111 protein-coding genes, 2 tRNA genes and 1 pseudogene (2 of these 114 running past the window's edge) are annotated in these 113,457 nt (G+C 66.8%); 67 read left to right on the forward strand and 47 right to left on the reverse strand.

The genetic code is table 11. From position 1 onward, the window contains the following. Positions 1–1,292, reverse strand: the 5' portion of a protein-coding gene (locus LTA6_RS06130) for a hypothetical protein (RefSeq protein WP_407358936.1). 1,018 nt of this gene lie to the left of the window's left edge; only the first 1,292 of its 2,310 coding nucleotides appear in the window; the start codon lies at positions 1,290–1,292; the stop codon falls past the left edge of the window. A gap of 168 nt (positions 1,293–1,460) precedes the next feature. Here LTA6_RS06130 and LTA6_RS06135 point away from each other — a divergent pair, with 168 nt between their 5' ends. Next, positions 1,461–3,971 carry an AAA family ATPase gene (locus LTA6_RS06135; protein WP_407358937.1) on the forward strand — a complete coding sequence of 837 codons (2,511 nt, stop codon included), beginning with the start codon at positions 1,461–1,463 and terminating at the stop codon, positions 3,969–3,971. Here the strand turns inward: LTA6_RS06135 and LTA6_RS06140 are convergent, their stop codons facing one another. Next, positions 3,972–4,367, reverse strand: coding sequence for a RidA family protein (locus tag LTA6_RS06140; protein ID WP_407359249.1), 396 nt, complete (start codon positions 4,365–4,367; stop codon positions 3,972–3,974). It lies immediately after the preceding gene. Between the two features lie 129 nt (positions 4,368–4,496). Between LTA6_RS06140 and LTA6_RS06145 the strand changes: the two genes are divergently transcribed. Further along, positions 4,497–5,474 (forward strand): helix-turn-helix transcriptional regulator, encoded by a 978-nt coding sequence (locus tag LTA6_RS06145; protein WP_407358938.1) that lies wholly within the window; start codon positions 4,497–4,499, stop codon positions 5,472–5,474. A 46-nt stretch (positions 5,475–5,520) separates the two neighbouring features. On the opposite strand, the gene LTA6_RS06150 is transcribed toward LTA6_RS06145, so the two are convergent. The 14 genes from LTA6_RS06150 to dnaA all read right to left on the reverse strand — a co-directional run bounded on the left by LTA6_RS06150 (position 5,521) and on the right by dnaA (position 21,593). Beyond that, positions 5,521–5,593, reverse strand: a tRNA-Ala gene (locus LTA6_RS06150). A gap of 28 nt (positions 5,594–5,621) precedes the next feature. Next, positions 5,622–5,695 (reverse strand) — tRNA-Ile (locus LTA6_RS06155). A gap of 114 nt (positions 5,696–5,809) precedes the next feature. Next, on the reverse strand, positions 5,810–6,715 hold the full coding sequence (locus LTA6_RS06160; protein WP_407358939.1) for a DUF4097 family beta strand repeat-containing protein: 906 nt from the start codon (positions 6,713–6,715) through the stop codon (positions 5,810–5,812). Further along, positions 6,712–7,398, reverse strand: a complete 687-nt coding sequence (locus LTA6_RS06165) for a response regulator transcription factor (protein ID WP_341976669.1) — start codon at positions 7,396–7,398, stop codon at positions 6,712–6,714. Before LTA6_RS06165 ends, LTA6_RS06160 begins: the two co-directional genes overlap by 4 nt. Beyond that, a complete protein-coding gene (locus LTA6_RS06170; protein WP_341976670.1) occupies positions 7,386–8,648 on the reverse strand; it encodes a histidine kinase in 1,263 nt (420 codons plus the stop codon). Before LTA6_RS06170 ends, LTA6_RS06165 begins: the two co-directional genes overlap by 13 nt. A 126-nt stretch (positions 8,649–8,774) precedes the next feature. Beyond that, positions 8,775–9,176, reverse strand: a complete 402-nt coding sequence (locus LTA6_RS06175; protein ID WP_341976671.1) for a DUF3566 domain-containing protein — start codon at positions 9,174–9,176, stop codon at positions 8,775–8,777. After that, on the reverse strand, positions 9,173–11,728 hold the full coding sequence (gene gyrA / locus LTA6_RS06180; protein WP_407358940.1) for a DNA gyrase subunit A: 2,556 nt from the start codon (positions 11,726–11,728) through the stop codon (positions 9,173–9,175). Before gyrA ends, LTA6_RS06175 begins: the two co-directional genes overlap by 4 nt. Before the next feature lie 54 nt (positions 11,729–11,782). Further along, a complete protein-coding gene (gene gyrB, locus LTA6_RS06185; protein WP_341976673.1) occupies positions 11,783–13,855 on the reverse strand; it encodes a DNA topoisomerase (ATP-hydrolyzing) subunit B in 2,073 nt (690 codons plus the stop codon). Between the two features lie 118 nt (positions 13,856–13,973). After that, positions 13,974–14,468, reverse strand: coding sequence for a DciA family protein (locus tag LTA6_RS06190; RefSeq protein ID WP_341976674.1), 495 nt, complete (start codon positions 14,466–14,468; stop codon positions 13,974–13,976). Continuing rightward, positions 14,461–15,648, reverse strand: coding sequence for a DNA replication/repair protein RecF (gene recF, locus LTA6_RS06195; RefSeq protein WP_407358941.1), 1,188 nt, complete (start codon positions 15,646–15,648; stop codon positions 14,461–14,463). The genes LTA6_RS06190 and recF overlap by 8 nt, the downstream gene beginning before the upstream one ends. Positions 15,649–15,762: 114 nt before the next feature. Beyond that, positions 15,763–17,574 (reverse strand): amidase family protein, encoded by a 1,812-nt coding sequence (locus tag LTA6_RS06200; RefSeq protein ID WP_407358942.1) that lies wholly within the window; start codon positions 17,572–17,574, stop codon positions 15,763–15,765. 50 nt (positions 17,575–17,624) lie between these two features. After that, on the reverse strand, positions 17,625–18,356 hold the full coding sequence (locus LTA6_RS06205; RefSeq protein WP_407358943.1) for a cohesin domain-containing protein: 732 nt from the start codon (positions 18,354–18,356) through the stop codon (positions 17,625–17,627). Between the two features lie 217 nt (positions 18,357–18,573). Then, complete coding sequence (dnaN, locus tag LTA6_RS06210) at positions 18,574–19,716, reverse strand: DNA polymerase III subunit beta (RefSeq protein WP_341976678.1); 1,143 nt, start codon at positions 19,714–19,716, stop codon at positions 18,574–18,576. A 485-nt stretch (positions 19,717–20,201) separates the two neighbouring features. Beyond that, positions 20,202–21,593 (reverse strand): chromosomal replication initiator protein DnaA, encoded by a 1,392-nt coding sequence (dnaA, locus tag LTA6_RS06215; protein ID WP_407358944.1) that lies wholly within the window; start codon positions 21,591–21,593, stop codon positions 20,202–20,204. A 315-nt stretch (positions 21,594–21,908) separates the two neighbouring features. Between dnaA and rpmH the strand changes: the two genes are divergently transcribed. The 12 genes from rpmH (at position 21,909) to LTA6_RS06275 (ending at position 30,491) form a co-directional block, all read left to right on the forward strand. After that, the gene (rpmH, locus tag LTA6_RS06220; protein WP_013584598.1) at positions 21,909–22,046 is read left to right on the forward strand and encodes a 50S ribosomal protein L34; all 138 of its coding nucleotides are present in this window, start codon (positions 21,909–21,911) and stop codon (positions 22,044–22,046) included. A gap of 6 nt (positions 22,047–22,052) precedes the next feature. Then, entirely contained in the window at positions 22,053–22,403 is a 351-nt protein-coding gene (gene rnpA / locus LTA6_RS06225) for a ribonuclease P protein component (RefSeq protein ID WP_363549950.1), read from the forward strand. Then, positions 22,400–22,750 carry a membrane protein insertion efficiency factor YidD gene (gene yidD, locus LTA6_RS06230; protein WP_341976681.1) on the forward strand — a complete coding sequence of 117 codons (351 nt, stop codon included), beginning with the start codon at positions 22,400–22,402 and terminating at the stop codon, positions 22,748–22,750. The genes rnpA and yidD overlap by 4 nt, the downstream gene beginning before the upstream one ends. A gap of 3 nt (positions 22,751–22,753) precedes the next feature. Further along, positions 22,754–23,815 (forward strand): membrane protein insertase YidC, encoded by a 1,062-nt coding sequence (gene yidC, locus LTA6_RS06235; protein ID WP_341976682.1) that lies wholly within the window; start codon positions 22,754–22,756, stop codon positions 23,813–23,815. Next, on the forward strand, positions 23,812–24,306 hold the full coding sequence (locus LTA6_RS06240; RefSeq protein WP_341976683.1) for a R3H domain-containing nucleic acid-binding protein: 495 nt from the start codon (positions 23,812–23,814) through the stop codon (positions 24,304–24,306). The genes yidC and LTA6_RS06240 overlap by 4 nt, the downstream gene beginning before the upstream one ends. A gap of 34 nt (positions 24,307–24,340) precedes the next feature. Next, positions 24,341–24,967, forward strand: a complete 627-nt coding sequence (gene rsmG / locus LTA6_RS06245) for a 16S rRNA (guanine(527)-N(7))-methyltransferase RsmG (protein ID WP_407358945.1) — start codon at positions 24,341–24,343, stop codon at positions 24,965–24,967. 272 nt (positions 24,968–25,239) lie between these two features. Further along, entirely contained in the window at positions 25,240–25,632 is a 393-nt protein-coding gene (locus LTA6_RS06250) for a hypothetical protein (RefSeq protein ID WP_407358946.1), read from the forward strand. Positions 25,633–26,038: 406 nt separating this feature from the next. Continuing rightward, the gene (locus tag LTA6_RS06255; protein WP_407358947.1) at positions 26,039–26,965 is read left to right on the forward strand and encodes a ParA family protein; all 927 of its coding nucleotides are present in this window, start codon (positions 26,039–26,041) and stop codon (positions 26,963–26,965) included. Further along, positions 26,965–27,939 (forward strand): ParB/RepB/Spo0J family partition protein, encoded by a 975-nt coding sequence (locus LTA6_RS06260; RefSeq protein ID WP_341976687.1) that lies wholly within the window; start codon positions 26,965–26,967, stop codon positions 27,937–27,939. The genes LTA6_RS06255 and LTA6_RS06260 overlap by 1 nt, the downstream gene beginning before the upstream one ends. Positions 27,940–28,073: 134 nt before the next feature. Next, on the forward strand, positions 28,074–29,543 hold the full coding sequence (locus LTA6_RS06265; protein ID WP_407358948.1) for a sugar porter family MFS transporter: 1,470 nt from the start codon (positions 28,074–28,076) through the stop codon (positions 29,541–29,543). A 71-nt stretch (positions 29,544–29,614) separates the two neighbouring features. Then, positions 29,615–29,944 (forward strand): tryptophan synthase subunit alpha, encoded by a 330-nt coding sequence (locus tag LTA6_RS06270; protein WP_341976689.1) that lies wholly within the window; start codon positions 29,615–29,617, stop codon positions 29,942–29,944. 19 nt (positions 29,945–29,963) lie between these two features. Beyond that, positions 29,964–30,491, forward strand: coding sequence for a GrpB family protein (locus LTA6_RS06275; RefSeq protein WP_341976690.1), 528 nt, complete (start codon positions 29,964–29,966; stop codon positions 30,489–30,491). 43 nt (positions 30,492–30,534) lie between these two features. On the opposite strand, the gene LTA6_RS06280 is transcribed toward LTA6_RS06275, so the two are convergent. From LTA6_RS06280 to LTA6_RS06300, 5 genes are all read right to left on the reverse strand, one after another. Beyond that, positions 30,535–30,852 (reverse strand): hypothetical protein, encoded by a 318-nt coding sequence (locus tag LTA6_RS06280; protein WP_341976691.1) that lies wholly within the window; start codon positions 30,850–30,852, stop codon positions 30,535–30,537. A 143-nt stretch (positions 30,853–30,995) separates the two neighbouring features. Beyond that, positions 30,996–31,319, reverse strand: a complete 324-nt coding sequence (gene trxA / locus LTA6_RS06285; RefSeq protein WP_102193608.1) for a thioredoxin — start codon at positions 31,317–31,319, stop codon at positions 30,996–30,998. A gap of 69 nt (positions 31,320–31,388) precedes the next feature. Beyond that, positions 31,389–32,363, reverse strand: a complete 975-nt coding sequence (trxB, locus tag LTA6_RS06290; RefSeq protein WP_407358949.1) for a thioredoxin-disulfide reductase — start codon at positions 32,361–32,363, stop codon at positions 31,389–31,391. A 135-nt stretch (positions 32,364–32,498) separates the two neighbouring features. After that, positions 32,499–34,097, reverse strand: a complete 1,599-nt coding sequence (gene murJ / locus LTA6_RS06295; protein WP_407358950.1) for a murein biosynthesis integral membrane protein MurJ — start codon at positions 34,095–34,097, stop codon at positions 32,499–32,501. Then, entirely contained in the window at positions 34,094–36,244 is a 2,151-nt protein-coding gene (locus LTA6_RS06300) for a DUF6049 family protein (protein WP_407358951.1), read from the reverse strand. The genes murJ and LTA6_RS06300 overlap by 4 nt, the downstream gene beginning before the upstream one ends. A gap of 97 nt (positions 36,245–36,341) precedes the next feature. Between LTA6_RS06300 and LTA6_RS06305 the strand changes: the two genes are divergently transcribed. From LTA6_RS06305 to LTA6_RS06325, 5 genes are read left to right on the forward strand one after another with little or no spacing between them, the layout of a single operon-like run. After that, positions 36,342–37,859, forward strand: a complete 1,518-nt coding sequence (locus LTA6_RS06305; protein WP_407358952.1) for a methyltransferase — start codon at positions 36,342–36,344, stop codon at positions 37,857–37,859. 49 nt (positions 37,860–37,908) lie between these two features. Further along, a complete protein-coding gene (locus tag LTA6_RS06310) occupies positions 37,909–38,964 on the forward strand; it encodes an LLM class flavin-dependent oxidoreductase (RefSeq protein ID WP_407358953.1) in 1,056 nt (351 codons plus the stop codon). 31 nt (positions 38,965–38,995) lie between these two features. Continuing rightward, positions 38,996–39,226 (forward strand): hypothetical protein, encoded by a 231-nt coding sequence (locus LTA6_RS06315; protein WP_407358954.1) that lies wholly within the window; start codon positions 38,996–38,998, stop codon positions 39,224–39,226. Further along, on the forward strand, positions 39,223–39,708 hold the full coding sequence (locus LTA6_RS06320; protein WP_407358955.1) for a GNAT family N-acetyltransferase: 486 nt from the start codon (positions 39,223–39,225) through the stop codon (positions 39,706–39,708). The genes LTA6_RS06315 and LTA6_RS06320 overlap by 4 nt, the downstream gene beginning before the upstream one ends. Positions 39,709–39,766: 58 nt before the next feature. Further along, a complete protein-coding gene (locus LTA6_RS06325; protein WP_363549914.1) occupies positions 39,767–40,060 on the forward strand; it encodes a hypothetical protein in 294 nt (97 codons plus the stop codon). 59 nt (positions 40,061–40,119) lie between these two features. On the opposite strand, the gene LTA6_RS06330 is transcribed toward LTA6_RS06325, so the two are convergent. Continuing rightward, on the reverse strand, positions 40,120–41,892 hold the full coding sequence (locus LTA6_RS06330; protein ID WP_407358956.1) for an alkaline phosphatase family protein: 1,773 nt from the start codon (positions 41,890–41,892) through the stop codon (positions 40,120–40,122). A gap of 101 nt (positions 41,893–41,993) precedes the next feature. Here LTA6_RS06330 and LTA6_RS06335 point away from each other — a divergent pair, with 101 nt between their 5' ends. From LTA6_RS06335 to LTA6_RS06350, 4 genes are all read left to right on the forward strand, one after another. Beyond that, a complete protein-coding gene (locus LTA6_RS06335) occupies positions 41,994–43,421 on the forward strand; it encodes a CCA tRNA nucleotidyltransferase (RefSeq protein WP_407358957.1) in 1,428 nt (475 codons plus the stop codon). An 80-nt stretch (positions 43,422–43,501) separates the two neighbouring features. Next, a complete protein-coding gene (locus LTA6_RS06340) occupies positions 43,502–44,827 on the forward strand; it encodes a GAF domain-containing protein (RefSeq protein WP_407358958.1) in 1,326 nt (441 codons plus the stop codon). A 115-nt stretch (positions 44,828–44,942) separates the two neighbouring features. Continuing rightward, positions 44,943–46,493 carry an aldehyde dehydrogenase family protein gene (locus LTA6_RS06345; protein WP_341976703.1) on the forward strand — a complete coding sequence of 517 codons (1,551 nt, stop codon included), beginning with the start codon at positions 44,943–44,945 and terminating at the stop codon, positions 46,491–46,493. Between the two features lie 67 nt (positions 46,494–46,560). Next, on the forward strand, positions 46,561–46,962 hold the full coding sequence (locus LTA6_RS06350; protein ID WP_407358959.1) for a DUF779 domain-containing protein: 402 nt from the start codon (positions 46,561–46,563) through the stop codon (positions 46,960–46,962). Positions 46,963–47,189: 227 nt separating this feature from the next. On the opposite strand, the gene LTA6_RS06355 is transcribed toward LTA6_RS06350, so the two are convergent. Together LTA6_RS06355 and LTA6_RS06360 are read right to left on the reverse strand one after the other, a co-directional pair. Further along, entirely contained in the window at positions 47,190–48,299 is a 1,110-nt protein-coding gene (locus LTA6_RS06355) for a hypothetical protein (protein ID WP_407358960.1), read from the reverse strand. Then, on the reverse strand, positions 48,296–49,288 hold the full coding sequence (locus LTA6_RS06360) for a hypothetical protein (protein WP_407358961.1): 993 nt from the start codon (positions 49,286–49,288) through the stop codon (positions 48,296–48,298). Before LTA6_RS06360 ends, LTA6_RS06355 begins: the two co-directional genes overlap by 4 nt. A gap of 174 nt (positions 49,289–49,462) precedes the next feature. Here LTA6_RS06360 and LTA6_RS06365 point away from each other — a divergent pair. Then, positions 49,463–49,971 (forward strand): annotated as a pseudogene (locus tag LTA6_RS06365) (GNAT family N-acetyltransferase). Between the two features lie 7 nt (positions 49,972–49,978). Continuing rightward, a complete protein-coding gene (locus LTA6_RS06370) occupies positions 49,979–50,338 on the forward strand; it encodes a hypothetical protein (RefSeq protein WP_407358962.1) in 360 nt (119 codons plus the stop codon). Positions 50,339–50,353: 15 nt separating this feature from the next. Here the strand turns inward: LTA6_RS06370 and LTA6_RS06375 are convergent, their stop codons facing one another. Further along, entirely contained in the window at positions 50,354–50,893 is a 540-nt protein-coding gene (locus LTA6_RS06375) for an Lrp/AsnC family transcriptional regulator (protein ID WP_407358963.1), read from the reverse strand. A gap of 197 nt (positions 50,894–51,090) precedes the next feature. Here LTA6_RS06375 and LTA6_RS06380 point away from each other — a divergent pair, with 197 nt between their 5' ends. The 15 genes from LTA6_RS06380 to LTA6_RS06450 all read left to right on the forward strand — a co-directional run bounded on the left by LTA6_RS06380 (position 51,091) and on the right by LTA6_RS06450 (position 65,130). Next, positions 51,091–52,680, forward strand: a complete 1,590-nt coding sequence (locus tag LTA6_RS06380; protein ID WP_407358964.1) for an ABC transporter substrate-binding protein — start codon at positions 51,091–51,093, stop codon at positions 52,678–52,680. A gap of 13 nt (positions 52,681–52,693) precedes the next feature. Then, positions 52,694–53,755, forward strand: coding sequence for an ABC transporter permease (locus tag LTA6_RS06385; protein ID WP_341976711.1), 1,062 nt, complete (start codon positions 52,694–52,696; stop codon positions 53,753–53,755). Next, complete coding sequence (locus LTA6_RS06390) at positions 53,752–54,663, forward strand: ABC transporter permease (protein WP_341976712.1); 912 nt, start codon at positions 53,752–53,754, stop codon at positions 54,661–54,663. The genes LTA6_RS06385 and LTA6_RS06390 overlap by 4 nt, the downstream gene beginning before the upstream one ends. After that, positions 54,660–55,457 carry an ABC transporter ATP-binding protein gene (locus LTA6_RS06395; RefSeq protein ID WP_407358965.1) on the forward strand — a complete coding sequence of 266 codons (798 nt, stop codon included), beginning with the start codon at positions 54,660–54,662 and terminating at the stop codon, positions 55,455–55,457. Before LTA6_RS06390 ends, LTA6_RS06395 begins: the two co-directional genes overlap by 4 nt. Next, positions 55,450–56,289: an ABC transporter ATP-binding protein gene (locus LTA6_RS06400; protein WP_407358966.1), complete on the forward strand. Its 840-nt coding sequence runs from the start codon at positions 55,450–55,452 to the stop codon at positions 56,287–56,289. The genes LTA6_RS06395 and LTA6_RS06400 overlap by 8 nt, the downstream gene beginning before the upstream one ends. 104 nt (positions 56,290–56,393) lie before the next feature. Then, positions 56,394–57,368: a glycosyltransferase family 2 protein gene (locus tag LTA6_RS06405; RefSeq protein WP_407358967.1), complete on the forward strand. Its 975-nt coding sequence runs from the start codon at positions 56,394–56,396 to the stop codon at positions 57,366–57,368. Further along, entirely contained in the window at positions 57,365–58,714 is a 1,350-nt protein-coding gene (locus tag LTA6_RS06410) for a polysialyltransferase family glycosyltransferase (protein WP_407358968.1), read from the forward strand. Before LTA6_RS06405 ends, LTA6_RS06410 begins: the two co-directional genes overlap by 4 nt. Beyond that, a complete protein-coding gene (locus LTA6_RS06415; RefSeq protein ID WP_407358969.1) occupies positions 58,711–59,871 on the forward strand; it encodes a cytidylyltransferase domain-containing protein in 1,161 nt (386 codons plus the stop codon). The genes LTA6_RS06410 and LTA6_RS06415 overlap by 4 nt, the downstream gene beginning before the upstream one ends. Before the next feature lie 68 nt (positions 59,872–59,939). Next, positions 59,940–60,812 carry an N-acetylneuraminate synthase family protein gene (locus LTA6_RS06420; RefSeq protein ID WP_407358970.1) on the forward strand — a complete coding sequence of 291 codons (873 nt, stop codon included), beginning with the start codon at positions 59,940–59,942 and terminating at the stop codon, positions 60,810–60,812. Next, positions 60,809–62,245, forward strand: a complete 1,437-nt coding sequence (locus LTA6_RS06425) for a DUF6716 putative glycosyltransferase (protein ID WP_407358971.1) — start codon at positions 60,809–60,811, stop codon at positions 62,243–62,245. Before LTA6_RS06420 ends, LTA6_RS06425 begins: the two co-directional genes overlap by 4 nt. A gap of 157 nt (positions 62,246–62,402) precedes the next feature. Then, entirely contained in the window at positions 62,403–62,771 is a 369-nt protein-coding gene (rpsF, locus tag LTA6_RS06430) for a 30S ribosomal protein S6 (RefSeq protein WP_102193584.1), read from the forward strand. A gap of 5 nt (positions 62,772–62,776) precedes the next feature. Continuing rightward, entirely contained in the window at positions 62,777–63,292 is a 516-nt protein-coding gene (locus LTA6_RS06435) for a single-stranded DNA-binding protein (protein ID WP_341976720.1), read from the forward strand. Between the two features lie 46 nt (positions 63,293–63,338). Continuing rightward, the gene (rpsR, locus tag LTA6_RS06440) at positions 63,339–63,593 is read left to right on the forward strand and encodes a 30S ribosomal protein S18 (protein WP_102193582.1); all 255 of its coding nucleotides are present in this window, start codon (positions 63,339–63,341) and stop codon (positions 63,591–63,593) included. Positions 63,594–63,604: 11 nt separating this feature from the next. Further along, entirely contained in the window at positions 63,605–64,057 is a 453-nt protein-coding gene (gene rplI / locus LTA6_RS06445) for a 50S ribosomal protein L9 (protein WP_341976721.1), read from the forward strand. Between the two features lie 245 nt (positions 64,058–64,302). Further along, on the forward strand, positions 64,303–65,130 hold the full coding sequence (locus tag LTA6_RS06450) for a CPBP family intramembrane glutamic endopeptidase (RefSeq protein ID WP_363549870.1): 828 nt from the start codon (positions 64,303–64,305) through the stop codon (positions 65,128–65,130). Between the two features lie 20 nt (positions 65,131–65,150). Here the strand turns inward: LTA6_RS06450 and LTA6_RS06455 are convergent, their stop codons facing one another. Continuing rightward, on the reverse strand, positions 65,151–66,110 hold the full coding sequence (locus LTA6_RS06455; protein WP_407358972.1) for a helix-turn-helix transcriptional regulator: 960 nt from the start codon (positions 66,108–66,110) through the stop codon (positions 65,151–65,153). A gap of 61 nt (positions 66,111–66,171) precedes the next feature. On the opposite strand from LTA6_RS06455, the gene LTA6_RS06460 reads away from it, so the two are divergent. The 3 genes from LTA6_RS06460 to dnaB all read left to right on the forward strand — a co-directional run bounded on the left by LTA6_RS06460 (position 66,172) and on the right by dnaB (position 70,525). Then, a complete protein-coding gene (locus tag LTA6_RS06460) occupies positions 66,172–67,440 on the forward strand; it encodes an epoxide hydrolase family protein (RefSeq protein ID WP_407358973.1) in 1,269 nt (422 codons plus the stop codon). A gap of 2 nt (positions 67,441–67,442) precedes the next feature. After that, positions 67,443–68,525, forward strand: a complete 1,083-nt coding sequence (locus LTA6_RS06465) for a winged helix DNA-binding domain-containing protein (RefSeq protein WP_341976725.1) — start codon at positions 67,443–67,445, stop codon at positions 68,523–68,525. A gap of 626 nt (positions 68,526–69,151) precedes the next feature. Continuing rightward, positions 69,152–70,525: a replicative DNA helicase gene (gene dnaB / locus LTA6_RS06470; protein WP_341976726.1), complete on the forward strand. Its 1,374-nt coding sequence runs from the start codon at positions 69,152–69,154 to the stop codon at positions 70,523–70,525. Here the strand turns inward: dnaB and LTA6_RS06475 are convergent. Together LTA6_RS06475 and LTA6_RS06480 are read right to left on the reverse strand one after the other, a co-directional pair. Then, positions 70,522–71,349: a sugar phosphate isomerase/epimerase family protein gene (locus LTA6_RS06475; RefSeq protein WP_407358974.1), complete on the reverse strand. Its 828-nt coding sequence runs from the start codon at positions 71,347–71,349 to the stop codon at positions 70,522–70,524. The two genes, dnaB and LTA6_RS06475, sit on opposite strands and share 4 nt — an antisense overlap. Next, complete coding sequence (locus LTA6_RS06480; protein WP_407358975.1) at positions 71,346–72,179, reverse strand: AraC family transcriptional regulator; 834 nt, start codon at positions 72,177–72,179, stop codon at positions 71,346–71,348. The genes LTA6_RS06475 and LTA6_RS06480 overlap by 4 nt, the downstream gene beginning before the upstream one ends. Positions 72,180–72,274: 95 nt before the next feature. Here LTA6_RS06480 and LTA6_RS06485 point away from each other — a divergent pair, with 95 nt between their 5' ends. The 5 genes from LTA6_RS06485 to LTA6_RS06505 all read left to right on the forward strand — a co-directional run bounded on the left by LTA6_RS06485 (position 72,275) and on the right by LTA6_RS06505 (position 79,761). Next, positions 72,275–73,123, forward strand: a complete 849-nt coding sequence (locus tag LTA6_RS06485; RefSeq protein WP_407358976.1) for a phytanoyl-CoA dioxygenase family protein — start codon at positions 72,275–72,277, stop codon at positions 73,121–73,123. Positions 73,124–73,418: 295 nt separating this feature from the next. Next, on the forward strand, positions 73,419–77,666 hold the full coding sequence (locus LTA6_RS06490; protein WP_407358977.1) for an RICIN domain-containing protein: 4,248 nt from the start codon (positions 73,419–73,421) through the stop codon (positions 77,664–77,666). Positions 77,667–77,706: 40 nt separating this feature from the next. Then, complete coding sequence (locus LTA6_RS06495) at positions 77,707–78,330, forward strand: hypothetical protein (protein ID WP_407358978.1); 624 nt, start codon at positions 77,707–77,709, stop codon at positions 78,328–78,330. Positions 78,331–78,409: 79 nt separating this feature from the next. Further along, positions 78,410–79,435, forward strand: a complete 1,026-nt coding sequence (locus LTA6_RS06500; RefSeq protein ID WP_407358979.1) for a WxL protein peptidoglycan domain-containing protein — start codon at positions 78,410–78,412, stop codon at positions 79,433–79,435. Between the two features lie 2 nt (positions 79,436–79,437). Continuing rightward, positions 79,438–79,761: a hypothetical protein gene (locus LTA6_RS06505; RefSeq protein ID WP_407358980.1), complete on the forward strand. Its 324-nt coding sequence runs from the start codon at positions 79,438–79,440 to the stop codon at positions 79,759–79,761. Here the strand turns inward: LTA6_RS06505 and LTA6_RS06510 are convergent. Further along, positions 79,718–80,746: a LacI family DNA-binding transcriptional regulator gene (locus tag LTA6_RS06510; protein WP_407358981.1), complete on the reverse strand. Its 1,029-nt coding sequence runs from the start codon at positions 80,744–80,746 to the stop codon at positions 79,718–79,720. The two genes, LTA6_RS06505 and LTA6_RS06510, sit on opposite strands and share 44 nt — an antisense overlap. 191 nt (positions 80,747–80,937) lie before the next feature. Between LTA6_RS06510 and LTA6_RS06515 the strand changes: the two genes are divergently transcribed. After that, positions 80,938–81,852 carry a family 43 glycosylhydrolase gene (locus tag LTA6_RS06515; protein ID WP_407358982.1) on the forward strand — a complete coding sequence of 305 codons (915 nt, stop codon included), beginning with the start codon at positions 80,938–80,940 and terminating at the stop codon, positions 81,850–81,852. Between the two features lie 175 nt (positions 81,853–82,027). On the opposite strand, the gene LTA6_RS06520 is transcribed toward LTA6_RS06515, so the two are convergent. Continuing rightward, entirely contained in the window at positions 82,028–82,783 is a 756-nt protein-coding gene (locus LTA6_RS06520; protein ID WP_341976736.1) for an SDR family oxidoreductase, read from the reverse strand. A gap of 219 nt (positions 82,784–83,002) precedes the next feature. On the opposite strand from LTA6_RS06520, the gene LTA6_RS06525 reads away from it, so the two are divergent. Both LTA6_RS06525 and LTA6_RS06530 read left to right on the forward strand, forming a co-directional pair. Then, entirely contained in the window at positions 83,003–83,881 is an 879-nt protein-coding gene (locus LTA6_RS06525; RefSeq protein ID WP_407358983.1) for an RNA polymerase sigma-70 factor, read from the forward strand. Between the two features lie 215 nt (positions 83,882–84,096). Then, positions 84,097–84,663, forward strand: coding sequence for a dihydrofolate reductase family protein (locus LTA6_RS06530; protein ID WP_407358984.1), 567 nt, complete (start codon positions 84,097–84,099; stop codon positions 84,661–84,663). A gap of 51 nt (positions 84,664–84,714) precedes the next feature. On the opposite strand, the gene LTA6_RS06535 is transcribed toward LTA6_RS06530, so the two are convergent. The 5 genes from LTA6_RS06535 to LTA6_RS06555 are packed head-to-tail and all read right to left on the reverse strand — an operon-like array spanning position 84,715 to position 86,842. Further along, positions 84,715–85,032 carry an NIPSNAP family protein gene (locus tag LTA6_RS06535; RefSeq protein WP_363549865.1) on the reverse strand — a complete coding sequence of 106 codons (318 nt, stop codon included), beginning with the start codon at positions 85,030–85,032 and terminating at the stop codon, positions 84,715–84,717. Further along, positions 85,029–85,538: a GNAT family N-acetyltransferase gene (locus LTA6_RS06540; protein ID WP_407358985.1), complete on the reverse strand. Its 510-nt coding sequence runs from the start codon at positions 85,536–85,538 to the stop codon at positions 85,029–85,031. Before LTA6_RS06540 ends, LTA6_RS06535 begins: the two co-directional genes overlap by 4 nt. 45 nt (positions 85,539–85,583) lie before the next feature. Beyond that, positions 85,584–85,811 carry an RNA-binding S4 domain-containing protein gene (locus tag LTA6_RS06545; RefSeq protein WP_341976741.1) on the reverse strand — a complete coding sequence of 76 codons (228 nt, stop codon included), beginning with the start codon at positions 85,809–85,811 and terminating at the stop codon, positions 85,584–85,586. 48 nt (positions 85,812–85,859) lie between these two features. Next, on the reverse strand, positions 85,860–86,393 hold the full coding sequence (locus LTA6_RS06550; protein ID WP_407358986.1) for a putative immunity protein: 534 nt from the start codon (positions 86,391–86,393) through the stop codon (positions 85,860–85,862). Next, positions 86,393–86,842, reverse strand: a complete 450-nt coding sequence (locus LTA6_RS06555) for a carboxymuconolactone decarboxylase family protein (protein WP_407358987.1) — start codon at positions 86,840–86,842, stop codon at positions 86,393–86,395. Before LTA6_RS06555 ends, LTA6_RS06550 begins: the two co-directional genes overlap by 1 nt. A 77-nt stretch (positions 86,843–86,919) precedes the next feature. Here LTA6_RS06555 and LTA6_RS06560 point away from each other — a divergent pair, with 77 nt between their 5' ends. From LTA6_RS06560 to LTA6_RS06590, 7 genes are all read left to right on the forward strand, one after another. Further along, on the forward strand, positions 86,920–87,099 hold the full coding sequence (locus LTA6_RS06560) for a hypothetical protein (RefSeq protein WP_363549855.1): 180 nt from the start codon (positions 86,920–86,922) through the stop codon (positions 87,097–87,099). A gap of 52 nt (positions 87,100–87,151) precedes the next feature. Continuing rightward, a complete protein-coding gene (locus LTA6_RS06565; protein WP_407358988.1) occupies positions 87,152–88,594 on the forward strand; it encodes an adenosylhomocysteinase in 1,443 nt (480 codons plus the stop codon). Further along, positions 88,591–89,889: an amidohydrolase family protein gene (locus LTA6_RS06570; protein ID WP_407358989.1), complete on the forward strand. Its 1,299-nt coding sequence runs from the start codon at positions 88,591–88,593 to the stop codon at positions 89,887–89,889. Before LTA6_RS06565 ends, LTA6_RS06570 begins: the two co-directional genes overlap by 4 nt. Before the next feature lie 112 nt (positions 89,890–90,001). Then, positions 90,002–90,853: an ABC transporter substrate-binding protein gene (locus tag LTA6_RS06575; RefSeq protein WP_407358990.1), complete on the forward strand. Its 852-nt coding sequence runs from the start codon at positions 90,002–90,004 to the stop codon at positions 90,851–90,853. Continuing rightward, a complete protein-coding gene (locus LTA6_RS06580) occupies positions 90,850–91,716 on the forward strand; it encodes an amino acid ABC transporter permease (RefSeq protein WP_363549845.1) in 867 nt (288 codons plus the stop codon). Before LTA6_RS06575 ends, LTA6_RS06580 begins: the two co-directional genes overlap by 4 nt. Next, a complete protein-coding gene (locus tag LTA6_RS06585; RefSeq protein ID WP_407358991.1) occupies positions 91,713–92,468 on the forward strand; it encodes an amino acid ABC transporter ATP-binding protein in 756 nt (251 codons plus the stop codon). The genes LTA6_RS06580 and LTA6_RS06585 overlap by 4 nt, the downstream gene beginning before the upstream one ends. A gap of 43 nt (positions 92,469–92,511) precedes the next feature. Continuing rightward, positions 92,512–92,913 (forward strand): VOC family protein, encoded by a 402-nt coding sequence (locus LTA6_RS06590; RefSeq protein WP_363549840.1) that lies wholly within the window; start codon positions 92,512–92,514, stop codon positions 92,911–92,913. A gap of 30 nt (positions 92,914–92,943) precedes the next feature. Here LTA6_RS06590 and LTA6_RS06595 read toward each other — a convergent pair whose 3' ends face one another. Next, positions 92,944–93,600, reverse strand: coding sequence for a histidine phosphatase family protein (locus LTA6_RS06595; protein WP_363549837.1), 657 nt, complete (start codon positions 93,598–93,600; stop codon positions 92,944–92,946). A 132-nt stretch (positions 93,601–93,732) separates the two neighbouring features. Between LTA6_RS06595 and LTA6_RS06600 the strand changes: the two genes are divergently transcribed. Then, a complete protein-coding gene (locus LTA6_RS06600) occupies positions 93,733–94,818 on the forward strand; it encodes a serine hydrolase domain-containing protein (RefSeq protein WP_407358992.1) in 1,086 nt (361 codons plus the stop codon). Further along, the gene (locus tag LTA6_RS06605) at positions 94,815–95,186 is read left to right on the forward strand and encodes a hypothetical protein (protein WP_407358993.1); all 372 of its coding nucleotides are present in this window, start codon (positions 94,815–94,817) and stop codon (positions 95,184–95,186) included. Before LTA6_RS06600 ends, LTA6_RS06605 begins: the two co-directional genes overlap by 4 nt. 10 nt (positions 95,187–95,196) lie before the next feature. Here LTA6_RS06605 and LTA6_RS06610 read toward each other — a convergent pair whose 3' ends face one another. Further along, entirely contained in the window at positions 95,197–95,982 is a 786-nt protein-coding gene (locus LTA6_RS06610; RefSeq protein ID WP_407359250.1) for a DNA/RNA non-specific endonuclease, read from the reverse strand. A 185-nt stretch (positions 95,983–96,167) separates the two neighbouring features. Here LTA6_RS06610 and LTA6_RS06615 point away from each other — a divergent pair, with 185 nt between their 5' ends. The 3 genes from LTA6_RS06615 to LTA6_RS06625 are packed head-to-tail and all read left to right on the forward strand — an operon-like array spanning position 96,168 to position 97,524. Next, the gene (locus LTA6_RS06615; protein WP_407358994.1) at positions 96,168–96,956 is read left to right on the forward strand and encodes a hypothetical protein; all 789 of its coding nucleotides are present in this window, start codon (positions 96,168–96,170) and stop codon (positions 96,954–96,956) included. After that, a complete protein-coding gene (locus LTA6_RS06620) occupies positions 96,953–97,231 on the forward strand; it encodes a type II toxin-antitoxin system RelE/ParE family toxin (protein ID WP_341976755.1) in 279 nt (92 codons plus the stop codon). Before LTA6_RS06615 ends, LTA6_RS06620 begins: the two co-directional genes overlap by 4 nt. Positions 97,232–97,242: 11 nt before the next feature. Further along, a complete protein-coding gene (locus tag LTA6_RS06625) occupies positions 97,243–97,524 on the forward strand; it encodes a HigA family addiction module antitoxin (protein WP_341976756.1) in 282 nt (93 codons plus the stop codon). A gap of 15 nt (positions 97,525–97,539) precedes the next feature. Here the strand turns inward: LTA6_RS06625 and pnuC are convergent, their stop codons facing one another. The 6 genes from pnuC to LTA6_RS06655 form a co-directional block, all read right to left on the reverse strand. Next, positions 97,540–98,256 (reverse strand): nicotinamide riboside transporter PnuC, encoded by a 717-nt coding sequence (gene pnuC / locus LTA6_RS06630; protein WP_407358995.1) that lies wholly within the window; start codon positions 98,254–98,256, stop codon positions 97,540–97,542. Positions 98,257–98,316: 60 nt separating this feature from the next. After that, the gene (gene moaA / locus LTA6_RS06635) at positions 98,317–99,366 is read right to left on the reverse strand and encodes a GTP 3',8-cyclase MoaA (RefSeq protein ID WP_407359251.1); all 1,050 of its coding nucleotides are present in this window, start codon (positions 99,364–99,366) and stop codon (positions 98,317–98,319) included. Positions 99,367–99,447: 81 nt separating this feature from the next. Continuing rightward, on the reverse strand, positions 99,448–100,503 hold the full coding sequence (locus LTA6_RS06640) for a sulfate/molybdate ABC transporter ATP-binding protein (protein ID WP_407358996.1): 1,056 nt from the start codon (positions 100,501–100,503) through the stop codon (positions 99,448–99,450). Next, positions 100,500–101,324, reverse strand: coding sequence for an ABC transporter permease (locus tag LTA6_RS06645; protein ID WP_341976760.1), 825 nt, complete (start codon positions 101,322–101,324; stop codon positions 100,500–100,502). The genes LTA6_RS06640 and LTA6_RS06645 overlap by 4 nt, the downstream gene beginning before the upstream one ends. Then, on the reverse strand, positions 101,321–102,136 hold the full coding sequence (gene modA / locus LTA6_RS06650) for a molybdate ABC transporter substrate-binding protein (protein WP_407358997.1): 816 nt from the start codon (positions 102,134–102,136) through the stop codon (positions 101,321–101,323). The genes LTA6_RS06645 and modA overlap by 4 nt, the downstream gene beginning before the upstream one ends. After that, on the reverse strand, positions 102,133–102,540 hold the full coding sequence (locus tag LTA6_RS06655; RefSeq protein WP_341976762.1) for a TOBE domain-containing protein: 408 nt from the start codon (positions 102,538–102,540) through the stop codon (positions 102,133–102,135). Before LTA6_RS06655 ends, modA begins: the two co-directional genes overlap by 4 nt. A gap of 236 nt (positions 102,541–102,776) precedes the next feature. Between LTA6_RS06655 and LTA6_RS06660 the strand changes: the two genes are divergently transcribed. Beyond that, positions 102,777–103,307: a nucleoside deaminase gene (locus LTA6_RS06660; protein WP_363549816.1), complete on the forward strand. Its 531-nt coding sequence runs from the start codon at positions 102,777–102,779 to the stop codon at positions 103,305–103,307. Between the two features lie 49 nt (positions 103,308–103,356). Continuing rightward, complete coding sequence (locus LTA6_RS06665; protein ID WP_341976764.1) at positions 103,357–104,832, forward strand: NCS2 family permease; 1,476 nt, start codon at positions 103,357–103,359, stop codon at positions 104,830–104,832. 240 nt (positions 104,833–105,072) lie between these two features. Here the strand turns inward: LTA6_RS06665 and xdhC are convergent, their stop codons facing one another. The 4 genes from xdhC to LTA6_RS06685 all read right to left on the reverse strand — a co-directional run bounded on the left by xdhC (position 105,073) and on the right by LTA6_RS06685 (position 110,729). Then, complete coding sequence (gene xdhC, locus LTA6_RS06670; RefSeq protein WP_407358998.1) at positions 105,073–105,912, reverse strand: xanthine dehydrogenase accessory protein XdhC; 840 nt, start codon at positions 105,910–105,912, stop codon at positions 105,073–105,075. 12 nt (positions 105,913–105,924) lie between these two features. Next, on the reverse strand, positions 105,925–108,300 hold the full coding sequence (xdhB, locus tag LTA6_RS06675; RefSeq protein ID WP_407358999.1) for a xanthine dehydrogenase molybdopterin binding subunit: 2,376 nt from the start codon (positions 108,298–108,300) through the stop codon (positions 105,925–105,927). Beyond that, complete coding sequence (locus LTA6_RS06680) at positions 108,297–109,805, reverse strand: xanthine dehydrogenase small subunit (protein ID WP_407359000.1); 1,509 nt, start codon at positions 109,803–109,805, stop codon at positions 108,297–108,299. The genes xdhB and LTA6_RS06680 overlap by 4 nt, the downstream gene beginning before the upstream one ends. Positions 109,806–109,979: 174 nt before the next feature. Next, positions 109,980–110,729: an IclR family transcriptional regulator gene (locus LTA6_RS06685; protein WP_341976768.1), complete on the reverse strand. Its 750-nt coding sequence runs from the start codon at positions 110,727–110,729 to the stop codon at positions 109,980–109,982. A gap of 206 nt (positions 110,730–110,935) precedes the next feature. Between LTA6_RS06685 and aceB the strand changes: the two genes are divergently transcribed. Next, on the forward strand, positions 110,936–112,561 hold the full coding sequence (gene aceB / locus LTA6_RS06690; protein ID WP_407359001.1) for a malate synthase A: 1,626 nt from the start codon (positions 110,936–110,938) through the stop codon (positions 112,559–112,561). Then, positions 112,558–113,457 carry the 5' portion of a DUF6986 family protein gene (locus LTA6_RS06695; RefSeq protein WP_407359002.1) on the forward strand. It continues 354 nt past the right edge of the window, so 900 of the gene's 1,254 nt are visible here — the first part of the coding sequence; its start codon is at positions 112,558–112,560; the stop codon falls past the right edge of the window. Before aceB ends, LTA6_RS06695 begins: the two co-directional genes overlap by 4 nt.

Raw genomic sequence — 113,457 nt, forward strand, 5'->3', positions numbered from 1 at the left:
GGGTCGGCGGTCACCTCGAACGAGCTGCTCGCGCTCCACTGACCACTGGTCAGAACGACCGGATACTGCGCAACGGCGGCCCCCGCCTTCACGTACGTGTACGACACGTCGCCGGTACCGGAGGAGTCGACCGTCGCGACGGTCTCACCGGCGACCTGGATCGAAACCGGCGCATTGGGCGGGAACTCGGCGCCGGAGATCTGCACGCCGCCCGCGGCCATCCCGGAAACCGTGAGCTTGTCCGGCGTGACCGCCGCCGTGGGCTCATAGAGGATCGGGTCGGCTTCGACGGTCAGCGTCGCGGATGCCGCCCACTGACCGTTCGTCAGCGTGATGCTGTGGGCCCCGACGGCCGCGCCGGCGTGAACCAGGGTGTAGCTGAGCGATCCGTCGGTGCCGCTCGTCACGGTCGAGACGGCCGATCCATCGAAGGCGATGTCGACAGGAACCGAGGCGGGGAATCCGGCGCCGGTGACAGTCACGCCCGCCCCGCCGAGCCGGGAGACCGTCGCGGTGGCAGGATCGACCGCCGCGGTGGGATTGTAGGTCGGGTCTTCGATGATGGTCAGGGTCGTTTCGGCCGAGCGGATGCCGCTGACCAAGCGCATCGTGTGATCGCCGACCGTCGCGTTCGGCCAGGAGAGGAGCACCTCGACGTCACCCTCGGCGTCGGCGGTGCGCGCGGCAGCCTGCTGTCCGTCGATGACGAGGTTGACCGTGCTCCCCGGCGCGAAGCCCGCACCGGTGATGCGCACAGCGCCCGCAGGATCGGTGATCTGGGAGAGCGTCGCCGGGTTCGGCGACACCGAGATGGTCGGCGCCGCGGCATCGATCGCCGCCTCGTAGGTGAACTGCTGGCCGCTGCAGAACAGGCCGGTTCCGATCATGTCCGCGGCGTTCGAGCCCGCGCTCGTGACGGTGCCGTCCGCGTGGAAGACGCCGCCCAGCCAGTACTCCGCGCTGTAGTCCGCATCGATCTGGTACGTCCAGTTCGCCGAGAACGAGCCGTCAGCCGCGATGGCGGTGTCCGGAATCGCGTTGAAGGCGAGAGGGGTCTGGATCGGAGGAACGCCGCACGCGATCCATGCGGTCGTGGCGACGTCGGTGATCACGCCGCCCTCGACGGTGATCGAGAAGTCGTAGCCATGGCTGTTCTCACCGACGTAGACGCCGTCTTCCGTAGCGGCGTGGGCGGGAGCCGCGATCGCGACGGCACTGAAACCGACGGCGAGGGCGACGCTGGTCAGCGCACCGAGAAGACGGGAGGCGCGGGAGCGTGGATGCGATGTCATCGAGCTGTTCCTGACGAGAAGGGGGGCGAACACAATCAGGCTCAGGCTATGAAGGCCTCGATGCGTGCCGCATCCGTAGAAATACGGGAGTTCTTCGAATGACTCGAAAAACTGGTCCTGACCAGCGTCATCCCGATATCCTTCATGTGTTCGAGAAGAGGGGGCCGCATGTTCATCGGGCGTATGGCCGAACTCACCCGACTTCGCTCGCACCTCACCGACCCGGACGACAGCGCGCACCGCGTCGTGCTGCTGGAGGGTCCGATCGGGATCGGCAAGACAGCCGTGGTGAACGAGTTCCTGCGGTCCGGCTTCACCGAGCGCGTGCTCTTCAGCCGCCCGGCCGAACTCGCCACGAACATCCCTCTCGACGGCATCCGCTCGATCATCGAGGAGCTCCTCGATGAGGACCTCCCGGTCCTCCTGGCGGAGCAGCGACCGGCGCGCGTCCTTCTGCGCAGCATTCGCGAAGGCCTCGCCGCCGAACCGACCGTCATCGTGATCGACGACGCCCATTGGCTCGACGCGCCGGCGCGCGACATCATCGAGCGCCTCCTGTCGGAGCCTTCGTCCACCCCCCTCTCCTTCCTCTTCGTCTTTCGCACCGGTGCAGCACCCGAGTCGCTGATCCGTGCGGCCGTGCGTGGGGGATCGGCCGTGCACCGCATCACACTCGGGCCGCTCGACGAAGCGGATTCGGCGACGCTGCTGGCGGCTCACGGCGCCCAGAGGAAGGGGTACATCGAGCTCGCCGCCGGAAACCCTCTCTTCCTCCGCCTGCTCGCGGAATCCGGCCGCGGTGACGACGACGACGACGACGTCTCGCATCAGGAGATCGGTGACACGCTGCGCGGCGAACTCCTCACTCTGGACGAGGAGTCACGTCGTGTGATGCAGGCGCTGTCACTCACGCCCCCCGTCGCACCGGAGACGCTCGGCGCCATCGCGGATCTGGGCGTCGGGGACATCGCCCAGGCGGCTGACCGCCTGGCGCAGCGCGGCCTGATCGAGGCCGAGAGCCTGCGGGTCGTGCATCCCTTCATCCGCGCAGCCGCCTACCGCAGCATGACGCCCCAGGAACGGCGACTGGCCCATCGCACGGCGGCTCGCAGCGCGTCCAACGTCCTTCAGCAGGCATCGCACCTGCAGCATCTCGGCTCCCATCTCACCTCGGATGAGCTGGAGACCGTCCTCGAAGCGGCGGGGATCGTCTTGGCGACGTCGCCGCAGAGCTGCATCGCCATGCTTCACCGCAGTCGTCGCATTCCGCACCGTGCACGCGATCTGATGCTGGCCCGCGCCCTCCTCATCGACGGGCAGCCCGTCGAAGCCGAGTCATTGCTGCGCGAAGTGCATTCCACGAAGGAGTCGACCGGGGAGTCCTTCGCCCTGCTGATCCAGTCCCTCCGCATCCAGAGCCGCCCCGATGAGGCGGTCGAACTGGTGCGGGAGGCACGAGCGATGACACTCGATCCGGAGGTCGCCCTCGAACTCGTGACGCTCGAAGTGATGCACGACAGTGATTCCGAGGTGGCCTCACGCACCTGGCTGGAACAGAACGACGGCGACGTACCCGCTTACGCCGCCGCACTCGCCGGCCTGCGCGCCCTCGCGTCCCTCCGGGAAGGCGACCTTGCGCGCGCGAGGACCTCGTACCAGGTGGCGAAGGACGGCTTCTCGGACCTGCCAGCATCCGAGATGCTGCTGGTGATCGATGTGACCACGGCGATGGGGTGGTGCGCGCACTTCCTCGCCGACTTCGCAGAGGGTGCCCGTTTTCTCGAGCGCGCGATCCGCCTGGCGGAGACGCACGGACGCTTCCATGTGCTCCCTCACCTCTATCTGATTCTGGGCTTCATCTACATTCCCCTCGATCGATGCGAGGAGGCCGAGGAGCTCATCGAGCTCGCGATCGACGCGGCAGAGAAGTACAACTGGCCGGATGCCGTTCCACTCGCCCTCACGGCATCGATCGTCGCAGCACCGGGCAGGGTCGGACCGGAGGAGATCGTCGCCCGATATCAACGTCTCGCCGCTGCAGGACTCCCGCAGGTCGGCTGGTGGCGCCGCATCGTACGACTGATGCGGTCTCGGGCAGAGATTCTGCTCGGGATCCCGGTGGATGCCTCGGAGCTCGACGTCGCCGACGGGGACACCTTCGCCTCGCAGAAGCACATCGGTCTGGGAGAACTCGCGTTGAAGCGCGGGGATGCTGCCGCCGCTCTTCGTCATGCAGATGCGGCGATCGCGTGGGGTGTCGAGGCGGAGCATCCGTCGCAGGCGGGCCACGGCACCCTGTTCCGCGCCCAGGTCCTGGTGACTCTTGACCGCGCCGAGGAGGCTCTGGGGGAAGCCCAGCGGGCCGCGGAACTCTTCGACGAGGCCGGCGCTCTCCTCTATCGCCGCCTCGCGCGCGCGTGGCTGGCTCAGCTGTCCGACCGCATCGAGATGGCGGGCCTCCGCCTCGACCAGCTCACACCACGGGAGCGCGATGTCGCGGACCTGGTCGCGGACGGCCACAGCAATCGGTCGATCGCCGAACGGCTGCACCTGAGTCCCCGGACCGTGGAGAGCCATGTCGCCCGGATCCTGCAGAAGACAGGGCTGCGCTCGCGGGCCGGCCTTGCCCGGCACCTGGACGCCGGACGACAGACCGCCCCGCTCGAGCAGGCGCCCTGATCAGCCGACGGCTGTGCCCTCCAGTTCCACCAGCTGACCGGGGATCGCCAGTCGACTGACCCCGAGCATCGTCGTGGTCGGCGCGATCTGTGCCGCTCCCAGCCGAGCGGCGAGTATGCCGTAGTGGGGGAACAGCAGGTCGACGTCGGTCGTGTACACGTTGAGGCGGATGAGGTTCGCCAGCGTCATGCCCGCGCCGTCGAGCACGGCTTCCAGGTTGTCGACAGCAAGAGCCAGCTGTGCTGCCATATCGCCCTCGTGCTGGGGGGCGCCCTCCGCGCTCATCGCGGTCTGTCCCGAGATGTACAGGGTGCGGGTGTGCCCGGAGACGATCTCACCCTGGTTGAACCCCAGTTCCTGCGACCACGTCACCGGGTTGACCGCTGTTCGTTCGATTGCCACTTCAGCTCCATTCGATTCGTTGCGAGCGCAGATGCCGGCCGGATGACGCTGTTCTGCCCTCTCCAATGAGCCTTTCAATGATTCACGACACCCTGTGTCATGTATTCGAAATAGAGTTCTCACATGCGCGCCGACCGCCTCGTCTCTCTGGTGCTGCTCCTGCGCCAACGCGGCCGGCTGTCCGCCACTGCGCTCGCACGCGAGCTGGAGGTGTCGACCCGCACCGTGCTGCGCGACATCGAAGCCCTCTCCGCCGCCGGCGTGCCGGTGTACGCGGAGCGCGGTCGGCACGGCGGGTTCGAGCTTCTCCCGGGATTCCGCACCGAACTCACCGGACTGAACCACGACGAAGCGCTGGCTCTGCTCACCGCCGGATCAGGACGAGGGGAGCAGGTCTTCGGCCTGGGATCGGCGCTCGCCTCGGCCATGCGCAAGGTCGTCGACGCCCTGCCCGACGGCCATCGCGCGGCAGCCGATAACGCCGCCCAGCGCATCCTCATCGAGCCTTCGACAGATCTGCTCGCCCGTCGCCAATCGAGCGAGGACATCTCCGCCACGGTCATGAGTGCGGTCCGTCGCGCCGTTCTCGCCGGACGCAAGCTGCGCATCCACTACTCGGCCGCGGATCGCGACGCGGTCTGGCGCACCGTCGACCCAATCGGTCTGGTCACCGTGCGCGACAAGGGCTACCTCCTCGCCGCCGTCTCCGGGGCAGACCGCACCTATCGACTCTCGCGAATCCTCGAAGCAGAAGAACTCACCGAGACCGCGGACCGACCGGCGCAGGTCGATCTCGACAGGATCTGGCAGGAGCGCAGCATCCGATTCCGCACCGGCGGCGACCAGCTGATCGTACGCGCACGGGTGGAACCGTCACGGCGCGAGGAGCTCGTCGGCACCGCACTCGCGGTGCTCTCCGAATCGGCAGATCCTGCGGGAGGGCTGCTCCTCGAGGTGAGCTTTCAGGACCTCCGGCATGCCGAGTGGGCGTTCTGGCAGCTCAACACGGATGCCGAGGTGCAAGCACCGAGCGCCTTGCGCGCCGCTCTTCGCGACCGCGCGACTGCGCTCGCGACGCAGTACGACGACGACGAGGAATGAACGAAGAAACCCCGGGTCTGCGTGACGCAGAACCGGGGTTCGTATGTGGAGCCTAGGAGATTCGAACTCCTGACATCCTGCTTGCAAAGCAGGCGCTCTACCAACTGAGCTAAGGCCCCGAAAGGGTGTTCAATTTGAGTTACAGAGTGGGGATACCAGGACTTGAACCTGGGACCTCTTCATTATCAGTGAAGCGCTCTAACCGCCTGAGCTATATCCCCGTCAACCTCCAAGACTTTACCCGATTCTGACGGAGAATCCGAATCGAGCGGAAGGAGGGGCCGCGACTCGATGCTGCGGCCCCTCCGTCGTGTCCGTGCGTCGAACGCGACCGATCAATCCTCGGGGCGCAGAGTCACGCTGCCGGCCGAGAGCGAGACGTCGATCGTGCGCCTCGAGCTCGACGATTCTTCGACTCTGCTGTCCAGTGTTCCGGCGCTGACGTCCTGCACGATGGTGTAGTCGACGTTCGGGAGCGCCAGGTTCACCGAACCAGCGCTCACGTCGATCGTCACGGTGTCCGGCGCTGTTCCGGTGAGTTCGACCATCAGGTCGCCGGCGGAGACGGCGAGGTCTGCTTCCGTCACTCCGTCCAGTTCGATGGAGGCACGACCCGCGCTCATGTCGATGTCGAGCACATGGGCGCTGCCTTCGATGGAGAAGAATCCTGCCCCCACCTCGACGTCGAGATCACCGAAATCACCCACGGCCTCGAGGCTCCCGGCGCTGAGGGTGAACTCGGCATCGAGCTTGGTCGTGCGCAGGTTCTCCGGAAGGGTCAGGACGACGGTCTCGGGTCCACTGAACCAGTTTCCGCCGAACCACCAGCTGAACCCCGTATCAGGGCTGCGTACGATCAGGTCGTCTTCGTTGCGCTCCATCGTCCAATTCCCGCGTCCGCCGGTGACCGTCAGCTCCGCCTCTTCGACGTCGTCGAACTGCACCGTGACGTCGCTCGCACTGGCGTCGAGATCGATGCCCTCGATGCCGTCGACGTCGAGACTCTGCTCGGAGTCGGTGCGCGAGAGGTCGCTCGCGGCGGCGAAGGCGGCTGAGCCCCCGGTTCCGAGGAGGGCGATACCGCCGATCACTGCGGTCACGATCAGGATCGCTCTGGCACCGGAGGCCCGGCGCACGTCCTGCCCGTCATCTGCCGCTGATCCGGTGGTCGCCCCGGCATCCGCCGACGGAGGAGTCAGGGGAGTGGTTCCGCTCTGCAGGTTCCGATCTTCGGTACTCATCGTGCCGCTCCTGTCTGGGTGGTCGGGGGGTTGGCCCCGCCGTGATTCTCAATGTGTGCAAGGGCGGCGAGTACGCGTCGGTTTCCCGACTCGGGCTCGAGGCCCAACTTCTGGAAGATGGCCGTGATGTGCTTCTCCACACTCGCCTCGGAGAGGAAGAGCAGACCGGCGATCGACTGATTCGACTTGCCTTCGGCGATCAGCGCGAGGACCGTGCGCTCACGCTCGGTGAGCCGCAGCATCCGGTCATCCCGGTTTCGCCGTGTCAGCAGCTGAGCGACGACCTCGGGATCGAGCACCGTGGCACCGTCCGAGATCCGCTCGACCGAAGCCAGGAACTCCGAGACGTCGGCGACCCGGTCTTTGAGGAGGTACCCGAGCGGGCCTCCCTGAGCGGCGATCAGATCGCTGGCGTAGCGCTCCTCGACGTACTGCGAGAGGACGAGAAGAGGGAGCGACGGATGCGTCGACCTCAGGCCGAGTGCGGCCCTGATGCCTTCATCGGTGAACGTCGGAGGGAGGCGCACATCGAGGATGCAGAGCTCCGGGTCGGTCTCGGCCACGCTCTCGGTGAGAGCGGTCGTGTCGGGAAGCGCGGCGACCACGGTGTGACCGGCGTCTTCCAGAAGTCGTACGAGGCCCTCGCGCAGCAGGACCGAATCCTCACAGATCAGGATGCGCATGGCACATTCACCTCCAGCGACGTCGGTCCGCCCTGAGGGCTGTCCAGACGGAAGGTTCCGCCGGCGGCGAGGATGCGGTTGGCGATGCCATCGAGGCCACCGCCCGGCTGCACCTGTGCTCCACCCATCCCGTTGTCCTCGACCCGAGCCCAGAGCGTTCCGCCCTCTCGGATCCGGACGATCACCCTCGCGTCACTGGCACGGGAGTGCTTGGCCGCATTGGTCAGAGACTCCGCGATGGCGAAGTAGACAGCGGCTTCTGCGTCGCGGCTGCACCGCCCTTCCATCCGCACGTCGAGGTTCACCGGAATGTGCGAGCGCCCGGCGAGCGCCGAGAGCGCCGCATCCAGCCCGCGATCGTCCAGCACCGAGGCGTGGATGCCACGAGCGAGCTGGCGCAGTTCGGTGATCGCGGCCTTCGTTGAGGTGTGCGCCTCTTCGACGAGAGCCTTGGCCGTCGCCGGGTCTTCGTCGATCTTCTGCTGGGCGAGGCCCAAGGTCATGCCGACCGACACGAGGCGTGGCTGAACTCCGTCATGCAGGTCACGCTCGATGCGAGTGCGCTCGAGGTCGGCAGCCCGCACCGCCCCCTCGCGCTGCGCGGTGGTCGTCCTGACTCGTTCCGTGAGTTCTGCCTCGCGGCTGCGCACGACGATCGAGAAGGCGAGCACACGGTGCAGAAGCGCGAGGCCGAGGATGCCGGCGGCGGAGAAGAGCACTCCGATGATGCCGAACAGAGGCGCCCACATGGCCGGGATGCTGCCGAACGGACCGTTGACGGAGTCCACGTCGGTGAATGGAGCGAACGCGATGAACACCGACCAGATCAGGCCGGAGAACAGACGGAGCACGATCACTCCGGCGATGCAGGCGAGTGTGAAGTTCACAATGGAACGCCACATCCGCCCATCGATCGACTGTCGCCCGAGCGAGCGGATCCATCCGCTGAATCCGGTTCGTTCATTGGTCCGCCAGCGCAGGGGAGCGATATCGACGCTGTACAGCGTGCCGATACGGGCCACCTCGAACCAGCCGAGGCCGAACAGGGCGTAGACCAGGCCGACGAGGAGGATGATCCCGATGCCCGCGGCGAAGAGAAGCCCGAGTCCGGCGCCGAGGAGGCCGGTGAGCATCGTGAGAATTACTGATCCCAGCACGCCGAGTGCTGCCAGATGCAGCGTGGTGATGAACACCCGCAGCGGGAGTTTCGCCGCCTTCACCTGCGGTGGGGTCGAAGTCTGTGTCGTCATGGTTCCCAAGGTACGGCGACAGCTGACGCCGCAACACCGAGCAGACCGGAGATCAGAGTTCGGGTTATCCGGAAGGAACGACGAAGGGGCGGATGCCGCAGCATCCGCCCCTTCGCTGAAAAGAGGTCAGTTCGACATGAACCCGACGAGCAGTCCGCCCGTCACCTTCACGGCGAGGTTGTAGATTCCGGCGATCACGGCGCCGAGCACGGTGAAGACGATCAGGTTCAGGATCGAGACGACGGCGGCGAAGGCCATCACCTGGGGCAGACCCACGACTTCGGAGAGCTGGATGCTGCCGTCGGTGAAGCTCGCGACGAACTCATCGGCCTTGGGCAGGACAGTCGCCTGAACCACCAGGTAGATGAGGAAGAACGACACCATTGTGACGATCGCCAAGGCAACCGCGCCGAGGAACGACAACTTCACGGCCGACCAGAAGTCGACGTAGACCAGGCGCAGGCGAACCTGCTTGCCGCCGGTCTTGCGCGTCGACTTCTTCGCCAGCTTGTCAGCTACTGTGCTCATGCGTCTTGGCTTTCCTCAGGGGTCTGTGTGGTCTCGGTCGCGGCTGCCGCAGCATCCGCTGCTTCCTCGACTTCTTCAGCGAGGCCCCGCTCGATGTTGCGGGCAATGGCGAGGATCCGGTCGGCTTCCGTCGTCCGGGCGAAAACCACTCCCATGGTGTCTCGGCCCTTGGCGGGCACCTCGGCCACGGCAGAGCGTACCACCTTGCCGCTGGACAGAACCACCAAGACCTCGTCGTCCTCAGCGACGATCAGACCACCCGCGAGAGTGCCCCGATCATCGTGGAGTTTGGCGACCTTGATGCCGTATCCGCCGCGTCCCTGCACGCGGTATTCCTCCACCGCGGTGCGCTTGGCGTAGCCGCCGTCGGTCACCACGAACACGAACTGCCCGGGAGCGGCGACGGATGCCGAGAGCAGGCTGTCGCCTTCACGGAACTTCATTCCCTTGACGCCGGCGGTCGCACGGCCCATCGGGCGCAGCGCCTCGTCGGTCGCCTGGAAGCGCACCGACATGCCGCGACGGCTGATCAGGAGGATGTCATCCTCCTTGTTCACCATCAGCGCGCTGACGAGTTCGTCCTCCTCGTTCAGGCGGATCGCGATCACCCCGCCCTGACGGTTGGTGTCGTAGTCAGCGAGGCGGCTCTTCTTGACCAGACCGTCGCGGGTGGCCAGCACCAGGTAATCGGCGACCTGATAGTCGCGGATGTCGAGGACCTGGGCGATGCTCTCGCCGGGCTGCAGCGCGAGCAGGTTCGCGACGTGCGTGCCCTTCGCGTCGCGTCCGGACTCGGGCACCTCGTAGGTCTTGGACCGGTAGACGCGTCCCTTGTCGGTGAAGAACAGCAGCCAGTGGTGCGTCGTCGTCACGAAGAAGTGCTCGACGATGTCATCCGCCCGCAACTGCGCGCCCTTGATGCCCTTGCCGCCGCGGTGCTGCGAACGGTAGTTGTCGCTGCGCGTGCGCTTGATGTACCCGTCACGCGTGACGGTGACCACCATCTCCTCTTCGGCGATGAGGTCTTCCATCGACACGTCGCCGTCGAACCCGTGCAGGATGTGCGTGCGACGCTCGTCGCCGAAACGCTCGACGATGCCCGTGAGCTCTTCGCGGATGATGGTGCGCTGGCGCAGCTCGTCGGCGAGGATCGCCTTGTACTCGGTGATCTGCGCCTCGAGCTCGGTGGCCTGATCGATGATCTTCTGGCGTTCCAGGGCGGCCAGGCGGCGCAACTGCATCTGCAGGATGGCGTCGGCCTGGATGTCGTCGATGTCGAGGAGTTTCTGCAGTCCCTCGTTCGCCTCCTGCGTGGTCTGCGATCGGCGGATGAGCGCGATGACCTCGTCGAGAGCATCCAGCGCCTTGAGGTAGCCGCGCAGGATGTGCATGCGCTTCTCGGCCTCGTTGAGCCGGTACTGCGTGCGCCGCACGATCACTTCGATCTGGTGGGCGATCCAGTGCGTGATGAAGCCGTCGATCGCGAGCGTGCGAGGCACGCCATCGACGATCGCCAGCATGTTCGCGCCGAAGTTCTCCTGCAGCTGCGTGTGCTTGTACAGGTTGTTCAGCACGACCTTGGCGACGGCATCGCGCTTGAGCACGACGACCAGGCGCTGGCCGGTGCGGTCGGACGACTCGTCACGGATGTCGGCGATGCCGGTGATCTTGCCGTCGCGAGCGAGGTCGCCGATCTTCACCGCGACGTTGTCGGGGTTGACCTGGTACGGCAGCTCGGTGACGACCAGGCAGGTCCGGCCCTGGATCTCCTCGACGTTGACGACCGCACGCATCGTGATCGAGCCGCGACCGGTGCGGTACGCCTCGTGGATGCCCTTGGTGCCGAGAATCTGCGCGCCGGTGGGGAAGTCCGGACCGGGGACGCGCTGGATGAGGCCGTCGAGAAGCTCCTCGCGCGGGATGCCGGGATTGTCCAGCGCCCACAGTGCGGCGTCCGACACCTCGCGCAGGTTGTGCGGCGGGATGTTGGTCGCCATGCCGACCGCGATGCCGACCGAACCGTTCACGAGCAGGTTCGGGAACCGGGCCGGGAGCACCGTCGGTTCCTGGGTCTGCCCGTCGTAGTTGTCGGTGAAGTTGACCGTGTCCTCTTCGATGTCCCGCACCATCTCGAGGGCGAGCGGAGCCATCTTGGTCTCGGTGTACCGAGGGGCGGCGGCGCCCATGTTGCCGGGGGACCCGAAGTTGCCCTGTCCGAGCGCCAGCGGATACCGCAGTGACCACGGCTGCACGAGACGGACGAGGGCGTCGTAGATCGCCGAGTCACCGTGCGGGTGGTACTGCCCCATGACCTCGCCGACGATGCGGGCGCACTTCGAGAACGACTTGTCGGGGCGGAAGCCGCCGTCGTACATGCCGTAGATGACGCGGCGATGCACGGGCTTCAGCCCATCACGGACGTCGGGAAGGGCGCGGCCGACGATGACGGCCATCGCGTAGTCGAGATAGCTGCGCTGCATCTCGAACTGCAGGTCGACCTGATCGATCTTGCCGTGGTCGTGCGCCGGCTCTGGGCGGTTTTCGTCAGTCATGTGTGTGTTTCAATTCCGGTCGTTGAGCGAGCGTGGCGAGATGGACACTCGCACTCAGATGTCGAGGAAGCGGACGTCCTTGGCGTTGCGCTGGATGAAGCTACGGCGAGATTCGACGTCCTCACCCATCAGCACACTGAAGATCTCATCGGCGGCAGCAGCATCCTCGATCGTGATCTGCTGCAGGGTGCGGGTGGAGTGATCCATCGTGGTCTCCCACAGCTCCTTCGGGTTCATCTCACCGAGACCCTTGTAGCGCTGGATACCGGCATCCTTCGGGATCCGCTTGCCGTTGTCGAGGCCGTGCTTCAGTAGAGCATCGCGCTCGGCATCGCTGAAGACGTACTCGTGTGCCGAGTTCGACCACTTCAAGCGGTACAGCGGCGGCATCGCCAGGTAGACGAAGCCCGCTTCGATCAGGCCGCGCATGTAGCGGAACAGCAGTGTCAGCAGCAGCGTCGTGATGTGCTGGCCATCGACATCGGCATCGGCCATCAGCACGATCTTGTGATACCGCGCCTTCTCGATATCGAACTCCTCGCCGATACCGGTGCCGAAGGCCTGGATCATCGCCTGGACCTCTTTGTTGCCCAGCGCCTTGTCGAGGCGGGCACGCTCGACGTTCAGGATCTTGCCGCGCAGCGCCAGGATCGCCTGGGTGTGCGGATCGCGGCCCTGCACTGCGGAGCCACCTGCCGAGTCACCCTCGACGAGGAAGATCTCGCTGATCGACGGGTCCTTGCTGGTGCAGTCCTTGAGCTTGTCCGGCATCGCGGCCGACTCGAAGACGCTCTTGCGACGCGCCGTCTCACGGGCCTTGCGCGCGGCGAGACGGGCGGTGGCCGCGTCGATCGCCTTGCGGATGACGTTCTTCGCCTGCACCGGGTTGCGCTCGAACCAGTCGCCGAGCTGGTCTCCGACGACCTTCTGCACGAACGCCTTGGCCTCGGTGTTGCCGAGCTTGGTCTTCGTCTGGCCCTCGAACTGCGGCTCGCCGAGCTTGATCGAGATGACCGCTGTCAGGCCCTCACGGACATCGTCACCGGAGAGATTCTCGTCCTTCTCCTTGATGATGTTGTTCGCGCGAGCGTACTTGTTCACCAGAGTGGTCAACGCCGCGCGGAATCCCTCTTCGTGCGTACCGCCCTCGTGGGTGTTGATCGTGTTCGCGTAGGTGAACACGTTCTCGGTGTACGACGTCGTCCACTGCATCGCGACCTCGAGAGAGATCTTGCGCTCGGTGTCCTCGGTCTCGAACGCGATGATCTCGTCGTTGACGACCTCGGCGTGGCGCACCTTGTTCAGATACTCGACGTAGTCGACGAGGCCGCGCTCGTAGAGGAACACATCGCTCGGCTGCTTCTCGACGGTTGCGCCGTTCTCCTCCACCTCATAGGCGGATGCCGGACGCTCGTCCTGCAGCTCGATACGCAGGCCCTTGTTCAGGAACGCCATCTGCTGGAAGCGGGTGCGCAGCGTGTCGTAATCGAACTCGATGGTCTCGGTGAAGATCGCAGCGTCGGGCCAGAAGGTGATGACCGTTCCGGTCTCGTCGGTCTCCTCGCCCTTCTCCAGAGCCTGCTGCGGGACGCCGCCGTTCGCGAAGCTGTGGCGCCAGACGTGACCCTGGCGTTTGATCTCGACCTCGAAGCGGGTCGACAGCGCGTTCACGACCGAGGAACCGACGCCGTGCAGACCGCCGGAGACCGCGTAACCGCCGCCACCGAACTTGCCACCGGCGTGGAGGATCGTGAGCACGACCTCGACCGTCGATTTCGTCGGGTCGGAGGAGTGCGGGTCGACAGGGATGCCACGACCGTTGTCGACGACGCGCACGCCGCCGTCTTCGAGAAGGGTCACCAGGATCGAGTCGGCGTGACCGGCCATCGCCTCATCGACGGAGTTGTCGACGATCTCCTGCACGAGGTGGTGCAGACCGCGTGGTCCGGTGGAACCGATGTACATGCCGGGGCGCTTGCGGACGGCCTCAAGTCCCTCGAGGACCTGGATCTCGTCGGCACCGTATTCGCCGGGCTGCTTGGCTGGGCGCGAAGAGGCTGTGCTCGCGGATGCGGGGGTTCCCCCGGTGGTCGATTCCGTCTCGTCAGCAGGGGATTCAGGCGTCATCAGAGGGCGTTCTCCACATCGATATCACGAACTCCCATTCTAGCGGGATTTTCGTGCCTCATGCGGCTCAGCGGCCATGTGCGGCCCTGTAATCGATCCGAACCCCCTCGATGATGCCCTACCCGTAGGTATCGCGCGGGCCCCGCCCTGGAACGACTCTGGGACCCCATTTCCAGGAGGGAACGTCCGGTCCGATGAAACGGAGGTTCTCGACACCTGCGTCCGGGTACCGTCTGCCGATCTCGGTGAGGATCGTCGCGCGCATGAATTGGAGGTTCTTCGCCCACGCCGTCGAGTCGCATTTGACGGTCAGGACGCCGTTCTCCAGCGACACGGGCTCCGAGTGCTGGGCCGTGCCGGCGCCGGCGAGATCCGCCCACTGCCGCACGAGGTCTTCTCTTGCGAGCGTGATCTGCCAGCCGGAATCCCGGCTGAGCTTGTCGAGCACCGAACCGAGGGCTCCCGGATCACGGCCGGGAGTGAACGGGGCGTTGTCATCATCGTCCGCGATGCGGCGTTTGCGCTTCCACGACTTCGAGCTCGGCTTCAGTCCCCGCAGGCGCAGATACGTGGCGACGGTCTCCGGAGTTTCGGCTGCCGATGTATCAGTCATCTACTCCTCCCGGCTGGATCTCTGCGTCCATCGCAGGACGTTCGTCGCTGATGGTGCCCGCGTCGATACGGACCACGTGTGCGTGCAGCACCGCAGGGATATCCTCCTCCACCGCTGCTGTCACCACCACCTGCTCATAACCCGCGGTCAGCGCGGCCAGCCGCTGGCGACGGTCCGCATCGAGTTCGGCGAAGACATCATCGAGGATCAGCACCGGGTCGCCCGCCGGCGATTCGCTGCGCAGCAGCTCGGCCGACGCCAGTCGCAAAGCGAGCGCCACCGACCAGGACTCGCCGTGCGAGGCATAGCCCTTCACCGGGAGACCCCGCACGCGCAGGATCAGGTCGTCGCGATGAGGGCCGACCAGGGTGAGTCCTCGGTCGAGTTCCTGAGTGCGCTTCGCCTGCAGCGCGGCGCGGAACAGGTCGGCGATCTCGCCTCGGGTGTCGGATGCGGCTTCCTCGCCCTCTTCAGGATCGCCACCGCGTACGGAGAGCGCCCATTCCAGTTGCGGCTGGTGATCAGCACCGGCGATCGCCGCATAGGCGGTCGCGACCGGACCCTGCATATCGGTCGCGAGTCGCTGCCTGGCATCGATGATCTCGGAGCCGAGGGCGACGAGCTTGTCATCCCACACGTCGAGCGTGGTCAGTCCTTCACCGCGGACGCCGCGGGCGCGCGCCGACTTCAGCAGTGCGGTGCGCTGCTTGAGCACCCGGTCGTAGTCACCGAGCACGGCTGCCATGCGGGGTGTTCGCTGGATGAGCAGCTGATCGGCGAAGCGGCGTCGGGATGAGGGATCGCCGCGGACGATCTGCAGATCTTCTGGAGCGAAGAGGACGACGTGCGCATAGCGGGGGAGCTCATTGATCTTCGACGGTGAGCCGTTGATGCGCGCCTTGTTCGAGCCCTGCCGGTTGACCTGCACCTCAGCGAGAACCTTGCGCTCCCCGTGCGACAGGCGGGCGCGGATGATCGCGAACTCCTGGCCGTCGCGCACCATCGGAGCATCCGACGACACCCGGTGCGAACCGAGCGTGGCGAGGAAGACGACCGCCTCGGCGAGATTCGTCTTGCCCTGGCCGTTGCGACCGACGAGCACGTTCGGCCCCGAGTGGAGGGAGAGTTCGGCGGTCGCGTAATTGCGGAAGTCCACAAGGCTCAGGTGTTCCACAATCACGTGGTCAGCCTACCTTCGAGGTGGGACACCGGTTCCGCCGGGGACCGTGAAGGGAGGATCCCATCGCCTTCGCTTTCGCCGAAGTGAGGGGATCCTCCCGCCGACCACGCGTCGTCAGGGGAGCGGGCCGTACAGTGCCGGAGTCGTGCGGGCGTGCGTCGCCTGCTCGAACGCGTACCCCAGGCCGAGGAGCGGACCCTCGTCGAAGTCACGCCCGAGGAACTCGAGGTTCACGCCGGCGCCCGGGTTGTCTTCGCCCTCGATCGTCTGGCCCATCGGCACCGTCACCGCAGGCAGCCCGGTGTTCGGACTCAGGCGCATGTTCGTCGCCTGCGTGGTGAACGCGTTGGTGCTCGGATAGATGATCGCGTCGAGGTCCCACGCGTCCATCAGCTGCATGACGAGTTCCTTACCCGCGGCGAGCTGCAAGGAGTGCGTCCCGTTCTCACCCGCCCAGGCTTGGTAGGTCTCCTCCGAAACCGCATTGCGCGTCTGGTAGACCGGCTCCCGCGAGGTCACGTAGTTGCCGGTGGCGAGGATGTCCGTCAGAGTCCGCGCCTCGACGTCGGCACCGAGGTGAGTGGCGATGTACGTGTTGAGATCGTGCAAGAACTCGTTCGTCGACCCGGACGGCTCGGACAGGACCGCAGCGAAACCGTCTGGGGGAGTGATCTCCACCACGGTCGCTCCCTGTGCGCCAAGAACAGACGACGCCTCATCGAACAGCCGAACGGTTCCTGTCTGAGTTCCCACCATGCCTGCGATGTAGCCGATGCGCGCACCTTCCAGAGAGTTCTCGTCGAGGAATGATGTGTACGAGTCCGGAACCCGACCCTCCTGTTTCGCGGTCACAGGGTCTGCAGCGTCGATGCCGACGACGGCATCGAGGGCGACGGCCGCATCCGTGACGGATCGTGTCAGCGGTCCGCCGGTGTCCTGCGACAGTGCGAGAGGAATGATTCCGTCGCGGCTGGCAAGACCGACGGTGGGGCGCACCCCCACGAGCTGGTTGAACGACGACGGAACCCGGATGGACCCGCCGGTGTCCGTTCCGAAACCGATGCCTGCGAGGTTGGCCGCGATCGCCGCCCCGGTGCCGCCGCTGGATCCTCCCGCGCTCTTGGTGGTGTCATAGGGATTCGCGACGAGCAGGGAGGATCCCGGTGCCTGGAATGACGAGAACTCCGAGGCGAACCCGTAGGCGAACTCGTCGAGACTGGCCTTCGCGAGGATCACCGCACCCGCGGCACGCAGACCTTCGATCATCTTCGCGTCCGTGGTCGTCTGATTCTCGTTCCAGCATCCGCAACCACCCGTCGTGACCATGTCGACGGTGTCGTAGTTGTCCTTGACCGCGATCGGTATTCCGAGGAGCATGCTCGTCATGCCCTCGACCGAGCGCGTGGCATCGGCTGTCGCTGCGGCGGCAAGAGCCTGATCTCCTACCGTGATGATGGAGTTGAGTGCACGGGTTCCCCCGGGAACAATCGTGCGATCGTAGGCCGCGATCCGATCGATGTAGTGCTGGGTGAGCTCGACCGAAGTGGTCACACCCGCATTCATCGCCGCCTGCATGTCGATCACCGATGCTTCGATGATCTCGAAGGCACCGTCGTCGTAGATCATTCGATGTGAAAGTGCGACCAGATCGACGACTGTGAGGATTCCGTCGAGGTTCGTGTCCACGACGGCGAGTTCCTGCCAGCCGGCGGACGCTTCGGTGAGACCGAGCGACGCTGCAGCGAGATCGAGGTCGGCCGTGGTGACCTGCGCATCTCCGGTCAGATCGAGTTCGGTATAGAAGGGCGCGAGCATTGCAGCGTTCGCGGATTCCGATGCCGACGCGGGCGCCATCGTGAACGAGGTCGCCGCGATCGCGCAGCCGATCGTGAGAACAGTCGTGCAACGAATCGTGCGGATCTTCATTGTGGTCCTTACGCGATCGGGGGTGTGGGCGGTGCGGGCGTCGAGTGAGGTCATGACTTCACCGACCGACGACGGAGGATCAGCACGATTCCGCCTGCTGCAGCAGCCAGGGCCAGCGCCGCAGCGACGATCCACGGAGCTGCCTCCGCTCCTGTGCTCGCGAGTGGATCCGTTTCCGCGGGTGGGGGAGTCGACCCGTTCGACCCGGATCCTCCGGTGCCTCCTCCGCTGCCGGGGTCAGTGCCTCCGCCGTCATCTGCGCCGGAGATGACGGTGCTCGTATCTGCACCGGGCTCGACATCGGCGGATGCTCCTGCGGAATCGACGAGGGTTCCACTGAGCAGGGTGACTGCCGCGTCTCCCGGTGCGAGGGCCGTGAACGTCAAGGTCACGAGAGACTGGGCGCCTGACAGACCTGGTGAAGTACCCAGTCGCGTAGCCACCGCTGAGAGGACACCGTCTGCGAGCGTCGCCGATGAGAATCCTCCGACGGGGAAGACCTCGCTGCCGTCGACAAGCGCGAGGAGTGCAGGGTCGAATCCGATCGTGAGCTCGTAGGCGTAGGCGTCGACGAGGCTCTCGGCCGCGACGGTCACCGTGATCGTCTCGCCGACACTGACCTTCGGCCTGTCAGCGGTGATGGTGAGGTTGTTCTCCGGAGCGGGCTCCGTTTCGGCAGAAGCGGGGGATGCGACCCCCAGGGTCAATACGGATATGGCTGTTGCGGCGAGGAAGGTCGAGATGAGACCTCGGGCGCCGCGGATGAAGGTGTTCTCCGGCATGCGTTGCGTCTTTCGTCAGAGGAAGACGAGCGCGGCTGCACGGCTGTGGGGAGCAGCCGTGCTCTTCGGGTACGCACACTCTGACAGCGGCATGTTTCGCGCCAGGGACTCTGCGTTTCGACGATGTAAAACGAGGAGTCAACCGACGCAGGTCGCACGGCGCGTCAGCCGTTGGCGCGATGATCGCGCGACGGTGAGGGCCGACGGGTGCGGAGGATCAGCGGAGAAGAAGGTTGGGCTGCAGCAGGTACTTGAACGAATCCAGGCCGGCCTGCTCCACAGAAGTCTGGCTGGTGATCAGCACCGGGCTCAGCTTGTTCGCGTTGTCGCTCGACGTGAACGTCACGCGGACGAACTCGCTCTTCACGGCACCGAGCGCTTCGATCAGGTACTGCGGGTTGAGACCGAGAGTGACGTCGTCGCCACCGGAGAGGATCGCGTCGACCGACTCCGATGCACGAGCGTGCTCATTGCCGGACGCGTCCATCGTGACGCTTTCGCTGGTGAACGTGAACCGCAGCGGAGCGGCTCGGTCCAGCACCAGCGAGACACGGCGAACGGCCTCGACGAGGTCGGCCGTGTTCACAACCGCGTAGTGATCGGTCTGCTCGGGGAACAACCGGCGTACCGGCGGGAAGTTTCCCTTGATGAGCAGCGACGTGACGGTCTTGTTCCCCGCCGTGAACGCGATGATCTCGCGCTCACCTGCTCCGGAGAACGCGATCTGGATGGTGCCGGCGTGACCGAAGGTCTTTCCGACCTCGAGCAACGTGCGCGCCGGAACGAGGGCGGCCTGTTCGACGGCGGCGCCGTCCCACGGGATGTCGCGCAGCGACACCCGGTAGCGGTCTGTCGCGACCAGGCTCAGGCTCTGACCCGTGACTTCGAGCTGCACACCGGTGAGCACGGGAGTGACATCATCGCGCGATGCGGCGAAACCGACCTGAGCGATCGCCGTGCCGAAATCATCAGCTGGAACGACGCCGGTGGATCCGGCGACCTCGGGAATCGACGGGTATTCCTCGACCGGCATGGCCGCGAGAGTGAATCGGGCGGATCCGCAGCTGACGGTGATGCTGCCGTCGTCCTCGACTGCGATCTCGATCGGGGCGTTCGGAAGCCGGCTCGCGATGTCGGAGAGCAGACGGCCGTGAACGAGGATCGTGCCCGGAGTCTCGACCGTTGCTTCGATGGTCGTCCGCGCGGATGCTTCGTAGTCGAAGGCCGAAAGTGTGAGTCCGGAACCATCCGCCTCGATCAGCACACCGGCCAGGATCGGCTGCGGATTGCGCTGGGGCAGAAGCTTGACGACGAACGACACAGCCTCGCTGAAGACATCGCGGTTGACCTGAAACCTCACGGGTGCTCCCTTGTCGTCGTGCTCTGATGTGTCGTCATCATCCGGTCCCTGTGCAGGGCTTCCCATGCTAGCCCCACAGTCCGGCGGTTCCCTACGCCGGGGTTCCGCCGACTTCTGGTGATCGGATCGCGCTCATGAAGGGTTAACTCCTTAACGGTGTTAACCGCTGTGGATTCTGTGGATAACTCGGTGGATAGTAGTCGCGAGTAGGGAACTACACGGCTGTGACTTGTGGAATCCCTGAGGAATCCGCGGGTGCGGGTGATCCACAGCGACTGGACCAACCCCATAGTTATCCACAGGTTCTCCGTATTCACCCACATTCGTCCCGACTTGAGTCCGTCTCATCCACAAGTTATCCACATGTGCATAGAGGCATTTATCGGCGTGGCGCGGCCGTGTCGACCGACAGAAAAGGGGGGACACAGCATCCATGGGATGTCCGTGCCCCCCTCGCAGGAGTGTCATCGGGCCGCTGAGACGCGTCAGCGACGGCCGAGCTGCGTGGTGATCTCGGTGACCTGGTTGTAGATCGAGCGCCGCTCCTTCATGAGCTCGCTGATCTTCTTGTACGCGTACATCACCGTCGTGTGATCGCGGTTGCCGAACAGCTGACCGATCTTCGGCAGAGAGAGACTCGTGCGCTCCCGGCACAGGTACATGGCGATCTGACGGGCGGTGGCGATCTGTTGAGAGCGGCTCGAGCCGTACAGGTCGTCGACGGTGAGCTTGAAGTACCCCGCCGTCGCGGTGATGATGTCGGTCGGCGAGATGATGTTGTCTTCGGCCGTGTCGATGATGTCGCGGAGGACCGTCTGGGCCAGAGAGATGTCGAGCGCAGACCGGTTCAGGCTCGCGAACGCAGACACCCGGATGAGCGCCCCCTCGAGTTCGCGGATGTTCGAGGAGACGACCGTCGCGATGTACTCGAGCACCTCGTCAGGGATATGGAGCGATTCGCTCTGCGCCTTCTTGCGGAGGATCGCGATGCGGGTCTCGAGGTCAGGAGCCTGCACGTCGGTGATCAGACCCCACTCGAAGCGACTGCGCATCCGATCCTCGAAACCGGTGAGGTGCTTGGGCGCGACATCACTCGTGATCACGACCTGCTTGTTGTGATCGTGGAGAGTGTTGAAGGTGTGGAAGAACGCCTCCTGCGTCTCGGCACGGCCCTGCAGGAACTGGATGTCGTCGATCAGGAGGATGTCGACGTCGCGGTAGCGCGCCTGGAAGGCGGCGCCGCGGTTGTTCGCGATCGAGTTGATGAAGTCGTTGGTGAACTCCTCGCTGGAGACGTATCTCACCTTCACCCCGGTGTACAGCGACTGCGCGTAGTCGCCGATGGCGTGCAAAAGGTGCGTCTTACCCAGTCCGGAGTCGCCGTAGATGAAGAGAGGGTTGTACGCCTTCGCCGGCGCCTCTGCCACAGCGACCGCGGCCGCGTGCGAGAAACGGTTCGATTGGCCGATGACGAAGTTGTCGAAGGTGTACTTGGGGTTGAGTCGTGACTCGTGCCGGATGGGTGTCGGCTGCTCCATCGGCGATTCGGGGCGAGGCTGCTCCGGACGTCCGTAGTCCGCGACGGCGATCGGGGTCGTCGCCTGCTCGACGAGCTCATGATTCACGACCACCCGGTATGAGGTGACTTCCTCGCCGATGAGGGAGAGGGCTTCCATGATCGGCAGGCGCAGGCGCTTGTTGATCTGTGCGGCGGTCAGATCATTGGGGACGTCGAGGTAGAGCGTTGCGCCCATGACTCCAGCCGGAACCGCGAGGCTGAGGAACCCCTGCAGCTGCGGTGTGACTCGATCGTCATCTGCCAGGAGCTCCTGCACTGTCGTCCAGATCGGCACATCGGGCAGGGCAGGTGAGGACATGGTGCTCCGGACGCGGATCGCGGGTGGTCAAAAACGTACGGCCCCCCTGTGGATAACTTCGGATGCCACGGTAGTCACCGCAGCTGTGAACGGCAACCTGCCCAGGAGATTCCGCGCGCGTGTTGCACGCACGCGGGCGGCCGGGTTGTGGATAATGGCTGTGCGCATCGTGTCGGATGCGGTCACTCGTTGTGCGCAGATTTGCTCTGGGCGCCGTCAAGACGTACCCTTAGTCGGTTGACTTATGCCATTTTTGGCAGTTCCCCATGTCTCCGGTCGCAGTGAACCCGGTGGCAGTATTCCCGGAGTGATTCCATGAGCAAGCGCACCTTCCAGCCCAACAACCGTCGTCGCGCCAAGAAGCACGGTTTCCGTGCCCGCATGCGCACGCGTGCCGGCCGCGGCATCCTCGCGGCTCGCCGCGCGAAGGGCCGCACCGAGCTCTCCGCGTAGCCCGCTGTGCTCGCCCGCCCGTATCGATTGACCCGCGGGAGCGACTACCGACTGGTCGTTCGACGTGGGTCACGCTGTGGCGGGGCGCGCGTCGTCACCTCCATGTTGTCGACGGGCGAGAGCAGAGCCGCGCGATTCGGCTTCATCATCAGCAAGCAGGTGGGTACCGCTGTGGTGCGCAACACCGTTCGTCGACGGCTCAAAGCCGTCTGCGCGGAGGCGCTCGAGCGCGTCCCTGAGGGCACGGATGTCGTCATCCGTGCCCTTCCTGCGTCTGCTGCGGCGAGTTTCGCCGAACTGCGCGCTGATGTGGACCGCTGCCTGGGTCGACTCGCCACCGATCGGACCCTGCCATGACGGCTCTTCCCGGTTCGTCGGTCGGGACGGCACAGTTTCACGCGCACGACGTAGTTCGCAGCATCCCGCTCATCCCCCGCAATCTGGTGCTGGGGTTCTTGGCCGGCTATCGCAAGGTGATATCCCCGCTGTATGGAGATGTCTGTGCGTACTACCCGTCATGTTCCGCCTACGCTGTAGGTGCGGTGCAGCAGCATGGCGCCGGACGGGGAGCGTTGCTCTCGGCCTGGCGCATCCTGCGATGCAATCCCTGGACTCGCGGTGGCGTCGACGACGTACCGCCGCACGAACACTTCCGCCACGACTTGACCTCGAACGGTTTCGTCGTCCCTGCTCGAAAGGACTGATCGGTGGGTCTCGACCTTCTGTTCGCTAGTACCTCGCCCCCGCCGGCCGCGGGCGGGTTCGATCTGCTCAGCACCATCCTCTGGCCCCTGAAATGGGTCGTCGAGTTGGTCCTCGTCGCGTGGCACGCCCTGTTCACTGCGGTCGGGCTGCCCGCGGCATCCGGCATCACCTGGGTGCTCTCGATCGTCGGTCTCGTCATCGTCGTCCGTGCCGCTCTGATCCCGCTCTTCGTGAAGCAGATCAAGAGCCAGCGAAAGATGATGGAAATCGCTCCTGAACTGCGGAAAGTCCAGGAGAAGTACCGCGGCAAGAAGGATCAGCTCTCTCGTGAGGCCATGAGCCGCGAGACGATGGCGCTGTACAAGAAGCACGGTACGACGCCGATGTCGAGCTGTCTGCCTCTCCTGGTGCAGATGCCGATCTTCTTCGCGCTGTTCAGCGTGCTGAACGATGTGACCAAGCACGCCGGCTGGGGTGTCGGCGGTGTCGGGCTCTTGAATGCCGATCTCACGCGAGAGTTCTACGACGCCAAGGTCTTCGGTGCATCTCTGCATGAGACGCTCGGCAACGCGGTGGACGCACAGAACGTCACCGCGATCATCATCCTCGCCACCCTGGTCGTCCTCATGATCGGGTCGCAGTTCTTCACGCAGCTGCAGATCATCTCGAAGAACCTCTCCCCGGAAGCCAAGACCGGGCAGGCGTACCAGATGCAGAAGATCATGCTCTACGTGCTGCCGCTGGGCTTCATCTTCTCTGGCGTCTTCTTCCCCCTCGGCGTCGTCGTGTACTGGTTCATCTCGAACCTGTGGACCATGGGCCAGCAGTTCCTCGTCATCCGTGAGATGCCCACCCCCGGTTCTGAGGCGGCGAAGGCCCGCGAAGAGCGGCTGGCTCGCAAGGGCAAGGCGATCGATTCCTCGGGCAAGGTCGTTCCGATGTCGGTCTACGAGGCTGAGCAGCAGCGTCTGCTGGACGCGGTCGAGAAGGCGAAGGCCGAAGCACCGAAGCGTCAACAGCCGGTGGGCAAGAAGCGTGCGAAGAAGAAGGGGACCGGCTCATGACGACCGAGAGCGTGACCGAGCGGACCGAGCCGACAGTGGCCGAGTTGGAGAACGAGGGCGACATCGCCGCGGACTTCCTCGAGGAGCTGCTGGACATCGCTGACATCGACGGAGACCTCAACCTCGATGTCCGTCAGGCCCGTGCGTATGTCTCGGTCGAGGCGGAAGGAAACGGCCTCGCGCTGCTCTCCGCACCGGACACCGTCCAGGCGCTCCAGGAGATCACCCGCCTCGCCGTGCAGAACAAGACGGGGCAGTTCTCCCGGCTGATTCTCGACGTCGGCGGTTCCCGCGATGCTCGTCGTCGTCAGCTGGAGACCCTGGTGGATGCTGCGGCTGTGAAGCTCGACGAGGGAGCGTCTCAGGCGTCTCTTCCGGCGATGTCGAGCTACGAGCGCAAGCTGGTGCACGACGTCGCGGCCGAACGAGGACTCGTGTCCGAGTCGTACGGCGAGGGTGCAGACCGGCACACGGTTCTCCGTCGTCGTTGATGTTTCACGTGAAACATTCACGCGGAGCTTGTTCATGAGTGGGGTAGAAGTAGAGCCCGCCGTCGCAGCCGATCTCTTCGGGGATCGGCTCGACCTTGCACGTGCCTTCACCGATGCGCTGGCACGCGAGGGCGAGGAGCGCGGTCTCATCGGCCCGTTGGAACTGCCGCGACTGTGGACGCGGCATATTCTCAACAGTGCGATCGCGGCCCCACTGTTCTCAGGGTCCGTGGCGGACATCGGGTCTGGCGCCGGCCTCCCCGGAGTGGTGCTCGCCATCGCGCGACCTGATGTGCAGTGGACTCTCGTCGAGCCGATGGAGCGCCGCGTGACCTGGCTCAATGAGCAGGTTTCCGCTCTCGGACTCGACAACGTCGAGGTTCTGCGTGCTCGTGCCGAAGAAGTGCGCCGCCCTCAGGGCTTCGATATCGTCACCGCCCGCGCCGTCAGTGCGCTGCGTACGCTGATCCCGATCACGGCACCGCTGGTCCGCAGTGGGGGAGAGCTCATTCTCCTCAAGGGGATGAATGTGGCGAACGAGATCGACGCGGCAGAGAAGCAGATCAAGAAGTTCCGGCTTTCCGGGGTGCGCGTGGAGATTCTCGGTGAAGGTGTGCTCGAGGAGACGACGCGAGTTGTGCGGGCGGTTGTTCGCGGCTGAAGCCGGGTTGCGGTGTTTCACGTGAAACACTGAGGTGGTGGGTCGGTTGGCTTCGTCGGTGCGTTGGGCATCTTGGAGGCCGGGCTCCGGGATGCTCCCCCTCGTTCGCAGAGCGGGTTCCCTCCCGCTTCGCGGGCCCCTCCCGATGCTCACTCTGGGGACATCCCTGCGCCCTTCGTGTCGGCGATCAGAACGTTGTCCCCATCATTTGTGGGTAGTAGGGGTGGGGGCAGCGTCTCGCTGCGCTCGACGACTGCCTGCGAGGGCGGTGGATGGAGCTGCGTCTGTGCCGGTGGACGTTTCACGTGAAACATCGACATGATGGGTTGGTGGGGTACTTATCGATCGATGTGCCGGTGCGGCTGTGGCAGCGCATCGACGGCTGCGTGGATAACAGCATGGCGGTCGACGTCGTGGAATCGATCCTGGAGTCGGTGAGCATCGGATCGTGCGTGCGTGACGAAGGTTGGCGCGTCGCAGCCGCGTTTGTCGGTGAAACCGATGAGCACGGGTGGCCACCTCAAGATCATCCCTTGCCTGTAGTGCTTCAGCGTGCTCATTGGGAGTGGGTACTCACCCAGCTCGACAGGTGGATGCCGCACGAGGACGACGACGTGATCGCACAGGCGCGCGCTCTGATCCAGGAATCGCTCCACTCACCCTGATGTTTCACGTGAAACGGGCCGAAACGGGCCTGTTTCACCATGTACTCCCCGCCCTCACAGCGACCCACATGTACTGGCCAGTGTCGCGACGTTGTTTCACGTGAAACATAGACGTACTTCCTCCGGCGCAGTCGTCGAGCGCAGCGAGACGCTGATACCCCCCAGTGCCGCAACATCCCCCTGATTGCTCGCAGAATAGCCACTATCCGCAAGCCACGGAGGGCGCAGGGATGTCCCCAGAGTAAGCATCGGGAGGGGCCCGCGAAGCGGGAAGGAACCCGCTCTGCGAACGAGGGGGAGCATCCCGGAGCCCGGCCTCCAAGAAACCCGAGCCGTCTGACCAGACAAGGCGACAAGTAACGTCCCCCGTTGCGATTAGAGTGGAACGCGGCCCCGAAAGGAGTGGATGTTTCACGTGAAACAATCCGAAAAGGCATCACCGAAGAGTTCTTTCGGGATGGATACGCCGCTTGCGCGGGAACTTGCCGACCTTACTGCCCGCCGCCGTGCGTTGGAAGCCGTGAAGGTCGAGTTCACGGGGGAGACGCGTGTTCTCACCGTTTCCAACCAGAAGGGCGGGGTCGGAAAGACCACGACTGCGGTGAATATCGCGTCGGCTCTTGTGAGCCTGGGGGCGAAGGTCCTCGTCATCGACTTGGACCCGCAGGGCAACGCCTCGACCGCCCTCGGCGTCCCGCACAGCGCAGACGTTCCGAGTGTCTACGACGTCCTGATCGAGGAATTCCCGCTGGCAGACATCGTGCAGGTCAGCCCAGAGAATCCCAACCTCTTCTGCGCGCCGAGCACCATCCACCTGGCTGGGGCTGAGATCGAACTCGTCGCACAGGTCGCCCGCGAGCACCGCCTTCGTCGTGCGCTCCAGGAGTACCTCCGCGACAGTCCCGTCGACTTCGTGATCATCGACTGCCCGCCGTCGCTGGGCTTGTTGACGATCAATGCATTCACCGCGGCATCCGAGGTGTTCATCCCCATCCAGTGCGAGTACTACGCCCTGGAGGGGTTGAGCCAGCTTCTCGGTAGCATCCAGATGATCCAGAAGCACCTGAATCCGGAACTTCACCTCTCCACGATCCTGCTGACGATGTTCGATGGACGGACTCGGCTCGCGCAGCAGGTGGCTGAAGAGGTCCGCAATCACTTCCCGAGCCAGGTGCTGAACACCGTGATCCCGCGCTCGGTGCGGGTGTCGGAGGCGCCGAGCTTCGGTCAGACCGTGATCGCCTACGATGGGCAGTCCGTCGGCGCAATCGCCTATCGCGAGGCAGCCGTCGAGATCGCGTCGCGTACCGCGTCGCAGAGCAAGGAGAAATGATGGCCAAGCGCACTGGACTGGGCCGGGGGATCGGCGCACTGATCCCTACTGCAGATCAGGTGGAGCGCCCGGTGGACGTATTCTTCCCCGGCGCCAACCTCCGACCGTCCCAAGGGATCGAGGTCAACGGTCCTGACGTTCAGCCCAAGGCGGAGCTCGCGGAAGTCCCTGGCATTCACCTGGTGCAGATCGATCCCCACAAGATCGTTCCGAACCCGCGTCAGCCGCGCACGCACTTCGACACCGAAGATCTCGCCGAGCTCGTGCACAGCGTCCGCGAGTTCGGCGTGCTGCAGCCGGTGGTCGTTCGGAAGAACTCCGATGGCGAGTACGAGCTCATCATGGGGGAGCGGCGCACCCGGGCTGCGCGCGAAGCGGGGCTCGAGGCGATCCCTGCCATCGTGCGCGAGACTGCGGATGAAGATCTGCTTCGCGACGCCCTGCTCGAGAACCTGCATCGTTCCGAACTGAACCCCCTGGAAGAGGCATCCGCCTACCAGCAGCTCCTCGAGGACTTCGGAATCACCCAGGAGCAGCTGGCCACCCGCATCGGTCGCTCGCGTCCGCAGATCAGCAACACGATCCGTCTCCTGAAGCTGCCCGTGCCGGTGCAGCAGCGGGTTGCCGCGGGTGTGCTTTCGGCCGGACATGCCCGAGCCATCCTCAGTCTCCAGACACCAGAGGCGATGCAGCGGCTGGCCGACAAAGTCGTGAATGAAGATCTCTCCGTGCGCGCCACGGAGGAGGCTGCCAAGTCCCAGCCGGCCGCCGCAGGTAAGGCTCCCAAGCCCACACCGGGCGCGCGCCGTGCGTACCTCGACGAGGTGTCCGGCAAGCTCGGTGACCGCCTCAACACCCGCGTGAAGATCTCGCTTGGTGCACGCAAAGGCCAGGTCACGATTGATTTCGCCTCGATCCAGGATCTCAACCGAATCCTGAACGAGATCGGCGAAGAGGGTTACGGCAGCAGCTGAACTCCGTCTGAAACGGCGAAGCAGGGGAAGCCACCGAACGGATCGTCTCGAACGGTGGCTTCCTCTGTTGCGGTATGGCAAGGTGTTCCCCACCGGCAATGATGTCGGTGTTCTCGATCGCGGATGGAGTTGCCATGGCCGGCCACGGAGGAGCATCACCGACAGAGGAATCGATCTTCGACGATGACGATTCCTCGAAGAGCGCCGGAGTGATCCGGATCGCGATCGTCGCCGCCTTGGGAGGCTTCCTGTTCGGCTACGACAGCGCGGTGATCAACGGCGCAGTATCGGCGGTCGAGAAATCCTTCAACGCCGATCCGGTCGCCCTTGGCTTCGCTGTCGCGTCGGCTCTCATCGGGGCGGCTGTGGGTGCGCTGCTCGCGGGGCGGATCGCCGATGCGATCGGTCGCCTCGCGGTGATGAAGATCGCCGCCATCCTGTTCCTGGTCTCCGCGATCGTGACCGGGTTCGCCCCCGCTCCCGATGGGCTCTGGATCTTCGTCGTCGGACGTGTGATCGGCGGACTCGGCGTCGGCATGGCGTCGGTCATCGCCCCGGCCTACATCGCCGAGATCGCTCCGGCCCGCATCCGCGGTCGCCTCGCATCACTGCAGCAGCTCGCCATCGTCACCGGAATCTTCATCTCGCTGCTCGTCGACTTCCTCATCGCGACCGCGGCCGGCGGCTCCTCCGAGCCGTTCTGGTTCGGCCTGGACGCCTGGCGGTGGATGTTCCTGGCTATGGCGATCCCCTCGGTCATCTACGGCGGCCTCGCCCTGACCATCCCGGAATCGCCTCGATACCTCGTCGCGCAGCACCGCGTCGACGACGCCAAGGTCGTGCTCGCGCAGATGCTCGGCCCCGACAAGATCGAGACCACGATCATCCGCATCCAGCAGACCATGGAGCGCACGACGAAGCCGTCCTGGGCCGATCTGCGGACTCCGTCGGGCAAGGTCGCCGCGATCGTCTGGGTCGGACTCCTGCTGTCGGTCTTCCAGCAGTTCGTCGGTATCAACGTGATCTTCTACTACTCGAACATCCTCTGGGAGGCCGTCGGTTTCGACGAGTCGCAGGCGTTCGTGATCACCGTGATCGGTGCGATCATCAACATCCTGACGACACTGATCGCGATCGCGACGATCGACAAGTTCGGCCGCAAGCCGCTGCTGATCATCGGATCCATCGGCATGACGATCACACTGACGACGATGGCATTCATCTTCGGCACCGCACCCGTCATCGACGGCTCTCCGCATCTTGAAGGAATGGCAGGACCGATCGCGCTCGTCGCGGCGAACCTGTTCGTCGTGTCCTTCGGCATGTCGTGGGGCCCGGTGGTCTGGGTGCTCCTGGGGGAGATGTTCCCGAACCGGATGCGTGCGGCGGCGCTGTCTCTCGCCGCTGCCGGCCAATGGGTGGCGAACTGGATCATCACGGTCTCGTTCCCCGGACTCAAGGACATCTCGCTGGGCCTCGCGTACGGTCTGTACGCGACGTTCGCGCTGCTGTCGCTGCTGTTCGTCTGGAGATTCGTGCAGGAGACGAAGGGCAAGTCGTTGGAGGACATGACGGAAGGGGCGGCGGCGCCGAGAAAGCGCTGAGAATCGGGCCGGATGCTGCGAACCGCGGCATCCGCGCCCGCCCCGTTTCCGGGAGCGTTTAGGCTGGAAACGTGTCCGAATCCATCCCCCGCCGCGCGAGCCTCGAAGTGCTGCGCGCGGAAGCGGCGGATGAACTTGCCGTATTGATTCAGGAGCGCCTGCTCGGAGGCGAGGACCCGTGGGAGTTCATGGAGGACCTCCCCAGCGTGGACGAGCTCGTTGTGTATCTGCTCCGCGCCGACAACATCAATGCCAATGACGGGCTGCGCCCGAATGCCGCTCGCCACTACCGAGTGCTCCGCCAGATCGCCCTGGAGTACCCCGAGTTGACCCCCGCGGTGTGGGGACTTCTCGACGAGAAGCGCAAGCACCGACGCTGGGACCCGACGGTCGCCTCTTGAGGGCAAGGCCAGGGATGACATGTCCGGACTACTGACTCCGTACGACGCCTCCTGGCCAGAGCAGTTCGAACGCGTGGCTGCGCAGTTGCGCAGCGTCGGCGACCCGACGTGGGTGATCGAACACATCGGATCCACGTCGATACCCGGCATGCGAGCGAAGCCGATCATCGATGTGGCCGTTCGTATCCGGGACATCACGGAGTTTGAGGAGCACCGGCAGAGCCTGGAATCCTCGGGGTGGCGCGTCGGGAGCGGCGTCCGAACGCACCCGGTCATGGTCTTCGAGCAGGATGAACGTCGTGTCCAAATTGTCCACTTCTTCGCGGAGGAACAGTGGGATACCGCGAACCAACGGATCCTGCGCGATTGGCTACGCACGAATCCGGCGGACGCCGCCCACTACGAAGACGCGAAGATCGCCGCCGAGCAGGCGGCGAGGAGTGGAGCATCCACCTACAACGGAGGTAAGACCGCAGTCATTCAAGAGATCCTCGACCGGGCTCGTGCTGCTCGAGGGCTTCCTCAGGTGTCGGCCTACGACAAGTAACCAGTGACGCCTGCGGGGAGCTACGGCTTTGGCCTCCGGAAGATCACTGTCCGGATTGAGCCGCCATCGTCACGAAGAACCCGACGACGGGCACAGCACCCAGAATGAATCCGACAATCCCGAGGATTCTCGGCCGAGAGACGATGACTGCGGCGATACCGACAAGAACGGCCGCCGCGCCGACGACGACGGACGCGTAGAACGACAGGACCGCGAGAACGGCGCCGTTCGAGAGGCCCTGTCCGTCCAAGGCGCTGCCGATGATCCAGAAGCCGAGGATCATCAGCGTAGCCACCGCCCCCAGAACGACGGAGGTGATCGCGAGACCGCGGCGGGAACTGCTCGGTGCATTTGTCGTCATACGGAGGACACTAGCGGGCACGAGGTGGGTGCGATGACCCTGCTGACCATGTTTCACGTGAAACCCCGCCCTGAACCTTCCGCTCCGAACGACGAAGCCCGTCACCTCCGTGGGGAGGTGACGGGCTTCGATGCGTCGATGGGTCAGCCGATGAACGCTTCGAGATCCTTCTCGAGGGCGAACTTCGGCTTGGCGCCGATGATGGTCTGCTTGACCTCGCCGCCCTGGAAGACCTTCATCGCCGGGATCGACGTGATCTGGTACTTCATGGCGAGCTCGGGGTTCTCATCGACGTTGAGCTTGAGGATCGTGATCTTCTCGGGATGCTCCGACTGGATCTCGTCGAGCACGGGGGAGACCATGCGACACGGGCCGCACCATTCCGCCCAGAAGTCGACCAGAACGGGACCATCGGCCTGCAGAACGTCCTGCTCCCAGGTCGCCTGGCTCGTCGCCTGTGCACTCATCAGAAACTCTCCTTGATCGTGGGATTCGCCTGCTACAACAGCGGGCGACCGGTATGTGTTCCCGCCTGGTCAGGCGACGATGATCTCCGCGGCCTCCGCAGCGGGAACTTCCACCGACGCGTCCTCGAGGTCGGCGAGGAAGTGCTCCGCGTCGAGCGCGGCGACCGTTCCGGTGCCGGCGGCGGTGATCGCCTGACGGTAGGTGGGGTCGATGACGTCACCGGCCGCGAACACACCGGGTACCGAGGTGCGCGAAGAGCGACCGTCGACCCAGATCGTGCCTTCGGCGGTGAGGTCGAGCTTGCCGTGCACGAGGTGCGTGCGCGGGTCGTTTCCGATCGCGACGAACAGGCCGTCCAGGGGCAGCTCCGACAGCGAGCCGTCGACGGTCGAGCGCAGCTGCACACCCGAGACCGCGCTCTCGCCACGGATCTCTGCGACCTCGGCGTTCCAGATGAACTCGATCTTCTCGTTCGCGAACGCGCGTTCCTGCATGATCTTCGATGCGCGCAGGGAGTCCTTGCGGTGGATGACGTACACCTTCGAAGCGAAGCGGGTGAGGAAGGTCGCTTCCTCCATCGCCGAGTCGCCGCCGCCGACGACCGCGATCGTCTTCTCGCGGAAGAAGAAGCCGTCGCAGGTCGCGCACCACGACACGCCATATCCGGAGAGGCGCTCCTCGCCGGCGACGTCGAGCTTGCGATAGGCCGAGCCGGTCGCGTAGATGACCGTGGACGCCTCATGCACTGCGCCGCTGCCCAGCGTGACCGTCTTGACCGGACCGTTCAGATCGAGCGATGTGACGTCGTCGTAGAGCACCTCGGTGCCGAACTTCTCGGCCTGCTCCTGGAACTTGGCCATCAGTTCGGGACCCTGGATGCCCTCGGGGAAGCCCGGGTAGTTCTCGACCTCGGTGGTGTTCATCAGCTCGCCGCCGACCTCGACCGAGCTGGCGATGAGAAGCGGCTGCAGGCTCGCACGCGCCGCGTAGATGGCAGCTGTGAAACCGGCCGGGCCGGACCCGATGATGATGACCTGACGCATGTGCTCTCCGTTGCTGAAAGTCTGTTCCCCTGCTTCAACCCATGGTAACCGCGGGTCATTCCCTGAGACAGCGCCGACGGACGCTGCAAGGTGAACAGTCTGCGGATGACGCGGGTTCGTCGAGCTCCTGGTCGATCAGCGCTTCGGCAGGAAACGCTGCAGGATCACGGTGGCGACCTTGAGTTCCGGGGCGCGCAGCACGATCAGGACGACGGCGTAGACGATGACGGTGACCCCACCGATCACACTGGTGCCGAGGGCTCCGAGCAGTTTGTCGGCTGCGGACCAGCCGTCGACGCCGCCGAGAAGCAGGAACGTTCCCCAGCCGGCGAAACCGGCCGGGACGGCCGCGATGACGAAACGGCCGATCGAGAGCAGCGTCTGTCCCAGCTCGAGGCCGCCGAGGCGACGTCGCAGCACCCAGACCGCGATGATCATCTGCACGGTGCCGGCGGCCGACTGGCTAAGAGCAATCGCCGCTGCCAGGTGCGAAAGCGGAACGAACAGCGGGATCACGAGTGCCGTGCCGACGATGATCGCGCACTGCACGATCGTGATCCAGAACGGGGTGCGGGTGTCGCCGTATGCGTAGAACGTGCGCTGCACGATGAAGAGTACGGAGAGCGGCAGGAGACCGACGAGGTAGCCGACGAGCACCGGGGCCCCGAGAGCGGCGCCCTCCGCACTGTTGGTGAAGATGCGGGTCGCCGGGACTGAGGCCGCCACCAGAGCGGCGATCGAGACCACGATGAAGAGCGAGACGGCTCGGATGCAGCGCGCGACGTCTCCGCGGACCTCTTCGTCGCGGCCTTCCGCCGCGTGCTCGGAGATCTGCGTGAAGTAGGGAGTACCGATCGATACGGCGAAGATCGAGTAGGGCAGCATGAACAGCAGCCAGGCGTTGCCCATCATGAAACCGGCGGGGAACTGCCCGGACGCCGCCGAGACGACCATCGACTGCACGAGCCCGGCCAGCTGACCGGCGATCACCATGATGAAGGTCCAGCCGGCGAGCCGGCCGATGTCGCGCAGGCCCACACCGCGCCAATGGAAGTCCGGGCGCAGGTGCAGGCCGGTGCGCCGCCAGGCCGCGAGAAGGATCAGGGCCTGGACGGCGATGCCGAGGGTCGCAGTGCCGCCGAGGACGGCGATCATGGTCGGATCCCACATGTCGACGTGCCTGCGGTCGCCACCGAACAGGGCGATGAACACGAGGAAACCGGCGATGGAGATGACGTTGTTCGCAATCGGCGCCCAGGTGTACGGACCGAAGATGCGTTTCGCGTTGAGGGTCTCGCCGATGAGGGCGTAGAGACCGTAGAACAGGATCTGCGGCAGGCACCAGTACGCGAACGCCGTGCCGAGGGCGAGCTGTGCGGGGGTGAACTCGGGCCCGTAGAGATGGACGAGCCACGGCGCCGCGATGACTGCCAGGGTTGTCGCGGCGAGGAAGACGATGGTTCCGAGCGTGAAGACCTTCGAGATGAAGGCCTGACCGCCGTCTTTGTGGGCCGCGGACTTGATGATCTGAGGAATGATCACCGCGGTCAGGATGCCGGTCTGAATGAGCGTGAAGACATTGTTCGGAAGCTGGTTCGCGATGCCGAAGGCGTCCGGCGCACGCCCGATCTCACCGATCGCCGCCACCAGCACGATCGTGCGCAGCAATCCCGTCAGCCGTGAGACGAGCGTTCCCGCTCCGAGAATCGCGCTCGCTCGGCCGAGACTGCTCAACGTTCCTCCTCGAGCGGGGCCGCCTCGGCCTCCGCATCCGCTTCCTCAACGTCTGTCTCGGCATCCGATGCATCCGACGCCTCAGCCGCCTCATGCCGCCGCCGGCGACGCACCGTGCGGACGACTCCCACGACGATCAGCAGTGCGGCCAGCCCGCCGAAGATGATCAGGCCGATGCTCTCCCATTCGGCGCGCACCGAGACGTCCGCATACCGCGTCGTGCCGATGTCGACCCCAGTCGGGCTCTTCAGGCTCAGTTCCACCTCGAGGTCGCCGCTGCCGAGGCGCGCGGCCACCGGAACCTTGACGCGGGTGTTGCTGGCGGCGTCCGCGGTGACCTCGGTCTCGCGTTGCACGTCGAGGCGCAGGTCGGAGGGCTCCGCGAAAAGGCGCACGTTCACCGGCCACGGCAGGTCGTTGCGCACCCAGAAGCCGAACTCGGCATTCGCGCCGTACAGCTGGATCAGGCTCGACGGCTCGATGCCGACGGCGTCGAGAGTGGTCTGCGTGGCCGCGCGATGGGTGGTGATCGCCTCCGCGAACTCCTCGGCCGTCGAGCCGACCCCGATCACGCGGAGGATCCGGATGCGTTCAGGACTGAGGAGCACCTGCGGGTCGGTGAGGATCGACGAGAACTCGTTCAGAGTCGCTTCGTCAGCGAGCAGGTTCTGCAGGGCCGTGGCTCGGGACCCATCGGGCTCTGCCGTCAGAGTGACGGATGCCCGCGGTGCGGCCCGCAACGCGGAGAGCTCGAAGGCCGGGGTGTCGACGGCCGAGATGGCGGCGCGCAGCGCTTCGGCGGTGCGCGTCTCGTTCCGCTCCAGCGCGACGAGAAGCGGAACGCCCGGCGCGCTCTGCGCCGCCAGGACGAGATGCGCATTCGCCGCCGCGAGGGAGCGCGCCCGCGCGTCGGCGTCGGGCTCTGTCGCGGCAGAGGAGAGGGCGGCCGAGACGGCGGCGTCCGTGATGAGGAGGTCGTTCTCGCCCACGGCGGCGTGCCCGCTGGTCTTCTCGCCGATGGAGGTGGATGGCAGGATCGTCGTTCCTGGCCCGCCCAGGTATCCGGCGAACGTGGCGAGGTCGTCGCCGGTGACGTCGCCGCGCGGCCACAGGATGCCGGGCATCGCCCCGGGAACCGTCGTCAGTTCGGCATCGTCGGGCAGGCTCGGCTCAGCGGTCGGTTCCGGTGTGGGTGTCGGTGTCGCCGTGCTCGGGATGCTCGGGAACATCTTCGGGTCGAGGAAGGTGCGCAGGCTGGTCGGTTCGAGCAGCGCGGGGAGTGCGGCGTGCGCCTGCGTGGCGGCATCCGCGTCGCCGAACTGCAGGGCGAAGCGTTCGTTGGGGAGCTCCTCGAGACGAGTGAGCCATTCGACGACACTCGTCGGCGCTGCTGTACCCAGGGCACGGATGGCGGCGAGGATGGCGGGGTCGATCGCGAGCGCGGCGGCGGTGCCGACGACGCCGTCGAGCTGAGCGGTGAGCGCGCCGTCCGGGGCGGTCAGAGTGGTCAGTTCGTCGAGGGTGAGCAGCGCCCCACCGGTGGGAGTCGCGGTGATCGGCACGATCACGCCCACCTGCGGGGCCGTTGCGGCGGTGATCACGAGGACGCTCGTCGACGAGACCTCGGTCAGGATGGCCGTGTCGGAATCGAGGTCGTCGGTGGTGGCCCCGTCGAGTCCGGCGCGCAGGGGATAGATGCCGGGGGCGAGGTCGGCGAGCGACTCCTGCGGAACGACCACGTTCGCCGTCGTCGACCCACGGGGATCGACGGATGCCGTGTCATCGGCGCCCAGCGGCGCGAACACGGCGTCGGTCGTTCCTTCATCCAGCCAGGCCGTCAGGGCCGCGCTGTCGGCAAGAGGTGTGCGACCCAGTTCGAGCACCACGCGCCCCGCGGAGACCTCGGCATCGGTGCTGTTCTGCACGGTGAGCGCAGCCGTGGTCGCGGTTCCCGGCGCCACCGATCCGTGCACGCCGATGGAGATGAACAGTTCCACCGATCCGTCTTCGACCTGCTCATCGGTCGCGGCGTAGCTCGCAGAGGCCCCCCCACCGCAGACGCCCAGAACGATCGCGAATGCGACCGCGCTGCGCGCGAGCCGCAGCAGCTGCGCGCGAAGGCCGGTTTCGGGAGTGTTCACGGTCATAGGGTCTTCCTCGAACGCCGGCGACGCTGGCTGCTCGTGAGTACTGACCTTGTGATTCTAGGTGGGCGACTGAAGGAGAACCCTGAACACGCGTAGAGTGACGGCCGTGTCCGACACCTCTGCACCCGTTCCGGAGCCCCTGCACTGCGCGGCTCTCGCCGCCGACCTCGATGCCGCGGACTTCCGCTCCGAACCGCTCCGACGGTTGTGGGGAGAGGACGCCGACGATGCTCTCGGGCGAGGGATGCGCGAGCCGATCCTGCGCGCGATCGCGGGCGACGAGGGAGTGCTCGCGACGCTCGGGCGTCTGTTCGTGCTCGGGATGCCGCAGCCGTCGCACCTCGTCGAGGCCGCTGTTCCACGGCTCGGCGTGGCAGGTCTGACCGCTCTCGGGCTGGCTGAGGTCAGCGCGGAGACAGTAGTGCCGACCGCGCTGCTGCGGCCGCAGTCGTTCGTCGACGCCGACGGCGTCGGGGAGTGGTGGATCGCGAGCGATCTCGACGAGGTCGCGCTCGGAACGGCTCTTCCTGCCGATCACGTGCTCGGCGTCGGCGGTGCCTCGCGCACCCTTGCCGAGATCATCATGCCGATCGAGGTCGATCGTGCCCTCGATCTGGGCACCGGATGCGGCATCCAGGCCCTTCTGGTCGCCCGATACGCGGGCACGGTCATCGCGACCGACATCTCGGCACGCGCCCTGGCCTACGCGGAGATCAATGCCCGGATCAACGGCGTCTCGAACATCACGTTCCGCCAGGGCAGCATGTTCGAACCGGTCGCAGGCGAGGCGTTCGACCTGGTGGTGTCGAACCCGCCGTTCGTGATCACCCCGCGCGGCGACGGTGTGCCGGAGTACGAGTACCGCGACGGCGGACTCATCGGCGATGCACTCGTCGAGCAGTTCATCCGTGACGTTCCGGCGTACCTGACGCCCGGCGGGGTCGCTCAACTGCTCGGCAACTGGGAGTCGCGCAACGGTGCGTCCGGGCTGGATCGGCTGTCCTCGTGGGTTCGGGATGATCTCGACCTGTGGGTGATCCAGCGGGAGGAACTCACTCCACTGGGCTACGCGGAGCTGTGGATCCGCGACGGAGGCACGACGCCGAGGGACGCCGCATTCACGCCGTTGCTCACCGCGTGGCTCGACGATTTCGCGGAGCGTGGCGTGACCTCGATCGGATTCGGGTACGTGCTGCTGCGGCGTCGTCCTGTCGATGGTTCGCCGCTGCGGCGGATCGAGACCGTGTCGCAGCCGGTGTCGGGTGTCGGGGTGGCGCTGCGTGACGGCCTTGCCGCGCACGATCTGCTCAGCTCCGGGCTGCCGGTGACTCTCGTCACGGCTGCTGACGTCACGGAGGCGCGGCACCTGCTCCCCGGAGACGATGATCCGAGCGTGATCGAACTGCGTCAGGGCGGCGGCTTCGCCCGCACGCTGTCGGTCGATCCGGCGCTCGCCGCGTTCGTCGGCGCCTGCGACGGCGAACTGACCGTCATGCAGATCGCCGCGGCGCTCGCCGATCTGTTCGAGGTGCCGTTCGCCGACCTGTGGGCCGATCTCGAGCCCCGCATCCGTTCGCTCGTGTTCGACGGATTCCTGGCTCCTGCCGCATCGTGAGCGTCTGCACACGGGAATAGTCGACAGCATCCATTCGTTCGCATAGATCATGAAGGCTTTCGGATTCCTCTCGTTCGGGCACTACGCCGACGTGCCCGGTTCGGCGACCCGCACCGCCGGCGACATGCTGAAGCAGACCATCGAGATCGCCGAGGGTGCCGACGAGATCGGCGTGAACGGCGCCTACGTGCGCGTGCACCACTGGGCTCGTCAGGCGGCCTCCCCGATGCCACTGCTCAGCGCGATGGCTGCGCGGACGAAGCGCATCGAGGTCGGCACCGGCGTCATCGACATGCGGTACGAGAACCCTCTGCAGTTCGCCGAGGAGGCGGCCGCTCTCGACTTCATCGCCGACGGGCGCATCGCGCTCGGCGTGAGCCGCGGGTCACCCGAGACGGCGCTGCGTGGGTACGAGACGTTCGGGTATGTCGATGAAGAGGATGCCGAGCGCGGCAGCGTGCTCGCCCGCGAGAAGTTCGACCTGTTCCTCGCCGCCATCGAGGGTGAGCGCATCGCTCCCGGCGACCCGAGGATGGTCGGCGCCGGGCATTACCTGGCGATCGAGCCGCAATCGCCGACCCTGCGCGACCACATCTGGTGGGGATCCGGTTCGCGGGCGACCGCCGAGGACACCGGGCGCCGCGGCCTAAACATGATGAGCTCGACACTCCTCACCGAAGCGACGGGCGTGCCGTTCCACGAACTGCAGCGCGAGCAGATCGACCTGTACCGCGCCGCCTATAAGGCGGCGGGTCACACCGGCACTCCCCGGGTCTCGGTCAGCCGAAGTGTCTTCCCGCTCATCTCCGACATGGACCGCGCCTACTTCGGCCTTCGTTCCGAGGAGAGCAGCGATCAGGTCGGCATCATCGACGGCTTCCGCTCGACGTTCGGCAAGACGTATGCCGCGGAGCCGGACGTGCTCATCTCGCAGCTTCTCGCCGATGAGGCGGTGATGGCCGCGGACACCCTCATGCTGACCATCCCGAACCAGCTCGGCGTCGACTACAACCTGCACGTGCTGGAGTCGTTCGCGAAGCACGTCGCGCCGGCACTGGGCTGGAAGCCGAACACGGAAGGACCCGTCGAGGGGTACCCGATCTAGGTCGACGAATCGCCAGTGGGATACTGACGCCATGACGGATTGGGAGCACACGCCCACGCCAGGAGCGGGCGGACCGCTTCTCGGTGGTGCGCTCTGCCTCATCGGTGGAGGCGCGGGCCTTGTGGTCCTGGTACCCGGGTCCGGATGGGTTGTCGTCGCCTGGTTCAGTGCCGGGGTCGTTCTGCTCGGTGCAGTGCTTCTGACCGTCGGAGGCATCAAGCTCCTCCGCGCGCGTCGCGCTGCAACGAAAGACCGCGCATGACAGGCCGCCTGAGCAAGGTCGATATCCGTGAGGCCTCCTTCCCAGAGGACGAAGCATCCGTGTCTGCTCTGCTCGGGGACTATCTTCGGCAGACGGAGGCGGAGAAGGGGGATCACGGCCTCGCCCCACGAGCAGCTGTACTCCCGGATCGCTACGCGCGCGAGATCTCCGACCCCGAGAAATCGCTGGCCGGGATGCGCGTGCTCGTCGCATCGGTCGACAGTGCGGATTGCGGGATCATCGTCGTCACGAGGACAGCGGGCGCGTCAGAGGTCAAGCGCTTCTGGACGACACCGCCAGCGCGAGGTCACGGCGTGGGAAGCGCACTGATCCGTGAAGCACTTCGGGATGCTTCTCGACCGGTGAGACTTTCGGTGTGGGATTGGCGCGAGCCGGCGATCCTCTTGTATCGAAAGTTGGGATTCTCTCCCGCCGCTCCCTGGGACGCGCGTGACAGGCTTCTGTTCTTCGAGCTCGCCTGAGCACCGCTGGACGCACATCCGTCCCGACCGAGGAACCGCCTTCGCTACGGTGGGACGCATGAGCTACGCAGGGGACTCGTCGGTCGGTGGACGCGTGAGAGATGTTGAGAAGGACTACGCGCAGCGTCAGACGAAGCTGTTCCGCAACTTCGCCCTCGTCGAGGGAACCGTGCTGCTGATCGTGGTGGTGGCCGTCTACGTGCTCGGACTCGTCGACTCCGAGGTGGGAGTCTGGATCCTCGCCGGTGTCGCGCTGATCGGAGGCGTGGCGCTCAGCACGCTCCTCATGCGGCACCTGAAGAACCGCGCCGCGGCCCTCGCGCAGGCCAGGGGCGAGAACCCGCTGTTCTGACCACGCCGACGCCGCCGCCGCGCGCCGACGCCGCCGCCGCGCGCCGACGACAGCCGGCGTCAGCCCTGCTCGACGCCGAAGAGGCCTCGTCCGTGCTTGTGCAGCAGGTTGTAGGCATCTTCGTAGGTCTGCGGCTCCTCGTCGTCCGGCAGGCCGTAGCGCGCGAGCAGCAGACCGAGCAGCCCGTGCGCCGGTGGCGTGAGCGGCTTGTCCTTGTGCGCGTGCGCCGGATGCGGCGGGGTCGCCTCGGGGTTCTCCGGAGTGAACGACGGCGTCGTCTCGGGCCAGTCCGCCGGATGCCGCGGCTTGTCGAGGTTGATGACGTTGAACATGGTGTTCGCCGTGGCATCGCGTCGGGTGAGCGGCTTGAGGCCGTGCAGCCTGCTCAGCGTCGCGATGACCGAGCCGTGGTGCATCTCGTCATTGATGACGGTGCCGCGCCGGGTGTACGCGGACACGGCGATGGCGGGAACACGGCAGCCGAGCCGGTCGAACTCGAACCCCATCTCGCCGGGATCATCTGCCGGGCTCGGCGAAGTCGCCTCCGGCGGCGGCACGTGGTCGTAGCATCCGCCGTGCTCGTCGAACGTGATCAACAGCATCGTGTTGACCGCGTTGGAGCCCTTGGCGGACTTGCTCTGCCGGATCGCCGTGTAGATGTCGTGGATGAGCTCGTCACCGGCGCGCACGTCGGAGTGGGCGCTGTTGATCACGTCGGAACCGAAGACGTCGCTCTCATGCAATGCCCCGAATGGCGGGTGGAAGTCGTTGTGGTTGTAGACCATGCGCGGCTCGATGAACGCGTATGCCGGTAGCTCACCGTGCTCGGCATCCGCGTAGAAGTCGTCCATCGTGCCGAAGTGCTCGGTCTTCCAGAACTTCTCCAGCACCGGCGCGTGCAGCACCCCGGTGAAGGACACCATCTGCAGTTCGTCGAAGTAGATCTTCCAGCTCAGGCCGGCGTCTTCGAGGCGGTTGAAGATCGTCGGTGCCGCGGGGGCGTCGAGCCACTTGTCGTAGCCGCCGCCGTGCTTGTTCGTGACGAAGCCATGCGAGGTGGAGGCGTGGAAGAACGACCGGTTGCAGAACGTCTGCGACGGAACGGCGCAGAACCAGCTGTCGAAGACGGCGAACTCCTTCGCCAGCGTCGAGAGAGTCGGCAGCATCTGCGGCGAGAACGAACCCATGATCTGACTGGCTTCGTCGGCGGTGGGAGCGGTGCCCTTCTTCAGGCGCATGTAATTGATGATGTAGTCGGTGAGGAAGCCGCTCATCGTCGGCTGCTCACCGTTCTGCGGTGTGTTGAACGGCGGCTGCATCTGCTCCACGAACAGGGCCGAGTTCGATTCCGGCACGACCGTGTTGAAGATCTGGGTGTTGACGTGCGGGAACTCCTCACCGGGATCAGGGTTGGGATAGCCCATGATCTTGTCGGTGTCGCCCTGGTAGATGTGCGCGGGAACCCACGTCGTGCCGTCGACCGAGAAGTTGCCGTAGTCGCCGAAGTTGAGGCCGTCGAAGGTCTGCCCCTCCGGCAGATCCTCCTTCGAATACAGATAGCCGAGCAGGTTGTCGAACGAGCGGTTCTCGCCCATCACGACGACGAGGTGATCGAACCCGGGCGCGTGCCGCGGAGCGAGAGCGCCGAAGTCGGTCGATCCCTCGAGGAAGCCCTGACGCTCACCGATCGCATTCCCGATCACTGCCCCGCCGACGCCGCCCGCCACCGCGCCCGCGACGGCCGCGCCGCCGATCTTGAAGAAGTCGCGCCGAGAGGTGGCGCGCTGGGCCGCCGCGAGCTCTTCGGGGGACGGCTCGTCGTTGTCGGTCATGACGCCGATCCTATATATCGCCGTCGGAACTCGGGAGGAAGGACTCGGCGCAGGCCGGCGGGGCAGGGGCACCCCGCACCGGCCCCGGTACGCTGGAACCCATGCTCAACATGGCCGACGGCCTGGCCCGCCTCGGCGCGCTCGCCGCGCATCCCGTCGTCGCGACGCTCGCGCGCGCCTTCGCCGACGCCGGCTTCGACCTCGCCGTCGTTGGTGGTCCGGTGCGCGATGCACTGCTGGGACGCCCGACGAACGACCTCGACTTCACCACCGACGCGTTGCCGGACGACATCCTCCGCATCGTGAAGCCCATCGCCACGGCGCACTGGGACATCGGCCGCGCCTTCGGCACGATCGGCGCCCGCGTGCAGGGCGAGCAGGTCGAGATCACCACCTATCGGGCCGACAGCTACGACGGCGTCACCCGCAAGCCGACCGTCGAGTTCGGCGACACGATCGACGGCGACCTCGCCCGCCGGGACTTCACCGTCAACGCGATGGCGCTGCAGGTTCCCGCGGTCAAGCTGGTCGACCCGACCGGCGGCGTCGAAGACCTCGTCGCCCGCATCCTGCGCACGCCGGCCGACCCGGCCGTGAGCTTCGGCGATGACCCGCTGCGGATGCTCCGCGCCGCCCGGTTCAGCGCCCAGCTCGGCTTCGATATCGAAGAGAGCACCCTTGAGGCGATCGAGCGACTTCGCGCGACCCTCAAGATCGTCAGTCCCGAGCGCATCCAGTCCGAGCTGGTGCGCCTCATGCAGACCGACGATCCGGTGCGCGGCATCCGCGTGCTCGTCGACACCGGTCTCATCGAAGAGTTCCTCCCCGAGGTCAGCGCGCTGCGCCTCGAGGTCGATGAGCACCACCACCACAAGGACGTCTACGAGCACTCGCTGACCGTTCTCGCCCAGGCCATCGAGCTCGAACACACCCGCAACCCGGGCGCCGAGCCCGATGTCGCGCTGCGCATCGCCGCGCTGTTGCACGACATCGGCAAGCCGCGCACGCGCAAGCTCGAAGACGGCGGCGTCGTCACCTTCCACCACCACGACATCGTCGGGGCGCGGATGGCGCGCAAGCGGATGCAGTCCCTGCGTTTCGACGGCGACACGACGGATGCCGTCGCGACACTGATCGAACTGCACCTGCGTTTCTTCGGCTACGCCGAGGGTGCATGGACGGATGCCGCGGTGCGGCGGTATGTGCGCGACGCCGGCGATCTGCTGGAGCGGCTGCACATCCTCACCCGCGCCGACGTGACCACCCGGAACAAGCGCAAGGCTTCGCGTCTCGCCAGCGCCTATGACGATATCGAGTCGCGCATCGCGGCCCTCCGCGAGCAGGAGGAGCTCGACTCGATCCGCCCCGAGGTCGACGGCAACCGCATCCAAGAGGTGCTCGGGATCAAACCGGGCCGTGAGGTCGGCGAGGCCTACCGCTTCCTGCTGGATCTGCGCCTCGACGAGGGTGTGCTGGGGGCGGATGCCGCCGAGCAGCGCCTGCGCGAGTGGTGGGCCGCCCGAGACTGACCGTTCGAGAGCCTGTTCCGCGCGGATGGGAACGCTCCTATGCTGGGGTGCGGGGCAGGTCGGAGAGGATCGGAGGCCCGTTGGCGGCATCATGGTCTTCCTCGCGCGACGGCGAACCCGCGGCGTCACGCCTCCTCATCGAGCGTGCGCACGAAGAACTGCTCGCCGGTAACCTCGACGATCAGCGGCTGCAGCATGTCCGGCCGCTCATCCGAGCATCCTGGGAGCGCTCCTGGCGTGGCCGTGTCGGCCCCGAGGGCGCCCCGCTGCTGGAATTCGTCCCCGAGGAACTGGAGGCGTACCGGCTGTCGCACCCGCTCGCCTCGGTGATGGACATGATCCGCGCCCTGCTGCTTCCCGGCACCGCCGAGGATTCCGGTGTGATCGTCGCCGTCGGCGATCAGGCGGGACGACTGCTCTGGGTGGAGGGCGATCGGCAGCTGCGATCGCTCACGGGTGACATGGGCTTCGTGGCCGGCGCGAACTGGTCGGAGGATGCCGTCGGAACGGCAGCCCCCGGCACCGCGCTCGCCCTCGGACAGACCGTGCAGATCCATGGCGCGGAGCACTACAACAGGCTCGTGCATCCGTGGTCCTGCACGGCCGCGCCGGTGCGCGACCCCGAGACGATGCGGGTGCTGGGTGTGATCGATGTCACGGGCGGGGCGGAGGCGGTCACGCTGCAGGCGCGCATGCTGGTGGATGCCACGGCGCGTGCGGTCGAGTCGGAGATCATGGTCGCCCGTCTGCGTGCGCGGAGCGAGGCGCCGCGGGCGCGCACGACGAAGCACCAGGCGCCGAGCGCGGCTCGCGCGACGCTGCGAGTCCTCGGGCGGGATCGCGCTCGACTGGAGGCGATGTCGGCGCACGAGGAGATCGTCACCGAACTCAGCGCCCGGCACGCGGCGATTCTGCTGATGCTCGCCGTGCACCGTCAAGGTCTGTCGGCTGAGCGTCTGTGCGAACTCGTCTACGGCGGCGACGTCTCGCCGGATACGTTGCGCCCCGAGATGGTGCGCCTGCGCAAGGTGCTCGAGCGCAGCGCACCTGAACTCGTGCCGGAGTCTCGTCCGTATCGGCTCACCGCCGTATTGGAGACCGATGCGCATGACGTGCTCTCGCTCCTCGATCGCGGCGCGCACCGAGTCGCTCTGACGGCCTATCGGGGTCCGGTCCTGCCCGAATCGACCTCCCCCGGCGTGGAGGAGTTCCGGGAAACCGTGAGATCGGCGCTGCGGGAGGCGATGCGGTCCGAGGCGAGCCTCGACGTGCTCCTGGCATACGCGGAGATCCCGGAGGGACAGGTGGATGCCGAGGCGCTCCGGCTCGCGCTGGAGATGCTTCCGGCGCGTTCGCCGAAGCGGGCCAGCCTCGTCGCGAGGATCGAACGCCTCGAGAGCGCCTGAGCCGACAGGACCTGCAACCCGGCGCAACGTTGCGCACCGGGGTGCAACCTCCGCCGACCTACCGTCGAGGGACAGCCACGCAGCATCGACGCTGCGGCCCGTCGAAGGAGTCACGATGACCATCGTCGAAGAGAACGTGTCCACCGCCTATGCGGCCCCGGGTCGGCCCGGAGCGCTTGCCGACTACCGCCCCCGCTACGGCCACTACATCGGCGGCGAGTTCGTCGCCCCGGTCAAGGGCCAGTATTTCGAGAACATCAGCCCGGTCAACGGCAAGCCGTTCACCGAGGTCGGCCGCGGCACCAGTGAGGACATCGACCGCGCGGTCGATGTCGCCTGGAAGGCGTTCGCGGGCTGGGGCAAGACCAGCCCGGCGGAGCGCGCTGTCGTCCTCAACAGAATCGCGGATCGCATCGAGGAGAACCTGGAGCGCATCGCGATCGCCGAGACCTGGGAGAACGGAAAGCCGATCCGCGAGACCCTCGCGGCCGACATCCCTCTCGCCGTCGATCATTTCCGCTACTTCGCGGGGGTGCTTCGGGCCCAGGAGGGCGGGATCAGTCAGTTGGATGAGAACACCGTCGCGTACCACTTCCACGAACCGCTCGGCGTGGTCGGACAGATCATCCCCTGGAACTTCCCGATCCTGATGGCCGTCTGGAAACTCGCGCCGGCGCTCGCCGCTGGCAACTGCGTCGTCATCAAGCCCGCCGAGCAGACACCGGCATCCCTGCTCTTCCTGTTCGAGATCATCGGCGACCTGCTTCCGGCCGGCGTCGTCAACATCGTCAACGGCTTCGGTATCGAGGCGGGGGCGCCGCTCGCCCAGCACAAGCGCATTCGCAAGGTGGCGTTCACGGGAGAGACGACGACCGGGCGCCTCATCATGCAGTACGCCTCGCAGAACCTCATCCCGGTCACCCTCGAGCTCGGGGGGAAGAGTCCGAACGTCTTCTTCGAGGACGTCGCCCGTTCGACATCCGACCCGTACTACGACAAGGCCCTGGAGGGTTTCACGATGTTCGCCCTCAACCAGGGTGAGGTGTGCACGTGCCCGTCCCGAGCATTGATCCAGCGGTCGATCTACGACGGCTTCCTCGCCGACGGACTCGAGCGCGTCGGCAAGGTCATCCAGGGCAACCCACTCGACCCTGCCACGATGATCGGTGCGCAGGCGTCGAACGACCAGCTCGAGAAGATCCTCAGCTACATCGACATCGGCACGCAGGGCGGGGCGCGGCTGCTGACCGGCGGAGAACGCGTCGACCTCGGTGGTGATCTCAGCGACGGCTATTACGTCGCCCCCACCGTCTTCGAGGGTACGAACGACATGCGCATCTTCCAGGAGGAGATCTTCGGTCCGGTGCTGTCGGTGACCTCGTTCGATGGCTTCGACGACGCGATCGGCATCGCGAACGACACTCTCTACGGCCTCGGTGCCGGCGTCTGGAGCCGCAGCGGTGACATCGCCTATCGCGCGGGGCGGGCGATCGAGGCCGGGCGAGTGTGGACGAACACCTACCACCAGTACCCGGCGCATGCCGCGTTCGGCGGGTACAAGCAGTCGGGCATCGGCCGCGAGAATCACAAGATGATGCTCGATCACTATCAGCAGACGAAGAATCTGCTCGTCTCGTACGCCGAAGGGCCGATGGGCTTCTTCTGAGCTGCCAACAGATCCGGGCGGGTGTCGGGGGACACCCGCCCGGCACCACGCAGGAAGGAGCACGATCATGGTCAGTACCGACACGTGCCGACGGGTTGCGGTCACGGATGCCGCGGCATCCCTCGTCCGTGAGCTCTCGGCGCAGCACGGGCCGCTCATGTTCCATCAGTCCGGCGGATGCTGCGATGGTTCGTCACCGATGTGCTATCCCGTGGGGATGTTCATCACCGGGCCGAGTGACGTTCTTCTCGGTTCACTGGACGTGGGCCTGGATGCCGAGATCGAAGTGTTCATGTCGGAGCCGCAGTTCGAGTACTGGAAGTACACCCATCTCACCATTGATGTCGTAACAGGACGCGGCGCCGGCTTCAGCGTTGAGGGTCCGACGGGCATGCGGTTCCTCATCCGTTCCCGCATGCTGAACGACGCAGAGCTGGAGCACTTCGGCCTCGCGTCGTCCTCGACCTGAGGTCACGCCGCATTCAGACGCATGGACGCAACCGCCCGCAACGTATGCGGGTATACCCTTTCCCGCATACGCCGTGCAGCGTCAGTCCCCAGCTGACCGCAGGCGTGGGCGGCATTGCCGTCGTACGGAGGGGGAGTCGATCTTCTTCCGATCCCGAGGGGGGATGGGGTGGACGCTGGTTCCCCAACAGGCGCCCACCCCGACACCCGCTTCTCATCCGGTACCGCTCAGCGCAGCTGCATCCAGAACCAGAGCACGCCGAACCCGATCATGACCACGATCGGCAGCCAGGTGAAGCGGCGCTTGAGACGCCGCCCCTGCTGCGCGACGCCCGGCGGGGGAGTGAGCATTCCGGCAGGCGCCGCGAAGGGCAGTGCCTGGTGGGTTCCCGCCACGGATGCCGCGGCGGGGTTCTCTTCGAGCAGTCGTTCGTCGCGCCAGCGCGCCCACTGGTCGAACTTGGTGATCAGTGCGCCGACGGTGCCGAACAACCACGCCCAGGTCGCCGCATCGAGGGTCGAGACCTGGCGCTTCGTGTAGAGGAACAACCAGTCGTCGACGATCTCGACATCGAGCTGCGCGGCGTTGTCGATGAATCGCGCCATGATGTCGGGCGTGAACAGGTACAGGGCGTCGCGCTCGTAGCCGGCCGGGCAGTACAGCGCGAAGTACTTGTCGAAATCGCCCTCGAGAGAGAGGCGCTGCTCCTTCTGGAACGCCGCCGGCAGGTTCGACCCGAACATCGAGTTGTTGCCTTCGGCGTCGAGGACGATGTTCGGCAGCGGCACGTCGAGCTTCACGGCGACGTAGCCCCAGCTGTAGGTGGTCGAGTTCTTCCCGGATTTCACCGTGTACTGGTAGTTCCCGAACTCGACGAACCGCGGTGAGGTTCCGCGCACCAGGTCTTTCGCGACACGTCCGCCACCGATGCTGAAGATCATGCCGGGCAGCGGTGGATCGGAAACCTTGGCCTCGTAGCTCATCCCGTTCGCCTGTGCGAAGCGATGCAGGCGGTAGCGGCGCTCGCGTGCTCCGCGAACACCGACCCACGCCAGCGCACCGCCGCCGACGAGGATCACGGCGAGGATGACCAGCGGGATGGCGGCGGTCCAGGGCGACCTGCTCGACGAGGCGATCGCGACGACGACCGTCGCGGTGACCGGAATGAACACCAGCGCGGCGATGACGAGCGAGACGATGGCGATGATCGTCGACACGGAGGGTCCAGACGTGCCCCGCGCCCGCAATTCCGCGGCGAAAGCGCTCACTCCTCGAGGATCGACCGCATCCGTGAGCGGGCGGTCATCGAAGGTGAACTCCGGTCGGGTGGATGTCATCGGTTCACCTCGTCGGCATCGTCGGTGAGGTCGGCGCCCTCGGGGATCTGCAGAGCTTCGAGCCGTTCGTCGGCGCAGATCGCCGCGATCAGTGCTTCCGATCCGGCGACGATCGTCGAATCGAAGTCGACCTCGCTGACCAGCACCCAGGCGTGGTCGTCGGGCCAGAGGATGCTGGGACTCTGCGCCGCGGGCGGGAAGCCGTGCTCCTCGGCCAGGCGGTCGCGCCACGGCGCGTCGAGGATCCACTCGGGGTGCGCGAAGGTCCGCGGTGCTGCAGAGAACAGGACATGACGACGGTCGGGGAGTTCGAGTCTCGGGCCTTCGGAGATCTCTCGGGAGAGGATTCCCTCCTGCCACGTCTTCCTCCGGAACACGCTGTTGAAGGGGTCGCGACCGCTGCGGCCGAGCATCGCCTGATGGTTCGGATCGTCGCTGAACGTGTAGAACGCTCGTGACGGGCCGTGACCACGGAATCCGAGGAGGCCGCCCCATCCCTCCCAGACCGCCGCCCATCCGGCATCCGGGGTCGACGTGTGCGCGACGAGGTGCTCGGCGACGGCGGCGAGCGACTCGATCTCCAGCCCGCCGATTGGCGGATCCTGGTAACGCCACCCGGCGCTGTCGCGCGGGCCGTCCTCGTTCTCGACGATGCGCCCCGGCGCGACGAGGTGCTGCCATTGCGCTTCGCGATGCATCTTCGTGCCCATCGCGGCGGCGGTGTCTGCCCAGCTCACCTGTTCACCGATGATCTCCGGGTCGCGTGCCTGGAAGGCATCCCACGCGTGGCGGTGCGCGTCGTAGGGGAGTCCCGGCCACTCGTCTCCGACCGGGCGGTCGCGGCGCGCGGGGTGGAACACGCGCGCGTACGCCGGGTAGCCGCGCGGCACCACGACGTGCATGGTCCAGGCGTCCGTGCCCGTCGAAACGCCGTCGTCGAGTCGCTCGCGCAGCCAGCTCCCGGCCGACGGATCCGCTGTCCACTCCATGGGGACCACGCTACCCGGGCGCTGCGGACCGGCCGCGCCCACCCGCCGCGCCCCCGGCTACGGTGGAAGCCGTTCGGGTCCGCACCGCCAGGAGGAAGAATGTACGCACCGGAGTATCCGATCCGCACCGAGCGGCTGCTGTTGCGCCCGCTCACGCTGGATGACGCCGCGCCGATGCTCGTCTACAAGTCGGATGCCGATGCGGTGCGCTACGTCCCGTACGGGCAGCTCTCGCTGCCCGATATCGAGGACAGGATTCAGAATCGGTGGTCGACCACCCGCTTCGAGAAGCAGGATGACGCCGTCTGCCTGGGTATCGAGGAACGGGAGACCGGCCGGCTGGTCGGGGACGTGGTGCTGTTCTGGCGGAGCGAGATCGTGAGGGCGAGGTCGGCTACATCCTCGACCCCGCACAATCCGGCAAGGGCTATGCGACGGAAGCCGTGGCCGCCCTTCTCGAGCTCGGGTTCGAGGGGCTCGGGCTGCACCGGATCGCGGCACGCATCGACGAACGGAACACCTCATCCGCACGGGTCGTGGATCGGCTGGGGTTTCGTCAGGAGGCGCGCCTGGTGGAGAGCTCCTGGTTCAAGGAGGAGTGGACGACGCTGCTGATCTACGGCCTGCTCGACAGGGAGTGGCGCGCTCGTCGCGCGGCCGGTGTCGGAGCGCATCCCTCATAATCGAGGGGTGAACCCGACTGCAACCATCCCCTCCCTCGACGGCCGCCGATTCCGGATGGTGTCTTCCACGACGTCGGCTGTCGACCCTGACGCGCCGAGCGAGTTCGTCTACTGGGAGCGGGACGGTGCGATCTGGGGCGAGTATTCCGGCGACACCGTGACGTTCGGCCGATTCGTCGGCACGCGCACGGCCGACTCGATCTGGGTGTCGTTCGTGCACGTGCTGGTGTCCGACGGCACGGTGGTCACCGGCGACGGCGAGAGCGAGCTCGAACTCACCGCGGACGGACTCATCCGCCTCGTGGAGCACTACGAGATGCACGGCGCACCGCAGCTCAGCGTGTGCGAAGAGGTTGCAACGCACTGACCGCTGCGGCGGGCATCAGCGCGGCGGCAACGTGTCCCGGCCGGGCGATGCCGGCGTCCAGCGGGTCATTCCCAACGGGATCTCGGTGTTGCGCTCGGGAAGATCCGACGGCAGCAGATAGGCACGGCGGATCACCTCGTCGAGAACGACGACGCTGACCACCGTGCGCACCTCCGGAAGTTGCGCGATCACACCAGTGGAGAATTCATGCACGCCGCCGACATCGACGGCGCGGATCAGGAGCATCGCGTCGTGCTCGCCTGTGGTGATGGCACACCACTCCACATCGGGCATCTCCGTCACGCGCTCGCGGAACGACGCCCAGGACTGCGGCATCACGGTCACGAACACGAGGGCGGCGATCGACAGTCCTGCCTTCGCCGGATCCACTCGGGCGCTGAACCCGGTGATCACGCCATCGTGCACAAGGGATTCGACCCGCGTGTACGCACTCGCCCGCGAGATGCCGACCCGCTCGGCGAGAGCCGCGATCGAGACGCGGCCGTTCTCGCGCAGCACGTCCAGAATTCTGTACGACACATCATCCAGTGGCATGGCACTTCGTCCAGATTGCTTCGGGACTTCCGTGTCTCTACTGGACATACTGCTCCTCGATAAGGGGTTCGGCATCAGAACTTCACAGCGTTACGCATTCTTGATAGACGGATCGTCGCATATCGTGGGAATCTGATCCCGGTCGTCCACAACGGTGCCGACTTACCCGAATGTACTCCTCGCCCTTGGAGGTCGCCATGGTGTCGCCCCGAAGCACATCGTTCATCGCCCTGGGAGCCGTCGCGCTCCTGGCCCTCGCCGGCTGCTCCGGCGGAAACTCCGCGAACAACGGCGGCGGAGACTCCGACGGTGGCGGCTCGCTCGTCATCGACACGGCGTTCTCCATCGAGACGGGTGACCCCGGTCACACCTACGACCCGACGGGCAACATGATCGCGAAGGCGCTCTATGAGACCCTCGTCGACTTCGAGGGCTCGGACGTCTCGACCCCGGTCGCCGGTCTCGCCTCGTGGGAGCAGAACGACACCGCGACCGAGTTCACCTTCACGCTGGAGGGGGACCGCGTCTTCTCCGACGGCTCGGCGATCGAGGCGAAGGACGTGGTCTTCACGCTGCAGCGCGTCCAGGGCATGGTCGACGCGAAGCCCAACTTCCTCCTCGGCGGTCTCACGGTCACCGAGGTCGACGAGAAGACGATCTCGATCACGTCCGAGACTCCGCTCCTGCAGCTGCCCGCGATCCTCGCGAACCCCGCGCTCGGCATCGTCAACTCCGACGTCGTGATCGAGAACGGCGGTGCGATCGACGGCACCGACAGCGCGCAGAAGTTCCTCGACGGCGAGTCCGCCGGATCCGGCCCGTTCACACTCGACACGCTCGATCTCTCCTCGCAGGTCGTCCTGACGAAGAACGATGAGTACAACGGCGACGAAGAGGCCGGGTACGACCGCGTCGTCGTGCGCAACGTCTCCGAGAGCGCGACGCAGCTCGCCAACCTCAAGGGCGGCGACTCGATGGTCGCGATGGACCTCAACGGCGACCAGGTCGCGGGACTCGGCGACGGCCTCGAGGTCGAATCGGTGCCGTCCGGCCAGACGATCTTCCTGCTCCTCAACCAGTCGGATGCCGTCGCAGGAGAGCTCGCGAACGTGAAGATCGCCGAGGCGATCCGCTACGCGCTCGACTACGACGCGCTGCTCGAACTGGCCGGTGCCGGCGCCGTGCAGGCCACCGGCGTCATCCCGCCCGGATTCGAGGGCGCCCTGGACAGCGGTGTCGAGCAGGATCTCGACAAGGCAGAGGCCGCGCTCGCCGAGGCGGGCTACACGGGCCAGACCCTGAAGCTGCAGTTCCCGAACGACTACCCGGTCGGCGGCGTGGAGTTCACTCCGCTCGCCGAGCGCGTTCAGGCGCAGCTGGGCGATGCCGGCATCAAGGTCGAGCTCGCCCCGCAGCCGTTCGCCACCGAGCTCGATGCCTACGTCAACGGCACCGAAGGCTTCGGCCTGTGGTTCTGGGGTCCGGACTACGCCGACTCGGCGAACTTCCTCCCCTTCGGACCGGGCCTGAAGGTCGGCCTGCGCTCAGGCTGGGCCGCAGAGGCGAACCCGGAGATCGCGGGCATCGCTGCGGATGCCGCCAGCGCCACGGATGCTGCGCAGCGCACCTCCGCGTTCACGGCATTTGCCGAGGCGATGCAGGCCGAAGGCCCCTTCGTGCCGCTGATCGTCCCCGGTCGCAACATCGCCACGGCGGACGCCGTCACCGGCGCCGTGTACAACTCGGTGTGGGAGATGGACATCGCCGAGATCAACCCCGCCGGCTGAGCGGGCTGCTCTCATGACGACAGTTGCAGTGAGGCAGCAGGCGACGCGGCGCAGGTCGCCGCTCGCCGGCTACCTGCTGCGCCGCATCGGCACCTCGCTGCTCCTGCTCGTTGGCGTCACCATCGTCACGTTCGCGCTGACCAACCTGGTGCCCGGAGACCCCGTCTCCGCGGCGCTGGGCGAGGGAGCATCGCAGAACCCGGCGACGCGCGAGGCGTTCATCAAGGAGCACGGCCTCGACCAGCCGCTGATCGTGCAGTACTTCATCTATATGGGGAACCTGCTCCGCGGAGACCTCGGAACGTCGCTGGTGACCGGTCGCCCGGTCGCCAGCGACCTCGCCACCGCCGTGCCGGCCACGATCGAGATCGCGATCGCCGCGATCATCCTCAGCCTCGCGGTGAGCACCGTGCTCGGTACCCTCGCCGCGTACCGCCGGGGCCTCGTCACCGACCAGGTGATCCGCGTGGTGACCCTGATCGGGCTGAGCGTGCCGACCTTCTGGTTGGCTCTGGTCAGCTTCTACATCTTCTTCCTGCAGCTGCACATCGCACCGGGATCCGGACGCATCTCGCCATCGATCACTCCGCCGCCGAAGGTGACGGGCATGTACACGATCGACTACCTCCTGAACGGCGACGGCGTCGGGTACTTCGACGCACTGGCACACCTCGGTCTGCCGGTGATGGTGCTGTCGCTTGTCACCATCGGCCTGCTCACGCGCTTCATCCGCACCTCGGTGCTCGAAGTGCTCGGCAGCGACTACGTCAGGGCGGCCAGGGCGAAGGGCTTGCCCGCCATGCGCGTGATCCTCGGCTACGTGCTCCGTGGTGCATCCCTTCCGATCCTCACCGTCGTCGGCGTCGCGTTCGGATCGCTGCTATCCGGCACCGTGCTCGTCGAGTCGGTGTTCGCCTGGCCGGGCCTGGGTACCTACGCCTACAACTCGGCGGCGAACCTCGACCTCCCCGGCATCATGGGTGTCGGCCTCGTCGTCGGACTCATCTACCTCCTCATCAACTTCGTCGTCGATCTGCTCTACGGCGTCCTCGACCCGAGAGTGAGGATCGCATGAGCCGCATCGACGCAGCGTCCGGACCCTGGCGGTTCCGCTTCCGCTGGCCGCGCGCCTGGCGCACTCCGCTCGGCGTGATCGGCACGCTGATCGCGGCCGCCTGGATCATCGTCGCCTTCACCGCGCAGTGGTGGGTGCCGTTCGGCCCGAACGCACAGGTGCTGCCGCGCCTGCAGCCGCCGGGCATCGACACGCTTCTCGGCACCGACGGCAACGGCCGTGACATCTTCTCGCGGCTGATGACCGGCGCGACCGTGAGCCTTCCGCTCGCACTCATGCTCGTGATCGCCGCGATGGTGATCGGCACCGTCATCGGCGCCGTTGCCGGATACTTCGGCGGCTGGGTCGACGAGACCCTCATGCGCATCACCGACCTCTTCATGGCGTTCCCCACCGTCATCCTCGCGATGGTCGTCGCCGCATCCCTCGGCCCCTCGCTGTTCAACGCGGTGATCGCTGCGGTCGTGGTGTCATGGCCGCAGTACTCCCGTGTCACCAGGAGCATCGTGCTGGGGCTCCGCGGGCAGAACTACGTGATCGCCGGGCGCCTGCTCGGCCACTCGCCGCTGCGGACGCTCTTCGTCGACATCCTCCCGAACATCGCCGGTCCCGTGCTGGTGCTCGCCACCCTCGACATCGGCGCGGCGATCCTGCTGCTGTCCGGGCTGTCCTTCCTCGGCCTCGGTGCGCAGCCGCCGACCGCCGAGTGGGGGTCGATGATCTCGGCCGCGATCCAGAACTTCGATGCCTGGTGGCTGGGCGTGTTCCCCGGACTCGCGATCCTCACGGTCGTCCTCGCGTTCAACTTCCTCGGGGACGCGATGCGCGATGTCCTCGACCCGACGGCTGAGGTGACGCACGAGAAGCAGGCGGAGCGCGTCGCAGATGCGAAGGGGGTGGCCGCATGAGCGCCGCGAGCGTCCTCAGCATCCGCGACCTGACCATCGACATCGGTCGTCCTCTCGTCCGCGGTGTCTCCCTGGAACTCGAGCCGGGTCGCATCCACGGCCTGGCGGGTGAATCCGGTTCCGGCAAGACACTGACCGCACTGGCCGTGCTCGGCCTGCTGCCGCGGCAGGCGCGCGCCGGCGGTTCCATCACGCTCGGTGGTGAAGAACTGCTCGGCATGCCCCGTCGCGCGCTGAATCGCATCCGCGGCCGACGGGTCGCGATGGTCTTCCAGGACCCATCGGCATCTCTGCATCCGCAGCTCCCGGTCGGCCGCCAGCTCACCGACCACATGCGGGTGCACCTCGGACTCCGCGGCGACGCGGCGCGGAACCGCGCGGTGGAACTGCTCGAGACCGTGCAGGTGCCGAATCCCGCCGAGGCCCTCAAACGCTATCCGCACCAGTTCTCGGGAGGTCAGCGCCAGCGCATCGCGATCGCGTGCGCCCTCGCCTGCGACCCCGAGGTGCTCCTCGCCGACGAGCCGACGACGGCGCTCGATGTCACCGTGCAGGCGGGGATCCTGCGCCTGCTGCGCGACCTCGCGTCCGAGCGCGAACTCGCGGTGCTGCTCGTCACGCACGATCTGGGCGTCATGAGCGCCATCGCCGACGAGGTGATGGTGATGAAGGACGGCCAGGTCGTCGAGCGTGCCGACAGGGCGACGCTGTTCCGCTCACCGCAGCACGAATACACCAGGAAGCTTCTCGCGGCACTGCCCGGGTCACGGATCGAGGAGGACGGGAATGAGTGAGATCGCTGTCCTCGATGCGAGGGACGTCGTGGTGCGATACCCCGGCAATCCTCCGGTGATCGCCGTCGACGGGGTGTCCCTGCAGGTGGCCGCGGGGGAGACCGTGGCGCTGGTCGGCGAATCCGGCAGCGGCAAATCGAGCCTCGCCCGCGCCGTGGTGGGCATCGAGAAGATCGCGGCCGGGAGCGTGCGATTCCGCGATGCCGAGGTCGCGCCGCTCGGCATCCGCCGCCGCCCGACCGCTCTCACCGGCATCCAGATGGTGTTCCAGGATCCATCGACCTCGCTCAACCCGCGTCGCCGGGTCGGCGACCAGATCGCCGACGGCATCGCCACCGCGAGACACCGCGGCGAAGCAGGGTCACGGGTCGAGGAGTGGCTGGAGCGCGTCGGTCTGCCCACCCAGGTCGCGACGCGCTTCCCGCACCAGTTCTCCGGCGGTCAGAAGCAGCGCATCGCCATCGCCAGGGCGCTCGCCGCACGACCTGCTCTGCTGGTCGCCGACGAGCCGATCTCGGCGCTGGACGCGTCCACCCAGACGAGCGTCGCTGCCCTGATGCGCGACCTCGTCGCGGAAGCGGGGGCGGGGATGCTGTTCATCTCGCACGACCTCGCGGTGGTGCAGCGCATCGCCGACCGCACGCTCGTCATGTACGGCGGCCAGGTGCTGGAATCCGGCCCCACTGCCGAGTTGTGGGCCGAGCCGCAGCATCCGTACACCCGATCGCTGCTGGCCGCCATCCCGGAGCCGGATGGGGCAGGGCGAATTCCCGATGCGCCGACGGCCGAGGACCGGCTGAACTGGATCGAGGTCGCGCCGATCGTGCGCTGAGCGGGCCGGCACCGGTCACTCGCTGTTCACCCGGGCGTCGCCCGCCGGAAAGCGGGGAGTGCCACCATGCCGGATACCGTCCAGCCCCGGGGAGTTCTGTGCGCATGCCATCCGTCACCGTCATCCTTCCCGCGAAGGACGCCGGAGCGTTCATCGGCACGACGCTGGAGACGCTGCTGCGGCAGTTCGATGATTCGGCCGCGCTGAAGCTCGTCGCGATCGACGACGGATCGAGCGACGACACCGGAGCGCAGATGCGTCGCTACGCGGAGCGCTTCGCGCACGCGGAGGTGCTCGTCAATCCTCGCCCGGTCGGTCTCGCGACCGCCCGAAACCAAGGGCTGGCGCACGTCGAGGGCGAGGCCTTCTGCTTCGTCGACGGGGATGACTGGATGCAGCCGCGTCGCCTGCAGGTGCTCGCCGATCGGCTGCGCGCGCTGGACTGCGATTTCGTGCGCACCGACCACGTGCGCGTGACCGGCACCGAGCGCACGCTCGTGCGCGCTCCGTTCGCCTGGCGCGGTGTGGTGGCATCGCCGCGCGAGGCGATCCTCCCCGCCGACGACACGACGATGGTCGACTACCCGTACGCCTGGGCAGGGATCTTCCACCGGAGCCTCATCGATCGCGGCCTCGCCGCATTCCCGGATGGGCTGTTCACCGCCGAGGACCGGCCGTGGATCTGGCGCCTGCACCTGAACGCCGATACCTTCGCCGTGGTCGACGCACCCGCACTCCTCTATCGCCGCGGCGTCTCGACCTCACTCACCCGCGTCCACGATCGTCGTCAACTCGATTTCGCCCGCTCGCTCAGCCAGGTGATCGACATCGTGGAACAGGATGCCGAGGCGCAGCGCTTCCTGCCCAAAGCGGTCTGGACGGCGCTCGCGCTGAGCTCGCATCACCTCGTCCGCTCCCGGCAGATGACGCCTCGGCTTCGTGCGGAGATGCGCGGTGGCATCCGCGAGCTGCTCCGTCGGCTGCCCGCCGCCGAGGTCGCCGCGGTTCTCGATGACTTCTCCGGAGCGCGGCGAAGAGTTCTCGCACGGTCGCTCCGGGGAGCGGGGCGGGCAGCATGACGCAGCTCTTCGCCCTGCACAGCGCCTATGGCCTGGCCACCGCCGCCGCGGCCATCGACGAGGGTGTCTTCGACGCCGGCGGCCCGCGCATCCTGGTGCCCTTCAACTCCGCCCGCGTACCGGAGACGACGCACGGCATCGATGAGCTCCCGAACCTCGTCACGCTGCGCGCCCGGTTCGATCGGGTCGAGTCGCTGGACGCGCTGCTCACGCCGCTGCATCCGAGTTCCTGGGACCCCTCCGACGGTGACCTGGTCGTGCTGCGGCGCCTGCTCACCCGCGCCTGGGAACTCGACGACGATCTGGAGCTGTGCGTGCAGAGCCCGCAGGTCGCGCCGGCGCGCACCCTGCTGTCGCTGTTCCCTGACGCGCGACTGACCATCATCGGCGATGGGTTGATGACCTATTCGCCGATCCGCGTCGCGCTGCTGCGCACGGTCGTCGAGCGCATCGGACGGGTCGTCTACGCCGATGTCGTGCCGGGTGTCGAGCCGCTCGTGTTCACTGAGACCGGCGCGGCACGAGTGCCGGTGCCGCCGAGCCGGTTCGGTGCCGTGCTCGCCGAGACGGCGGCATCCGACCCCGACCTTGATGCTCTCGCCGATGGCACGCCGACGGCGCTCGTGCTCGGCCAGTACCTCGCCGCTCTCGGCCTCGTCGCCCCCGCCGAGGAGATCGCGATGCAGCAGGCGATGGTCGACCACGCGGCGCAGTGGGCACCGGGGCGCATCGTCTTCAAGCCGCACCCGGCCGCCCCGCCGCAGGTCGTCGAGGCACTGCGCGAGCAAGCGCGCAGCCACGACATGGAGTTCGCCGTGTACGACGGACCGGAATCGGCCGAGCTCGTCGCCGACCGATTGGAGGCCGTCGGCGTGGTCGCCGGCTTCTCGACGGCGCTGCCCACCGTGCAGGCGCTCTCCGGCCGCCCGATCGCCGCGGCGGGAACGGCGACCGTGCTGCGGCGGCTGACACCGTACGAGAACAGCAATCGAGTACCGGCGACGATCGTGGATGCGCTGACCCGGCCAGGATCCCCGTACCGTGACCCCGAGCGGCTGCAGCTGCTCATCGATGCCGTCGGCTATGCCATGCAGCCGGTCATCGCCGCGCATCTGCGGCCGCGTGCGGAGGAACTGCTCGGGTCTCTGAACGCCGCCGAGCGGGCCCGGTACTTCTCCCCGGAGCGCCTCATCGAGCTGCGCCTGCCCGGCGCACCGCAGGAGGGGATCGTCCGCCGGGCGCTGCGGTCCACCGGTGGCGTCGGCCGCGCCGAGGAACTTCGATTGACGATCGCCGGAGCGCGGACGCGCGCCGCACGAGCATGGAAGGTGGTGCGTGGCCGATGATCCGAGTGGCAGCGATCATTCCCGCACGAGGCGGATCCAAGCAGGTCCCGCGGAAGAACCTCAGCAGGGTCGGCGGCGTTCCGCTGATCGTGCGCGCCGTGCGTGCTGCTGCCGCTGCCGAGGGGGTGGACATCGTCGTCGTCACCACCGACGACGATGAGATCGCCGCGGTGAGCGCTGCCGCCGGTGCGCACGTCGTCCGGCGCCCGCCCGAGCTCTCCGGAGATACGGCGTCGTCGGAGAGTGCAGTGCTGCATGCCCTCGACGAGCTGGAGCGCGAGGGGATACCGGTCGACATCGTCGTCTTCGTGCAGGCCACCTCGCCGTTTATCCCGAGCGAGGGGATCGACGAGGCCATCGAGCAGGTGCGCTCCGGAAGCTACGACAGCGTCTTCTCGGCGCATGAGACCTACGGGTTCCTGTGGGCGCGCGGCGAGGACGGCACCGCTGTCGCCGTCAACCATGACGCCGCGCACCGCCCGCGGCGCCAGGACCGCGAACCGCACTACCTCGAGACCGGAGCCTTCTACGCCTTCGGCACCGAGGGGTTCCGCCGCGCGGGGCATCGTTTCTTCGGCAGGATCGGGATCATCGAAATGCCGGAGTGGACGGCGGTCGAGATCGACGATGCTCAGCACCTCGCCGTGGCATCCGCCGTGGCCGGTCTCGTGATCGAGACCGAGGCGATCGACGTGCGGGCCGTCGTGACCGACTTCGACGGCGTGCACACCGACGACACCGCCCTCATCGACAGCGACGGCCGCGAGTTCGTGCGCGTGAGCCGGGAGGACGGCATGGGAGTCTCGCTGCTGCGGCGTGCCGGCATCCCGATGCTCATCCTCTCCACCGAGACGAACCCCGTCGTGCGCGCCCGCGCTGACAAGCTGCGCGTACCGGTGCTGCACGGCATCGATGACAAGCAGGCGGCGCTGGCCGACTGGGCCGCCGAGAACGGCATCGCGCTCTCGGACATCGCGTACCTCGGCAACGACGTCAACGACCTGGCCGCGATGCGGTCGGTGGGCTGGCCGGTGGCCGTTGCGAACGCGCATCCGCTGGTGCGATCCGAAGCGCGCGTGGTGCTCAGCGCCGCCGGCGGACAGGGTGCCGTCCGCGAGCTGATCGAGCGCGTTCTGCAGGTCGACCGACCCCGGTAACCCGCGATTCGCGCGATGTTCACCCCCGGCGCGTACCCAGGAAGCTAAGGCTACGACTGGAGGACGACATGACCGTCACAATCGGATCGCGTGTGATCGGAGGGGGCCGTCCCGCATACGTCATCGCGGAGATCGGCCTGAACCACAACGGCGACGTGGACATCGCCAAGCAACTCATCGACGTCGCAGCGCGCGCGGGTGCCGATGCGGTGAAGTTCCAGAAGCGCACTCCGGAGATCTCGACGCCCGAGCACATGCGCAACGTGCCGCGCGAGACGCCCTGGGGCACCATGACCTACCTCGACTACCGCCGCCGCGTGGAGTTCGGCCGCGACGAGTACGTCGAGATCGGCGACCACGCCACCCTGCAGGGCCTGGACTGGTTCGCCTCCCCGTGGGACGTGCCCAGCGTGGCATTCCTGGAAGACCTCAACGTCGTGGCGCACAAGGTCGCCTCGGCCAGCCTCACCGACATCGAGCTGCTCGAGACGCTCCGCGCGACCGGCAAGCCGATCATCCTCTCCACCGGCATGTCGACGATCGAGCAGATCGACCGGGCGCTGGACACCCTCGGCACCGATCGGGTCGTGCTCATGCATGCCACCTCGACGTATCCGATGGAGCCGGAGGAGGCGAACCTGCGGGTCATCAGCACGCTTCGCGACCGCTACCCCGGCGTACCCGTCGGATACTCCGGGCACGAGCGCGGGCTGCAGATCTCCCTTGCGGCCGCTGCGCTCGGCGCCGTGGCCGTCGAGCGGCACATCACCCTCGACCGCACCATGTGGGGTTCGGATCATGCCGCGTCGCTGGAGCCGGCCGGTCTCGCCCATCTGGTGCGTGACATCCGCGTCATCGAGACCGCTCTCGGTGACGGCGTGAAGCGGGTCTTCCCCGGCGAGCAGGCTCCGATGGCGAAGCTGCGTCGCGTTCCGGCATGACCGCCTCCGCCTCGTTCCGGGATCCGCTGCGGGTCGTCGCGATCGCCGACGCCGACTCGTTCGTGAAATGGTCGGCGTCGCTGCTCGACACGGTGCCTGGCATCCGTCGTCACCTGCTGATCGTGCGCACGCCGCTGACCGTGAGCCCGTCGCAGCAACGGGCGGCGCTCGCCGGCACCTCCTTCGGCGAAGCGGGCGTGACGCGCATCGGATTCGACGAGCTCGACGGCTGGCTAGGAGGGCACCGTCCTGACGTCGTCGTGCTGGCAGGGCGCGGGCCGTTCGTGCGGCTCGTGGCGCGGCGCATCGACCGGATGCGACGTCGCCCGGTGGTCGTCAGCGGGCTGCCGGGGATGTCGATCCCGGCGCAGCGCGGAGCCCTCGAGTACCGCCGCGAGAGTGACCTCCTCGTGCTGCACTCGCATCGGGAGGAGCGAGCGTTCGCCGAGCTCGGGCGCCGGATCGGTGTGGTGACGCCGACGGCACTGGCCACGCTGCCGTTCGCGCGGCCGGATTCGGCGGGGATCGCGCGGGCGGATGGCTCGACGCACGCCGGATCAGCGGGTCACCGCACGGCGAGCGGCGCCGTCGGCCACGGCAGCACGCGCGCCTTCTCGGCGGGGGCGGTCGCTCTCGCCGATCGCCCCGCGCCTCGGGTGCTCGGTACGGACCTCGTGTTCGCCGCGCAGGCCCTGGTGCCGGCCGAACGGCACGACCGGGCGGCCCTCGCCCAGGTGCTGCGCCAGGCGGCTGAGGCCGATCCGACCCGACGCGTGGTCGTGAAGCTGCGCTCGCGGCCGGGTGAGGCCGAGACGCACCTCGAGCGCGACGCCTATGCGGATCTGCTCGGCATGCGACCCGCGAATCTGGTGTTCTCCCACCAGCCGATGGCGACCGCCCTGGAGAGCGCAGAAGGACTGGTCACGGTCAGCTCCACCGCGATCGTCGAGGCGATCGCGCGCGACGTCCCGGTGATCGCGCTCGACATGTTCGGTGTGAGCAAGCCGCTGCTGAACACGGTCTTCGTCGGCAGCGGACTTCTGGGCGGTGCGGAGGAGGTCATCGGTCGCCGGTTCCGGCATCCGCATCCTCAGTGGTTGCGCGACAACTACTTCCACCGGGCTGCGGAATCGACCTGGTGGGAGCAGGTCGAGCAGCTGGTCGTGCTGCGTCGCGAGGGCGGACTGCGCGCCAGGCCCGTGCCCATCGGGCGCGGTGGTGCGCTGCACGCCGCCTGGCACCGCGCGAGCGTGCTCGGTGCCGAGGACCGCACGCTCGCCGGACGCGTCGCGCTCGGAATCGGCAGTCCGCTGGTGCGCGGCATCGTCGCGCTGCGGCAGGCCCGCGGGCGTGCCGCAGAGGACACCTGGGCGGATGCCGGGACCGACTACACCCTCGAGCCGACCCCGCACCGCGATCCGATCCGCCGCTGACCACGGGCGCAGCGTTCGCGACACGCCCGGATCTCCGCTAGACTGCCAAGGTTGTCTGCTCGATTCCGGGATCTCCGGAAAACGGCCGACACGTTCACACACCCTCCTGCTTTCGGGAAATTCCCGGAAGCCGTTCTAGTCCGAAGGAGGTGGGTAAGTGACGCACCAGTACGAACTCATGGTCATTCTGACCCCCGAGATCGACGAGCGCCAGGTAGCCCCTACGCTCGACAAGTTCCTGAAGGTCATCACCAACGATGGTGGCTCGATTGACAAGGTCGACATCTGGGGCAAGCGCCGTCTTGCATACGAGATCCAGAAGAAGAACGAGGGCATCTACGCCGTCGTCAACTTCACCGCGACCAGCGAGGCCACGCAGGAGCTCGACCGTCAGCTGAAGCTGAACGAGCAGATCATGCGCACCAAGGTGCTGCGGTCTGAAGAGGCTCAGGCGATGGTCATCGCAGAGGCGAAGCGCTCCGACGAGAAGGCTGCCCGCAAGGCTGCCAAGGCTGCGAAGGCCTAAGTCTCATGGCCGGCGAAACCGTCATCACCGTTGTGGGAAACCTCACGGCCGACCCCGAGCTGCGGTACACGCAGAACGGGCTGCCGGTGGCGAACTTCACCATCGCATCGACGCCGCGCAACTTCGACCGTGCCGCGAATGAGTGGAAGGACGGCGACGCGCTGTTCCTCCGCGCATCCGTCTGGCGCGAGTTCGCGGAGCACGTGGCGGGTTCGCTGACGAAGGGCATGCGCGTCATCGCGCAGGGTCGCCTCCGTCAGCGCTCCTACCAGGACCGCGAGGGCAACCAGCGCACCGCGATCGAGCTGGAGGTCGACGAGATCGGCCCCTCGCTGCGATACGCAACGGCGCAGGTCACCCGTGCGGCCTCGACCGGCGGTGCCGGCGGTGGCGGTGGCGGTGGACAGTCTCGTCCCGCGCAGCAGCAGGTGTCGGAGGAGCCGTGGTCGACGCCCGGTTCTTCGACCAGCGCAGATGCCTGGAGCACTCCGGGCAGCTTCGGCGACGACACCCCGTTTTAACAGGATTCCGGATGCCTCGGCATCCGCTCATCAATAAGGAATAACTATGGCTGGAAAGTCGAGCGGCGACCGCCGCAAGCCGCGGAAGGGTGGCAAGCCCACCGCTCCCGCGAAGTCCATCCGGGTTGGCGTCATTGATTACAAGGACGTCGCAACCCTTCGCAAGTTCGTCTCGGAGCGCGGCAAGATCCGTGCCCGTCGTATCACCGGTGTCTCGGTGCAGGAGCAGCGTCTGATCGCCACGGCGGTCAAGAACGCACGCGAAATGGCACTCCTGCCTTACGCCGGCGCCGGACGCTGAGGGGTAGGGACATGGCAAAGCTGATTCTCAAGAACGAGGTCGCCGGGCTCGGTAGCGCCGGTGACGTGGTCGAGGTCAAGAACGGGTTCGCCCGTAACTACCTCATCCCCCAGGGCTTCGCTACGGCGTGGACCCGTGGTGGCGAAAAGCAGGTCGCATCGATCCAGGCCGCGCGTCAGGCACGCGCGATTCACGACCGTGACGACGCTGTGGCGCTGAAGAACGCTCTGGAGGGCACCAAGGTTCGCCTCGCCGTCAAGGCGGGCGGCGAAGGCCGTCTCTTCGGTTCCGTCAAGACCGAGCACATCGCGGATGCAGTCGCAGCCGCGGGCCTCGGTGCGATCGACAAGCGCAAGGTGCACATCACGTCGCCGATCAAGGTGACCGGTGAGCACGAGGCCACGGTTCGTCTGCACGACGACGTGACCGCAGTCATCACGCTGCAGGTCGTCGCCGCCAAGTAAGGCGCGATACCCGTACGAATGCCCCTGTCCTTCGGGACGGGGGCATTCGTCGTTCGTGGCGTCCGAGGTGCGCCGCGGTGCGAGGTCTGAAACGCATCGGACTGGGCCTGCGCGGATGCGGAATCGACCTCGCATCGGCGCTTCTGCCACTACCGTGGTTCCAGACGAAATCGTCGCACTTCGCCGCGCAGACGCTCTCGTGGCGGCTGATCAGCAAGCGGCGAACAAGGAGACGGAGGCCAGTCGTGGCAGAGCAGATGACCCCCTCGGGATGGCGACGTTTCTGGGAGCGCGGCGGCTGGTGGCGTTCGCTGCTCGCCGTCGGGGCGTATTTCGTGCTGTATCAGCTCGGGTCGCTGCTGTTCCTTCCGCTTCTCACCTCGACCCGTGATCCGGCGCTGCAAGTGCTCGTCGGCACCGGATTGCCCATCGCGCTCGGCGCGGTGATCCTCCTGGCGTTCGGTTGGTCCCTGGGGTGGTTGCGAGAACTCTTCGGTCCGCAGCCGATCGCGGGGCGCCGTTGGATGTGGATCGCGGTCGCGGTCGTCATCCTGTTCAACGTGCTGCGTTTCGCGACGATCGACTACGGCAAGGCCGGCGTCGGCATCGTGGTCGCCTGGCTTGTGGCCGGTCTCTTCATCGGCATTGCCGAAGAACTGCTCACCCGCGGGTTCGTCGTGAAGCTGATGCGCAAGCACGGCTATACAGAGATCGTGGTCGCTCTGGTGTCGGCAGCGCTCTTCGCCGCGATGCACGCCGGCAACCTGTTGAACGGGCAATCGGTGTTCGTGACCCTGCTGCAGCTCGTCTACACGTTCGCGTTCGGGCTGTGCATGTATCTGACGTTGCGGGTCACCGGCAACCTGATCTGGCCGATCCTGCTGCACGCCATGACCGACCCGTCGATCTTCCTGCAGACATTGTTCCCAGCCGGCGGGACGCTCACCGGCATCGCCGGTTTGGGCAACATCGCCGTCATCGTGGTCGGTGTCGTGTTGCTCTTCTTCATCCGTGGTCGCGTGGGGCAAGCAGAACACGGACGAGAGGGTGAGCCTCAGTTCGAGACGCGATGACGTCCTGATCTCCGGGGCCGTCACTCTCGACCGGAGGCGCGCGACAGACGATCGGCGAGCCGGCGGGCTTCGGCGGCAAGCGCTGGTGTGTCGGCGACCGAGAAGTCGAGGTCGAGCATGCTGAGGTGACGCAGCAGTGCGGCCGGGTCGTCTGAGCCGCTTTCCAGCACACAGCTCTCGTCATCCCGCTGCGTCAGACGACCCGCCGACGAGGGCAGGCGTTCGGCGACGACAGACAGGGGTGCGAGGATCACGATGCGCGCACGGTACTCCCACGGCGCCGAGGCCACGCCGCGGTCGACGTGGTCGGCCGGGCCTTCTGGCGGCAGCTCGCGAGGGGTGAATCGCCGGCCCGTGGGAAGACGGGGGGAGAGCCGGTCGACGCGGAAGGTGCGCCAATCGTCGCGCTCGAGATCGAAGGCGAGCAGATACCAGCGTCCGGCGCGCAGAGCGAGTCGGTACGGTTCGACGATGCGGCGCGACGCCGAGTCGGAGTGCGATCGGTAGTCGAACCTGAGCTGCACCGCATCCCGGCACGCGGTCGCCAGGGTGAGGAGCAAGTCGGAGCCGACCGAGGGTCCATGGAACGGCACGGCGACCATCGTCGACTGCATGGTGCGGATGCGATGGCGGAGGTGCGACGGCAGTACCTGGTGCAGCTTCGCGAGGGCGCGGACGGACGCTTCCTCGAGATCGGCGATCGACCCGTCTGCGGCGGTGCTCAGACCCACAGCCACCGCGATCGCCTCCTCATCGTCGAGGAGCAGAGGGGGCAGGGCGGCTCCCGCGCCGAGCCGGTACCCGCCCGCGACGCCTGGGGTGCTCTGGATGGGGTAGCCCAGCTCGCGCAGACGCTCGATATCGGTGCGGATCGTCCGTGTGGTCACCTCGAAGCGCTCGGCGAGCTCGTGCCCTGGCCAGTACGGTCTGACCTGCAGGAGGGACAGCAGCTGCAGCAGGCGCTCGGAGGTTCTCAACATGGTTCCAGTTTCTTTTAGATTGCGGAAGTGAACCTTCCGCATCTGCTTCTACTTTTGCATCATGACAAACACATCGAGCAGCATCCAGCCCTTCCGCATCGACATCTCCGACAGCGTCCTCGACGATCTGCGTGATCGGATCTCGCAGGCCCGGTGGCCGCGCGACCTCGATGAGACCGCGTGGGAGCGCGGCGTTCCGGTCAGCTACCTCCGCCCGCTCGCCGAGTACTGGCGCGACCGGTTCGACTGGAGAGCTCAGGAGGCGCAATTGAACGAGCTGCCTCACTTCACCACCGACGTGGACGGCCAGACGATCCACTTCATGCACGTGCGCTCCGCGGTGCCAGGGGCACGGCCGCTGCTGCTTCTGCACGGCTGGCCGAGCTCGTTCGTCGAGTTCCTCGACGTGATCGGACCGCTCACCGACCCGGTCGCGCACGGTGGGCGAGAAGAGGATGCCGTGCACGTTGTCATCCCGTCACTGCCCGGTTTCGGGTTCTCGCCGCTGGCAGGTGCGGGGTGGGGAGATCTGTTCCGTGTCGCCGGCGCCATGGCCGAGGTGATGACGAGACTCGGCTACGACCGATTCCTCGCGCAGGGCACCGATGTCGGATCGGGCATCGTGGGGATGCTGCCGATGGTGGCACCAGGACGGATCATCGCCACGCACGTCAATGGCCCGAGCCCGTTCCCGCTGGGCCCGGCGATCCCGGTCGAGGGCCTCGACGAGGCTGATCGGGAACGCGCGGAGCGGTTCAACACCTTCCGTGAAGACGGCGCGGGCTACCTGCACATCCAGGCCACCCGCCCGCAGACCATCGCCTACGGTCTCAACGATTCGCCCGTCGCCCAGCTGGCGTGGATCGTGGAGAAGTTCAAGGAGTGGAGCGATCCGACGGCCGCCCTGCCCGAGGATGCCGTCGACATCGACCGCCTGCTGACGACCGTCAGCCTGTACTGGTTCACGGAGGGCGGCTGGTCGTCTGCGCATGCGCTCTACGAGGGGATGCAGGTGTACCGCAGGTTCGCAGCCATGACGGCCGGCACCACCGGGGGCGCGGCAGCTTCTGATGAGAGCGACTCCGGCGACTGGGAGACGGGGGACTCCGGCGGTTGGCAGGGAGGCGACTCCGGCGGCTGGGAGGCCCCGGCGATGCCCCCGGCTGCGGTCTCGGTCTTCGCCGCCGACTTCTCGGTCCGCCCCGTCGTCGATCCGGCATCCGCATTCGAGTCCTGGACCGAGCACGATATCGCCGGCCACTTCCCGGCGATGGAAGCACCCGAAGTCCTCGTCACGGATCTTCGCCGCTTCTTCGGCGAGCACCGCTGATCATGCCGGAGCACATTCTCAGCGACCGGGCGCTGAACAGGGCGCTGCTCTCCCGGCAGTTGTTGATCGAGCGGGGTGACCAGTCCGTGACCGATGCGGTCCACCTGCTCGTCGGCATGCAGGGGCAAGCGCCGCTGGCTCCCTATGTCGGACTGTGGACACGGCTCGGCGACTTCGCGCCTCGTGCGCTCGCGGATGCGCTCGAGGAGCGCTCTCTCGTCCGCGCGACCCTGATGCGCGGCACGGTGCATCTGGTGACGGCCGACGATGCGCTGCAGCTGCGGCCGCTGGTGGAACCGGCGATCGCCCGCGGGTTCAAGGGCGGATTCAGCAGTCAGCTCACGCACGACGACGAACGGAAGGTCGTGGAGCTCGGTCGCGAACTGCTGGCGCAGGGGCCACGATCGCGGGTCGAATTGCGCCGGCTCTTCCTGGAGCGGTGGCCGGAGCTGGATGCCGATGCCATGGCGTATGCCGTCAGTTATCTGCTGCCGACGGTCCAGCCGACACCGAGGGGTGTGTGGGGGCAACCGCAGGGCGCGGCACGACTCGCCCTGATGGACGCCTGGATTGGAAGGCCCCTCGTCCCCGCGCCGTCGATCGACGATGTCGTGCTGCGGTACATCGGTGCCTTCGGACCCGCCAGTGTTGGTGACGTGCAGGCGTGGTCGGGACTGACCGGGCTGCGCGAGGTTCTCGATCGCCTGGCGCCGCAGCTGCGGGTGTTCACCTCGGAGCATGGAGACGCGCTGTACGACCTCCCCGACGCGCCGCGGCCGGATGCGGACATCCCGGTGCCGCCGCGGTTCCTCTCCGAGTACGACAACGTCCTCTTCTCGCATCGGGATCGACGGCGGATCATCGACACGTCCCGCCGCGTGCCGTTGCCGCCCGGCAACGGAGCACGCGCCGGCACGTTCCTTCTGGACGGTCTCTTCCGCGGCACCTGGAGTCTCGACGGAGATGCCTTGCGCATCGCTCCGTTCACGGCACTCGACGACGCCGCTGCGGGGGAGTTGGTCACGGAGGGAAAGGTGCTCGCCACGTTCCTCGGGGTGGCGAGGGTCGAGTTTCTGGGGAGTTGATCGAGCGTCCGGGATGCGAAGACGCTGAGGATCGCCCACGCGAGAACACAGAAACCGCCCCAGACGGCAACCTCAGGAGTGCTGCGCCGGGTGGCTCGATCGCCCACGCCGACCTCCCCCCTGAAGGCAAACTTCGTCACGACGCGCCATGCATCGTGCCGCCGAGAGTACTCCTGGGCTTGGTCGTTGTCCAGGAGAATTCGGTGCGGCGGGACGGGACATCTCCGATGGCGCGCCCGGGAGAGATCCAGCTTGACTTTCCCCAGGTTCTGCACATCCCCCTCTTGGTGGCAAAACCTTCAATCAAACCTTTAGGTTGATTCCCATCCACAGGCTGGGGAAACGTGAAACACCTGGTCGTAGGTAAAAAGAAACTTCAGATGCAGGGGAGTCCACGGGGTTATCCACAGGCGTTGTGCACAGACACTCCGACTTTGTCCGCACGCTTTCCACATAGTTATCCACAGCCTGTGTTGCGTGTGGATTCGGCCGCTCCTAGCGTGGTCGAGCGACCGAATGTCGGGGGGTCCTGATTCGCTGTCTGCGTGGGCACGCCTCACCGCCCACCGCACCGAATCGGGTTCGAGCAGCATCCGAAGCAATCACGTCGCGTCGAAGGGAGCAGTGTGTCGATCGCCGACATCTCGGAGGAGCGTCTCGGGGGAAAGCGCACGCCGGAGCGCGTGCCGCCTCATGATCTTCTCGCGGAGCAGAGCGCGCTCGGCGGCATGTTGTTGTCGAAGGACGCGGTCGCCGATGTGATCGAGACGCTCAAGGGCGCCGACTTCTACATCCCCAAGCACGAGCTCATCTTCGAGGCGATCCTCTCGCTCTACTCGCACGGCGAGCCGACAGACGTCGTCGCGGTCACCGACGAGCTGATCAAGACCGGCGAGCTCGGCCGGGCCGGCGGCGCCGACTATCTGCACACGCTGACGTCGATCGTGCCGACGGCCGCCAATGCCGGCTACTACGCCGGCATCGTGTCCGAGCGCTCGATCCTGCGTCGGCTCGTCGACGCCGGCACGCGCATCGTGCAGCTCGGCTACGACGGTCAGGGCGACGCGACCGACATCGTCAACAACGCGCAGGCCGAGATCTACTCGATCACCGGGTCCGAGACGGCAGAGGACTACGTTCCCCTGCAGGTCGCGGTCGACGCCGCGCTCGAGGAGATCGAAGCTGCGAGCGGCCGCGACGGATCGATGACAGGCGTTCCGACAGGCTTCAAGGAGCTCGACGAACTGACCAACGGCCTTCACGGCGGGCAGATGATCGTCGTCGCCGCGCGTCCTGCCATGGGTAAGTCGACGCTCGCACTCGACTTCGCGCGCTCGGCATCCATCGGCAACAACATCCCCTCCGTCTTCTTCTCGCTCGAGATGGGCAAGAGCGAGATCGCGATGCGTCTGCTCAGTGCCGAGGGTGCGATCCCCCTGCAGAACCTGCGCAAGGGAAACCTCGACCCTCGGGACTGGACCACGGTCGCCGCGACCCGAGGGCGCATCAATGATGCTCCGCTCTACATCGACGACAGCCCCAACATGACGCTCGTCGAGATCCGCGCGAAGTGCCGTCGACTCAAGCAGCGGGAGGGCCTGCGCATGGTCATCATCGACTACCTCCAGCTGATGACCTCAGGCAAGCGCGTCGAGTCGCGTCAGCAGGAAGTCTCGGAGTTCTCACGTAGCCTCAAGCTCATCGCGAAAGAGCTGCAGGTTCCGGTCATCGCACTGTCGCAGCTGAACCGTGGTCCCGAGCAGCGCACCGACAAGAAGCCCGCGATCAGCGACCTACGTGAGTCGGGCTCGATCGAGCAGGATGCCGACATGGTGATCCTGCTGCACCGCGATTCGGTCTACGACAAGGACATCCGCCCCGGCGAAGCCGACCTCATCGTGGCCAAGCACCGTAACGGACCGACCGCGACGATCACCGTCGCCTTCCAGGGGCACTACTCGCGCTTCCGCGACATGGCGCCGGGTGGGGACTTCGCCTAGTGTTCGGACGCGCCGTATCGTTCGCGAACAGTGCGTTGCATCCACAGGTTGGATGATTCCGGATCGCGGAGAGGTACTCGAGTACCCGCGTGGCACGGGGCGTAGTCGACGGGACCGAACTCAGCGAGGAGCGTCACCGGCCGATTCTCGGATCGCCGACGTCGCACGATCTCGTCCCACCAGCGTAGGTGCTGCTCGACCACAGCGGCCCATTCCGCTGCCTCCGGATCGTTCACCTGTGGGCCTTGGGGGTGCCCGATCCGTGCATGGATGTGATCGGCGCGGGAGATCGCGAGCTCGACGGCACCCGACTGATCTTCGAGCATCGTCTCGGCGACCACCAGCCAATGCGACACGTCGAAGGTCACGCGCAGGTCGGAGTGTCGCTCCAGAACGCGCTTCGCCGCATGTGCTGCGTACAGCATCCGCGATCGGTGCAACTCGACCAGGACATCGAGGCCGGTCTCTGCCCGGTCCTCGCTGATCTGATCCGCAAGCCGATCGTGATCGGCGGGGTCCCAGTGGTCTCGCCCGGCGTGCAGCGTGACGTGCAGGGGAGCCAACCCGCTGTCTGCGATCGCGGCAGTTCTGCGGTGGATCTCCTCGATATGATCCCGCGGATCAGAGGCGTCTCCTCCCGTGAGGAGCGATAGGGCAGCCCCCGTGCTGTCGACCGCGGCGCGGAGGCGGTTTTGCGCCTGCGGGTCGGTCGGCCACCAGACCTCTACGCCGTCATATCCCTGCGCGAGTGCGCGGTCGATGAGTTCGCGCGGTTGAAGCTGCGTCCCCCAGTCGGTCATGAGGACGAAAAGATCTGAGGTCACTGCGCTTCACCTGTTTCGGAGGGAACCCGGCGCTGTTCGCTGCGGAACATGCTGGGGGAACTTCCGCGGCGTCGCGTGAACTGCCGCGAGAAGTAGGCGGGGTCGTCGAAACCGACGGTCTTGCCGATCACGCCGACCTCGAGATCGCTTTCGACGAGAAGCGACTGTGCCCGCGCCAGGCGTGATTCGATGAGAAGTTGGAGCGGGGTCAATCCCGTGGCCGTCAGAGTCTCGGCCCGCAGTTCGGCCAGGCTGACCCCGAGCTCACGAGCGCGGGCTTCCATCGACAACTGGCGGGTCGCACCGCGCGCGAAGGCGGCGACAAGGTCGGGCGCCCCGGCGGGCTTGACAGAAGCCGCCAGGTCGACGAGCCAGGAGTAGCAGGTCGCCGACGCTCGGAGAGCGCCGACGGATCCCGGCTCCGCGAGGTCCGATCGAAGCCGCGTGAAGGTAGGCGCCAATGTAGCTGGAACGGCCCCCAGCTGTACGACGGGCGTCGCCGGACTCCACGCGGGTAGTGCATCGAGGTCTCGGGTCACGGTGCCGCCGAAGAGAACCCAGTGCTCCGTCCAACCGGACCGATCCGGGCCGTAACTGTGCCGGATTCCAGGGAAGAGCCAGATCAGGGCCGGCGCCTCGATCGCCACATCCGTGGAGAGCTGACTGCGGAACCAGCCGCTCCCCTCGCTCACCACCACCGCGGCATGAGAACGCAACGGGCGATCGCGGACCTCGCTGTCATTCCCGCGATACTCCCCGGCCCCGATGCACACGATCGCGCGGTCGGCGAACGCGGGTGCGGGATGCGCGTAACGGGACCAGTCGCTCATGATCGTCCAAGTATGGCCATGAAGCATTGAAAATCCAAGGTTCAAGTTCAACAATCCGTGGACCGATCATCCAAGCATCCGTCAGGATGCATGACATGATCACGTCAAACGGCTACGTTCTCGATGAGCGCCCCGAACGTCTCGGACGCCTGGAAGCTGTCCCCGCATCGCTGCGCGACGACAGGGACGCGCTGTGGGAGCGCATCCGTCGTGACGGCTATCTCTATCTCAGCGGTCACCTCGATCCCGCACTGGTCAATGACTTCCGCAACTACTACTTCGGTGAACTCGAACCGACCGGGCTCGTTGCCCCGAGCGGTGTGGCAGAGGGGATCGACGCCGATGGTGAGATCGATCGCGGTCTCACGCGAAGCACGCTGTTCGATGAAATCGTCCCCGGCGACCAGTACGCAGCGCTCACCTCGCATCCCACGATCCGCGGATGGTTCCAGTGGTTCCTCGGAGACGATGTCCACCTGCACAAGCGCCGGATCATTCGTCACACCCGGCCCGGCGAGAGCGGAATCGGCACCGCCACCCAAGCGCACTACGACCTGGTCTACCTGCGCGAAGGCACCGACCGCGTGCTGTCGATGTGGATTCCTCTCGGCGATTGCGCCGTCGAGACCGGAGGGCTGGCCTATCTGGAAGGCAGCCACCACCGCGTCATGGCTCAGGAACGCGCCGGAAGGCTGAAGATGCCCGCGGCGTCGATCACCGCTGACCTGCCGGGCCTCGCCGACGAGTACGACACTCGGTGGCTCGTGAACGACTACACGGCCGGCGATGTGATGGTGCACTCGGCGCACATCGTGCACGCCTCGACCGACAACGTCGATCCGGCTCGCCGCATCCGCCTGTCCACTGATATCCGCTACCAACGGATCTCGGACCCGATCGATTGGCGCTGGCAGGACCACTGGTCCGACGAAGACGGGCTCTGAGGTTCCGCTTTTTCGCCCCGACTCATGGATTGACGAACACGGCACACGTGCGTTAGCGTGACTCGACTGCAAATAGTTTACGTAAACAATGGCGTTGACGTCTCCCTAGACGACTCCCACTTCGGTGTGGATCGCCATCCCAGAAGCCTTCCGATGCGGGCGGTCCGTCTGCGCCGTTCACGGCTCCGACGGACGAAGAAGTGCGCACGGAAATCCTTGAAATCCCGAGGCGGCGAGCCCGAAGTTCGCGAGCTCGCCCGCCTCACCAGCACCGCAGTTTCGAGATTGGACAAAGATGTTGAAATCGAAAACCCGTCAGGTCGTTGCGCTCGGCGCCGGGCTCGGAGTCGCCGTATCCGCATTCGTCACGGTGCCCGCGCTGAGCGCGAGTGCGGCGGATCCTGATGTCGTGCTCGCACCGAACCCCGCCTACGCCGGCGCGCCCTTTGCCGGATGGGGCACCAGTCTCGTCTGGATGGCGAATGCAACGGGCGGGTACCCGGCCGACCTGCGTGACGAGCTCATCGACAAGATCTTCGGTGACGAAGGGCTGAACCTCAACATCGCGCGCTACAACATCGGCGGGGGCAATGCCTCCGATGTGCCCGGCTACCTCCGGCCCGGCGGCGCCGTGCCCGGATGGTGGAATGCCGATGCGCCACTCGCTGACGAGAACGGCGAGATCTCCTCGACCTTCGCTGACCGCGACCGCTTCCGCGCGGCGTGGACGGGCGAGAACGCGAGTGACTACGACTTCTCCTCGGATGCCGCCCAGCTCGCCTGGGTCACGGCGATCAAGGACGAGGTCGACACCTGGGAGGCCTTCAGCAACTCCCCGCCCTACTTCATGACCGAGAGCGGTTTCGTCAGCGGCGGCACGGATGGGTGGGCCGACCAGATCCGAGCCGATTCGGTCGATGAGTTCGCCACGTACGTCAAGACGGTGACGCAGCACGTCGAAGACACCCAGGGCATCGAGTTCGCCACGATCGATCCGCTGAACGAGCCGAACACGAACTACTGGAAGACGAACATCGGCGACGACGGATGGCCGAAACAGGGTGGGCAGGAGGGGGCGCACGCGGGTCCCGGTCTGCAGTCAGCGGTGATCACCGCGTTGGCCGCAGAGCTCGCCGAACCCGGCACGACGACAGACGCTGTCATCTCCGGTCCTGACGAGACCAGCCCGGACCGGTTCGTCGAGGACTGGAACGGCTGGAGTTCTGAGGCGAAGGGAGCTGTGGCTCAGCTCAACGTGCACACCTACTCCACCGGCAGTCGCCACCTCGTCCGAGATATCGCCAAGAGTGCCGATAAGCCGCTGTGGATGAGTGAAGTCGAGGGAAACTGGGGCGGCGACAGCTGGAACCCCGACGCGATCGAGAACGGCCTCGGCATCGCCGAGCGTGTGAACTCCGACCTGCGTGAGCTCGAGCCGGAGGCCTGGGTTCTTTGGCAGCCGGTGGAAGACCTTTACAACATGGAGAAGGTCGAGAAGAAGAACTGGGGCTCGGTCTTCATCGACTTCGACTGCAACGCCGAGGGCGACTCCGTCCGACGGATCGCCGACGGTGACCAGAACCCCGAGTGCGGCATCCGCACCAACTCGAAGTACGACACGCTGCGCAACTTCACGCACTACATCAAGCCCGGTGACCAGCTGGTCCGGGTGAACGACAACGACACCACCGCGGCGATCGACGGCGATGGTTCGGGCGCGACTCTCGTGTACACGAACGACGACGAAGCCAAGACGATCCAGATCGACCTCTCGTTGTTCGGCGATGTCGCGACCGGTGCGTCGGTGACTCCGGTCGTGACCACAGGGTCTCCGGCATCCGATCCGTCTGTGAACGCGCTCCGTGCGGGGGATCCGGTGGTGGTGGGTGCGGACAAGACCGCGACGTTGACAGTCCCCGCGAAGTCGGTGACGACGTTCGTCGTGACCGGTGTCTCCGATGTGAACGACGATGCTCCCGCCCTGCGCAACGGCGAGTCTTTCACCATCACGGGCGCGCAGAGCGATCTCCCACTCACCGCGGCCGGCGACACCGCTGCACTCGGCAACGCCCGCGACCCGGAACAACTCGCCGCGCAGACGTGGACCGCGACCTTGATCGACGATCAGCCTGGCACCTCGCGCGACCGTTTCGCGCTGCGCTCGGGTGATGGTCGCACTCTCGCCGCAGCCGGCGGCGATACCGAGATGCGGACCGTCAGCGACACCGAAGCGGCGAGCGACCCGTCGACGCTGTGGTTGATGACCTCGACCGACGGCGTGACCTTCAGCCTGCTCAACGCCGGCACCAACGCCGTGCTCGACGTGGCCGGCGCCTCGACGTCGGCCGGTGCGCACGTGGGCGTGTGGCAGTCCAACTGGGGTGCCAACCAGCAGTGGAAGCTGGAGCCTGCTCGCGCGGAGATCGCTCCATATACGAGTTTCCATCCGGGTCAGGAGTGGCTCGACACCGACGGCGACATCATCCAGGCGCATGGCGGCCAGGTGGTGCCGTCGAAGGATGACGATGGCCGCACGATCTACTACCTGTACGGCGAGGACCGCACCAACGGCTATCACTCGTCCCCGGGTGTTCACGTGTACAGCTCCTACGACCTCTACAACTGGGAGGATCAGGGCGTCGCGCTGCGGGCGCTGGAGTCGACGGCGCAGTTCGATGACCCGTACTTCGAGGCGCTGTACGGCGACTACACGCAGGAGCAGAAGGACGCCGTGTACCGCGACCTCGGAACGACTCCGGTCGACGGCGTCACGCCGCCGATCATCGAGCGCCCGAAGGCGATCTACAACGAGAGCACCGGCAAGTGGGTCATGTGGGCGCACATGGACGGCCCCTCCGCGACGTCGAGCGCCCAGTACGCGAAGGCGAAGGCGGGAGTCGCGATCTCGGACTCGCCGTTCGGTCCCTTCCAGTACATCGACAGCTACTACCTGAACTACTCGCCCGAGGGGTGGGACACCCCGGGTATGGCGCGCGACATGAACCTCTTCGTGGATGACGACGGCACCGGCTACATCATCTACTCCAGCGAGGGCAACGCGACGATGTACATCTCCAAGCTCAACGCGGACTACACCGATCTCGCCACCCCGGCCGACGAAGCCGTGCTGGGCGTCGACTACAACCGCATCTTCGTGGGTCAGTCCCGGGAATCTCCGGCGATCTTCAAGCACGATGAGCGGTACTTCCTCATCACATCGGGCACGACCGGCTGGAACCCCAACCCCGCGCGGTGGGCGACCTCCACCGACATCATGGGCACCTGGACCGACAAGGGAGACCCGTTCCCCTGGTGGGCGCAGAGCAACTCGTGGAACTCCCAGCCCTCCTCGGTGATCCCGGTGGATCGCGAGAACGGGAAGTACATCTACATGGGTGACCGCTGGAATGGCGGGAACGACCTGAAGAACGCGCAGATGGTGTGGCTGCCGATCAGCCTGGGCGAGGGCGGCGACACGATGGCCGTCGAGGTCTATGACGAATGGACACTCGATCAGCTCGGCCAGTGGGCGGCGTGGGACGTGAGCGGAGTTCCTGCCACCGTGCCGGTGGGCGGAAGCCTGGACGCATCGACGGTCACCGTTCGGCAGAACGGAGTCGAATCCACCCAGCCCGTGACGTGGAGCATCTCCGGATCATTCGGCGCACCGGGCGTCGTGACGGCGACAGGGACTCTCCCGGACTTCGGCGGACGCACCTTCACGCGCACCATCGCGGTCGTCCCCGATGGCCTCGTGTACGCGGTGAACGCGGGCGGGCAGGAGACCGACGATTGGCTGGGCGTTCAGTCCGCAGGCGGTGACGACCTGCTCAACTCCACGGCAGATCAGGCTTACGGAGAGGATGCCGACAGTGGGGCATCCTGGGGCTATGTGAGCGAGGGGAGCAAGACCCACGGCGGGGTCGACGGCACCATGTTCTCCACCATGCGGTACGCGGTCGAAGGGCGAGACATCACGTATCGCTTCGGCGATCTCGATCCCGGGAAGTACTCCGTGCACGTCGGATACGCAGATCCCTGGGATCAGTGGGACGACCGTGGCGCGCAGGTGAGCGTCAACGGTTCCGTCGTCGAGGCCGACCACGACTACGGTGCAGCCGACGAGGCCAAGTCGTACGGCGACATCACGATCGGGACTGCCGGCGAGATCGAACTCGTCCTGCATCCGACGCGCGCAGCCGATGTGCAGGCGAGCTGGATCATGGTGACCCTCGACGAGGCTGCTGCCCCCGAGCTCGATGTCAGGACTAGCGCCGCTGTCCGCTGCGTAGCCGGCAAGGCGGTCGTGACGGTTCAGGTCCAGAACCATGCGGATGCCTCCGTCGCCGCGGTCGCGCGGTCATCGTTCGGCGTCAAGTCGTTCGCCTCGGTCGCCGTGGACAAGAGCGTTTCGCATGCGTTCACGACACGTCAGGCCGGGATCGCCGCGGGGCAGGTGACCGTGGAAGCGACGGGCACGGTGGCCGGTCATCCGGTCAGCCGCACGCTGACTGCCCCGTACCCGGCGCTCTCGTGCGGCTGACACAAGTAACTTTTCCCGTCATATCGAAGGAGATACCCGAATGAATGCAACACGTCTGGCCAGGTGGACCGCGGTGACCGCCGGAGCGGCGATCTTCGTCGGCATCGCCGGTGCCGCCGTCGCGGAGGAGCAGCACGGTGACGAGGCGGTGGACGTCTCCGTTTCGATCGCGCAGATCGACGAACCGGGCGTGCTCGCGATGAGCATCGCAGGCACGACGACGACCCTGGTCGAGAACGGGTCGGATGCCCTCGTCCGTCAGTTCACCGGATCGCTGCCGACAGTGACGGTCACCGACACTCGTGACCCGGGTGACATCCCTGCGGGGGTGGGGTGGTACGTGCTCGGCTCGTCCAGCGCCTTCGCGGGAGACGCGGGACAGCCGGCCATCGGAGCGGATCATCTCGGCTGGACACCGCGCCTGATCGACGGCGGTGACGCGGGCCTGGTCACAGAAGGCGATCCCGTGCAGACCGTGCTCGACACCACGGCGCCGGATCCCTTCGGTCTCGTCGACCAGGAGCTGTTCGCCATGGCGCTCGATTCCGCAGCGATCGCCGCAGAAGGGCAGTGGACCGCTACGGCGGACCTCACGCTGCGCACTCCTGCCGACGTGGCACCGGGATCGTACTCGGGAACGGTGACGCTCTCGCTCTTCGAGTAGCGCAGGACTCCGGGGCCGCGTTCACGATCATGATCGCGACCCCGGTGGTTGCTCCCGTCGCAGGAAGGCCCAGAAAACGATGAAGAGACGCTCATCACGGTTCGCGCGGGTCGCGTGCGCTGCAGCGGTCCTGGCTGCTGCGATCGCACCGGCCGTCTGGTCGACGTCAGCATCCGCGGATGACGACCAGACCGTCACCTGGTCGGTGCGCCCCGCCGACGAATCGGGTCCAGATGGCCGGGCGTGGGCCGAGCTCGAGCTCGAGCCTGGCGAAAAGACGACAGAGCGGATGGCGGTCATCAACCTCGGAGATTCGGCCGTCACGTTCTCGCTCGCGAGCGCTGACGGCTATCTCACCGAATCCGGACGCTTCAATATGCTGCCGTCGGACGAGAAGTCCACCCGAGCCGGTACGTGGATCACGTTGCCGTCAACGGTGACCGTGGAGCCGGGTGCGACCGCTGTCGTTCCGTTCCTCGTCGAAGTCCCGAAGAATGCGACACCGGGCGACCACGCGGCGGGAGTCGCGGCCTCCATCCGCTCCGAAGGTGCTTCGGAGGGGGCCGCGGTGGGAGTCGAGAGTCGGGTCGGTTTCCGCGTGATGGTCCGGGTCGCGGGTGACGTCGCACCGGGCCTGGAGGTGCATGGAGCGGGGGAGTACATCACCGAATGGAACCCTCTGAATCCGGGGACCGTCGTCGTGAGGTACACGCTCCACAACTCCGGCAACGTGCGTCTCGAATCCTCCAGCGCCGTCGAATGGAATGGCCGGACCGTCTCCGGTGAGACCGTCGAGCTCCTGCCCGGCGATGACCGGGCGGTCGAACTCCACCTCCGAGATGTTTGGCCGCTGGGTCTGCTGTCGGTGCCACTCTCTGTGGAGCGGGCCGTCGTCCTTCCCGACGGCTCGCGCGAGCACATCGGTCCCGTCATGCAGACGGTGTCGGTGTGGGCGGGTCCATGGCCGCAGCTGCTCGTCTTGCTCTCGCTGGTGCTCATGGTGGGCGGAATGGCACTCCGGGGTCGCCGCCGGCGGCGACAGGTCGAGACGCTCGTGAATGCCGCGCGGGAAGCCGGGCGCCGGGAAGCGCGCATCGAGGGATGATCGTGCGCGGCATTCTTCTCCGGGCTCGGCACGCCGCCTGGAGCTTCATCTCGTCACTGTCCGTCGGCTCTCTCGCGGTGTACGAGCAGGTCACCGACGACATCGACAGCGGTGGCGTCACCGTGCAGGTCACGATCGCGCCGGACTATGGCATCGCGACGCTTCCGGATACGGGCGCCGACCCCGCATTGCTGATCTCCGTGGCGATCGCCCTGGCGGTCAGCGGTGTCGCGATCGTCGTGCACCGGAGAGCGGTCAGTACGAACCGGCGGCGCACAAACCTCAGCGTCGGTGCGGGGGAGGCCCCGAGCTCCCGCGCACGATGAGCTCGGTCGGGACGAGGTCGGCGGGGGCAGCCGGCTGATGCTCGATCGCGGCGATGAGCGCGCGCATCGCTTCGACGCCGACCTGATCGAAATGTTGACGGACCGTCGTGAGAGCCGGCCAGAAATTCGCAGATTCCGCCATGTCGTCGAACCCTACGACGCTCACGTCGTCCGGAACACGGAGTCCGCGCTCGTGGAACGCGCGCAGAAGACCGAGGGACATCTGGTCGTTCGCCGCGAACACGGCGGTCACATCGTCGCGCGCCGCCAGGATGAGCCCGGCGCGGTGTCCAGAATCAGCGCTCCAGTCGCCGGTGATGACTTCCGGCACGCGTGCGCCCCGCTCGATGAGGGTGCGCTCCCACGACTGCCGACGGCCGTGGGCCGAGTACGACTCAGGGGGACCGGCAACGTGCCAGACGGTCTCGTGCCCCAGGTCGAGGAGGTGTTCGGTCGCGAGCTTCGCACCCTGGGCCTGGTCGGTATCGACGACGGGGTAGCGTCCTTTTCGATCGGAGTCGATGACGACGACGGGAAGGCCTGTCGGCAGTTCGACCTCGGCCTCGGCGAGACTGTGCGCCTCGATCACGATGATGACGCCGTCAACCGCCTCTTCATTGAGCCGGGCGAACGCCCCGGAGACACTGGCCTGCGTCGCCGCTCCGAGCGGGATCAGATTGAGGGAGTAGCCGCCGGCCGCACACTCCGACGCGATGGCATCGATGGTGCGCATGTTTCCGTGAGAGGACAGCGAAGACATGATGACGCCGATGCTCCGGTACCGGCCGTCGCGCAGAGCACGCGCTGCGCCGTTCGGGCGATAGCCGAGTTCCTGCATCGTGGCGATGATGCGCTGCCGGGTCTCCGCCTTGACCACGCCGCGACCGGTGGCAACTCGCGAAACCGTCTGTCCGGACACTCCGGCGGCTCTCGCGACGTCGGCCATCGATGGACTGCGCTGCGTTTTCGCGCCTGCTTCTGGCATCCGTACCTCCGATCTCCCCATCCTCTGACACTTTAGGGCGGATCTCGGTCGCCGCAGCCCGCAACGGAGGCCGCGTGGTCGCGGCACGCGTCTATGGACTCAGCGATCCGGGCACTTGCGCGCGGCGCGGATCATTGGATATGGTCGCCGATGTTGTTTACGTAAACAATCAGATCGACAGGAACGAGACGATGATGTCTTTTGATACCGTCAGGCCCGACACGATCCGGCCCGGGCACGTGTTCACCGACGACCGTGGCCAGGTCGCGCAGCTGCACGGCTGTGCGCCGGTCCGTGTGGGGGACCGGTGGTACGCCTGGGGTGAAGACAAGTCGAACGGATCCTTCTTCACTGCTGTCGGCTGCTACTCCTCGCCGGACCTCGCCCAGTGGCGTTTCGAGGGGAACTCGCTCGAAGTGCAAAACCACCCCGAGCTCGGCGCCGACCGCATCATCGAGAGGCCGAAGGCCCTGCAGCGACCGGACGGTGCGTGGGTGCTTCTCCTGCACATCGAGTCGCACGACTACGCGGACGCGCGCGTCGGCTACGCGGTGGCCGACAACCCGGTCGGGCCGTACACGTACATCGGCAGCGAGCGACCGCTCGGAAACATCAGCCGAGACATCGGCGTCTATCAGGAGCACGGAACGGGCTATCTGCTGTCGGAGGACCGCGAGAACGGCCTGCACATCTACCGCCTCCGCGATGACTACCTCGGGGTCGAGTCGGTCGTTGCGACGCTGCTCCAGCAGGCTCGACCCGAGATCGGCTACGAATCCCCTGCTCTCGTGAAGCATGGCGGCCTGTACTACCTGTTCGGCTCCGACCTCACCGGCTGGTCGACCAACGACAACAAGATGTCAACGGCGACGAGCCTCGAAGGTCCCTGGAGCGACTGGGCGGACATCGCCCCTCCGGGAACAGCGACCTACGACTCCCAGGTGAGCGCGGTCGTGCCGCTGGGCGGCGACCGTTTCCTCTACGTCGGCGATCGCTGGCAGGAGAAGGACCTCCAGAACTCTCCTGCCGTGTGGCTTCCCATGCGACTGCGTGACGGCGCGGTCGAGATGTCGTGGGTAGAGGAATGGAGCGCAACCGATCAATGACCTTCGCCTTCCAGGGGCATTACTCGCGGTTCCGCGACATGGCGCCTGGCGGGGACTCCGCCTGAGTGTGAGAAGTCAGCCGTGCTGGTGGGGCCCGCGCGGGTGTGATCCCGCCGAGCCCCAACAGCATGCACGTACCGAAGCCAGGGTGCCTTCGTCTCGCTGGCCCGACTCCCTATCCGCGCGGCGGATTCTGCGGCAACCACTCCTCGAGGCGTGTCTCGAAGACATGAGCGCCGTCGATCGGGATGAGCGTGCGCTCCGCGATCCGGGCGCCGTAGTACGGAGCGCTGTCGTCGCGGACGACCGTGCGGGCGTCGCCCCGGAACGCGAGAGCCCGGCGCGCGAACTCGTCCATTCCGAAGGCCTCAGGGCCGGCGATCTCGAAGTCCCCTGCCGGTTCACCGGCCGCCGCGCGAGCCACTGCGGTCGCGACATCCTCCGCCGCGATCGGTTGAATGAGCGCGCCGGGCAGCGTCACAGTGTCGCCGTCCGTCGAGATGTCGGCGATGCTGCCGACGAACTCGAAGAACTGCGTGGCATGCACGAGGGAGTACGGAATGCCGGATTCGCGGATGAGCTTCTCCTGGGCGACTTTCGCCGCGAAATAGGGGATGCTCTGCGGTCGGTTCGTTCCGACGATCGTGAGGGCGACGTGATGGGTCACGCCGGCCTCGGCTTCTGCCACGAGCAGGTTGCGAGTCGACGTCGTGAAGAAGTCCATTACGTCGTCCGGGGCGAAAGACGGCGAGTTGGACACGTCGATGACTGTGTTCGCGCCGGCCAGCGCTTCGGCGAGACCTTCACCCGTGAGGGAGTTGACGCCGGTATTCGGTGACGCGGCAACAGCCTCATGGCCATGCTCCGTGAGCTTCGTGACGACCTTCGAGCCGATGAGACCCGTGCCTCCGATTACGACGATTTTCGCCATGTCATTCCTTCCTCTCAGGGGGCCGAGAGGCACCCATCAGCTATGACAGCGCGGATGCCCCCGATGTGACGACCCGCGGATGCCGCTCATATCCGGCTGTCACAAATCGCGTCGCTGTCCGGTCTCCATTGGAGAGCGGCATCCGCATGAACAGGTGCAGGTTGAGAACGGACTCGCATGAGAGTGGAAGAAGTGACGAGGAACGGCGACAATTCCCTTGTGCGTGACGATCTCGACCAGGCGGTGGAGGCTTTCGACGCCCACCGTCGACGGCTGTTCGGCATCGCGTATCGCATGCTGAGCACGGTGGCCGACGCCGAAGACATCGTTCAGGAGACCTGGATCCGGTGGCAGAACACGGATCGCACGAAGGTGCAGGAGCCGGCGGCATTCCTCACCACGATCGCGACCAGGTTGTCGATCAACGTCCTGCAGTCCGCCCGCGTGCGAAGGGAGACGTACGTCGGGCCGTGGCTCCCCGAACCGGTGAACACGGAAGACGATCCCGCCCTCGGCGCAGAGCGCGCGGAGGCGCTGCAGTTCGCGATCCTGTTGACGTTGGAGAAGCTGACGCCGACGGAGCGCGCGGCGTACATCCTGCGGGAGGCGTTCGACTATCCGTACGCGCGCATCGCGGAGGTGATCTCCTGCAGCGTGGTCAGCGCGCGGCAGCTTGTCAGCAGAGCGCGGTCGCATCTGTCCTCCGCGAGGAACGCGACGGTGGACCCTTCCTCGCAGAGGCGACTGCTCGAGGCTTTTCTCACGGCCGCGCAGAAGGGTGATCCTCGAGAACTCGAATCGCTCTTCGCCGCGGATGTCGTGAGCTACACCGATGGCAACGGGGTCAAGATCGCGGCGCGTGTTCCGGTGACCGGACGGTTGCAAGTGGCGAAGTTCGTCGCCGCGTTCGCGAGCCATTTCTGGAGGAACAAGGCGATCGACTGGGTTCAAGTCAACGGCCAGCCCGCCGCAACGCTCACCGAGGACGGTGTGGTCACCACACTCGTCACCGCGACGACGTCGAGCGAAGGAATTCTTCAGATTCTCTGGGTGATGAGCCCGCAGAAACTGGGGCACGTGACCGTGGTCGGCGCGTGACCCGGATGCCGTTCCCGGCGTGGCCGCGCCGTGGGAGTCCTGGCTACGCCGCTGCAGCGACCCTGGCCGCGACCATCGTCGTCGGCAACGGAAGTCGCGTGCCGCAAGACAGGGTTCCGCCGCGCCGTCGACCGGCCTAGACTCCTGCCCGAAAGATCCGTTCGGCTCCGCGTCGCCGTTGACGCGTGGCGACGCGGGGCACGAAGGAGACGACGATGCAGACGCTGACGATCGACTTCATCTGCTCCCTCGACGGCTACGGTGCCGCCGAGGGGTGGCCGGGATGGTGGGGTATGGAGAGCCCCGGGTATCTCGAATGGCTCGAGGGCGCACCTGACAAGGACGACCCTCTGCTCATGGGCGCGAAGACCTATCGGGTGATGTCGAAGCTCACGGCTGGCGGAGAGCCGGGCACGGACGTGCTGAACGGCATCCCCAAATACGTCTTCTCCTCGTCTCTGGCGGAGCCGCTCACGTGGGAGAACTCGACGCTGGTGCGAGAGGATGCCGTCGCGTACGTCCGGCGGCTCAAAGAGGATTCCGATCGACCGCTGCGCACCATCGGCAGCATTGCGTTGTGCCGTTCGCTGCTGGGGGCGGGTCTTGTCGACAGGTACCGGGTCGGGATCTTCCCCGTCATCACGGGGGCGAGCGGCCGCGACCGCATCTTCGACGGCTACCCGGATGTCCGCCTGGACCTCGTCGAAGCCCGCACATTCGACATGAGCATCCAGCTGCTCGAGTACATTCCGACCGTGTTGGATGGCCCTCCCGGTGATTGACCCCGGGCGGTCCGCTCCCACGATCGGCATGCTGCCGAGTGCGAGGTGGCCCTACTCGTCGGCTGCGCCGAACAGCGGAGTCAGGAACCGACGTTCGTAGCGTCGAATGCACCCGGTGCGCTTCGCGTAGAGATACGCCTCCACGCAGTCCGGATCGTTCGCAGAATCCTGACGGTAACGCTCGTATGCCGCGAGGGAATCGAAGGTGAAGAGCGCGAATGCCTCGTCGCTGTCTCCTTCGCTGGGGAGGAAATAACCGTGATGACGTCCGCCGAAACGCTCGACGAGAGGGATCCAGAGGCGCCCGTACTCACGGAATTCGTCAAGCTTGTCCGGATCGATTTCGTATCGGAGATGGATGGAGATCATGGTGCCCTTTCCAATGGCGCGAGTTCTTTCGCAAGGAAGTGATCGGCATAAGGCGACGTCGAGAACGCCTCGACCGGCTCATATCCTGAACGCCGATAGAGCCCATGAGCCTCCACCAGGTCCTGGCGCACGGTCAGCCGCAGAGTCCGGATTCCCCGACGGATGCTGATCGCCTCGAGTTCGCTCAGCAAGGCTCGTCCCGCACCGCGGCCGCGGACAACGGGATCGAGGTAGATCCGCGTGAGTTCGCCGACGTGCTGCTCGACGATGCGGACACCGCCGCACCCGACCGCATCCGCTCCATCTCGAACGAGTACGAGGAACCCTCCGTCTCCGCGCAGGTGATCACTGGGCTCGTCGAGCATCGCGCTCTCCGTCTCGGCCGGCGTCGCCGCGCGCCCCCAGTACCGGCCGACGATGTCCGTGTAGTACTGCACGAGCACCCTCGCCCCATCCTCGCTGTGGGGGTCGACGATCTCGAAGGTGAGCGGTCGCGGGCTGGGCATTACCTCAGTGTAGGTAGTGGCGGCGTCACCCCAGGAGAGCCGAGGTCAGCGGCGAACGCGAACCGTGCGCCCCTCGAACGTGACCAGGTCGCCGTCCTGCAGCTGGCGCCCCCGGCGACGCTCTTCCTCACCGTTCACGTTGACGTAGCCATCGATGACGACCTCCTTGGCGTTGCCGCCGGAGTCGAGCAGACCGGAGAACTTGAGGAACTGTCCGAGGCGGATGACCTCGCCTCCGGTGGGAACGTCTTCGATCGGATCCGTGCTCGTCATTCCTGAATGCTAACCGTCCTCGAGGCGGAGCATGCCGCACTCGGGTGCTCATCCATGCAGGTCGGCCTGGATGACGCGGATGACCTCTGCGAGAACGCCGGAACCGAGAAGCCCAGGTCCGAGTGGGCCGGCAGAGTCTTCGCCCAGGAGAGGGAGGCGCTGAAGCGCGGCCCTTGCCTCGGCGGACAGATGACCCAGCTGCCAGTGGATCTCGTCACGCATGGCATCGGGGCGATTCGGGGCTGCCAAACCTGCGGCCTTCGCAGCGTATGCCGCTGCACCGAGAGCATGAGCGCCCATGTGAGCGACGCCAGAGGCCTGCGCGGCTGCCCTGGCGGCTGCCACAGCGGCCGGAGCAGTCACGGCTTTCGCGGCGCGACCCGCGACGAAGCGGCGACGGATCTCCCCGGCGGCATCGAGCTCGCCGCCGGCAAAGGCCCGAGCTCGAGCGATCGCATCCCGTGGGCGCGGATCTGCGGGCTCTTCGGCTTCGAACAACGCCAGTACTCGTTCCGCGCAGTCCGCTGCCCAGGCGGCGACGACTCGGCGATCGGCCTCACTCAATGCCTGCGGAGATCCCATCAGGGACCCACCGGATAGTGGCTGCTGACCGCGATGCGATTCCAGCTGTTGATCGCGACGGCGAGCCAGGTCACGGCCGCGATCTGCTTCTCGTTCAGGATGCTCTCCACGTCGACGCCACGATCCGCGAGCCGGCCATGGTCGCCGATCATGGTCACCCGCTCGATGATCTGCAGCGCCGCCTGCTCCTCGGCGCTGAAGTACTGCGACTCCCACCACGCAGCGAGCACCGCCAGTCGTTCGGGCGTCTCGCCGTGCGTGACCGCATCGGCGCAGTGCATCCTCAGGCAGTAGGCGCAACCGTTGAGCTGGGAGGCCCGCACCTTGACCAGTTCGACGAGCAACGGCGAGAGTCCGGCATCCACTCCGGCCTCAGCGGCCTTGGCGCTGAACTCCAGCATCGCCCGGTATGGGGCAGCGTAGATCTTGCCGATGTTCACATGCGACACGGTGTCTCCTTCGTTCCGACGCGGATGCGCCTTCCACAGTAGAGACTGCGTCAAGCGGCCCGCCCTAGGCTGGACCCATGACCAAGAACTCTCTCTGGACTGTCGTCGGCGTCGTCATCGCCGTGGTCATCGCCTGGTGGGTCGTCGGCGCGCTGTTCTCGCTGCTCTGGTTCATCGCGAAGCTGGCGATCGTCGCCGTGGTGGCGGTCGTGGTGTTCTTCGTGCTGCGAAACCTGTTCCGCTCCGACGGCAACTGACGGCTCAGGACGCACCGCATGGTGCCTTGCCCGGTGCGTCTACGCTGAACGAGTGACCGAAGCGACCGCCACTGCTGAGCGTCTTGTGCGCCGTTTCGCCCGCGAGACGAACCTGCTCGTCGCCGGTCGCGAGTTCTCGGTCGTCGGGACGGATGCTGTCGCTGACGCACTGCGCGAACTCCTCCCGGCGCTCGGCGCCCGCTTCGGTGACGGCGGTGTCGTCTTCGCTCCGGGCGAGTCGCCGGAGATTCGGCTCAATGGACGCCCGCTGCCTCCGCGAGACACCGCAGCGGCGCGGGTCGACGCCGCGGGTGCGCACATGCCGGTCTCGACCGACCTCGCTCGGCGACTGCGTGATGCCGGAACAGTGCGAGGGGTTCGGATCGGCATCGCCATGGTGCTCGAGCCGAAGACGGCGCAGCTCGCATTGCTGTTGCGCGACGCGGGTGCCACGGTCGCGGTCTACGCTCACCCCGACGAGATCGACGTATCCGTCGCCGACGTTCTGCGTGCCCGCGGCATCCCCGTCGACGGTGACCCCGAGATCTCCGGTGCCGTCGAGCGGGCCGCTGCCGTCTCCTTCCTGCGCCGCGGCTTCGACCTGCTGCTCGACGACGGATCGCACCTCATCCGCCTCGCTCACGAGGAGGGTCTCGCTTCGTCACTGCGCGGTGCCGCCGAGGAGACCACGAGTGGGCTCACGCCGCTCCGTTTGATGGAGCGCGAGGGCGTACTCGACATCGCGGTGATCGCCGTCAACGACGCTCCGATGAAGACATCCTTCGACAACCGATACGGCACGGGGCAGTCGTGCGTGTTCGCGATCGCCGACGCCTTGGATGCTGTCGGCATCGGGATCCGCGACCAGCCGGCCGTCGTCATCGGCTACGGCCCCGTCGGAGAAGGCGTGGCTGCGCACCTGAGTGCCCTCGGCGCGCGTGTTCGCGTCACGGAGACCGATCCGGTCCGGGCACTCCGCGCCGCGCACGACGGCTACGACATCGGACGGCTCAAAGACCTTGCGCCGGGTGCGCTCGTCGTCTCGGCGACCGGAGTTCCACACACGATCGGCGCCGCAGCGCTGCGCGCCGCGCGAATCGTCGCCGTCGCGGGCGGTGTGCCCCATGAGGTCGACGTCGATCTGTCGAGCCTGCGCCCCTACGTGACCGAGGGCGGCGCGACCTCGCCCTTCCTCGAGCGCGCGGGTGAAGGGGCAGTGCTGATCGCTCGCGGCGGGTGCGTGAACCTCGCTGCGGCCGAGGGCAATCCGATCGAGATCATGGACCTCTCGTTCGCGGTGCAGCTCGCCGCTGTCGAACAGCTCCTTACATCGGCGTTGCCGCCGGGCGTGCATTCGTTCCCGGCTGCCGCCGACACGGCGATCGCGGTCGCCGCCCTCGCGGTCCGTGGTGAGCGGATCGACGAACGCAGCCCGGCACAGGTCGAGGCGCAGCGCGAATGGCGCTCGCCGCGATTCCGCGGAGCGATGGCATGAGTGCGGTCACGGTGTTCTCGGCCGGGCTCGTGGTGCCGATCACGGCGCCCCCGATCGTCGACGGCGCCGTCGCTGTCCGCGACGGACGCATCATGCACGTCGGTGAGCGGGCGTGGGTTCTGCGGTCCTTGGCTGATCGCGGAATCGTCGCGGAGGAGGTGCACTGGCCCGGTGTTCTCACGCCGGGGCTCGTGAACGCGCATACGCACCTGCAGTACACCGGCATGGCGCAGGTGGGACGAGGGCAGTACGACGGCTTCGACGACTGGGTGCGGGCGTTCGATCCCGTCTACGAAGGCGGACGCGATTGGGGGGTGGACGCCGCGGCCGGCGCCGAGATGGCGCTGCGCTCCGGAACCACTGCCATCGCCGATGTGGTGACCGACGACGTCGCCGCGACGGCGCTCCACGACGCAGGCCTGCACGGCATCACCTACTGGGAGGTGATGAGCTGGACCAACACAGAATGGGCGCGCACGGGGCGGGCTCAGGTCGAGCAGGCGTTGGACGCCCTGCCCACCCCTCCAGGAACCGGGCTTTCTCCCCACGCGCCCTACTCCCTCGACATCGAGCCGCTGCTGGAGATCCCCGACATCGTGCGCGAGCGCGGCGGGCGCATCCACATCCATCTCGGTGAGGCCGCGTTCGAGAGCGAGTTCGCGCACGAGCATCCGCAGGCCTGGCACACCGCAGGGCTCGCGAGCTTCCAGGAGCTGCGGGATGCCGGATTCGGTACGAGCGCGACCGAGTTCGTCGACCAGCTCGGCGTCCTGGGACCCGACTGCCACATCGCGCACGGCGTCTACATGAGTGCACGAGACCGGGCGATCCTTCGCGAACGCCGCACCACCGTCGCGCTGTGCCCGCGTTCCAACGCCGTCATCGGACTCGAAGAACCACCGATCGCCGCCTACCTGCGCGAGGGCAGCCCGATCGCGGTCGGCACCGACTCCCTTTCGTCCAGTCCCTCGCTCGATGTGCTCGCCGACGTCGCCGAACTCGCCCGCATCGCCCGCGCGCAGGGGTACACCGACCGCGACCTGCACGCACGTCTGCTGGGAGCTGCGACCATCGGCGGCGCTCACGCGATGGGGATCGACGTCGGCCCCGACCGCACCGGTTACCTCGCCGTCGGCGCGCTCGCCGATCTGACGTTCTTCGACGTGCCGGCTGGGGGCGATTCGATCGCCGAGCTCGTCGAGACGGGCGCGGGCCGAGCCGCGGCCACCGTCGTGTCGGGCGTGCTCCGCTATGCCGCACCGTCGTTCCCCGTGATCCCTGGGTCGATCTCATGACCGCCATCGAGACGCCGAACGACTTCGTGTCGCCAGGTTTCGATGCCGCTGATTCACGGCGGGGGCACTCGCCTACGCTGGTACCAAAACCGAACTCTATTCAGGAGTAGCCGTGCCCCTTGCCACCACCCTTCGCCGCGCCGCGGCCGCGGCCGTCGCCGTCTTCGCCGCTGCCTCTCTCGCTGCCTGCGCCGGTGCGCCGGCAGACTCGTCCGCCGGCACTGATGACGGCTCGCTGCAGACCGTCACCGCCGGCAAGCTCACGATCGCGACGGGCGAGCCCAACTACGAGCCGTGGTTCGTCGACGACGACCCGTCCAACGGTGAAGGATTCGAAGGCGCCGTGGCGCTCGCCGTCGCCGAGCAGCTCGGCTTCGACGCCGACGATATCGTCTGGGTGCGCACCGGCTTCGACGCAGCGATCGCACCGGGCCCCAAGGACTGGGACATCAACATCCAGCAGTTCTCGGTGACCGACGAGCGCAAGAAGGCCGTCGACTTCTCCTCGCCGTACTACACGACCACTCAGGCTGTCGTCGCGCAGAACGACTCGCCTGCCGCATCCTCGACCTCGATCGCCGACCTCAAGAAGGCCACGGTCGGTGTCGCATCCGGCACCACCAGCTACACCGTCGCCAAGGAGCAGCTCGGCGAGGCGAACCTCAGCGTCTTCAACACTGTCGATGACGTCGTGCTCGCTCTCAAGGGCGGCCAGATCGATGCCATGATCACCGACCTGCCCGGCGCGTTCTACGTCACTGGCGCCCTGGTCGACAACGCCACCGTGACCGGCCAGTTCGCGAGCACCGGTGGCGGCGACCAGTTCGCGTTCGTGCTTCCGAAGGGCTCGGCGCTCACGGCAACGGTCACCGATGCGGTCGACGCCCTGCGCGAGGCCGGCACGCTCGACGAGCTGCAGCAGGAATGGCTCAGCGACGCGGTCGACGTTCCCGTCCTGAAGTGACCAGCACCTCCGCCGACACGGCGTGGCAGCCGAGCGACCTCGAGCTGTCACGCCGTGCTCTGCGGCGTCGGGCGACGACCCGTTCGGTCCTGATCGCCCTCGTCAGCAGCGTCGTGCTCGTCGCGGTGCTCGCTGTCATCATCGTCAACACCCCGGGCTGGGCCGTCGTCCGTCAGACGTTCTTCGATCCCGAGATCGCGGTGAAGAGCATCGGACCGATCTTCCAGGGGCTGCTGACGAACCTCCTGGTGCTGGTCATCGCCGCCGTCGGCGTGGCGATCCTCGGCACGCTCCTCGCGACGACGAGATCGCTGCGGGGCCCGGTGTTCTTCCCGCTGCGTGCGCTCGCCGCGGCGTACACCGACTTCTTCCGCGGCATCCCGCTTCTGATCGTGCTCTACCTGATCGGCTTCGGCATCCCGGCCCTGATGATCTTCCCGCGGATGCCCCCGGCGTTCTGGGGAACGATCGCGATCATCCTCACCTATTCGGCGTACGTCGCCGAGGTGCTGCGCGCCGGGATGGAGGCCGTGCACCCCTCGCAGCGCGTCGCCGCCCGATCGCTGGGACTCAGCCACGCGCAGACGTTGCGGATCGTCGTCATCCCGCAGGGCGTTCGCAAGGTGGTCCCTGCGCTCATGAACGACTTCGTGTCCATGCAGAAGGACGTCGGCCTGATCTCGGTGCTCGGCGTCATCGATGCGGTGCGCGCGGCGCAGCTGCAGGTGGCCGACACGTACAACTACACGCCGTACATCGTCGCCGGTCTGTTCTTCATCGCCCTCAGCTGGCCGATGATCCGGCTCACGGACGCTCTCACGGCGAGACTGAACAAGCGCGAGCAGGCCGGAGGCGTCGTATGACCGTTCCCGAGGGTCAAACTCCTCCCGTCATCGAGACCCGGGGCGTGCGCAAGCGCTTCGGCGACCACGAGGTGCTCCGTGGCGTCGACCTCGCGGTCGGTGCACACGAGGTGGTCGTGCTCATCGGCGCATCGGGGTCGGGCAAATCCACTCTGCTGAAGACGATGAACCTCATCGAGCGCGTCGACGACGGTCAGATCTTCCTCACGGACGAGGACATCACCGACCCCCGGGTGGATGCCGACGCCGTGCGTGCCCGCATCGGCGTGGTGTTCCAGCACTTCAACCTGTTCCCGCACCTCAGCGTGCTCGACAACGTCACGCTGGCGGCGCGCAAGGTGCACCGGATGCCGACGGCAGAGGCGCACGCCCGCGGCCGCGAACTTCTCGAGGCCCTCGGGCTCGGCGCCAAGGCCGATGAGTACCCCGACCGGCTCTCCGGCGGCCAGCAGCAGCGCGTGGCCATCGTGCGGGCCATCCTCACGAACCCCGCCGTTCTGCTTCTCGACGAGATCACGAGCGCGCTCGATCCGCAGCTGGTCGGCGAGGTTCTCGATCTGGTGCGCGAGCTCAAGCGCCGCGGCACCACGATCGTGATGGCGACGCACGAGATGTCGTTCGCGCGGGAGGTCGCCGACCGCGTCGTCTTCCTCAAGGAGGGTGTGCTGATCGAGCAGGGTCCACCCGAGCAGATCTTCGACGCGCCGCAGCATCCGGACACCGCCGAGTTCCTCGCGCGCGTGCGGCGCTGACGCACGAAGAGCAGATGTCAGAGGCCGCCGCTAGCGTGGTCACGTGACTGACGTGCGCCTCGAGGGAATCACCGTTCTGGCCGACGACGTGGCGGCGCTGACGGCGTTCTTCCGTGACGCACTCGGGCTGCAACCGGCCGTCGTCGAGAACGACTATGCGGCGTTCGAGGGGGAGGGCGTGCGGTTCGCCGTGTTCTCCCGCCCCGGCATGGGGCCGAACACGCACGATCACCCCGACTACCGGATGCCGAGATCGGGCCAAGCGTTCGAGCTGAACTTCGAGTGCGCCGATGCTCCGGCAGTCGATCAGCAGCTCGCGAAGATCACGAGGCTCGGTGGCCTCGTGGTCGCGGCACCGGTGCAGACGACCTGGGGGCACTACTCCGCGTTCTTCGCGGACCCCGAGGGGAACATCCACTCGCTGTTCGCGGTGCTTCGCGACTGACAGCCACGACGGCGACCGCCGATTCCGGTCTCAGGACTCGGACGGTTTCAACGGCAGGCGCGGACCGTGGTTCCACGCGAGGATCGCTGGTTGTTCACGGTCGAAGCCCAGCACCGAGACGGAGCCGGCATCCAGGGTGATCTGCGCGCCGAAACGAGGAGCCTCACGCAGGAACACCGCCGCGAGGATGCGCAGGTAGTGCCCGTGTGCGATCAACGCGACGTCGCCGTCGGCCATCGCCGGCAGCACGCGGGTGAGGACCCGCGAGGCGCGCGCGGCGACCTCTTCGACCGTCTCGCCCGGGGTCTCGCCCCTGATCACGCCGTGGGCGAAGGCGGTCCAGTTGTAGCCGAGCTCCGCGCGGATCTCCTTGGTCGTGCGCCCTTCGTACCCGCCGTAGTCCCACTCGATCAGCAGCGGGTCGATCTGGGCATCCAGCCCGGCCAGCTCGGCCGTTCGTCGTGCTCGCTGCAGCGGTGAGCTCAGGACGAGCTGGAAGTCGTAATCCCGCACGAGCTCGCCGGCCGCTCTGGCCAGGTCCTCCCCGCGCGGGGTGAGCGGGATGTCGGTGCGCCCGGTGTGCTTGCCGGTTCTGGACCATTCCGTCTCGCCGTGCCGGAGCAGCACGAGCTTGCCCTGCGGATTGTCGGGGGCCGGGTGGTCAGGCAGCTGGTCGGATTCATCCACACCGCCACCGTACTCCGCCGGTTCGGCTCCTGGCTCAGCGCCGAACGCGAATGCACGCCCGTGCAATTTGTCACGGAAAGGGATGACACGAGGTCACTTCTGCAGCGCGCTCGCTCTTGATGGCATGGATGCATGACCAGGTCATCTCCCCTCGCAATCGGATCCGCCGTCGTCGCAGCGGGTGTCGCCGTCGCCGTCGGCCTCTTCGCCACTCCACCCTCTCCGAGCCTTCAGCCGCACACGAGCGGTGACGCCGCCCTCGCTCGGGCGGTCGAGCAGGACGCCCGTTCGGCTGGCGCGCTCGATCGCGTGAGCGTCGCGTTCATCGATCTGGACTCCGACGACGAGACGGTGACCGCCGGCTTCGGAGCCGACGACGACACCGAGTACGAGATCGGCTCCGTCACGAAGACCTTCACCGGCAACCTGTTCGCGATCGCGATCGACCGCGGTGAGGTGACACCGACGGAGACCCTGGCCGCGGTCTTCCCCGAGTTGGACGGAACCCCGGCCGGCGGGGTCACGTTGGAGAGTCTGTCGAATCATCACTCGGGGATGCCGGGTCTGGATGAGGCCTCCACCCCGCAGGTTCTCCTCGACACCGTCACCAATCGCAATCCGTATCGCGGCACCGTAGATGAGCTGCTCGAACAGGCGGGGCGTCAGCAACTCGTCGCCCCCGGACACTTCCTCTACTCGAACCTGGGGATGTCGCTGCTCGGGCAGGCCTTGGCTCAGCGCGCAGGTCTCTCGTACCCCGAACTCGTGCAGGAGAGGATCTTCGATCCGCTGCAGATGACGCACAGCAGAATCGTCCTCGACGGGGCCGACCAGCGGGATCTCACCACCGGATACTCGGCCACGGGGATCCCGCAGGAGGCGTGGTCGATCGGACCGTTCGCGCCGGCCGGCGGCATCCGCTCGACGATCGGCGACATGGCCAGCTACGTGCAGGCGCTTCTCGACGGCACCGCCCCCGGGGCATCCGCGATGGACCGCCACCTCGACGGCGAAGACGGGGCGGAAGGGTACGCCTGGCTCGTCCTCGACCAGGACGACGGCTCGACGCTGACGCTTCACAACGGGCAGACCGGGGGCTTCGCCTCGTTCCTCGTCCTCGATCGCGAAAGTGGCAAAGGAGCGGTGGTGCTGTCCAACTCGGCGGCTCAGCTTCCGGATGTCGTCCTGAACCTCGTCAAGAAAGGCATCACCGAATGAGCCTGTCGCCCTCCTCCCTGCTCGCTTTCGTCCTCGTCATCTTCTCGGCGCTCTACGCGCTCAGGGCCTGGAAACCGAAGCGATTCGGCATCGCGGATCGGATCGGCGCCATCGCGGAGTCGACCGGACTGCTCGCTCTGTTCACGGTGCTGCATTTCGCGTCGGGGTGGGCCGGGGTTCCGGTGGTGCTGTGGGTGGTGTCCGTCGCGCTCGCAGCCGCCGGAGTCGCGGGTCTCGTACTCCGCGTCCCGACTCTCCCGTGGCTGCACGAGCGCCGCCGGCTGGGATTGCGCATCGTCAGACTTGCGATCTCGGGACTCTTCTGCGTCGTCGTGTTCGTGCTGGGAGCGATCTCGGCCTGGGGGTAGGGGAGCGCCCTCAGAGCACGATGTCGGAGGGGTCACGGAGAGTGAGCCAGCTGCCCGAGCGCGCGGTTCGTCCGGGCAGCACGTCGGCATCCGGCAACGGACCCAGGTCGATATCGATGATGCCGGCGAGGTCGGCCACCGGCACCTGGAATGTGCGGAACGCCCCCAGTGGTGGTGCGGCCAGAAGTCCTTCTGGGGTGTCGACGAGTTCGGACTGGTCCAGCAGGAAACCGGCGGCGGCGAGGCCGGTGGGACCCTGCCAGGCCGCGACCTTCCAGAAGCGGAGCGGGATGCGGATGCCGCGGTAGGCCGGATCTTCGGCGCCGAGAACCGGGGCGGTGAACACCGACAGACGCTGATCCGTCGTCTCGGCGTAGCCGAGCACGTGATCCTCGAGGCCCAGCCAGAGTTCTTTGGACTGGTTGAAGCCGGCCGCCTGGGGAGCGGCGTTCGGGTAGAAGAACGTCGCCTCCGTGGCGTCGCGTGCCTCGTCGGTGTCTCCCCAACCGGGATCGCGTCGGCGCACCAGGTGGCCGCGGTCGAGGTCGTTGCGGGCGTAGACCTCGGGGCCGGTCTGCTCGCCTGCATCGGCGCGCGGGTCAAGGCGCCACTCGCCGGTGCGGGGGAGTTCGCGCAGTCGCGCGCCGTCGATGTTCACCGCGGTGACGGCCGCGAGTCTGCGTGCAGGGTCGAGCAGCACGGAGAACCGCGGGTAGGGGAGCAACCGCGTCGGGCGCTCGAGACTCGGCAGGGGCAGCGGGGTGGCGAGGAACTGTGCGTCGTAGCCATCGGTCATGTCATCCATCGTGGCCGATGCCACCGACGTCGATGCTCGTCGCGGCCGGATCGCGTCGAGGCGCGTCAGCCCTGCGGTCGGTGACTCGTTCTGCACACAGCTGATGTCGCCCGAGTTCTCCACAGATCTTGATGATGAAGCGGATCGGCGGTGCGGTTCGATCGCCGCTTCGAGAAGATCGGCACATGGACACCGGCTCCGCACTCGACGCCTCCGAACGCACTATCCACCTGCCTCCAGTCGACCCGGAGGAACGGGACAAGGTGTGGGAGCACCTGATGGTGGTTCGGGACGGTCTGCCGGAGGTGACGATCGTGATGTCCTCCAACGAGGCGTGGCGTGCTCTGGACGATCTGGAGAGCAATGGCGGCTCCGGGGCGCTGACGCACGCCGAAACTCTCGGGCTGATCGTGCCTGTCGTCGAGTCGCTGTTCGACGACGACGTTCGCGAGCTCGGGCTGGAATTCCACGCCCAACTGATCCTCATGTGCGCCTTCCCCAGCATCCCCGAATCGCTTGCGCTGCAGGTCGCGTTCGGTCGCAAGATCGGTGAGGAGCAGTTTCGAAAGATCGCTCGTTTCGCGGTTCGCGCGCACAATCGCGGAATCACAGTCGACGAGTACGTCGAAGACCTCAGGGTCGCGGATGTTATCCCGCACGATCGCCCGGTTCGGCTCTTCCGAGGCGAGTCTCGCCGGGTTCCGTCGTGTGTCCGGATGCAGCGCGCCATCGCGCTGCTCCGCCGCACTTCGGCGCTCGCACCGGAACCGTTCCGTCCTCCTCTCCTCTGCGTCATCGCCTGGCTGCAATGGGCGCAGGGGCGCCGCGCCGTCGCGATCGCCTACCTCGAGGAAGCCCTGCGCATCGAACCCGCAAGTATCTTGGCCTACGGCTTGAACGTGACATTCGCGGCGCGGCTACCGGAATGGATGGGATTGTATCGTGATGCGATACGCGATACGGTGGAATTGTGATCGTCAGCTTCAGGCATAAGGGTCTGGAGGCGCTCTACCAGGACGACTCGAAGCGGGGCATCCAACCCGACCACGCGGCCAAGTTGCTCCGAATCCTGGCTGCTCTGGACGTTGCCCAGACCTCCACGGACCTTGCGATTCCGTCCTTTCGTACTCATGAGCTCAAGGGCGAACTCGCGGGGCACTGGTCGATCTGGGTGAACGGAAACTGGCGCGTGACGTTTCGTTTCATCGGGCTGGATGTCGAACTCGTCGACTATCGGGATTATCACTGAGGGAGTGGGACATGATGAAGAATCCGCCGCATCCCGGCTCGATCATCCGCGAGGACGTTCTCGCCGAACTGGGTCTCAGCGTCGCCGAAGCGGCATCGCGACTTGGGGTCGCCCGTGTCACGCTCAGCCGAGTGATCCACGGTCACGCCGGGATCAGTCCGAATCTCGCCGTGCGCCTGGAGCGATCCGGCGTGGGGACTGCGCGGGCATGGCTCGCGATGCAGACCAACTACGATCTCGCGCGCGAATTGGCCGGAAGAGCGCACGAGGTGCGTCCTCTGGTCGTCGCCTGATCGGGATAATGAACGTCAGTCCCGCTCGCCCTCGGCGTGCCGCGGGCTCGGATCGGGCGGGGTGATCTCCACCGGCGGAGCGGATGCCGCGTGCGCCCGCCACCAGACCACGAAGCCGATCGCGGTGAAGATGCCGTAGAACACGTACATGAACCCGGTGGCGTAGTAGCCGGCGCCGAAGAGCAGCGGCACTCCCACCACATCGACCGCGATCCAGATCAGCCAGAACTCCGTCCAGCCCTTGGCCATGCCGTAGGTGGCCAGCAGGGATCCGACGAAGGTCCAGGCATCCGCCCATACCGGCTCCCAGGAGCCGAGTGCTCGGAACAGCGGCGTGAGGGCGACGGTGCCGACGATCATCCCGAGGGCGAGACCGATCCGCGCGCCCGTCGGTGCCCAGCGCGGAGTCAAGCGACCGCCCCCGGCCGCGGCCTGTCGCCACCGCATCCATCCATAGATCGCGACCGCGATGAACATCACCTGACGTCCGGCCTGCCCGAGCAGATGCGGAAGCGAGTGGTCCGGGCTGAGGACCGAACCGAGGAACACGGTGAGCAGCAGCAGGTTTCCGATGATTCCGACCGGCCAGGCCCAGATCTTGCGACGCATGCCCCCGAGCGCACTCGCGAGGCCGAAGGCGTTGCCGACCACCTCTCGCACGAGGAGGACCTGTCCGCCGGGGAGGGCCCAGTACGAGTTGAAGCTGTCGACCAGCCATTGCAGCGCGTTCATCGTTTCCTGCATCCGCGCTTTCGGGAGCGCATCGCCGACGTTAGCAGGAGCCGGGCGGCGTCAGCCGCCGATGTAGCTCATCTCGATGCGCTGGCGCGCTTCGCGCAGTTCCGGCGTGAGGCTCGCGCGCACCTCGGAGTAGCGATCGTCTCTGGCGCCCCAGATCGACGCCATCGCCGTCGCCAATTCCTCGTCATCGGCACCGCCGCGCAGCAGTGCCCGCAGATCGTGGCCTTCGGTGGCGAACAGGCAGGTGAACAGCTTGCCCTCCGTCGAGATCCTCGCCCGATTGCACGTGCCGCAGAACGTGTTCGTCACCGATGAGATCACGCCGATCTCTCCGGAGCCGTCGGTGTACCGCCATCGCTGCGCCGTCTCACCCGGCACCGCCGCACCGACCGGTTCGAGGGGGAAGAGCGCACCGATGCGCTCGACGATCTCGGCCGAGGGCACGACCTCGTCGAGCGACCAGCCGTTGGAGGTGCCGACGTCCATGTATTCGATGAACCGCAGCACGTACGGGGTTCCCTTGAACCGCGCCGCCATCCCCTCGATCTCACCGTCGTTCAGCCCGCGCTTGACGACCATGTTCAGCTTGATCGGCCCGAGCCCGACGGCGTGCGCGGCATCGATGCCGTCGAGCACCCGGGCGACCGGGAAGCGCACATCGTTCATCCGCTGGAACAGTTCGTCGTCGAGCGAGTCGATCGAGACGGTCAGCCGGTCGAGTCCGGCATCCTTCAGCGCCTGGGCCTTGAGAGTCAGCGCAGAGCCGTTCGTGGTCAGGGCGATCTCGAGCCGCTCGCCTTCGGGGGTGCGCAGAGCGGCGAGCCGTGCGATGAGGTCTTCGATGCCGCGGCGCAGCAGCGGTTCGCCGCCGGTCAGCCGCAGTTTGCGCACGCCGTGTGCGGCGGCGACCCGCGCGATCCTCTCGATCTCCTCGAAGCTGAGCAGCTCCTCCCGATCGAGGAACGCATAGTCCCGACCGAACACCGATCGAGGCATGCAGTAGACGCAGCGGAAGTTGCAGCGGTCGGTCACCGAGATGCGCAGGTCGCGCAGCGAGCGGTCGAATCGGTCGGTCAGGCCGCCGGTCGAGGGCAGGCGCATGACCCCTGTGGCCCGCGAATGCGCAGCGGGATCTGGAGTGATCGACATCGCGTCCCCTTTGAGTGGCTACGGTAGCACCGCTCAGGACGAGCGGCGCATCGAGACGTCGTGGTCGGAAATGGAGAACCGGAGGTGCGCGCCCGGTCGCGCCCCTGCGGTGAGGGCGGTGGACGACGGGCAATCGACGGCGATATCCGGATGCTCCGCCGTGAAGAGCCGCACCCCTCCGGGGACCGGCTCCATCAGCGCGACCGTGCCGGTCCAGGTGTTGGCGGCCGCGTCAACGAGGGCCTCGGGGGAATGGATCCGCACCGAGCCGGGGGCGAACACCGCGGTTCCGGCATCCCCTGAGTGCAGCCGGTCGCCCTGCCCTGCCCAGCGCAAGCCGGAGCCCGTCTGCAGGATGCCGTCGGCATCGGCCGAGCCTGCCACGAGATTCACGCCGGCCACGGCAGCCACGAAGGGCGAGTTCGGGTGCCCGAGCACTTCAGCGGTCGTGCCCTGCTGCACCACGCGTCCGTCCTGCAGCACCGCGGTCTGCGCAGCGAGCACGACCGCATCCAGGGGGTCGTGGGTGACCAGGACGATCGGGATGCCGGCCCGGTCACGCAGTTCGGAGACGAGTCGTCTGGCCTGGCCCGCCGTCTGCGCGTCGAGGGCGGCGAACGGCTCGTCCAGCAGCAGCGCGTCGGGCGCAGCCGCCAGGGCGCGAGCCAGAGCGACGCGCTGCTGCTGTCCGCCGGACAGTTGCGCAGGGCGCCGCTGCGCCAGTTCGTCGAGTCCCACATCGGTGAGCTGTGCGTGCGCGACATCGCGGGCCTCGGTGCGCGGCATCCCCTGCGAGCGTGGCCCGAATGCGACGTTCTCCAGCGCGGTCAGGTGCGGAAACAGCATCGGGCGCTGCCCGAGCAGACCGATCCGGCGGCGCTCCGGCGGCACTGAGCGATCCAGCGTCCGCCCGCCGAGGGTGATCCGGCCGTCGACGGCGCTGTGGTGACCGGCGATCGCGCCGAGGAGTGTCGACTTGCCCGAGCCGTTCGGTCCGATCACGGCGAGCACCTCGCCCGCGTTCGCCGTGATCGCGGCCTCCAGCAGGAACACTCCGACGCGGGCGCGGATGTCGACGTCGAGCGTCATCGGATCGCATCCGCTCGCCAGCCGCGCATGAGCACGAGCACGCCGATGGCCACGATGATGAGCATGAGCGACAGGGCGATCGCGGTGTCCTCGCGCACGCCGGCGCCGTTGAACGCGGTGTAGATCGCGAGCGGCATCGTGCGGGTGACGCCGGGGGCGTTGCCCGCGAACAGGGCCGTCGCGCCGAACTCGCCGAGTGCGCGGGCGAAGCAGAGCACAGAACCGGCGACCAGCCCTGGTGCGACGAGTGGCAGCGTCACCCGGCGGAACACGGTGAACCGGCCGGCGCCGAGCGTCGATGCGACCAGCTCGTGCCCGGTGCCGGCGGTGCGCAATGCACCCTCGACCGAGATGACCAGGAACGGCAGCGCCACGAACACCTGGGCGATCACGACGGCGGCGGTGGTGAACGGGATCTGCACGCCGGCTGCCGTCAGGGCACCGCCCAGGATGCCGCCGCGGCCGAGCAGGGAGAGCAGCGCGATGCCTCCGACGAGCGGAGGAAGGACGAGCGGGAGAGTCGCCAGGGTGCGCAGGATCGAGGCCAGCCAGGCGGGGCTGCGAGCGATCACGACCGCCAGCGGGATGCCGAGGACGGCGCAGATCAGCGTGGCGATCGTCGCCGTCGACATCGACAGCCCGAGTGCCTGCAGAGCCTCGGGCGAGGCGATCGTCGCGGGCACGCCTGCCCAATCCAGGCGCAGGAGCAAGGCGATGAACGGCAGCACGAGAAGCAGCGTCGCCAGCGTCGCGGGAATCACGATCCAGAACGGCGGACGCGGTGCCCTGGTGCTGCGTGGCGACGACGTGAGCAGGGTCATGGCGCTCCGAAACCGTACTCGGCGAGTACTCGCTGGCCGGACTCGGACAGCACGAACGCGACGAACGCCGTTGCCGCGGTCGGATTCGCGGCATCCCGCAGTGTGGACAGCGGGTACACGTTGGTGGCGCGCTCGGCGCCGGCGATGTCGACTCCGGTCACATCACCGGCGGCCGCCGCGACATCGGTGCGGTAGACCAGGCCCGCATCGGCCTCGCCCGACTTCACCTTGCTGAGCACAGCGGTGACGTTCTGCTCCTCACTGGCCGGCCTGAGCTCGATGCCGGCGTCGTCGAGGAGCGCACGCGCGGCCGTGCCGCACGGCACCTCGGGGGCGCACAGCACCACGGCGAGCCCGTCGCTGGCGAGGGCGGCGAGCGAGTCGATGCTCTCGGGGTTGCCCGGTGTCACCGCGATCTGCAGGACGTTGCTCGCGAACGACTCCGGTTCGACGGCGAGCCCTGCATCGACCACCTTCGTCATGTTCTTCTCGTCCGCCGCGGCGAAGACGTCGGCCGCCGCGCCCTCGATCAACTGGACGGCCAGCACCGAGGAGCCGTCGTAGCTGATCGGGCGGACATCGACGCCCGGATGCTGCTCCTCGAAGTCCGCTGCCAACTGGTCGAACGCTCCAGAGAGGGAAGCGGCCGCGAAGATCGTGAGTTCGCCGCTCAGCCCCGCTCCGCCCTGGTGGTCCGGTGAGCTTGCGGCATCCGTCTCACCCGAAGGGCCGGATGCCGAGCATCCGACGATCCCGAGACAGCCGACCAGGGTGACGGCGGCGACCAGGCGCCGAAGGGACAGGGCAGTCACTGCGCAGCATCCCGTTCCGTCTCGAGGATGACCATGGTCGCCTTGACCACGGCGACGGCCTTCGATCCGACGTGGAGATTCATCTCGCGCGCGGCTTCCGATGACATCAGCGTGATCACGCGGTGCGGACCGCATTGCAGCTCGACCTGGGCCATCAGGCCGTCGATCTCGACGTGCGTGACCAGCCCGGTGAAGCGGTTCCGCGCACTGCGGCGGACGTCGCCGACATCGGAGGCCGCTGTCGCCAGCGCTTGAGCGCGCGCGGCGAGTTCGGCGCCGTCGACGACCTGGCGTCCGGAAGAGTCGTGCCCCAGTGCGAGCACGCCGTCGGCGACCCACCGGCGCACGGTGTCGTCGCTCACGCCGAGGAGGGAGGCGGCCTCACTGATCCGGAAATGCGTCATGAAACGTACACTAGTGGCGCATTTGCGGAAGCGCAATCAACAATACCGCATGGTGGAATAGGAATTCCAAAAAAGCTGGACGGACAGCCGTTTCGCTGTTACTGTCGGAGAGTCCAGCCGGAGCCCTCTCGAGGGTCGCGGTCAGGCACGAAATCACAGTCAGCGGATCGACGAGGATCACGCACGAAACCCGTGAGTCCTCGAGCATCCGATCGAACGCAAGGAAGCTCTTCACCATGGACTCCACCGGCATCACCACGTCCATCGTCACGACGCACGCAGACGTTCAGCCGTCACCGGCCGAGTACCTGGCTCGCGCCGTCGACCTCGCCACCGAGAACGTTCGCAATGAAGGCGGTCCCTTCGGAGCCATCGTCGTCTCGGCCGACGGCCGCGTGTTCGAGGGCGTGAATCGCGTCACCGCGAATCTCGACCCCTCAGCGCACGCCGAGGTCACCGCGATTCGCAATGCCTGCCAGGGCCTCGGCACCTTCGACCTCAGCGGCGCGGTGCTCTACACCAGCTGCGAGCCGTGCCCGATGTGTCTCGCGACCTCGCTGTGGGCGCGGATCGAGAAGGTCTATTTCGCCGCGAACCGCGACGACGCCGCAGACGCCGGCTTCGACGACGCGGTCTTCTATCGCTACTTCGAAGGCGGCGACGAAGACCGCGCGATCATGCCCGTCGTGCAGGAGCCCCTTCCGCCGGCCCAGCGCGTCGCCGCCTTCACCGAGTGGAGCCAGACGGCCACTCGCATCGACTACTGATCTCCCCGACTTCCTCAGCCTCACCCCACCCGAGCAGGAGAGTACTTTCATGTCTCAGACCGCCGAAGTCCGCAAAGGCGCGGACGCCCCGGATGAACAGCCGCCTGTGAGCGCGCTCGACCGCTTCTTCGAGATCACCAAACGCGGATCGAGCATCCCGCAGGAGATCCGCGGCGGGCTCGTCACCTTCTTCGCGATGGCCTACATCGTCATCCTCAACCCGATCATCCTCAGCAGCGGCGAGGACGTCACCGGCACCGCGCTCGACTTCGCTCAGGTCGGCGCCGTCACCGGACTCACCGCCGGTGTGATGACGGTGCTGATGGGACTGTTCGCCAGGGTTCCGTTCGCGCTCGCCGCAGGCCTCGGCATCAACTCCTTCCTCGCCGTCTCGGTGGTCGGCGATGTCAGCTGGCCGGAGGCCATGGGCCTGGTGATGATCAACGGCGTGCTCATCGTGCTGCTCGGTGCCACCGGCATCCGGACCGCGATCTTCCACGCCGTCCCGCAGGCGCTGAAGGCGGCGATCACCGTCGGCATCGGCCTGTTCATCGCCTTCATCGGATTCGTCGACGCCGGATTCGTCAATCGGACGCCCGCCGGTCCTCCGGTGCAGCTGGGTGACAACGGTTCGCTGACGTCGATCCCGACCCTCATTTTCGTCGGCACGCTGGTGCTGATGGGGATCCTCATCGCCCGCAAGGTGCCCGGTGCGATCCTCATCGGCATCGTCGCCGGCACGATCGGGTCGATCATCGTCGAAGCGACGATGAAGCTCGGACCACTGTTCGGCGCCGACGGCGAGAACCCCGGTGGCTGGCACATGTCCGTGCCGGGGCTACCGACCCAGTGGCTGAGCATCCCCGACTTCTCCCTGATCGGACAGTTCGACCTGTTCGGATCCTTCGGCCGGATCGGTGTCCTGTCGGCGGTCATGCTCGTCTTCACGCTGCTGTTCACGAACTTCTTCGACGCCATGGGCGCGATGACGGGTCTCGCCAGGGAGGCGGGTATCGCCCGCAAGGACTCGACCTTCCCCCGCCTGCGCAGCGCTTTCGTGGTGGAGGGCGCCGGTGCGGTGATGGGTGGCGGCACGTCGAGCTCGTCGGCCACCGTCTTCATCGACAGCGCGGCCGGTATCGCCGAGGGTGCTCGCACCGGATTGGCCGCCCTGATCACCGGCGGGCTCTTCCTGCTGTCGATGTTCTTCACTCCGCTGACGGCGATCGTGCCGATCGAGGTGGGCGCCGCGGCACTGGTCATCGTCGGCGCGCTGATGATGTCGCAGATCCGCGAGATCAAGTTCGACAAGTTCGCCGTCGCGATGCCGGCATTCCTCACGATCGTGACGATGCCGCTGACCTACTCGATCGCGAACGGCATCGGCGCCGGCTTCATCGCCTGGGCTGTCGTCAATACGCTCGCGGGTCGTGCCCGCAAGGTGCACTGGCTGCTGTGGATCGTCGCCGTCGGCTTCGCCGTGTACTTCGTGCGCGGGCCGATCGAGACGTTGCTCGCCGGCTGACCGCACGCCACGAGATGAGGCTGCCCCCGCGGGGGCAGCCTCATCTGCGTGTGCGGGTGGAACGCGCGACGCGGATCACGATCACTTCGTCGGCTCAGAACTCCGGATGCCGGTCGGATCCGGCCGTTTCGGCCGACGGAACGCACGTCGCGCCGACAAAGCGATCGGGCGCGGGGAGTGATCGGGCGGGGAGTGATCGGGCGCGCGGCGGGCCCGGGGCAGGCGACGGATGCCGCGGGGTCAGTCGCGCGCGACGTCGACGGGCGCTGCCTCGTCGATGAGTTGCAGCATCCGGGCGGCGACACTGACGGCGATGGCCGCCGGCTGCTTGCCCGGTACTTCGGGCATGCCGATGGGAGTGGTCACCCGCGCGAGATCGCTCTCGGTCTGGCCGAGCTCGAGCAGCTTCTTCCGGAAGCGCGACCATTTCGACGACGAGCCGATGAGACCGATCGACCCGATGCCGTCGGTGCGCAGCGACTGATCGACCACGGCGAGGTCTTCGACGTGGTCATGCGTCATCACGAGCACGTGTGCGCCAGGCGGGAGTCCGGTCAGGGCGGCTTCCGGCACCGGCGCGTGCGTGATGTGCACCCGCGCGACACTGTCCGCGAAGACGCCGGAGGCACCGGGTACGCCGACCCGATCGGGCGCGAGCATCTCGCGTCGTGAGTCGATCAGGTGCAGGTCCAGCTCGTGTCTGGCGAGGATGCGGGAGAGCTCGAGCCCGACATGGCCGACACCGAAGATCGCGATCGTCGGCGTCACGCGCATCGGTTCGAGCAACATGGTGACCTCTCCTCCGCAGCACTGCACACCGTACTCGGTGACGGCCTTGTCGCTGAGCGTGAGTGCCAGCAGCTCGGGCTCGGCGGCTCCTGCCGCGAGCATCTCCCTGGCCTTCTCGATCGCCGTCGCTTCGAGGTTGCCCCCGCCGACGGTTCCGAAGACATCGTCGGGGGAGACCACCATCTTCGCGCCGCCATTGCGGGGCGCGTGGCCGCGCACGACGGCCAGGGTCACGACGACGGCGGGCACCCGCTGTGAGCGCAGGTCCTGCAGAGCGTCGAGCCAGTCCATCGAAGACTCCGCTCAGCGAGCGGCCGCGAGCTCGCGCTCGGTGTGATCGGATGCCGGGTCGGCCGCCTGCTGCGCCGCGCGGACCGCCCAGAAGACGGCCTCCGGGGTGGCGGGCGAACCGAGCTCGACAGTGCGTCCGGCCGGGCCGAAGGCGGCGACCGCTTCACGGAGCGCCTCACGCGCGCTGAAAGCGAGCATGAACGGCGGTTCGCCGACGGCTTTGGACCCGTACACGGCGCCGTCCTCGCGGGCGTTCTCGAACAGGCGCACATGGAACTGCTCCGGCATCTCCGAGAAGCTGGGCAGTTTGTACGTCGACGCGGACTGGGTCTGCAGCCGACCGCGGTTCGGGCCGTCGCCGGTGTCCCAGCGCAGTTCCTCGAGCGTCAGCCAGCCGGCGCCCTGCACGTACGCGCCCTCGATCTGGCCGATGTCGAGCATCGGAGAGAGCGAGTCGCCGACATCGTGCACGATGTCAACGCGGCGCAGGGTGTAACCGCCCGTGAACCCGTCGACTTCGACCTCGGTCGCCGCAGCTCCGTAGGCGAAGTACTTGAAGGGCGAACCCTGCATGATCTCTGGATTCCAGTGCAGGCCCTCGGTGCGGTAGTACCCCGCAGCGAAGAGCTGTACGCGCTGCAGATAGGCGGCGTTGGCGACCTCGCCGAAGGTCAGGCGCTGGTCGCGGTTGCCGAGGCCGGTCACGTAACCGCCCTCGAACTGCACGTCGCGTTCGTTGACGTTGAGCATGCGCCCGGCGACGCTCGCCATCCGCTCACGGATCTGCTCGCACGCGTTCTTCACCGCACCGCCGTTGAGGTCGGCGCCCGACGACGCCGCGGTCGCCGAGGTGTTGGGAACCTTGTCGGTGCGGGTGGGAGCCAGCCGCACCTGGTGCAGTTCCAGCCCGAGCGCGGTCGCCGCCACCTGCATCATCTTCGTGTGCAGGCCCTGGCCCATCTCGGTGCCGCCGTGATTGATGAGAACCGAACCGTCCTTGTACACGTGCACGAGGGCGCCGGCCTGGTTGAAGGCCGCGAAGTTGAACGAGATGCCGAACTTCACCGGAGTCATCGCCAGCGCCCGCTTCACGTGCGGGCTGGTGGCGTTGAAGGCTTCGATCTCGGCGCGACGGTCATCGATGTCGGCCTCGCCGTGCAGCTGGTCCCAGATCGTCACCATCCGATCGGCATCCTTGACCAGCTGGCCGTAGGGGGTGGACTGACCCGGTCGATAGAAGTTCTTGCGGCGCAGTTCGAGCGGGTCGATGCCGAGCGCGGGGGCGACTCGGCCCAGGATGTCTTCGATGAGGAACACGCCCTGCGGACCGCCGAAGCCACGGAACGCCGTGTTCGAGGCCTTGTTGGTCCTCACGATCCGCCCGTGCGCGTGCACGTTCGGGATCCAGTAGGCGTTGTCGAGGTGGCAGAGCGCGCGCCCGAGCACCGGCTCCGAGAGGTCGAGGCTCCACCCGCCGTCGCACGTGAGCACGGCATCCAACGCCTGCAGGTGGCCGTCGGCGTCGAAGCCGACCTTCCACTCGATGAGGAACGGATGCCGCTTGCCGGTCATCGTGATGTCCTGTGTGCGGTTCAACCGCAGACGCACCGGGCGACCGGTGAGCTTGGCCCCCAGGGCCGCGATGGCGGCGAAACCGTGAGGCTGCATCTCCTTGCCGCCGAAAGCGCCGCCCATGCGCAGCGACTGCACGGTGACCTCGCTGGCGGAGATTCCGAGCACGTGGGCGACGATGTCCTGCGTCTCGGAGGGATGCTGCGTCGAGCACTGCACGAAGTACTGACCCTCGGAGTCGCGCAGCGCGAGTGAGGCGTTCGTCTCGAGGTAGAAGTGCTCCTGGCCGCCGAATTCGGTGCTGCCCTCGAAGACGTGCGCCGCGGAGGTCAGGGCGGATGCCGCATCCCCGCGCTGCACGGTCCGGGCGATGCCCTGGAACGAACCGGCCGCGATGGCCTCCTGCACGGTGATCAGTGACGGCAGCGGCTCGTACTCGACCGTGACGCGTTCGGCGCCGAGGCGGGCCGCCTCCTGCGTCTCGCCGAGCACCCACACCAGCGCGTGCCCGTAGAACATCGCCTCGCTGGGGAAGAGGGGCTCATCGTGCTTGATGCCGGCGTCGTTGACCCCCGGCACGTCGTCGGCGGTGAGCACGCGGACGACACCGGGAACCTCGTACGCTCCGGAGACGTCGATGGTGACCTTCGCGTGCGCGTTGGTGGACTGCACCGGCCACGCGGTGAGCACCCCCGCGGTCTGCGCGGCGAGGTCATCGGTGTACATGGCAGCCCCGGTGACGTGGAGCACCGCGCTCTCATGCGGTGCACGGGTTCCGACGACGGGGTTGGCCGGACGATCGGCGAGAGCGCTCATGCCGACACCTCCTTCGATTCGATGACCGTCGTGCTGTACAGCTTCAGCAGTGCGGTGTTGAGCATGAGCGAGCGGTAGTCCGCGCTCGCACGGTGGTCCGACATCGGGGTGCCTTCACTGCCGAGGACTTCGGATGCCGCACGCACGGTCGCGATGTTCCACGGCTGCCCGATCAGAGCGTCCTCGGTGGCACGGGCGCGCAGCGGCGTGGCGGCGACGCCGCCCAGGCCGATCTTGGCCGCGGTGACGATCCCGTCTTCGATGTCGAGAGCGAAGGCGATGGCGACGCTGGAGATGTCGTCGAAGCGCCGCTTGGCGATCTTCTGGAAGGCCGTGACCTGGGCCAATGGCCGCGGGATGCGGATCGCGCGGATCAGCTCGTCGGAACGCCTGACGGTCTGGCGGTATCCGGTGAAGTACTCGGCGAGGTCGACCTCGCGCTCGACGACACCGGAGCCGTCTTCGGCGGCGGATGCCAGCACGAGGCGCGCCCCGAGGGCGAGGAGCGCCGGTGGCGTATCGCCGATCGGCGAGCCGGTGCCCAGGTTTCCGCCGAGCGTTCCCCGGTTGCGGATCAGACGGGAGGCGAACTGGGGGAACAACTGGGCCAGCAGCGGCACCGCGCCGTCCAGGCGCTTCTCGATCTCGGACAGCGAGAGGGCTGCGCCGATTTCGATGTCGCCATCGGCGCCGGAGGCGACGTCGTCGGCGACGTTCAGGGTGCGCAACTCCTCGAGCTGTTCGATCGCGACGACGAGCGGGGCGCGACGGCCGCGGATGTTCACCTCGACACCCCAGTCGGTGGAACCGGCGACCAGGAGGGCATCCGGCTCGTCGCGCAGCAACCGCAGCGCTTCGTCGAGGGAAGCCGGGCGGATGAAGCGTGCCCCCTCGACCTCGGCATCCGTCGGGATGGCGCGGGGTGCGGGTTGTGTCAGCCGCTGCTGCAGCGGGTCGTTCTGCTCCGGGGAGCCCAGGGTGTACGCGGCATCGCGAATGGGGCGGTAGCCGGTGCAGCGGCACAGGTTGCCGCTGAGGGCGTGCAGGTCGAAGCCGTTCGGTCCGTGCTCGGCGTCATGCTCGGGGCATCCGTCGGCGTGCTCATCGGCAGCCTGGGGTGCGCGGTCGCTGCGGTAGAACTCGCCCGCCATGCTGCACGCGAAACCGGGCGTGCAGTAGCCGCACTGAGATCCTCCCGCCTCGGCCAGTTTCTCCTGGACCGGATGCATGGCCTCGGTCGATCCCAGTCCCTCAGCCGTGACGATCTCCTGGCCGTTGAGGGCGTAGACGGGCACGAGGCACGCGTTCACCGGAGTCCAGGCCGTGCCGCCGTCCGGCGTCGGCGTGGCCAGCAGCATCGCACACGCACCGCATTCGCCTTCGGCGCAGCCCTCTTTGCTTCCGGTCAGTCCAGTGTCGCGCAGCCAGTCGAGCGCGGTCGCATGAGCTGCGGTGCCGGCGAGTGGGCGGCGCTTGCCATTGACGTTGACGGCGATGTCATTCATGGAGATCTCCTCAGATCCGGCGGTGGTGCGGGGAGCGGTGCCGGTTCCGACTCGAGTGATGCGAGTCTATGCTCCGGGCCGTCCCTTTTCCATCGAGAGTCCGTTTTGCCTTATTCCATGATTCGGAAATGCAATTTTGAACTATGGAAAGGGTATGCCGGTCTGAGGGTGTGGTCAAGTGGCGAGGGAGGAGATCTCCGCGACGATCTCACGCAGCACCGGGACGGAGCGCTCGGCGAAGCCTTCGTCGACGCGCGCGACCGGGCCGGATACCGAGACCGCAGTGAGCACCGGCATGTCGGGCACGGACATCGCGTAGCAGCGCACGCCGATCTCCTGCTCGCCGTCGTCGATCGCATATCCCCGCTCCCGCGTCAGTGCGAGATCGGCCAGAAGCGCGTCGATGGAGTCGAGAGAGCGCTCAGTGGCGCGGGGCATTCCGGTACGGGCGATGATCTCGCGCACGGCATTGTCGTCGAGCTGGGCGAGGATCGCCTTGCCGACGCCGGTCGAGTGCAGGAACGAGCGGCGCCCGACCTCCGTGAACATTCGCATCGCATGCGGTGACGGAGCCTGTGACACGTAGATCACTCGGTCGCCGTCGATGGTGGCGAGGTTCGCCGTTTCGCCGAGGCGCTCGACGAGGTCTTTCAGCTGAGGCATGGCGATCTGCCCGAACTTGCGGTTCGCCACCTCGCCCAGGCGCACCAGCTTCGGGCCGAGTGCGTAGCGACGGTTCGCGAGCTGGCGTGCGTATCCGAGCGAGACGAGTGTGCGGAGCAGTCGATGGATCGTCGGCAGTGGCAGGTTCGCTGAGGTCGACAGCTCGCTCAGGGTGACGTCACCGCCGGCATCGGCGATGAGCTCAAGCAAGTCGAAGACTCGGGCGACGGACTTGACGCCGTCGGTTGCGCCTGCAGGCATTCGCGAACCTCTTGTCTGCGGCAAAGTATCCGCATCGTGGAAATGATCTGTCGAACAGGCTATCCCATCGGTGCGGCGCGGGGCAGGGGGGCCAGGATGGTCAGATCAACCACTCACCGACTCTTGAAATTCCGTATAGTGGAGGTTAATATCCACATAACGAACAACGGACCCGGAGCTCGCGCCGACGAAGGAGGAGCGGTCGCATGACCATCCAGATCACCCGTGAATGCCGCATCGACGGCGCAGAAGACATTCTCACCGCCGATGCGCTCGCCTTCGTCGAAGAGTTGCATCGCCGATTCGATGCGCGTCGGCTCGAGCTGCTCGACGCACGTCGCGAGCGCCGAGCAGAGGTCGCCCGCACTGGACGCCTCGACTTTCTGCCGGAGACCGCGCACATCCGCGAATCCGAGTGGCAGGTGGCTCCCGCGCCCGAAGCCCTGCGGGACCGGCGGGTCGAGATCACCGGACCCGCGGCGCCGCCGAAGATGGCGATCAACGCGCTCAACTCGCAGGCGCGGATCTGGCTGGCAGACCTGGAGGATGCCGCGAGCCCCACCTGGGAGAACGTCGTCGCCGGAGTGAAGAACCTCCGTGATGCCGCACGCGGCACGCTCGCGTACACGTCCCCGGCCGGCAAGGCGTACGCGCTGCGCACCGACGTGCATCGCCCCACCGTGGTCGCCCGGCCTCGCGGCTGGCACCTGCCCGAGCGGCATGTGCTCGTCGACGGTGAACCGACGGCGGGAGCGCTCGTCGACTTCGGACTGCACTTCTTCCACACCGCACGCCAGCTGATCGCCAACGGGCACGGGCCCTACTACTACCTGCCGAAGATGGAGAGCCACCTCGAGGCGCGGCTCTGGAACGACATCTTCGTGCACGCGCAGAACGCGCTCGGCATCCCGCAGGGCACGGTCCGGGCCACCGTGCTGATCGAGACGATTCCGGCGGCATTCGAGATGGACGAGATCCTCTACGAGCTCCGCGACCACGCCTCGGGTCTCAACGCGGGCCGCTGGGACTATCTGTTCAGTCTCATCAAGGTGTTCCGCGATCAGGGTGAGGCCTTCACGTTGCCCGACCGTGCCGACGTCGCGATGACCGCCCCCTTCATGCGCGCGTACACGGAGCTTCTCGTCAAGACCTGTCATCGCCGAGGCGCGTTCGCGATGGGCGGGATGGCCGCCTTCGTGCCCAACCGCAACGACCTCGACGCGACCAGGGCGGCGTTCGAGAAGGTGCGGGCCGACAAGACCCGTGAGGCGAACGACGGGTTCGACGGATCATGGGTCGCGCATCCCGATCTCGTGCCGGTGTGCCGTGAAGTCTTCGATGCGGTCCTCGGTGAGCGGCCCAACCAGCTCGATCGCCAGCGGCCGGAGGTGTCGGTCACCGCGGATCAGCTGCTGGATGTGGCTTCCGCTTCGGGGAGTGCGACCGAGGTCGGCCTGCGAACCAATCTCGCTGTGGCGGTCACCTACACAGCCGTGTGGCTCTCCGGAAACGGCGCCGTCGCGATCAACAACCTGATGGAGGATGCGGCCACTGCCGAGATCTCTCGCTCGCAGGTCTGGCAGCAGCTCCGCAACGGTACCCGTCTCGCCGATACGGGGGAGCAGGTGACCCCGGCACTCGTCGAGCGGCTCCTCACCGACGAGGTCGCGAAGCTCCGCGCGCAGGTTCCGGATGCCGACTTCGCCACGTTCTATCAGCCGGCCGCTCGCCTCATCTCGACGATCTGCCTCGACGACGACTACGTCGACTTCCTCACCCTGCCCGCGTACGAGCTGCTCATCCACTCCGTGAACGCCGGGGAACCCGCGTGAGCACCGCGCTCGGCGATGCGGACCTGGTGCGCATCGAGAATCGGCTCGCGGCGACTGACGAACTGCTCGAGAGCGCGTATCCGGGTGACAGCGGCGCGCGCCAACCGGTGCACACCGTCTACGTGCCGGCCGACCGATTCACCCCCGCGCTCGCCGCGGAGTGGGGAGCACAGGCGCTCGCCGCGGTCGAGAGCGCCGGGGGCATGGCGCGGCTCGCTGAACTCATCGGCATCTCGCCGTCTCTCATCGACAGCATCGCGGACCGGGTGGCGGCGAAACTCCGTGCAGAGCCCATCGAAGACCTCCGATTGGATTTCGAGGACGGCTACGGCGACCGCGGCCCCATCGAGGATGCGGATGCCGTGCAGGCGGCCGCCCTGGTGTCGGCTGCGGTCACGGCCGGAACGGCGCCGCCGTTCATCGGCATCCGCTTCAAGTGCTTCGAGAAGCCGACACGAGCGCGGGCATTGCGCACCCTCGACCTCTTCGTCGGTGGGCTGATCGACGCCGGGGGCCTGCCGGAAGGACTCGTGCTCACGCTGCCCAAGGTGACCACGGTGGCGCAGGTCGAGGCGATGGCCGACGTCGCGGAGACGCTCGAAAAGGCGCACGGTCTGGCGCCCGGTCGCATCCGCTTCGAAGTGCAGGTGGAGACCCCGCAACTCGTGCTCGGACCCGACGGGCGCTCGCCGCTGGCGCAGCTGCCCCTGGCCGCTCCCGGGCGGATCTCGGGGCTGCACTACGGCACCTACGACTACAGCGCTTCGCTCGGCATCGCCGCGCAGTGCCAATCCATGGAGCATCCGGTCGCCGACCTCGCCAAGGAGATCATGCAGCTCGCCGTCGCCGGCACCGGGATCCGCGTCTCCGACGGATCGACCAACATCCTGCCGCTC

Origin of the sequence: Microbacterium sp. LTA6 (genome assembly GCF_045690355.1) — a bacterium.
GTDB lineage: Bacteria > Actinomycetota > Actinomycetes > Actinomycetales > Microbacteriaceae > Microbacterium.

Bases quoted from the DNA above. Each gene is read 5' to 3' on its own strand.
- LTA6_RS06495 (WP_407358978.1), top strand. From the start codon at position 77,707: ATGAATGCAACACGTCTGGCCAGGTGGACCGCGGTGACCGCCGGAGCG.
- LTA6_RS06170 (WP_341976670.1), bottom strand. From the start codon at position 8,648: ATGACGACACAGACTTCGACCCCACCGCAGGTGAAGGCGGCGAAACTC.
- LTA6_RS06160 (WP_407358939.1), bottom strand. From the start codon at position 6,715: ATGAGTACCGAAGATCGGAACCTGCAGAGCGGAACCACTCCCCTGACT.
- LTA6_RS06465 (WP_341976725.1), top strand. From the start codon at position 67,443: ATGCCGGAGCACATTCTCAGCGACCGGGCGCTGAACAGGGCGCTGCTC.
- LTA6_RS06485 (WP_407358976.1), top strand. From the start codon at position 72,275: ATGATCACGTCAAACGGCTACGTTCTCGATGAGCGCCCCGAACGTCTC.
- rpsR (WP_102193582.1), top strand. From the start codon at position 63,339: ATGGCTGGAAAGTCGAGCGGCGACCGCCGCAAGCCGCGGAAGGGTGGC.
- LTA6_RS06460 (WP_407358973.1), top strand. From the start codon at position 66,172: ATGACAAACACATCGAGCAGCATCCAGCCCTTCCGCATCGACATCTCC.
- LTA6_RS06600 (WP_407358992.1), top strand. From the start codon at position 93,733: ATGACCAGGTCATCTCCCCTCGCAATCGGATCCGCCGTCGTCGCAGCG.
- dnaA (WP_407358944.1), bottom strand. From the start codon at position 21,593: ATGTCCTCACCTGCCCTGCCCGATGTGCCGATCTGGACGACAGTGCAG.
- LTA6_RS06425 (WP_407358971.1), top strand. From the start codon at position 60,809: ATGACCGCCTCCGCCTCGTTCCGGGATCCGCTGCGGGTCGTCGCGATC.
- LTA6_RS06625 (WP_341976756.1), top strand. From the start codon at position 97,243: ATGATGAAGAATCCGCCGCATCCCGGCTCGATCATCCGCGAGGACGTT.
- aceB (WP_407359001.1), top strand. From the start codon at position 110,936: ATGACCATCCAGATCACCCGTGAATGCCGCATCGACGGCGCAGAAGAC.
- rpmH (WP_013584598.1), top strand. From the start codon at position 21,909: ATGAGCAAGCGCACCTTCCAGCCCAACAACCGTCGTCGCGCCAAGAAG.
- LTA6_RS06545 (WP_341976741.1), bottom strand. From the start codon at position 85,811: ATGACGAGCACGGATCCGATCGAAGACGTTCCCACCGGAGGCGAGGTC.
- LTA6_RS06550 (WP_407358986.1), bottom strand. From the start codon at position 86,393: ATGGGATCTCCGCAGGCATTGAGTGAGGCCGATCGCCGAGTCGTCGCC.
- LTA6_RS06540 (WP_407358985.1), bottom strand. From the start codon at position 85,538: ATGCCCAGCCCGCGACCGCTCACCTTCGAGATCGTCGACCCCCACAGC.
- LTA6_RS06380 (WP_407358964.1), top strand. From the start codon at position 51,091: ATGGTGTCGCCCCGAAGCACATCGTTCATCGCCCTGGGAGCCGTCGCG.
- LTA6_RS06685 (WP_341976768.1), bottom strand. From the start codon at position 110,729: ATGCCTGCAGGCGCAACCGACGGCGTCAAGTCCGTCGCCCGAGTCTTC.
- LTA6_RS06355 (WP_407358960.1), bottom strand. From the start codon at position 48,299: ATGACATCCACCCGACCGGAGTTCACCTTCGATGACCGCCCGCTCACG.
- rsmG (WP_407358945.1), top strand. From the start codon at position 24,341: ATGAGTGGGGTAGAAGTAGAGCCCGCCGTCGCAGCCGATCTCTTCGGG.
- LTA6_RS06410 (WP_407358968.1), top strand. From the start codon at position 57,365: ATGACGCAGCTCTTCGCCCTGCACAGCGCCTATGGCCTGGCCACCGCC.
- gyrB (WP_341976673.1), bottom strand. From the start codon at position 13,855: ATGACGCCTGAATCCCCTGCTGACGAGACGGAATCGACCACCGGGGGA.
- LTA6_RS06315 (WP_407358954.1), top strand. From the start codon at position 38,996: ATGACGGATTGGGAGCACACGCCCACGCCAGGAGCGGGCGGACCGCTT.
- LTA6_RS06320 (WP_407358955.1), top strand. From the start codon at position 39,223: ATGACAGGCCGCCTGAGCAAGGTCGATATCCGTGAGGCCTCCTTCCCA.
- LTA6_RS06645 (WP_341976760.1), bottom strand. From the start codon at position 101,324: ATGACCCTGCTCACGTCGTCGCCACGCAGCACCAGGGCACCGCGTCCG.
- LTA6_RS06190 (WP_341976674.1), bottom strand. From the start codon at position 14,468: ATGACTGATACATCGGCAGCCGAAACTCCGGAGACCGTCGCCACGTAT.
- LTA6_RS06175 (WP_341976671.1), bottom strand. From the start codon at position 9,176: ATGAGCACAGTAGCTGACAAGCTGGCGAAGAAGTCGACGCGCAAGACC.
- gyrA (WP_407358940.1), bottom strand. From the start codon at position 11,728: ATGACTGACGAAAACCGCCCAGAGCCGGCGCACGACCACGGCAAGATC.
- LTA6_RS06265 (WP_407358948.1), top strand. From the start codon at position 28,074: ATGGCCGGCCACGGAGGAGCATCACCGACAGAGGAATCGATCTTCGAC.
- LTA6_RS06560 (WP_363549855.1), top strand. From the start codon at position 86,920: ATGACCAAGAACTCTCTCTGGACTGTCGTCGGCGTCGTCATCGCCGTG.
- LTA6_RS06680 (WP_407359000.1), bottom strand. From the start codon at position 109,805: ATGAATGACATCGCCGTCAACGTCAATGGCAAGCGCCGCCCACTCGCC.
- LTA6_RS06385 (WP_341976711.1), top strand. From the start codon at position 52,694: ATGACGACAGTTGCAGTGAGGCAGCAGGCGACGCGGCGCAGGTCGCCG.
- LTA6_RS06585 (WP_407358991.1), top strand. From the start codon at position 91,713: ATGACCGTTCCCGAGGGTCAAACTCCTCCCGTCATCGAGACCCGGGGC.
- LTA6_RS06660 (WP_363549816.1), top strand. From the start codon at position 102,777: ATGGACTCCACCGGCATCACCACGTCCATCGTCACGACGCACGCAGAC.
- LTA6_RS06570 (WP_407358989.1), top strand. From the start codon at position 88,591: ATGAGTGCGGTCACGGTGTTCTCGGCCGGGCTCGTGGTGCCGATCACG.
- LTA6_RS06165 (WP_341976669.1), bottom strand. From the start codon at position 7,398: ATGCGCATCCTGATCTGTGAGGATTCGGTCCTGCTGCGCGAGGGCCTC.
- LTA6_RS06330 (WP_407358956.1), bottom strand. From the start codon at position 41,892: ATGACCGACAACGACGAGCCGTCCCCCGAAGAGCTCGCGGCGGCCCAG.
- LTA6_RS06350 (WP_407358959.1), top strand. From the start codon at position 46,561: ATGGTCAGTACCGACACGTGCCGACGGGTTGCGGTCACGGATGCCGCG.
- LTA6_RS06640 (WP_407358996.1), bottom strand. From the start codon at position 100,503: ATGACGCTCGACGTCGACATCCGCGCCCGCGTCGGAGTGTTCCTGCTG.
- yidD (WP_341976681.1), top strand. From the start codon at position 22,400: ATGACGGCTCTTCCCGGTTCGTCGGTCGGGACGGCACAGTTTCACGCG.
- rplI (WP_341976721.1), top strand. From the start codon at position 63,605: ATGGCAAAGCTGATTCTCAAGAACGAGGTCGCCGGGCTCGGTAGCGCC.
- LTA6_RS06520 (WP_341976736.1), bottom strand. From the start codon at position 82,783: ATGGCGAAAATCGTCGTAATCGGAGGCACGGGTCTCATCGGCTCGAAG.
- LTA6_RS06535 (WP_363549865.1), bottom strand. From the start codon at position 85,032: ATGATCTCCATCCATCTCCGATACGAAATCGATCCGGACAAGCTTGAC.
- LTA6_RS06260 (WP_341976687.1), top strand. From the start codon at position 26,965: ATGGCCAAGCGCACTGGACTGGGCCGGGGGATCGGCGCACTGATCCCT.
- xdhB (WP_407358999.1), bottom strand. From the start codon at position 108,300: ATGAGCGCTCTCGCCGATCGTCCGGCCAACCCCGTCGTCGGAACCCGT.
- LTA6_RS06510 (WP_407358981.1), bottom strand. From the start codon at position 80,746: ATGCCAGAAGCAGGCGCGAAAACGCAGCGCAGTCCATCGATGGCCGAC.
- LTA6_RS06420 (WP_407358970.1), top strand. From the start codon at position 59,940: ATGACCGTCACAATCGGATCGCGTGTGATCGGAGGGGGCCGTCCCGCA.
- pnuC (WP_407358995.1), bottom strand. From the start codon at position 98,256: ATGAACGCGCTGCAATGGCTGGTCGACAGCTTCAACTCGTACTGGGCC.
- LTA6_RS06240 (WP_341976683.1), top strand. From the start codon at position 23,812: ATGACGACCGAGAGCGTGACCGAGCGGACCGAGCCGACAGTGGCCGAG.
- LTA6_RS06455 (WP_407358972.1), bottom strand. From the start codon at position 66,110: ATGTTGAGAACCTCCGAGCGCCTGCTGCAGCTGCTGTCCCTCCTGCAG.
- LTA6_RS06665 (WP_341976764.1), top strand. From the start codon at position 103,357: ATGTCTCAGACCGCCGAAGTCCGCAAAGGCGCGGACGCCCCGGATGAA.
- LTA6_RS06335 (WP_407358957.1), top strand. From the start codon at position 41,994: ATGCTCAACATGGCCGACGGCCTGGCCCGCCTCGGCGCGCTCGCCGCG.
- LTA6_RS06325 (WP_363549914.1), top strand. From the start codon at position 39,767: ATGAGCTACGCAGGGGACTCGTCGGTCGGTGGACGCGTGAGAGATGTT.
- LTA6_RS06300 (WP_407358951.1), bottom strand. From the start codon at position 36,244: ATGACCGTGAACACTCCCGAAACCGGCCTTCGCGCGCAGCTGCTGCGG.
- LTA6_RS06390 (WP_341976712.1), top strand. From the start codon at position 53,752: ATGAGCCGCATCGACGCAGCGTCCGGACCCTGGCGGTTCCGCTTCCGC.
- LTA6_RS06530 (WP_407358984.1), top strand. From the start codon at position 84,097: ATGCAGACGCTGACGATCGACTTCATCTGCTCCCTCGACGGCTACGGT.
- LTA6_RS06360 (WP_407358961.1), bottom strand. From the start codon at position 49,288: ATGGAGTGGACAGCGGATCCGTCGGCCGGGAGCTGGCTGCGCGAGCGA.
- LTA6_RS06280 (WP_341976691.1), bottom strand. From the start codon at position 30,852: ATGACGACAAATGCACCGAGCAGTTCCCGCCGCGGTCTCGCGATCACC.
- LTA6_RS06250 (WP_407358946.1), top strand. From the start codon at position 25,240: ATGGAGCTGCGTCTGTGCCGGTGGACGTTTCACGTGAAACATCGACAT.
- LTA6_RS06515 (WP_407358982.1), top strand. From the start codon at position 80,938: ATGATGTCTTTTGATACCGTCAGGCCCGACACGATCCGGCCCGGGCAC.
- LTA6_RS06345 (WP_341976703.1), top strand. From the start codon at position 44,943: ATGACCATCGTCGAAGAGAACGTGTCCACCGCCTATGCGGCCCCGGGT.
- LTA6_RS06610 (WP_407359250.1), bottom strand. From the start codon at position 95,982: ATGACCGATGGCTACGACGCACAGTTCCTCGCCACCCCGCTGCCCCTG.
- LTA6_RS06205 (WP_407358943.1), bottom strand. From the start codon at position 18,356: ATGCCGGAGAACACCTTCATCCGCGGCGCCCGAGGTCTCATCTCGACC.
- LTA6_RS06435 (WP_341976720.1), top strand. From the start codon at position 62,777: ATGGCCGGCGAAACCGTCATCACCGTTGTGGGAAACCTCACGGCCGAC.
- LTA6_RS06605 (WP_407358993.1), top strand. From the start codon at position 94,815: ATGAGCCTGTCGCCCTCCTCCCTGCTCGCTTTCGTCCTCGTCATCTTC.
- trxB (WP_407358949.1), bottom strand. From the start codon at position 32,363: ATGCGTCAGGTCATCATCATCGGGTCCGGCCCGGCCGGTTTCACAGCT.
- LTA6_RS06310 (WP_407358953.1), top strand. From the start codon at position 37,909: ATGAAGGCTTTCGGATTCCTCTCGTTCGGGCACTACGCCGACGTGCCC.
- xdhC (WP_407358998.1), bottom strand. From the start codon at position 105,912: ATGGACTGGCTCGACGCTCTGCAGGACCTGCGCTCACAGCGGGTGCCC.
- LTA6_RS06255 (WP_407358947.1), top strand. From the start codon at position 26,039: ATGTTTCACGTGAAACAATCCGAAAAGGCATCACCGAAGAGTTCTTTC.
- trxA (WP_102193608.1), bottom strand. From the start codon at position 31,319: ATGAGTGCACAGGCGACGAGCCAGGCGACCTGGGAGCAGGACGTTCTG.
- LTA6_RS06145 (WP_407358938.1), top strand. From the start codon at position 4,497: ATGCGCGCCGACCGCCTCGTCTCTCTGGTGCTGCTCCTGCGCCAACGC.
- LTA6_RS06275 (WP_341976690.1), top strand. From the start codon at position 29,964: ATGTCCGGACTACTGACTCCGTACGACGCCTCCTGGCCAGAGCAGTTC.
- LTA6_RS06400 (WP_407358966.1), top strand. From the start codon at position 55,450: ATGAGTGAGATCGCTGTCCTCGATGCGAGGGACGTCGTGGTGCGATAC.
- LTA6_RS06490 (WP_407358977.1), top strand. From the start codon at position 73,419: ATGTTGAAATCGAAAACCCGTCAGGTCGTTGCGCTCGGCGCCGGGCTC.
- LTA6_RS06415 (WP_407358969.1), top strand. From the start codon at position 58,711: ATGATCCGAGTGGCAGCGATCATTCCCGCACGAGGCGGATCCAAGCAG.
- LTA6_RS06480 (WP_407358975.1), bottom strand. From the start codon at position 72,179: ATGAGCGACTGGTCCCGTTACGCGCATCCCGCACCCGCGTTCGCCGAC.
- LTA6_RS06405 (WP_407358967.1), top strand. From the start codon at position 56,394: ATGCCATCCGTCACCGTCATCCTTCCCGCGAAGGACGCCGGAGCGTTC.
- LTA6_RS06655 (WP_341976762.1), bottom strand. From the start codon at position 102,540: ATGACGCATTTCCGGATCAGTGAGGCCGCCTCCCTCCTCGGCGTGAGC.
- LTA6_RS06375 (WP_407358963.1), bottom strand. From the start codon at position 50,893: ATGCCACTGGATGATGTGTCGTACAGAATTCTGGACGTGCTGCGCGAG.
- LTA6_RS06200 (WP_407358942.1), bottom strand. From the start codon at position 17,574: ATGAAGATCCGCACGATTCGTTGCACGACTGTTCTCACGATCGGCTGC.
- LTA6_RS06500 (WP_407358979.1), top strand. From the start codon at position 78,410: ATGAAGAGACGCTCATCACGGTTCGCGCGGGTCGCGTGCGCTGCAGCG.
- moaA (WP_407359251.1), bottom strand. From the start codon at position 99,366: ATGCGCCTGCCCTCGACCGGCGGCCTGACCGACCGATTCGACCGCTCG.
- LTA6_RS06615 (WP_407358994.1), top strand. From the start codon at position 96,168: ATGGACACCGGCTCCGCACTCGACGCCTCCGAACGCACTATCCACCTG.
- LTA6_RS06135 (WP_407358937.1), top strand. From the start codon at position 1,461: ATGTTCATCGGGCGTATGGCCGAACTCACCCGACTTCGCTCGCACCTC.
- LTA6_RS06395 (WP_407358965.1), top strand. From the start codon at position 54,660: ATGAGCGCCGCGAGCGTCCTCAGCATCCGCGACCTGACCATCGACATC.